The organism is Bacillus sp. AY3-1, assembly GCF_008368785.1.
Classification (GTDB): Bacteria; Bacillota; Bacilli; order Bacillales; family Bacillaceae_G; genus Bacillus_A; species Bacillus_A wiedmannii.
Genome location: NZ_QORZ01000018.1, coordinates 1 through 115343, shown reverse-complemented (window position 1 = coordinate 115343; position 115343 = coordinate 1). Strand labels below are relative to the sequence as shown.

General features: G+C 34.9%; 112 protein-coding genes, 6 pseudogenes and 4 other annotated features (1 of these 122 running past the window's edge). Of the genes and pseudogenes, 34 read left to right on the top strand and 84 right to left on the bottom strand.

The annotated features are described in order from the left end of the window. Nucleotides 1-577, bottom strand: partial view of a mechanosensitive ion channel family protein gene (locus DN389_RS19500; RefSeq protein ID WP_046955690.1) — the 5' portion only. 317 nt of this gene lie to the left of the window's left edge; only the first 577 of its 894 coding nucleotides appear in the window; its start codon is at nt 575-577; its stop codon lies off the left edge, out of view. A 254-nt stretch (nt 578-831) separates the two neighbouring features. Between DN389_RS19500 and DN389_RS19495 the strand changes: the two genes are divergently transcribed. Further along, a complete protein-coding gene (locus tag DN389_RS19495; protein WP_088122019.1) occupies nt 832-1281 on the top strand; it encodes an NUDIX hydrolase in 450 nt (149 codons plus the stop codon). Nucleotides 1282-1315: 34 nt separating this feature from the next. Here DN389_RS19495 and DN389_RS19490 read toward each other — a convergent pair whose 3' ends face one another. The 10 genes and pseudogenes from DN389_RS19490 to asnB form a co-directional block, all read right to left on the bottom strand. Next, nucleotides 1316-1864, bottom strand: a complete 549-nt coding sequence (locus DN389_RS19490) for a cysteine hydrolase family protein (RefSeq protein WP_088122018.1) — start codon at nt 1862-1864, stop codon at nt 1316-1318. 114 nt (nt 1865-1978) lie between these two features. Next, nucleotides 1979-2233: pseudogene (locus DN389_RS19485) on the bottom strand (hypothetical protein). Nucleotides 2234-2298: 65 nt separating this feature from the next. Beyond that, entirely contained in the window at nt 2299-2787 is a 489-nt protein-coding gene (locus DN389_RS19480) for a putative periplasmic lipoprotein (protein WP_048541213.1), read from the bottom strand. 259 nt (nt 2788-3046) lie between these two features. After that, nucleotides 3047-3694: a nitroreductase family protein gene (locus DN389_RS19475; RefSeq protein ID WP_046955687.1), complete on the bottom strand. Its 648-nt coding sequence runs from the start codon at nt 3692-3694 to the stop codon at nt 3047-3049. A gap of 98 nt (nt 3695-3792) precedes the next feature. Further along, the gene (dat, locus tag DN389_RS19470) at nt 3793-4668 is read right to left on the bottom strand and encodes a D-amino-acid transaminase (protein WP_098190116.1); all 876 of its coding nucleotides are present in this window, start codon (nt 4666-4668) and stop codon (nt 3793-3795) included. 131 nt (nt 4669-4799) lie between these two features. Further along, nucleotides 4800-5762, bottom strand: a complete 963-nt coding sequence (locus tag DN389_RS19465; protein ID WP_098190115.1) for an ABC transporter substrate-binding protein — start codon at nt 5760-5762, stop codon at nt 4800-4802. A gap of 234 nt (nt 5763-5996) precedes the next feature. Beyond that, nucleotides 5997-6998 (bottom strand): N-acetylmuramoyl-L-alanine amidase, encoded by a 1002-nt coding sequence (locus tag DN389_RS19460; RefSeq protein WP_088092672.1) that lies wholly within the window; start codon nt 6996-6998, stop codon nt 5997-5999. A gap of 105 nt (nt 6999-7103) precedes the next feature. Continuing rightward, entirely contained in the window at nt 7104-7433 is a 330-nt protein-coding gene (locus DN389_RS19455) for a hypothetical protein (protein WP_000200454.1), read from the bottom strand. Nucleotides 7434-7484: 51 nt separating this feature from the next. Next, on the bottom strand, nt 7485-7844 hold the full coding sequence (locus DN389_RS19450; protein ID WP_098802049.1) for a GNAT family N-acetyltransferase: 360 nt from the start codon (nt 7842-7844) through the stop codon (nt 7485-7487). A 93-nt stretch (nt 7845-7937) separates the two neighbouring features. After that, nucleotides 7938-9839, bottom strand: coding sequence for an asparagine synthase (glutamine-hydrolyzing) (asnB, locus tag DN389_RS19445; protein ID WP_000333826.1), 1902 nt, complete (start codon nt 9837-9839; stop codon nt 7938-7940). A 217-nt stretch (nt 9840-10056) separates the two neighbouring features. Here asnB and DN389_RS19440 point away from each other — a divergent pair, with 217 nt between their 5' ends. Further along, on the top strand, nt 10057-10521 hold the full coding sequence (locus tag DN389_RS19440) for an Hsp20/alpha crystallin family protein (protein ID WP_001288088.1): 465 nt from the start codon (nt 10057-10059) through the stop codon (nt 10519-10521). Nucleotides 10522-10556: 35 nt separating this feature from the next. On the opposite strand, the gene DN389_RS19435 is transcribed toward DN389_RS19440, so the two are convergent. Then, nucleotides 10557-11144 carry an SCO family protein gene (locus tag DN389_RS19435; RefSeq protein WP_098190112.1) on the bottom strand — a complete coding sequence of 196 codons (588 nt, stop codon included), beginning with the start codon at nt 11142-11144 and terminating at the stop codon, nt 10557-10559. A gap of 335 nt (nt 11145-11479) precedes the next feature. Here DN389_RS19435 and DN389_RS19430 point away from each other — a divergent pair, with 335 nt between their 5' ends. After that, the gene (locus DN389_RS19430; protein WP_142343512.1) at nt 11480-12454 is read left to right on the top strand and encodes an MBL fold metallo-hydrolase; all 975 of its coding nucleotides are present in this window, start codon (nt 11480-11482) and stop codon (nt 12452-12454) included. 201 nt (nt 12455-12655) lie between these two features. Here the strand turns inward: DN389_RS19430 and DN389_RS19425 are convergent, their stop codons facing one another. The 4 genes from DN389_RS19425 to DN389_RS19410 form a co-directional block, all read right to left on the bottom strand. Next, nucleotides 12656-13498: a DegV family protein gene (locus tag DN389_RS19425; RefSeq protein WP_033657798.1), complete on the bottom strand. Its 843-nt coding sequence runs from the start codon at nt 13496-13498 to the stop codon at nt 12656-12658. A 152-nt stretch (nt 13499-13650) separates the two neighbouring features. Continuing rightward, entirely contained in the window at nt 13651-13902 is a 252-nt protein-coding gene (locus tag DN389_RS19420; protein WP_000629012.1) for a DUF2535 family protein, read from the bottom strand. A gap of 328 nt (nt 13903-14230) precedes the next feature. Beyond that, nucleotides 14231-14974, bottom strand: coding sequence for a twin-arginine translocase subunit TatC (gene tatC / locus DN389_RS19415; RefSeq protein ID WP_149237486.1), 744 nt, complete (start codon nt 14972-14974; stop codon nt 14231-14233). Nucleotides 14975-15016: 42 nt separating this feature from the next. Further along, complete coding sequence (locus DN389_RS19410) at nt 15017-15202, bottom strand: twin-arginine translocase TatA/TatE family subunit (RefSeq protein ID WP_000492443.1); 186 nt, start codon at nt 15200-15202, stop codon at nt 15017-15019. A 213-nt stretch (nt 15203-15415) separates the two neighbouring features. Between DN389_RS19410 and trhA the strand changes: the two genes are divergently transcribed. Then, nucleotides 15416-16072: a PAQR family membrane homeostasis protein TrhA gene (gene trhA, locus DN389_RS19405; protein WP_000136880.1), complete on the top strand. Its 657-nt coding sequence runs from the start codon at nt 15416-15418 to the stop codon at nt 16070-16072. Between the two features lie 38 nt (nt 16073-16110). Here the strand turns inward: trhA and DN389_RS19400 are convergent, their stop codons facing one another. From DN389_RS19400 to DN389_RS19375, 6 genes are all read right to left on the bottom strand, one after another. Next, nucleotides 16111-16830 (bottom strand): lysophospholipid acyltransferase family protein, encoded by a 720-nt coding sequence (locus tag DN389_RS19400; protein WP_098190110.1) that lies wholly within the window; start codon nt 16828-16830, stop codon nt 16111-16113. Nucleotides 16831-16941: 111 nt separating this feature from the next. Beyond that, a complete protein-coding gene (locus tag DN389_RS19395) occupies nt 16942-17577 on the bottom strand; it encodes an FMN-dependent NADH-azoreductase (protein ID WP_000170043.1) in 636 nt (211 codons plus the stop codon). Nucleotides 17578-17795: 218 nt separating this feature from the next. Continuing rightward, complete coding sequence (gene pbpC / locus DN389_RS19390) at nt 17796-19781, bottom strand: penicillin-binding protein 3 (protein WP_001227226.1); 1986 nt, start codon at nt 19779-19781, stop codon at nt 17796-17798. 155 nt (nt 19782-19936) lie between these two features. After that, the gene (locus tag DN389_RS19385) at nt 19937-20425 is read right to left on the bottom strand and encodes a dihydrofolate reductase (protein ID WP_098190109.1); all 489 of its coding nucleotides are present in this window, start codon (nt 20423-20425) and stop codon (nt 19937-19939) included. Nucleotides 20426-20444: 19 nt separating this feature from the next. Next, entirely contained in the window at nt 20445-21401 is a 957-nt protein-coding gene (locus tag DN389_RS19380) for a thymidylate synthase (RefSeq protein ID WP_002085878.1), read from the bottom strand. A 107-nt stretch (nt 21402-21508) separates the two neighbouring features. Then, nucleotides 21509-24091 carry an alpha-L-rhamnosidase gene (locus tag DN389_RS19375; protein ID WP_149237485.1) on the bottom strand — a complete coding sequence of 861 codons (2583 nt, stop codon included), beginning with the start codon at nt 24089-24091 and terminating at the stop codon, nt 21509-21511. 184 nt (nt 24092-24275) lie between these two features. On the opposite strand from DN389_RS19375, the gene DN389_RS19370 reads away from it, so the two are divergent. Further along, nucleotides 24276-25733, top strand: a complete 1458-nt coding sequence (locus tag DN389_RS19370) for a serine hydrolase (protein ID WP_098190107.1) — start codon at nt 24276-24278, stop codon at nt 25731-25733. Nucleotides 25734-25859: 126 nt separating this feature from the next. Then, a pseudogene (locus DN389_RS19365) lies at nt 25860-26447 on the top strand (S41 family peptidase); the annotation flags it as partial. On the opposite strand, the pseudogene DN389_RS19360 reads toward DN389_RS19365, so the two are convergent. The 6 genes and pseudogenes from DN389_RS19360 to DN389_RS19335 all read right to left on the bottom strand — a co-directional run. Next, a pseudogene (locus DN389_RS19360) lies at nt 26411-27025 on the bottom strand (aminoglycoside phosphotransferase family protein); the annotation flags it as partial. The pseudogenes DN389_RS19365 and DN389_RS19360 overlap by 37 nt on opposite strands. A gap of 5 nt (nt 27026-27030) precedes the next feature. Beyond that, nucleotides 27031-27144: pseudogene (locus DN389_RS29195) on the bottom strand (aminoglycoside phosphotransferase); the annotation flags it as partial. A gap of 22 nt (nt 27145-27166) precedes the next feature. Then, on the bottom strand, nt 27167-27802 hold the full coding sequence (locus DN389_RS19350; RefSeq protein ID WP_046955676.1) for an HAD family hydrolase: 636 nt from the start codon (nt 27800-27802) through the stop codon (nt 27167-27169). Between the two features lie 106 nt (nt 27803-27908). Next, nucleotides 27909-28496, bottom strand: a complete 588-nt coding sequence (locus tag DN389_RS19345; protein WP_046955675.1) for a YpjP family protein — start codon at nt 28494-28496, stop codon at nt 27909-27911. A 282-nt stretch (nt 28497-28778) separates the two neighbouring features. Beyond that, on the bottom strand, nt 28779-29978 hold the full coding sequence (locus tag DN389_RS19340; RefSeq protein WP_098190106.1) for an ABC transporter permease: 1200 nt from the start codon (nt 29976-29978) through the stop codon (nt 28779-28781). Then, nucleotides 29971-30681: an ABC transporter ATP-binding protein gene (locus tag DN389_RS19335; RefSeq protein ID WP_046955673.1), complete on the bottom strand. Its 711-nt coding sequence runs from the start codon at nt 30679-30681 to the stop codon at nt 29971-29973. Before DN389_RS19335 ends, DN389_RS19340 begins: the two co-directional genes overlap by 8 nt. 153 nt (nt 30682-30834) lie before the next feature. Between DN389_RS19335 and DN389_RS19330 the strand changes: the two genes are divergently transcribed. After that, nucleotides 30835-31266 (top strand): GNAT family N-acetyltransferase, encoded by a 432-nt coding sequence (locus DN389_RS19330; protein ID WP_088080767.1) that lies wholly within the window; start codon nt 30835-30837, stop codon nt 31264-31266. 29 nt (nt 31267-31295) lie between these two features. Further along, the gene (locus DN389_RS19325) at nt 31296-31823 is read left to right on the top strand and encodes an HAD-IIIA family hydrolase (RefSeq protein WP_098190105.1); all 528 of its coding nucleotides are present in this window, start codon (nt 31296-31298) and stop codon (nt 31821-31823) included. Nucleotides 31824-31904: 81 nt separating this feature from the next. Here the strand turns inward: DN389_RS19325 and DN389_RS19320 are convergent, their stop codons facing one another. The 6 genes from DN389_RS19320 to DN389_RS19295 all read right to left on the bottom strand — a co-directional run bounded on the left by DN389_RS19320 (nt 31905) and on the right by DN389_RS19295 (nt 37260). Further along, nucleotides 31905-32345 (bottom strand): GNAT family N-acetyltransferase, encoded by a 441-nt coding sequence (locus DN389_RS19320; protein WP_088080769.1) that lies wholly within the window; start codon nt 32343-32345, stop codon nt 31905-31907. Beyond that, on the bottom strand, nt 32342-32815 hold the full coding sequence (gene tsaA, locus DN389_RS19315; protein WP_087980969.1) for a tRNA (N6-threonylcarbamoyladenosine(37)-N6)-methyltransferase TrmO: 474 nt from the start codon (nt 32813-32815) through the stop codon (nt 32342-32344). The genes DN389_RS19320 and tsaA overlap by 4 nt, the downstream gene beginning before the upstream one ends. Before the next feature lie 88 nt (nt 32816-32903). Next, nucleotides 32904-33602: an aspartate/glutamate racemase family protein gene (locus DN389_RS19310; protein ID WP_088080770.1), complete on the bottom strand. Its 699-nt coding sequence runs from the start codon at nt 33600-33602 to the stop codon at nt 32904-32906. Between the two features lie 149 nt (nt 33603-33751). Then, nucleotides 33752-34954 (bottom strand): alcohol dehydrogenase EutG, encoded by a 1203-nt coding sequence (gene eutG / locus DN389_RS19305; protein WP_149237484.1) that lies wholly within the window; start codon nt 34952-34954, stop codon nt 33752-33754. Between the two features lie 52 nt (nt 34955-35006). After that, nucleotides 35007-36446, bottom strand: coding sequence for a GntP family permease (locus tag DN389_RS19300; RefSeq protein ID WP_088080772.1), 1440 nt, complete (start codon nt 36444-36446; stop codon nt 35007-35009). A gap of 205 nt (nt 36447-36651) precedes the next feature. Continuing rightward, the gene (locus DN389_RS19295; RefSeq protein ID WP_254981111.1) at nt 36652-37260 is read right to left on the bottom strand and encodes an HAD family hydrolase; all 609 of its coding nucleotides are present in this window, start codon (nt 37258-37260) and stop codon (nt 36652-36654) included. Nucleotides 37261-37509: 249 nt separating this feature from the next. On the opposite strand from DN389_RS19295, the pseudogene DN389_RS19290 reads away from it, so the two are divergent. Then, nucleotides 37510-38307: pseudogene (locus DN389_RS19290) on the top strand (lipid II flippase Amj family protein). Between the two features lie 30 nt (nt 38308-38337). Next, nucleotides 38338-38913: a nucleotidyltransferase family protein gene (locus DN389_RS19285; RefSeq protein WP_098802048.1), complete on the top strand. Its 576-nt coding sequence runs from the start codon at nt 38338-38340 to the stop codon at nt 38911-38913. A 36-nt stretch (nt 38914-38949) separates the two neighbouring features. Here DN389_RS19285 and DN389_RS19280 read toward each other — a convergent pair whose 3' ends face one another. The 4 genes from DN389_RS19280 to DN389_RS19265 form a co-directional block, all read right to left on the bottom strand. Then, nucleotides 38950-39864: an alpha/beta fold hydrolase gene (locus DN389_RS19280; RefSeq protein ID WP_149237483.1), complete on the bottom strand. Its 915-nt coding sequence runs from the start codon at nt 39862-39864 to the stop codon at nt 38950-38952. Nucleotides 39865-39900: 36 nt separating this feature from the next. Further along, on the bottom strand, nt 39901-41241 hold the full coding sequence (locus tag DN389_RS19275; RefSeq protein ID WP_048560537.1) for a sodium-dependent transporter: 1341 nt from the start codon (nt 41239-41241) through the stop codon (nt 39901-39903). Nucleotides 41242-41357: 116 nt separating this feature from the next. Further along, nucleotides 41358-41606, bottom strand: a binding site (T-box leader). A 115-nt stretch (nt 41607-41721) separates the two neighbouring features. After that, the gene (gene aspS / locus DN389_RS19270; RefSeq protein WP_149237482.1) at nt 41722-43020 is read right to left on the bottom strand and encodes an aspartate--tRNA(Asn) ligase; all 1299 of its coding nucleotides are present in this window, start codon (nt 43018-43020) and stop codon (nt 41722-41724) included. A gap of 108 nt (nt 43021-43128) precedes the next feature. Beyond that, nucleotides 43129-43340 (bottom strand) — a binding site (T-box leader). 66 nt (nt 43341-43406) lie between these two features. Beyond that, the gene (locus DN389_RS19265) at nt 43407-44789 is read right to left on the bottom strand and encodes a UDP-N-acetylmuramoyl-tripeptide--D-alanyl-D-alanine ligase (RefSeq protein WP_098815693.1); all 1383 of its coding nucleotides are present in this window, start codon (nt 44787-44789) and stop codon (nt 43407-43409) included. A 216-nt stretch (nt 44790-45005) separates the two neighbouring features. Here DN389_RS19265 and DN389_RS19260 point away from each other — a divergent pair, with 216 nt between their 5' ends. Then, nucleotides 45006-45488, top strand: coding sequence for a hypothetical protein (locus tag DN389_RS19260; protein ID WP_060488609.1), 483 nt, complete (start codon nt 45006-45008; stop codon nt 45486-45488). Nucleotides 45489-45591: 103 nt separating this feature from the next. Here DN389_RS19260 and DN389_RS19255 read toward each other — a convergent pair whose 3' ends face one another. The 14 genes from DN389_RS19255 to DN389_RS19190 all read right to left on the bottom strand — a co-directional run bounded on the left by DN389_RS19255 (nt 45592) and on the right by DN389_RS19190 (nt 65749). Beyond that, nucleotides 45592-47103, bottom strand: a complete 1512-nt coding sequence (locus DN389_RS19255; protein ID WP_098802044.1) for a M36 family metallopeptidase — start codon at nt 47101-47103, stop codon at nt 45592-45594. 319 nt (nt 47104-47422) lie between these two features. Further along, a complete protein-coding gene (gene ileS, locus DN389_RS19250; RefSeq protein WP_149237481.1) occupies nt 47423-50524 on the bottom strand; it encodes an isoleucine--tRNA ligase in 3102 nt (1033 codons plus the stop codon). Nucleotides 50525-50577: 53 nt separating this feature from the next. Beyond that, nucleotides 50578-50817 (bottom strand) — a binding site (T-box leader). Nucleotides 50818-50916: 99 nt separating this feature from the next. Then, nucleotides 50917-55119: a bacteriocin-processing peptidase family protein gene (locus DN389_RS19245; protein ID WP_149237480.1), complete on the bottom strand. Its 4203-nt coding sequence runs from the start codon at nt 55117-55119 to the stop codon at nt 50917-50919. A 358-nt stretch (nt 55120-55477) separates the two neighbouring features. Then, nucleotides 55478-56398 (bottom strand): class I SAM-dependent methyltransferase, encoded by a 921-nt coding sequence (locus DN389_RS19240; protein ID WP_179955900.1) that lies wholly within the window; start codon nt 56396-56398, stop codon nt 55478-55480. Nucleotides 56399-56531: 133 nt separating this feature from the next. Beyond that, a complete protein-coding gene (gene argS / locus DN389_RS19235) occupies nt 56532-58220 on the bottom strand; it encodes an arginine--tRNA ligase (protein WP_098190094.1) in 1689 nt (562 codons plus the stop codon). Nucleotides 58221-58265: 45 nt separating this feature from the next. After that, nucleotides 58266-58481, bottom strand: a binding site (T-box leader). A 40-nt stretch (nt 58482-58521) separates the two neighbouring features. Beyond that, complete coding sequence (locus tag DN389_RS19230; RefSeq protein ID WP_098190093.1) at nt 58522-59298, bottom strand: class I SAM-dependent methyltransferase; 777 nt, start codon at nt 59296-59298, stop codon at nt 58522-58524. A 49-nt stretch (nt 59299-59347) separates the two neighbouring features. After that, nucleotides 59348-59782, bottom strand: coding sequence for a BrxA/BrxB family bacilliredoxin (locus DN389_RS19225; RefSeq protein ID WP_000063705.1), 435 nt, complete (start codon nt 59780-59782; stop codon nt 59348-59350). 83 nt (nt 59783-59865) lie between these two features. Continuing rightward, entirely contained in the window at nt 59866-60249 is a 384-nt protein-coding gene (locus tag DN389_RS19220) for a thiol-disulfide oxidoreductase DCC family protein (RefSeq protein ID WP_098190092.1), read from the bottom strand. A gap of 3 nt (nt 60250-60252) precedes the next feature. Next, nucleotides 60253-61380: a conserved virulence factor C family protein gene (locus tag DN389_RS19215; RefSeq protein WP_048540927.1), complete on the bottom strand. Its 1128-nt coding sequence runs from the start codon at nt 61378-61380 to the stop codon at nt 60253-60255. A 164-nt stretch (nt 61381-61544) separates the two neighbouring features. Next, complete coding sequence (locus tag DN389_RS19210) at nt 61545-61883, bottom strand: single-stranded DNA-binding protein (RefSeq protein WP_000982025.1); 339 nt, start codon at nt 61881-61883, stop codon at nt 61545-61547. 158 nt (nt 61884-62041) lie between these two features. Continuing rightward, a complete protein-coding gene (locus DN389_RS19205; protein WP_046959282.1) occupies nt 62042-62296 on the bottom strand; it encodes a DUF4318 domain-containing protein in 255 nt (84 codons plus the stop codon). Between the two features lie 106 nt (nt 62297-62402). Continuing rightward, a complete protein-coding gene (locus DN389_RS19200) occupies nt 62403-63134 on the bottom strand; it encodes a Bax inhibitor-1/YccA family protein (RefSeq protein ID WP_001260655.1) in 732 nt (243 codons plus the stop codon). Nucleotides 63135-63209: 75 nt separating this feature from the next. Further along, nucleotides 63210-65105 carry an ABC-F family ATP-binding cassette domain-containing protein gene (locus DN389_RS19195; protein WP_060488602.1) on the bottom strand — a complete coding sequence of 632 codons (1896 nt, stop codon included), beginning with the start codon at nt 65103-65105 and terminating at the stop codon, nt 63210-63212. Next, nucleotides 65102-65749: an HD domain-containing protein gene (locus tag DN389_RS19190; RefSeq protein WP_149237478.1), complete on the bottom strand. Its 648-nt coding sequence runs from the start codon at nt 65747-65749 to the stop codon at nt 65102-65104. The genes DN389_RS19195 and DN389_RS19190 overlap by 4 nt, the downstream gene beginning before the upstream one ends. Before the next feature lie 109 nt (nt 65750-65858). On the opposite strand from DN389_RS19190, the gene DN389_RS19185 reads away from it, so the two are divergent. After that, nucleotides 65859-66605 (top strand): hypothetical protein, encoded by a 747-nt coding sequence (locus DN389_RS19185; RefSeq protein ID WP_098190091.1) that lies wholly within the window; start codon nt 65859-65861, stop codon nt 66603-66605. A gap of 112 nt (nt 66606-66717) precedes the next feature. On the opposite strand, the gene spoVS is transcribed toward DN389_RS19185, so the two are convergent. Continuing rightward, on the bottom strand, nt 66718-66990 hold the full coding sequence (spoVS, locus tag DN389_RS19180; protein WP_000427790.1) for a stage V sporulation protein SpoVS: 273 nt from the start codon (nt 66988-66990) through the stop codon (nt 66718-66720). Between the two features lie 474 nt (nt 66991-67464). On the opposite strand from spoVS, the gene DN389_RS19175 reads away from it, so the two are divergent. Next, nucleotides 67465-68049, top strand: coding sequence for a hypothetical protein (locus tag DN389_RS19175; protein WP_002085940.1), 585 nt, complete (start codon nt 67465-67467; stop codon nt 68047-68049). A 185-nt stretch (nt 68050-68234) separates the two neighbouring features. Here DN389_RS19175 and DN389_RS19170 read toward each other — a convergent pair whose 3' ends face one another. The 3 genes from DN389_RS19170 to exsG all read right to left on the bottom strand — a co-directional run bounded on the left by DN389_RS19170 (nt 68235) and on the right by exsG (nt 70637). After that, on the bottom strand, nt 68235-69818 hold the full coding sequence (locus DN389_RS19170) for an esterase/lipase family protein (protein WP_370512818.1): 1584 nt from the start codon (nt 69816-69818) through the stop codon (nt 68235-68237). 240 nt (nt 69819-70058) lie between these two features. Then, entirely contained in the window at nt 70059-70268 is a 210-nt protein-coding gene (locus DN389_RS19165; protein WP_000830260.1) for a hypothetical protein, read from the bottom strand. A gap of 216 nt (nt 70269-70484) precedes the next feature. Beyond that, nucleotides 70485-70637, bottom strand: a complete 153-nt coding sequence (gene exsG / locus DN389_RS19160) for an exosporium protein ExsG (RefSeq protein WP_088058315.1) — start codon at nt 70635-70637, stop codon at nt 70485-70487. 206 nt (nt 70638-70843) lie between these two features. On the opposite strand from exsG, the gene DN389_RS19155 reads away from it, so the two are divergent. From DN389_RS19155 to DN389_RS19125, 7 genes are all read left to right on the top strand, one after another. Next, nucleotides 70844-71827 carry an excalibur calcium-binding domain-containing protein gene (locus tag DN389_RS19155; RefSeq protein WP_149237477.1) on the top strand — a complete coding sequence of 328 codons (984 nt, stop codon included), beginning with the start codon at nt 70844-70846 and terminating at the stop codon, nt 71825-71827. Nucleotides 71828-72032: 205 nt separating this feature from the next. Next, nucleotides 72033-72740: an iron-sulfur cluster repair di-iron protein gene (gene ric, locus DN389_RS19150; RefSeq protein WP_060488596.1), complete on the top strand. Its 708-nt coding sequence runs from the start codon at nt 72033-72035 to the stop codon at nt 72738-72740. A gap of 211 nt (nt 72741-72951) precedes the next feature. After that, nucleotides 72952-75357, top strand: coding sequence for an NADPH-nitrite reductase large subunit (gene nirB / locus DN389_RS19145; protein ID WP_149237476.1), 2406 nt, complete (start codon nt 72952-72954; stop codon nt 75355-75357). 15 nt (nt 75358-75372) lie between these two features. Beyond that, nucleotides 75373-75690 carry a nitrite reductase small subunit NirD gene (gene nirD, locus DN389_RS19140; protein WP_000616693.1) on the top strand — a complete coding sequence of 106 codons (318 nt, stop codon included), beginning with the start codon at nt 75373-75375 and terminating at the stop codon, nt 75688-75690. 58 nt (nt 75691-75748) lie between these two features. Next, entirely contained in the window at nt 75749-77173 is a 1425-nt protein-coding gene (locus tag DN389_RS19135; protein ID WP_149237475.1) for a uroporphyrin-III C-methyltransferase, read from the top strand. Beyond that, entirely contained in the window at nt 77170-77880 is a 711-nt protein-coding gene (locus tag DN389_RS19130; protein WP_149237474.1) for a sirohydrochlorin chelatase, read from the top strand. Before DN389_RS19135 ends, DN389_RS19130 begins: the two co-directional genes overlap by 4 nt. Continuing rightward, entirely contained in the window at nt 77873-78343 is a 471-nt protein-coding gene (locus DN389_RS19125) for a precorrin-2 dehydrogenase (RefSeq protein ID WP_149237473.1), read from the top strand. The genes DN389_RS19130 and DN389_RS19125 overlap by 8 nt, the downstream gene beginning before the upstream one ends. 194 nt (nt 78344-78537) lie before the next feature. Here DN389_RS19125 and DN389_RS19120 read toward each other — a convergent pair whose 3' ends face one another. The 8 genes from DN389_RS19120 to moaA all read right to left on the bottom strand — a co-directional run bounded on the left by DN389_RS19120 (nt 78538) and on the right by moaA (nt 84939). Continuing rightward, entirely contained in the window at nt 78538-78915 is a 378-nt protein-coding gene (locus DN389_RS19120) for a SpoIIAA family protein (RefSeq protein ID WP_149237472.1), read from the bottom strand. 185 nt (nt 78916-79100) lie between these two features. Continuing rightward, nucleotides 79101-79298 (bottom strand): PspC domain-containing protein, encoded by a 198-nt coding sequence (locus DN389_RS19115; RefSeq protein WP_000737854.1) that lies wholly within the window; start codon nt 79296-79298, stop codon nt 79101-79103. Nucleotides 79299-79566: 268 nt separating this feature from the next. Continuing rightward, nucleotides 79567-80736, bottom strand: a complete 1170-nt coding sequence (gene narK, locus DN389_RS19110; protein WP_000678171.1) for a nitrate transporter NarK — start codon at nt 80734-80736, stop codon at nt 79567-79569. 80 nt (nt 80737-80816) lie between these two features. Further along, entirely contained in the window at nt 80817-81050 is a 234-nt protein-coding gene (gene moaD / locus DN389_RS19105) for a molybdopterin converting factor subunit 1 (RefSeq protein ID WP_098190083.1), read from the bottom strand. Continuing rightward, complete coding sequence (locus tag DN389_RS19100) at nt 81047-81517, bottom strand: molybdenum cofactor biosynthesis protein MoaE (protein ID WP_098190082.1); 471 nt, start codon at nt 81515-81517, stop codon at nt 81047-81049. The genes moaD and DN389_RS19100 overlap by 4 nt, the downstream gene beginning before the upstream one ends. Nucleotides 81518-81562: 45 nt before the next feature. After that, nucleotides 81563-82852, bottom strand: coding sequence for a molybdopterin molybdotransferase MoeA (locus DN389_RS19095; RefSeq protein ID WP_098190081.1), 1290 nt, complete (start codon nt 82850-82852; stop codon nt 81563-81565). 42 nt (nt 82853-82894) lie between these two features. Further along, nucleotides 82895-83908, bottom strand: coding sequence for a molybdopterin-synthase adenylyltransferase MoeB (locus DN389_RS19090; protein ID WP_097858821.1), 1014 nt, complete (start codon nt 83906-83908; stop codon nt 82895-82897). Between the two features lie 17 nt (nt 83909-83925). Further along, nucleotides 83926-84939 carry a GTP 3',8-cyclase MoaA gene (gene moaA, locus DN389_RS19085; protein ID WP_098190080.1) on the bottom strand — a complete coding sequence of 338 codons (1014 nt, stop codon included), beginning with the start codon at nt 84937-84939 and terminating at the stop codon, nt 83926-83928. A 278-nt stretch (nt 84940-85217) separates the two neighbouring features. On the opposite strand from moaA, the gene DN389_RS19080 reads away from it, so the two are divergent. After that, nucleotides 85218-85910, top strand: coding sequence for a Crp/Fnr family transcriptional regulator (locus DN389_RS19080; protein WP_000185186.1), 693 nt, complete (start codon nt 85218-85220; stop codon nt 85908-85910). Nucleotides 85911-86003: 93 nt separating this feature from the next. On the opposite strand, the gene narI is transcribed toward DN389_RS19080, so the two are convergent. The 4 genes from narI to DN389_RS19060 are packed head-to-tail and all read right to left on the bottom strand — an operon-like array spanning nt 86004 to nt 92409. Next, complete coding sequence (narI, locus tag DN389_RS19075; protein ID WP_000969208.1) at nt 86004-86693, bottom strand: respiratory nitrate reductase subunit gamma; 690 nt, start codon at nt 86691-86693, stop codon at nt 86004-86006. Nucleotides 86694-86710: 17 nt separating this feature from the next. After that, on the bottom strand, nt 86711-87241 hold the full coding sequence (gene narJ / locus DN389_RS19070; RefSeq protein ID WP_060488583.1) for a nitrate reductase molybdenum cofactor assembly chaperone: 531 nt from the start codon (nt 87239-87241) through the stop codon (nt 86711-86713). A 19-nt stretch (nt 87242-87260) separates the two neighbouring features. Further along, nucleotides 87261-88736, bottom strand: coding sequence for a nitrate reductase subunit beta (narH, locus tag DN389_RS19065; RefSeq protein ID WP_046953633.1), 1476 nt, complete (start codon nt 88734-88736; stop codon nt 87261-87263). After that, nucleotides 88726-92409 (bottom strand): nitrate reductase subunit alpha, encoded by a 3684-nt coding sequence (locus DN389_RS19060; protein ID WP_098190076.1) that lies wholly within the window; start codon nt 92407-92409, stop codon nt 88726-88728. Before DN389_RS19060 ends, narH begins: the two co-directional genes overlap by 11 nt. A gap of 476 nt (nt 92410-92885) precedes the next feature. Here DN389_RS19060 and DN389_RS19055 point away from each other — a divergent pair, with 476 nt between their 5' ends. From DN389_RS19055 to DN389_RS19035, 5 genes are all read left to right on the top strand, one after another. Then, nucleotides 92886-93386, top strand: coding sequence for a hypothetical protein (locus DN389_RS19055; protein WP_088121975.1), 501 nt, complete (start codon nt 92886-92888; stop codon nt 93384-93386). Between the two features lie 117 nt (nt 93387-93503). Continuing rightward, a complete protein-coding gene (locus DN389_RS19050) occupies nt 93504-93845 on the top strand; it encodes a hypothetical protein (protein ID WP_088121974.1) in 342 nt (113 codons plus the stop codon). Nucleotides 93846-94250: 405 nt separating this feature from the next. Continuing rightward, entirely contained in the window at nt 94251-95213 is a 963-nt protein-coding gene (locus DN389_RS19045) for an AAA family ATPase (protein WP_000553990.1), read from the top strand. Further along, entirely contained in the window at nt 95213-96427 is a 1215-nt protein-coding gene (locus DN389_RS19040) for a DUF58 domain-containing protein (RefSeq protein WP_098190075.1), read from the top strand. The genes DN389_RS19045 and DN389_RS19040 overlap by 1 nt, the downstream gene beginning before the upstream one ends. Beyond that, the gene (locus tag DN389_RS19035; RefSeq protein ID WP_149237471.1) at nt 96424-98652 is read left to right on the top strand and encodes a transglutaminase TgpA family protein; all 2229 of its coding nucleotides are present in this window, start codon (nt 96424-96426) and stop codon (nt 98650-98652) included. The genes DN389_RS19040 and DN389_RS19035 overlap by 4 nt, the downstream gene beginning before the upstream one ends. Before the next feature lie 83 nt (nt 98653-98735). Here the strand turns inward: DN389_RS19035 and bsaA are convergent, their stop codons facing one another. Next, entirely contained in the window at nt 98736-99218 is a 483-nt protein-coding gene (bsaA, locus tag DN389_RS19030; protein ID WP_000219425.1) for a glutathione peroxidase, read from the bottom strand. Between the two features lie 224 nt (nt 99219-99442). Between bsaA and DN389_RS19025 the strand changes: the two genes are divergently transcribed. The 5 genes from DN389_RS19025 (at nt 99443) to DN389_RS19005 (ending at nt 101815) form a co-directional block, all read left to right on the top strand. After that, on the top strand, nt 99443-99652 hold the full coding sequence (locus DN389_RS19025) for a DUF3925 family protein (protein WP_002127081.1): 210 nt from the start codon (nt 99443-99445) through the stop codon (nt 99650-99652). A 96-nt stretch (nt 99653-99748) separates the two neighbouring features. Continuing rightward, nucleotides 99749-100720, top strand: coding sequence for an MBL fold metallo-hydrolase (locus DN389_RS19020; RefSeq protein ID WP_098190073.1), 972 nt, complete (start codon nt 99749-99751; stop codon nt 100718-100720). Nucleotides 100721-100805: 85 nt separating this feature from the next. After that, complete coding sequence (locus DN389_RS19015) at nt 100806-101240, top strand: hypothetical protein (protein ID WP_088093167.1); 435 nt, start codon at nt 100806-100808, stop codon at nt 101238-101240. 59 nt (nt 101241-101299) lie between these two features. Next, nucleotides 101300-101428: an ABC transporter gene (locus DN389_RS19010; RefSeq protein ID WP_098190072.1), complete on the top strand. Its 129-nt coding sequence runs from the start codon at nt 101300-101302 to the stop codon at nt 101426-101428. A 141-nt stretch (nt 101429-101569) separates the two neighbouring features. Continuing rightward, complete coding sequence (locus DN389_RS19005) at nt 101570-101815, top strand: hypothetical protein (RefSeq protein WP_149237470.1); 246 nt, start codon at nt 101570-101572, stop codon at nt 101813-101815. A 54-nt stretch (nt 101816-101869) separates the two neighbouring features. Here the strand turns inward: DN389_RS19005 and DN389_RS19000 are convergent, their stop codons facing one another. Continuing rightward, complete coding sequence (locus DN389_RS19000; protein WP_098190071.1) at nt 101870-102550, bottom strand: DUF3600 domain-containing protein; 681 nt, start codon at nt 102548-102550, stop codon at nt 101870-101872. Continuing rightward, nucleotides 102547-103125, bottom strand: coding sequence for a sigma-70 family RNA polymerase sigma factor (locus DN389_RS18995; protein ID WP_098190070.1), 579 nt, complete (start codon nt 103123-103125; stop codon nt 102547-102549). The genes DN389_RS19000 and DN389_RS18995 overlap by 4 nt, the downstream gene beginning before the upstream one ends. Nucleotides 103126-103332: 207 nt before the next feature. On the opposite strand from DN389_RS18995, the gene DN389_RS18990 reads away from it, so the two are divergent. Continuing rightward, nucleotides 103333-104319, top strand: coding sequence for a quinone oxidoreductase family protein (locus tag DN389_RS18990; protein ID WP_149237469.1), 987 nt, complete (start codon nt 103333-103335; stop codon nt 104317-104319). A 29-nt stretch (nt 104320-104348) separates the two neighbouring features. After that, nucleotides 104349-104987, top strand: a complete 639-nt coding sequence (locus tag DN389_RS18985; protein ID WP_098190068.1) for a zinc dependent phospholipase C family protein — start codon at nt 104349-104351, stop codon at nt 104985-104987. Between the two features lie 44 nt (nt 104988-105031). On the opposite strand, the gene DN389_RS18980 is transcribed toward DN389_RS18985, so the two are convergent. From DN389_RS18980 to DN389_RS18930, 10 genes and pseudogenes are all read right to left on the bottom strand, one after another. Next, entirely contained in the window at nt 105032-105415 is a 384-nt protein-coding gene (locus DN389_RS18980; RefSeq protein ID WP_060488569.1) for a VOC family protein, read from the bottom strand. Between the two features lie 222 nt (nt 105416-105637). Then, a pseudogene (locus DN389_RS18975) lies at nt 105638-105905 on the bottom strand (zinc ribbon domain-containing protein); the annotation flags it as partial. Between the two features lie 40 nt (nt 105906-105945). Beyond that, nucleotides 105946-106251 carry a hypothetical protein gene (locus DN389_RS18970; protein ID WP_098642996.1) on the bottom strand — a complete coding sequence of 102 codons (306 nt, stop codon included), beginning with the start codon at nt 106249-106251 and terminating at the stop codon, nt 105946-105948. A gap of 92 nt (nt 106252-106343) precedes the next feature. Beyond that, entirely contained in the window at nt 106344-106736 is a 393-nt protein-coding gene (locus DN389_RS18965; RefSeq protein WP_149237468.1) for an immunity 50 family protein, read from the bottom strand. Nucleotides 106737-106965: 229 nt separating this feature from the next. Continuing rightward, complete coding sequence (locus tag DN389_RS18955) at nt 106966-107463, bottom strand: hypothetical protein (protein ID WP_098802035.1); 498 nt, start codon at nt 107461-107463, stop codon at nt 106966-106968. A 436-nt stretch (nt 107464-107899) separates the two neighbouring features. Continuing rightward, complete coding sequence (locus DN389_RS18950) at nt 107900-108241, bottom strand: hypothetical protein (RefSeq protein ID WP_098802034.1); 342 nt, start codon at nt 108239-108241, stop codon at nt 107900-107902. 658 nt (nt 108242-108899) lie between these two features. Then, a complete protein-coding gene (locus DN389_RS18945) occupies nt 108900-110069 on the bottom strand; it encodes a DEAD/DEAH box helicase (RefSeq protein WP_048561706.1) in 1170 nt (389 codons plus the stop codon). Between the two features lie 19 nt (nt 110070-110088). Beyond that, a complete protein-coding gene (locus DN389_RS18940; protein WP_149237467.1) occupies nt 110089-110616 on the bottom strand; it encodes a hypothetical protein in 528 nt (175 codons plus the stop codon). A 90-nt stretch (nt 110617-110706) separates the two neighbouring features. After that, the gene (locus tag DN389_RS18935) at nt 110707-112395 is read right to left on the bottom strand and encodes a formate--tetrahydrofolate ligase (RefSeq protein WP_046953671.1); all 1689 of its coding nucleotides are present in this window, start codon (nt 112393-112395) and stop codon (nt 110707-110709) included. A gap of 94 nt (nt 112396-112489) precedes the next feature. Next, on the bottom strand, nt 112490-113170 hold the full coding sequence (locus tag DN389_RS18930) for a class I SAM-dependent methyltransferase (protein ID WP_149237466.1): 681 nt from the start codon (nt 113168-113170) through the stop codon (nt 112490-112492). Nucleotides 113171-113374: 204 nt separating this feature from the next. Between DN389_RS18930 and DN389_RS18925 the strand changes: the two genes are divergently transcribed. After that, entirely contained in the window at nt 113375-113713 is a 339-nt protein-coding gene (locus DN389_RS18925; RefSeq protein ID WP_060488565.1) for a hypothetical protein, read from the top strand. Between the two features lie 30 nt (nt 113714-113743). Here DN389_RS18925 and DN389_RS18920 read toward each other — a convergent pair whose 3' ends face one another. The 3 genes from DN389_RS18920 to DN389_RS18910 form a co-directional block, all read right to left on the bottom strand. Beyond that, entirely contained in the window at nt 113744-113956 is a 213-nt protein-coding gene (locus tag DN389_RS18920; protein ID WP_000798747.1) for a hypothetical protein, read from the bottom strand. Nucleotides 113957-114025: 69 nt separating this feature from the next. Further along, nucleotides 114026-114346: a hypothetical protein gene (locus DN389_RS18915; protein WP_048540982.1), complete on the bottom strand. Its 321-nt coding sequence runs from the start codon at nt 114344-114346 to the stop codon at nt 114026-114028. 51 nt (nt 114347-114397) lie between these two features. Next, a complete protein-coding gene (locus tag DN389_RS18910; protein WP_000014094.1) occupies nt 114398-115174 on the bottom strand; it encodes an oxalate:formate antiporter in 777 nt (258 codons plus the stop codon). Nucleotides 115175-115343: the final 169 nt, after the last annotated feature.

The following is a 115343-nucleotide window of genomic DNA, read 5'->3' as shown; positions in this document are numbered from 1 at the left end:
CCTTAACTCTTGTAGGATCTTCCTGATAACTTACCGTAATCCGTTCAATTACGCGCATCCATCCTTTATTAAAATTTTGTATCGTCCTAATCTCTCCGTGTGGTATCGTAAGAAGTTTTCCTGACCATTCACGAATTTGCATAAAACGAATACTAATTTCCTCAATCGTTCCTGAATTTGTTCCGTTAAAAGTAACAAAATCGCCAACACGAAACTCTTTGTCCGCTAATCTCGCAAAGCCTAATATAACATCTTTTAACATCTGTTGTGCAGCAAAACCGATAACAACACCCGCTATCCCTGCACCTGCAATGATACTTTTTATATCTACAAATTGGCTAATTAAATATATGATTAGACTGATGATGATGATATATCTAAAAATAGATCGAATCACACTTTGAATCGTTTGCTCTACCTCTTCATCAAAAAAGCTTGATTTCCTAAAAAACCAATCAATAATGCGGTTAATTACAAAAGAGATAATGATTAGTACTAAAGCAAATAGTAAAAATCTTAAAAGTAAAAACTCTCTTACATAATTAAAAAATTCTTCAGTATACGTTAATAAACTCATCCATCCACACCCTTAACTAATGAAAATTTCATGAAAAACTAATTTATTGTCATACCTTTTGATTTCCTTAAAACTTGTTACACTTTCTTCTATAAATATACCCTTTTTTATTATCTAAAGGGAGATAACAATAGAATTTTTTATAAATGACTTTATGTTAAGACCTCAATACTTACCTAAACAAAAAGGGGAATATTAACACAACGCCGAATTGTTCATTTGAAAATATTTTGACTCGCGGAGGTTAACTAACAATGGGCTATATCGAAGAACTAAGAGAAGTTATTGGATCAAGACCACTCAATCTAGCTGGCGTTGCTGTAGCTATTTTCAATGAACAAGGACAAATATTACTACAACAAAGGCGAAATGGTGTTTGGGGTGTTCCCGGTGGATTTGTTGAACTTGGTGAATCAACGGAAGAAGCCGGAAGACGGGAAGTGCTTGAAGAAACAGGGATTGAAATAGGCTCTTTACAGTTAATAAGCGTATTTTCCGGAAAAGAATTTTTTGTGAAATTACCGAACGGAGATGAATTTTACCCTATAACAATCGCATATCTTTGCAAAGATATTACAGGTGGTACGTTAAAAGCTGATGGATTAGAATCATTACATGTACAATTTTTTGACTTAAATGGGTTACCAGAAAAAATTAGTCCGTTCATAAAAAAACTAATCGAGCGAAACCTCGTCTCAATTTAAACGAAAAAAGAGACCTTTTTAAAGGCCTCTTTTTTCACTTCACTTCTGCATGTAAGCATGACTTAAAATGTCCAAGTGCAAATTCATGTCCTTGCGCATTAAAAGATGCAACAGCCTTTTCATAAACTACAATTTTAAATCCTTTATTATAAGCGTCTACTGCTGTGTGAAGAACACAAATATCAGTACAAACACCTACAAGATGAACTTCTTCTATTCCTCTTTCTCGTAACTTCATCTCTAAGTCTGTTCCTGCAAATGCACTATATCGTGTTTTATCCATATAATATACATTCTCTGCATTTTTATATGTTTCGTACACTTCTTGTAATTCACCAAACAGATCTCTTCCATTTGTACCAGCTATATTATGAGGCGGGAATAACTTTGATTCTGGATGGTATACATCGTTTTCTTCATGTTTATCAATCGCAAAGACCACGTAATCTCCATTTTCAATATATTGCTTCGTTATATGGACAATTTCCTTCTCAATTTCTTGTCCTGGTTTCCCGCATGTTAAAGCACCTTTTTCAGCTACAAAATCATATGTATAATCAATATTAATAAGAGCTCGTTTCATAACTACTATCTCCCCTTCTTCTGTTTCACAGTAAACAATAGAAAATTTGTTATTACGACATCGTATGTACTATTCGACATTTCAAATGAAATACCTACATTTTTCATGTAAAACTTACCTTAATCTGAGTTTATCATATGATAGATAAACAATGGTAAAACAAATAGCTCCTATTAACAAATCATGAATTTGTTAATTGAGCGTAATTTGAGTCACCTCTTGGATCATAAACCAAATGACTGACATCGTCAAAATAATCAAGACGATACGAATACACCGATTCACATCTTCAGCCTCTTTCTCTATCATAGTAGAAACAAGTGATTTCTTCCTACTTAATCGTATTAGAAAACGAAACAAGTTATTCACTGTTACATCCTCTAGTATAAACAAAAAAGCACACTACTTTTTGAGTAATGTACTTTTTATTCTTCTTATGACGCTGGTTTTGTTTCGAATGTTGCTTGATTTAAACTAATAACCTTTCCTTTTGGATCATTGTTTTCATACTGAACTGCAGTAATCGTATGACTACCTGTCTCAAGTGTCTTTTCTTTTAATTGTACTGTTGTCTGTGTTGTACTAGTGACTTGATGTTTATCTGCATATACTTGATCTACAAATATAAATGTTTCTTTATCATTTTGAAAATTAGAAAGCTCTAATTCAACATGTTGAATTAAAGTATCCTTTTTGATGAATACAGTTGGTATATTGCCGTTTTCAGAAGTACCATCTGGTGTAATAACTTTTACTTTTCCTTCACCAACTGGTACTGCACCTTCAGGGAATACTACTATATTCTCATTACTTGCATTTACAACTCGTTCTTCCTGCTTTGATTGCGCATCCTCTTTTTCTTGTGGAGCACCGCAACCGGCTAATAACAATACAGACAATCCAGTGATTATGAATTTTTTCAAAATTCATCCCCCCTGTCATTTCAATATAATTTATTATACAAAAATAACTTTTAAATTTTAAGACTATTTTCAACACTTTCATGAACAAATAGAATATTGCTCACGATTAATGTATCATACTTTCCTTAATAGAACATTAATTTTTTTTATGAAATAAATGGTAATTCCCTCTTATCTATCATTTTAGCCCAACAAATTAATTACATACCTGTCCAAAATAAAAAGACATTGTTCATTCAATGTCTTTTTATTTTAAGCTTTAAAAAACAAATGTTGTAATCTCATCTACTTCTTTTCTTGGAAGTTTCTTCGGCTTATCTTTCGGAAAACCGAGTGAAATAACCATATTTATTTGTTTTTCAGACTCAATTTGTAAATATTGTCGTAGTTCATCTTGAGCTAACAATACCGGTCCTGTCATTGGACAAGTACCAAGCCCCTTCGCATGTGCAGCCAGCATTAAATTTTGTGCCGCTAAACAGCTACTCTTAATTCCTTCTTCTTCCCAAACTGAATCTGGAACAAAAGCAATTGGATCAAATATCTTTTCACGAAATTTTGATTCATATGGTGTTGCCAAACACACGATTAATACAGGTGCCTCTGAGAAAGCTGTTGCATATGGTCCAAATGAACGGGTAAGTAATTTCCCTGCTTTCTCTTCTCCGTTTTCTGCCGCTTTTGCCGCAAGTTTATGTAATGCATCCCAAGTCATTTGCTCAATTTCTTTAATTTTCTCTCGGTTCATAATGACCAAGAACTCCCAAGTTTGTGAGTTCGTATCACTCGGCGCATAACGAGCACAATCAATAATTTCTTTTATGTCACTAATGGATACTTCTTGTTCTGTGAACTTCCTAACACTTCGTCTACCGTGAATTACTTCTTTAAAATCTTCATAATTCATACATTAAATCCCCTTTTTACAACGTTTTCAAATCTTGTCCTATGTTTGAATTATATCATGAAAAAAAGCTGGAGGAATACCAGCTTTTTTCTTCAATATTAGTTCGTAACTTTAAACAAACGAATACTTTCTTCATATGCAACTTGGAGTTTCTTTGTAATTGGTCCTCTTTCGCCGGTTCTAAACTGTTCATCACCTATTTGAACGACTGGGAATATTTCAAGTGGTGTCGCTGTAAAGAAGCACTCATCAGCCTCATATACTTCTTGTAGTGAAAATTCTCGTTCTTCTACTTCAATATGTAACTCTTTCGCTAATGTAATAACGAAGTGACGTGTAATGCCGTGTAGAATGAAGTTGTCAGCCGGATGTGTAATCAATTTATTATTCTTCACCATAAAGAAATTTGAATGACACCCTTCAGTTACAATTCCATCTCGTACTAATATCGCTTCTTGATAGCCTTGTTCGTTTATTTTATTTTTAATCATAATATTAGGTAGCAGATTTAAAGATTTTATATGACAAAACTTCCACCGTATATCCTCTTCTACCGTAACTTTTATTCCCAGTTCCATAGCAGCAATTGGTCTTGGAAACGAAACAATATTTGCAAAATATGTTGGTTGCATATTTGACTCATATACATGATTACGCGCTTGAGCACCTCTTGATATTTGCAAATATACATTCCCATCTTCTTGAAATTGATTTTTTTCAATCATTTGATGCAACTCTACCACTAACTCCTCCTTAGTAAAAGGTGGAATTAGTTTTATTTCTTCCATAGAATTAAAGAATCGTTCCAAATGTAGATCTAATAAATGTGGCTTCCCATCATATAGTCTGAGTACCTCGTATATACCATCACCAAATTGAAAGCCTCTCTCCTCTAATGGAATCATCGGCTGTTCTTCCTTCGTATTTACAATTCTTCCGTTAAACAAAATCCAATCTTTATGAGTAGCTTTCATTCATTCCCACTCCTTTATTCCATAATTAATTTAATTGTACAACTTATTCACACTCAAAAGAAGGAATTTTCTGTATTTTTACAAGTAAAAAAGTACATCACCCATTTAAGGTGATGTACTCGACCATTCATTTACTTTAAAAAATATTTTTCAATATCATCTAACATAAGGTTTGCAGCTACAATACCACCTGCTGTATTCCAAATCACTTCATCTACTTCGAATACTTTATTATCTTTAGAAGCCTGTAACTGCTTAAAGAGCGGATCTTCTGTCCATTCTTTCGCTAACGTGTTTCCTTCATTATTCTTATCCGCATCTTTATCAGATGTGAAATAGAATAAGTAGTCCCCGTCCATATTTGGAATTTGTTCTTTTGTAATTCCTTTTATCGCAAATTCATCTTTATCTTGTAGTGGTGGTCGTTTAAATCCAATATCATTTAATACAACGCCTGAGAATGAATTTTTTTGATAAATACGAACATCACCTGGGACGAAGCGAATAATTGAAACTTTAGAGTTAATTTTATCACCTAATTGTTCTTTTATTCCTGCAATACGCTTTTTATAATCATTAAGAGCATTTTGCCCTTCTTTTTCTTTATTTACAGCTTTTGTATAAAGCGTAAAGTTTTCTTTCCAATCACCGCGCAATGTTTCAGCATATACTGTTGGCGCGATTTCTTTTAACTGCTCGTATATTTTTTCGTGACGCATTTTATTTCCAATAATTAAATCCGGCTGAAGCTTCATTACTGCCTCTAAATTAATGTCACGCTCAGTTCCTACTACTTTCGTATCTTTCAACTCATTCGCTAAATGAGGATACCATTCATCCCCAGCTCGTGGTTTTGTCGTTCCAACTGGCGTTACTCCAACAGTTAAAAGTGCCTCAGCACCCTCATTCGTTAAAACAACAACTCTTTTTGGTGTACCATTTACTGTCGTTTCGCCCATTGCATGCTTTACAGTATAAGAATCTTTCGCTTTAGCTGATGGATCATTTTCTTTTTTTTCTTCTTTACTACACCCTGCGATTATAACCATAAGTATCATAATGCAGAACATAAACATTTTTTTAGTATGTACCATATGTCCTCCCTAGATGAAATCGATTATCATTAACAATTAAAGGTTAATGTATATTACATACATTGTCAATGTATATCAGAGAACTTTTTTAATATATACTATTTAGATTCTATCCGTTATTCAAATGTTTCTTTTTGAAACTATCTGTATAAGTATGTAAATAATGGCCGTTCTTAAAATGCGTATCTATGTTATATATAGATACGCATTCATATTACATTATAAATTTATTTCCTAATATTGATTATATTTAATATATGATGGATCATTATACACCCACTGATTTCCACCAAGGTTCAACCAACTGTTTTGATTAATAAATACTAAATAAGATTCTGGTTTATTTAATTTACGAATTACTGAAGAAGATGTTGATGGACCACTTCTTAAATTCACATTCGTTCCTTGTATATATGCGACACCGATTGCGCTACCATCACTATTGCTCGTCTTTACAAAATTAATGTAAGACGGGTCATAATACACCCACTGTCCGTTACCTAAGTCTAACCATCCGTTACTTTCTTGATATACGACATACGATTCTGGAGAGTTTAATTGGCGAATTACTGAAGAAGATGTTGATGGGCCACTTCTTAAATTTACATTTTTCCCAAGTATATAAGCAACTCCCTTCGTTTGTGGTGTTGGCTGAGGGTTTGGAGGTTGTGGATTTGGAGGATTCGGATTCGGAGCTACTCCAAAAATAGCTGCTATTCCGTTTGCATATGCTTGACATAGATTTTCAATAAATTGTGGATTTTTCAATAAATTTGCATCAAACGTTGTATCAATAAAAGCAGTCTCAGTTAAAATTGCATCCATTGCAGTCTCTCTTAGTACTGCATAATTTGCTTTTTTTGCCCCTCGGTCACGAAGGCCGTATTTTGTTAATACAGGATTGACTGCTGCATGAATTTTTTGTTGCTTTGCATATGCGGAGCTACTGTTAGATAACCCATTATAAATATAACTTTCAAATCCAGTTCCACCGCCACTATTTATATGAAATGAGATAAAGTAATCTGCTCCAAAAGAATTAGCGATATTAGCACGTTCTGATAAAGAGATAAATACATCACTATCACGTGTCATTTTAATAGTAATTGGGTAGTTTGCAGATAGAATGTCTCGCACACGTCTCGCTATTTGAAGTGTTAAGTTTTTTTCTACTAAACCATTACCAACAGCACCAGAATCATATCCACCGTGACCTGCGTCTATTACAAGTTTCATATTACTGTCTCGTTCCTTTCTTTCGTGTAATAGGTTTACATTGCTACTCGTCCTATTTTATGTAAAATGTACAAGTTCTGTTACAATTACAAATAAAAAACCACCTTATGTAAGGCGGTTTCTATCATCTTGCTTTAACCAATTTAAAATAAATATATACGATTGATAGTGAATATAACGTATGCAAAATAAAATAAATAAAAGACCCATTCCAACACCGCTGTATAACAAACCGAACTTTAAAAAAATGTTCAAAAGTGGCGGGAAATTAGTAATATTTTGTACTGTAACAAGCATGCAAAACAAAATAAAAAACACAGGTACATATTGTAATTCGTACGGCTTTCTTTTCTTACTAGCTCTTTTCCGAATGAACTTATGGCTTAGTTCTGCCAAAATAAAACATCCTCCAATTAATACAAGACCAGAAGTCATTATCATGTATCCACCTGCCTTATATTTATTTTAGCACATTACTAATCATCGTTATATTTTCTTCACGTATGTTCCATCTTCTTCATTAAAGCCAAAGCTCTCTATGAAAGTTTTTGCTTGTTCTGTTAATTCCTTTTGTAACACTTTTATCTCTTTCACACCTCTTTGTTTCATCATCTCTTCAAATGTAAAATACGTATTTGTTCCATATCCGTAACTTTGATAATCAAAATGAATTATTAATTGAGATAAAACTATACTCTCTTCTTGAACACTGTAATCTATTACACCAATATATGTATCATCAACTTTTACGCAATACTGCACCTGTTTCTCACTTACATTATGCGAGCGAAACATTTCTTTAACAACGCTTTCATTATCTACAGTTACTTTTTCAAACGTAATCATATGTTGTCCATCCTTTTACTATTATTGTATCAATAATTCGTTCTATTTATGAAAAAAACCTTAAGATCATATGCGATCTTAAGGTTTTTCTAATTAAACTAAGCTATACGCACGTTTCGTTTCTTCGTGGAACTTATTCGTATCGTATTTATGCTCAACATAAATTTGGTGCCATACCATAAACGCAAGTACAGTCCAAATTTTACGGCTATAATCGCCTTTATCTGCACAATGTGCTTCCAGTAAGTTTAATACGTACTGTTTGTCGATTAAATGCTCTGTTTTACTCTCGTTTATAATATTGATAGCCCAATCATGCATTTCGTCTTTTAACCAGTGACGAATTGGTACTGGGAATCCAAGTTTTTTACGATCTAATACGTGATCTGGAACGATTCCGCGTGCTGCTTCACGTAAAATAGCTTTCGTAGTTCCGTTAGCAATCTTAAATTCAGTTGGAATTTTAGATGCAACATCGAACACTTCTTTATCTAAGAACGGTACACGAAGTTCTAATGAGTTTGCCATTGTCATTTTATCAGCTTTTAATAAAATGTCACCGCGTAACCATGTGAACATGTCAATGTACTGCATTTTGCTTACATCATCATAATCTTTAATTTCGTTATACAATGGTTTCGTAATATCCATATAGTTAACACTTTCATTGTAATACTTCATTAATTCAACTTTCTCTTCTTCACGGAAGATTTTCGCGTTTCCATAGTAACGCTCTTCAATTGGCGTACATCCACGCTCTAGGAAGCTCTTTCCTTTAAAGCCTTCTTTAAGAGCACCACTTAATGCTTTTAGAACGCTCTTACCTGGGCTAGGAATGTAAGAGAACATTTTTAGTGAGTTTGGCTCACGATAAATGTTATAACCACCAAATAGCTCGTCTGCACCTTCACCTGAAAGAACAACTGTTACATGCTTACGTGCTTCTTTTGCAACGAAGTACAATGGTACAGCTGCTGGATCTGCTAAAGGATCATCCATATGCCAAATGATTTTTGGGAACTCATCCATAAACTCTTTCGCTGAAATGAATACGTTATGGTTTTTAACGCCTAATTTCTCAGCAGTTTCTTTTGCAACATCAACTTCACTGAAACCACGTTGTTCAAAACCAATAGAGAATGTTAAAAGATTTGGATTCATTTCTCTTGCGATAGAAGCGATAATAGATGAATCAATACCACCAGATAAGAATGAACCTACTGGTACATCACTGCGCATATGCACTTTTACTGAATCATATAACACATCACGAATTGCTTGGATATGCTCCTCTTTCGTTGCGCTTGAAGCATTGAAATAAGGTTTCCAGTAGCGATGGATTTCCATCTCTTTACCGATTTCTTTTACGAAATAATGACCAGGCTCGATTTTATTAACATCAATTGTTAATGTTTCTGGCTCTGGACCATATTGGTACGTAAAGTAATGTTGTAGTGACGTTGGATTAACGCCTTTATCTTCCATCACATGCATAATACTTTTCTTCTCAGATGCGAAGAATGTAGTATCACCTTGTTGTGCGACGTATAAAGGTTTAATACCGAAGTGGTCACGTGCACCGAAAAGTTTCTTCTCTTCACGATCCCAAATCATAAATGCAAACATACCACGAAGATAGTCTACACATTTTTCTTTCATATGTGCATACAATGCAATGATAACTTCTGTATCAGATTGTGTTGCAAACGTTGCACCTTTTTCAAGTAACATTTCACGTAATTCTACATAGTTGTAAATTTCACCATTAAAAATAATTACATATCGATCATTTTCATAAGTTAGCGGCTGATGTCCTGCCTCTAAGTCAATGATGCTTAAACGGCGGAAGCCAAATTGTACATGTTCATCACGAAAATATCCTTCGTCATCTGGACCGCGGTGGAAAATCATCGTGTTCATATTTTCAAATTGATGTTTTTCTGTTTCTGAAAACTCTCTAGGGTTTTCACATAAACATCCTACAAAACCACACATACTTCTTACCCTCTTTCAGTTTTCATTCTGTCTATATACTACTATATCAACCCTATTTATACTAGCATAATCAATTGAATATGGCGACCAAAAACTATAAAAAAATCACTCCATTTCACATTTTTAACAATTTTTTATGAAAACATGAAAACTAGGCAATCACCTTTCTCCGCTTTTGTCATATGATATTGCAAATTGATTTCTAGGAGGGAATACCATGAGTGAAGAAAAAAAAGACTCTTCTCGCCCACCGGTTCGCAATTATTTAAAGCAAATTGATGATTTCTTCGAGCAAACACCACTTCGCAATGTAATCGCTGATTTAAATCATTTTTTCCAAAAAGGAAATCGTTTATTAACATTCCCCGTAGATTTATATGAAGTTGGTGAAGAACTCGTTGTTACAGCTGAACTACCAGGTATACAAAAAGAACAAATTCAAATTGAAATACAAAGTGAATACTTAAAAGTCTCTGTAAAAGAAGAGATACTTGAAGAGGTCGAGGAAGAAACATCTCATAACTATTATCGCCGAGAACGTTCCATTTCAGAAGCATCAAGATTGATTAAATTACCGTACTCAATTAATAAAAAAGCAGCGAAAGCTTCGTATCAAAACGGCGTGTTAGAAATTCGGGCACCAAAACTTCCACAACAGCATGACATTTTATCCATAGACTAATGTAAAAAAAAGAAGGGTGCTGTGCACCCTTCTTTTTAATCCACTAGTCTCTTCATATCACGTATAATGTCTTCATACGGCGTATTACTAATACCACTATACTTTTTCATTACTTTTCCGTTTTGATCAATTAAATAAAATGATGTACCATGTATAACTTGACCATCCTCAGGTTTATCTACAAGTGATTGGAAATTATCTTTTGAAAACTTTGTAATATCTTCTAATGAATAACCCGTTAATAAATTCCAGTTACTAGTATCCTCTGTAAACTTTTGAATGAAAGCCTTCAAATTCTCCGGCTTATCAAGGTCTGGATCTACACTGAACGAAACAAACTGAACGTCTAATTTCTCTTCTTTGGCCATCTTTTGCAGTTTTGCCATATTAGCAGTCATTGGCGGACAAACTGTTTGGCAATTTGTGAACATAAAATCTGCAACCCAAACTTTCCCTTTTAAATCTTTTGTACCAAATGACTTTCCATCTTGATTTGTAAATTGGAAAGTTTCTAAATCCCAATTCAATGGTTTACGAAGCTTTGAACCCGATTCACTACATCCAGCAAGTACAAAGAGACAAAATACAACCATAAGACCAATTATTTTTTGATAACGCTTCATTTATAAACCTCTTTTCTCTATCCTAAATTTAAATAGGTTATGTTTATCATAACAAAAGTTAACACTACGAGAAAATTGTTTACTACATTTGTTCACGAAATCGTACGAATTTACGTATGTTACTTCTTTATTTCAAGCCAATTACTAGACAAAATTTATTTTTTTACTATTATTTCTCTAAATAGAAGTTGCAAAACTAATTTTATTGTTACTTTTGTAAACGCATCCCCCTATTTTTTAACAATCCCTTAAACATTCATCCATGTTATACACTGTATTCCTTAACAACATTTCGGTACAATACAATTACAACGATTTTAAATGAGGTGATGTTCATGACAAAACGTTATGAAAACATGGATAATGTGAGTACAAAAAAATCAATTCGTTCCTTTATACGTTGGCGAAAAGAACGAAAACAAAATAAAAAGGATTTTTCTTTTTTAGTAGAACAATCACCTGTTAAACAAAGTAAATTCCTACAAAACAACTTTGAAAAGACGTCTGTAACTTGGGTTGGTCATTCCACATTCCTTATCCAAACGAATGGGCTGAATATATTAACAGATCCAGTATGGGCTACTAAATTAAAATTAGTTCCAAGACTTACTGAACCTGGTCTTTCTATACAAGAACTACCTAAAATTGATATTGTCCTCATTTCACACGGTCATTATGATCATTTAGATTTTTCATCGCTTCGCCAACTAAATGATGATGTTTTATACCTTGTACCTATTGGACTGAAAAAACTATTTACTCGCAAAAAATTTACTCGTGTAGAAGAGTATAATTGGTGGGAAAACACGATCATTAATGATGTTTCCTTTCACTTCGTACCTGCTCAGCACTGGACGAGAAGATCCTTATTTGATATGAATACATCACATTGGGGTGGATGGATTATTAATAATGAACTAACGAAAGAAACCGTTTATTTTTGTGGTGACAGTGGCTATTTCCAAGGTTTCAAAGAAATTGGCAGACGCTTTTCAATTGATATTGCCCTTATGCCAATTGGCGCTTATGAACCAGAGTGGTTTATGAAAGCATCTCATGTTTCACCTGAAGAGGCAGTGCAAGCTTATTTAGATTTAAACGCTACACACTTTATACCGATGCATTACGGAGCTTTTGCCCTCGCCGATGAAACACCCCGCGAGGCAGTAACAAGGCTTCGAAATAATTGGAATTTACGTATGTTACCGTGGGAACAACTGCATGTACTCTTTTTAGGCCAAACCTTTACTTATAATAACGCAACAAACGGTAAGCAAGTAAATGAAAAAATTGAAACATTACACGTATAACGTAACTACTTATTTTCTATATCCAACATATACTATAGAAAATCATAAAGTAAAACTTTAATCAGTGGGTGTTTTCTATGAATGAATATTTACAGACTCGCTATATCATTAGCGGGAGTGCCTGTATAACCCTTCTTATTTCTTACTTTCTATTCACATAAAAAAAAGCTACTTGAAAATTCATTTCAAGTAGCTTTTTTATTACTCTGCTAAATACATAAATCCAATTGCACCCGGACCTGTATGAGTACTAATAATAGGCGTTGTAAAGAAAATTTCTGATTGAGCAAATCCACTCACTTTTTCAACAGCCGCTTTTACATTTTCAGCTAAAGGAATTGCTTTCGCATGCGGAATTGCAACAGCTTTTACAACTTTTCCAGCTGTATCTTCCTCAAATAACTTAGCTAACGTTTTTACAATTTGACCTTGGCTACGCACTTTCGTTACAGGGTTATAAACACCATCTTCAAGGCTAGCAATTGGCTTTATATTAAGTAGCGAACCGATAAACGCTTTTCCTTTACCGATACGCCCACCCTTCACTAAATTTTCTAATGTATCTACTACTACATATAAACGAGTATTCTTTCTCACTTCATCTACACGTTTTAAAATTTCTTCTAGTGAGCGTCCTTCATTTGCCATTTTTGCAGCTTCTATTACTTGATATGCTAAAGCATGTGTAATAAATTGAGAATCAACAACTGTTACTTTTGTGTCGGTCATTGATGCAGCACTATTGGCAGTTGCCACAGTACCACTCATTCCACTTGTCATATGAATGGAAAGTACTTCACTTCCATCTTCACCTAACTTGTCATACATTTCTACAAATGTACCCATTGCCGGTTGTGATGTTTTTGGTAATTCCTCTGATTTGATCATTTCTTCAATAAATTCATCAGGTTGTAAATCAACGCGATCTAAATATGTTTGTCCATTTACAGAGATTGATAATGGTAGCACATGAATGCCATACTTTTCGATTACATCCTGCGTTAAATCTGCAGTTGAATCTGTTACAATTTTAATTTTTTGCATATTATATTCTTCCCTTTCCAATACGCTCTCCTTGTTATTATACTAGCATTCCCTGTGCTTTCAACAATTTCGAACAAATTTCACCAAATTAATTATATTTTTATACCTAAAATGAAAAAGACAGAGTTTACTAACCCTGTCCATACTCTGTATCATGCATTTTTTTCAAGGGTATTTGTTTTATATACATTTAAATAATCATTCCACTTCAAACAATTTTGCAAATATTCACGGAAAGAATACGAAAATCTTGGGTGCTTTTGTTTTTGAATTTTTGCAATAAATAATTGAAGACGAGACTGAATTAGAAACGATAATGGATGCTGTGCCTGTAGGACAGGGATTTCGAATATTTTAATACAATCCCCTGTTGAATGAGTGAAATAAAAACTTTTCGTAATCACAATATCAATCCTCTTTTTCATTGGATTTTTGAACTTCCTCTACTTTACGCTAAAACACGTTGTTTAAAGTGGAGACTTCTATGAATACAAAAGTATCCTTAGTCAATCCCTGTAGTCCTTTTGGTTAGAAGATTTATACTCTATTCATCCTCCGTCCTAAATATCCGATCAGACAGGAATCCCGTTATCCGTATATTGCTTAATAATTTTAGTATAAACTTAGCAAAGTGCAAAGTTTGTCTAAATTTTGGAGATTCTATAATTTTTTTCTTCTATATATTGTATACGTTTATGTCTAAAGTATAACAAATAAATAAAAAAAGTGCCTTTATAACGAGGCACTTTTCGACTGTATTTCTTCTTCTCTTTTCTTTTTCCGCTTACTGACAATCTTTGATAAAGCGATACTAATTTCATAAATACAAATAAGTGGTACCGCTACTAAACTATGTGATAAAAAATCCGGCGGTGATATACACGATGCAATGATAATCAATGCTACGTAAGCATACCTTCTTATTTTTATTAGCAATTCCGCCGTTAACAGTCCAATACTCGTTAAAAACATGACAACTACAGGTAATTCAAAAATTACAGCAAATGGAACTGTTAAATTAAGAACAAAATGAAAATACTTTTCTGTCGTAAACATCGTATTAAACATTTCATTACCTATCGTAGTTAAAAAATGAAATAAAAACGGCATTACAACGAAATATCCAAAACATAAACCTGCAATAAATAATATAGACAATACCGGTATATACATTACTATCATTTTTTGTTCATTTGGATGTAAACCCGGTTTTACAAATAACCAAATTTGTATAGCAGCAAAAGGAATTGTACAAACGATAGCAAATACTGTAGCAATCGAGAAAAAAATCCATAATACATCACTTGGACCGAGAACAGTTAATTTCATTGGTAAATCTTTTACTAGCCAAAAATAAATATCCTTCGTAAAAGTAAATCCGATAATTAAAAATAGGACAAAGGATAGTACTGTATATATTACTCGTTTGCGAAGCTCAACAATATGTTCTACTACGCTCATTTCCCGATCTTCCATCTCGTTCACCACACTTTATTTATCCATTTCGAGGAAAATTCATTACATTTTTTCTTTCTTTTCCTTCTCTTGAAATGCATCATCAGTCAATTCTTTCGTTGATTTTTTGAATTCTTTTAACGTTTCCCCTAAAGCCTTTCCGATTTCTGGCAATTTTTTCGGCCCAAACAAAATGAGTACAGCTACTAAAATTAAAATTAATCCTGGAAAGCCAATATTTGAAAACATTTCTCCATCCCCTTTATTAGTAGATTCCTTGTCCTACTATTGCATAATTTTATTTTGTCAAAAAAGTTTGAAAACGTCAACAAATCCATTGCCTTTTGTCAAAAAAATTCAAAAATATAATCAATTATACAAATTTCATTTTCTATTGCCCTTGTGTATGATATGGTAAGGGAAATGACATATTATTTTATGATAGTAGAAAGGATTTGCATTATGACTGAAAAAATGACACGAATGACGCATTTTGTGAAAGAAGAAATTGCAAATGCAATTACACATGGTATCGGTGCCATTTTAAGCATCCCTGCCTTAATTATATTAATTATTCATGCCTCTAAGCATGGTACCGCATCTGCTGTAGTTGCATTTACGGTTTATGGTGTAAGCATGTTTTTACTGTACTTGTTTTCGACCTTGTTACATAGCATTCATCATCCAAAAGTAGAAAAATTATTTACTATACTAGATCACTCAGCCATTTATTTATTAATCGCTGGCACATATACTCCTTTTTTACTTATTACGCTTCGCGGACCATTAGGCTGGACGTTACTCGCTATTATATGGACACTAGCACTCGGAGGTATCATCTTCAAAATTTTCTTTGTACGTCGCTTTATTAAGGCATCAACATTATGCTATATCATAATGGGATGGCTCATAATCGTTGCTATTAAACCACTTTATGAAAATCTAACTGGACATGGTTTTTCACTACTTTTAGCAGGTGGAATTTTATATTCTGTAGGGGCTATATTCTTCCTTTGGGAAAAGTTACCTTTCAATCATGCCATTTGGCATCTTTTCGTTTTAGGTGGTAGTGCGATGATGTTCTTCTGCGTACTCTTTTATGTCTTACCTACAGCATAAAAAAGGTTTCAGCTTATATTAAGCTGAAACCTTTTTTATTACTTATGTAATTGTGATGCGATAACATCCTGTGTATGCTTCGTTAATTCTTTAATATCCATATTCGCATACTCTTCAGGTGTAATCGGCTTAGAAATTGTTACTGTTGCATGAGCTGGTTTCATACGGTTTCCATTCGCTTCAAACATTTTATGTGTACCATCTAACGTTACAGGTAAGATTGCTACACCTGACTTTACTGCAAGGTGAAAACTCCCAGCCTTAAACTCTCCAATTTCGCCACCCTTACTTCTCGTCCCTTCTGGGAAGATTACGATAGAATGCCCGTTCTTTAACAGCTCAATTCCATCTTTAATCGCTTGAAGAGATTGACGACGATCATTACGAACCATAAATACACAATTCATAAGTTCCATCCAAGTTGGTACAACTGGAAACTTCTTAATCTCTGCTTTTGAAACAAATCCAATTGGTTTATTTAAGTAACCTAGTAAAACAGGAATATCCATATTACTCTGATGATTACTTACAACTAGTACCGGCTTATCTTTTGGAACATTTTCCAGACCATTTACTTCAATTGCCCCACCAGCTACACGTACCATTTTCTTACCAAACCAATTTGTCGTTTTATACACAACATTATCTTTTTCTTGTGGCGACATCGTATTTACTTGTCTTTTCAGACGCCACATTCTCGGTGTAATCGCAATTACGATTAAAATTAAATAAAAGATTTTAAAAAACGTTTGAATCATACAGAACCCCCACCTATTATCATTCCGACCTTCATTATACTAGACAAACGAAGGAAAAAGAAGAAAAAATGTCCAAACAGCAAGTGCTTGGACATTTTTAAGTATTCTATATTAGAAACGTTTTGCTAATTCACGAGCATTAGCAATTGCTGCTTCTTTAATTTCTGGTGCTTTTTCAGGGTTTGCATTCATACCTTCAACTGCAATGTATTCAGTTTCATTTACACCGATGAATCCTAATACTGTTTTTAAGTGATTGCGGCCGAAGTCTACAGCTGCGTATGCTCCTTCAGAATAAACGCCACCTGTTGCTTGAATGTGAAGTGCTTTTTTGCCTTCTAATAAGCCAACTGGACCATTTTCAGTATACTTGAATGTTTTACCTGCGATTGCTAAGTTATCTAAGTATGCTTTTACTACTGGTGGATAGCTAAAGTTCCACATTGGAGTTACGAATACATAACGATCTGCATGCATAAATGTTTCTAAGTTTGTGTTCATTGCTGCAACTTTTTGTTGTTGAACTTCAGTTAAAGTTTCAAAACCTTCACCTGCTGCAAATTTACCCCAAGCAGCGAATACATCTGCATCGATTGCTGGGACTGTAGTGTTGAATAAATCAATTGTTACAACTTCGTCTTGTGGATGTTCGTTTTTATAAGCCTCGATGAAAGCTTCCCCTACTGCCACTCCGAAAGAACCTTCTGCTGAATTTGGATTTGCTGTAATAAATAGTACTTTTGTCATTGTATTCTCTCCCTTTTACACATTTTATCTTTAATTTGAGATTTATATTTCGAAAGTAAATAACTTACCTTATGTAAGTATAATACAAAAAGTTATGTTCAATGTCAATAAAAAATAGCTACTTTTTTTTCGTAAGTTAATAAACACTATCTTTTCAATACGTTTTGGTGAAACAAAAAACTACCTCCACATTCCATGGAGATAGTCTTCATCATTTTCTATTTTTGAAACACATGTTTCACTTTTTCAGCTGGAATATTACTTCCGCCTCTACCTTTTACATCTTCAATCATCATTGTAATGACCATATCTGGTGAATTCAAATCAAATGCAGCGAACCAGCCTAGTTCTTTTCCTTCGGCCTCTTTCGATACTTTTAATTCCGCTGTCCCTGTTTTTCCAGCAAGAGTCATTCCATCAATTTTAGCAATTTTCCCTGTACCGTCTGGATCATTAATTACTTTCGTCATAGCAGTTTTTAATATATCCTGATTTCCTTTAGAAATTACATTTTCTTTCCAAGCTTTTGGTTGTTTATCTGTTTTAATAATATACGGTGATGGAATCGTTCCATCATTTACAATTGGCGCATACGTTAAAGCTAAATGAAGAGGAGTCATTAATACTTGTCCTTGTCCATATCCTGTATCTGCCATTTGAATATCATTTTTAATACCATCATTTGCGATTTTAGAAGCTGGGAATCCATATTCAATTGGTAATTTCTCATCGAATCCGAATTTTTTCGCTTCACTCATAAACTTGTCTTTTCCGATTTTCAAAGCTTCTTGTGCGAAATAAATATTATCCGAGTATTTCATCGCCTTATCCAAATCAATCGGATTTGCATCTTTCACACGTGTTACATAATAATTACCCCAAGAAGAATCTTTTGTCCATTTTAATCCTTCAATTTTCAACTCTTCTTTTGGATCAATCGTTTTCGTTTCAAGACCAATTGCAGCTGTAATAGGCTTAAATACAGATCCTGGAACTGATAATTGTGTAAATCGATTCGTCATCGGTTTTTTCGGATCATTATTCCATGCTTCGCGTTGTGCCTTCGATGTCCCTCGTGCAATTATATTAGGATCATATGCTGGACTACTTACTAGTGCAATTGTTTCTCCACTTTTCGGATTAATTGCTGCACTTGAACCAGCTTCGCCCTTCATTTCATTATACGTTTTTTCTTGAACAGCACTATCAATAGTTAAAGTTACATTTTCTCCATCAACAGCATCTGTTTTTGCTAAATTTTTAATTTCTTTTCCTTGCGCATCTTCTACAAAGACACGGCCACCTTTTTTACCGCGTAGCTTTTCCTCTAATACTTGCTCTAAACCGGCTTTACCAACTGGATCATCAGCTTGATAGCCTTTCTTTTGTAGCGTTTTTAAATCTTCAGCATTTACCTTTCCAATATAACCAGTCAGATGAGCTGCCGCTTCCCCTAACGGATATGTACGAACATTTACAGGTTTTGTTGAAACACCTGGTAAATCAATGTACGTATTTTGCGTTGCCCCCTCAGGCAAAATTCCAATTGGTACGAGATACCCTGGTTTTACCCATTTAGCAGCTAGTTTTTGATCAATTTCTTCTACAGACATATTTAATAACTTCGCTACTGTCTCTTTCGTTTGCGGAGCAGTATCGTCTAATTTTTCTGGAACTATTCCAATTTCAGAAGCTTTCCCATTCGTTGCAAGACCTTTTCCATTACGATCGTATATTTCACCACGTTTTGGCTCTGTCGTTTGCATACGCACTTTACTATCTTTTGTCATACCTGGGAATATAAAATCAGGAGTCCAATCTATTTTCCAAGATTCTTTATCTCCATCTTTTTCTTTCACCATTTTTGCTTCATGGGCAAAATTGATTTTACCACCGACTGTATCCATACTTACTTTAAAAGGAACAGGACCTTCATCTTTTTTATCTTCTTTTACTTCTCCTGCTTCTACTTTTAAGTTTTTCACTTCAATGCCAGAATAAATTTTTTCATATTTCTCAGTGAACTCTTTCTTCGAAATATCTTTTTTTGCCTTTTCTGATAATTGATCATACATTTCTGCAAATTTTTGTTTATTCCATGCTTTTGTATATGTATCAAACGCTTCTTGTGGTTTTTCTTCTTTACCACATCCAACTAACATGAATGTTAAGCAAAGAAAAAGAATCCCCCATATCTTTCTCAATCGATTCTCCTCCTCTTTCTACATCAATACTTTAGAAAATATTAGCATTTTTACATGCTACCATTCATTATAGCACTATCGAATCTCATCTATAAACCTATATTGATGGATACAGATAAAAAGATTGATGCGAATATTCACATCAACCTCTATTATTATTGTTGCTTTTCATATACATGATAATAGTACGTATACGGATTTTTTTCATCCGTTAACCCTTTTTCAACAAAAATTTCTTTCCAATTTGCCATATCGATTTCTGGGAAGAATGTATCTCCTTCAAATGCATGATGAATTTTTGTTATATATAACTTGTCTACGTATGGTAAAAAGAGCTCATAAATTTGCGCTCCGCCAAAAATAAAAATCTCTTCTTCATTTTTGCATAGCTCAAACACTTCTTCTACAGAATGTGCTACTTCACAGCCTTCAACATGATACCCTTCATTACGAGTTACAATGATATTACGTCTTCCAGGCAGTGGTCTACCAATCGCTTCATAGTTTTTTCTTCCCATAATAAGCGAATGACCCATCGTTGTTTTCTTTACATATTGTAATTCACTCGGTAAACGCCAAGGTAAATTATTATCTTTACCAATTACTCTATTCTCGTCCATTGCGACCATAAATGAAACTATCATCTTTTCATCTCCTCTACAATTACACTGCAACCGGTGCTTTAATTGCTGGGTGTGGATCATATCCTTCAATCGTTAAATCTTCCATTTCAAAATCAAACACAGATTTCACATCTGGATTTAATGTAAGTTTTGGGAACGGACGTGGTTCACGTGCCAATTGCTTTTCCACTTGCTCAAAATGATTCGTATAAATGTGTGCATCTCCAATTGTATGAACAAATTCTCCCACTTCAAGTCCGCATTCATGTGCAATTAAATGTGTTAGTAGTGAGTAACTTGCAATGTTAAATGGAATTCCAAGGAATATGTCACCACTTCTTTGATATAACTGACAAGAAAGTTTGCCATCCGCTACATAAAACTGGAATAGCGTATGACAAGGTGGTAATGCCATACTTGGTACATCTTCAGGATTCCAGGCAGAAACAATTAGGCGACGGGAGTCTGGCGTTTTTTTAATCATTTCAATTACATCTTTTAATTGATCAAGCGTCTCACCAGCTGTCGTTTTCCAGGCACGCCACTGCTTTCCGTATACATCTCCTAAATAACCATATTTATTCGAGAAATCATCATCTTCTAAAACGTTCTTTTTAAACAATTCCATTTGCTCATCGTACTGCACTTTAAATTCCTCATCTTGTTGTGAGCGAAGACCGAAATCAGTCATATCAGGACCAGTATACTCATCGCTTTCTACCCAGCTCTTAAATGCCCATTCATTCCAAATATTATTATTATGCTGCAATAAATAACGAATATTTGTATCACCTTTCATAAACCAAAGCAGTTCACTTGCTACAAGGCGAAACGGCACTCTCTTTGTCGTTAATAAAGGAAAACCTTTACTTAGATCAAAACGCATTTGATATCCAAATACAGATACAGTGCCTGTCCCTGTACGATCTTCTTTCTTCGTACCATGCTCCATTACATGGCGGCATAAATTTAAGTATTCATATTCAGCATGTTTCATATGTAGTAAAACCTTCTTTCAATCTTATATGAAATTTATCATAACATGAAAAACAGTGAATTAAATAATCCTAATGAATAAAAATATATTTCTATATAAACAGAATTCTACTTCAATATATTTTTACAAAATGTAAATGTATAATCACCTGATCCTAAATCCCTTCCAACGTCATGTTCTGCTTTCCATTTTGTTTCGTCTATCCGTAATGTAGCGCTTGTATTAGCTGGTACAGAAATATATAAAAAGGCTTGTTCCTTTTCTACACGCCACTCAATCTTAATTTCTCCATAAGCTGTCTCACGTTTTACTTTAACCCATTCTATATTCGAATCAAAATGTGGTTGTACATAAAAATGTTTATATGCAGGTTTTGTCTCATCCATTTCTAATCCAATAATATATCGGTATATCCATTCAACAATAGAGCCATATGCGTAATGATTATAAGAATTCATGCTATCATTCCAAAGTGTTCCATCCTCTTTCACGCCATCCCAATGTTCCCAAATCGTTGTGGCACCTTTTTTCACTTGGTATAACCATGATGGATAATCTTCATGAAATAGCAGCTTACAAGCAAGATCATGACGTTTAAACTTGCTTAATATTAAATTCAAATACGGTGTTCCTATAAAACCTGTTGTTAAATGATTTTTATTTTCTTTTAATAGCTCAATTAAGCGATTAAATACTTTCTCATTCACATCATCTTTCACTAGTTCAAAAAGAAGTACTAATATGTGGGCTGTTTGTGTATTTGAAATTAACCTACCATTTGGTGTAACGAATTCATTTTGAAATGCTTGAACAATATTCCCATGTAACTCTGCATATAATTTAGCATCTGTATTTTCACCTAAAATCTCAGCAATCCTTCGTAAAAGCGATGTAGAATAGGCATAATAAGCTGTCGCAATAAAATGCTTGTCTGTTCCGCCTTCATATACATCTGGTTTCGTATCTAATGCGAGCCAATCCCCTAAATGATAGCCTGTATCCCATAAATACTCGTTCTCACCTTGTGAACGTATGTAATCTATATACTTCTTCATACTGTCATATTGTTCTTTTAAAATCGATACATCTCCGTAATGTAAATAATGAACCCATGGGCATATAATTGCTGCATCGCCCCAACCACCAGAAGTATGTAAATCAAAATCCGCTCTTTTCCCAAAAGCATCTGGAATAACTAAAGGCACAGCTCCATTAACATTTTGATCTAATGATAAATCTTGGAGCCACTTTTTAAAGAACAATTGTACATTCATAATTTGCGTAGCTGTCCCAATGAACATTTGTGCATCTCCGGTCCATCCAAGTCGATCATCTCGCTGCGGACAATCTGTTGGCACATCAAAAAAGTTCCCTCTTTGAGACCATTCCACATTATGATGAAGTTGATTGATTAATGGATTAGACGTTTCAAATTCAGTCGCTTTTTCCATATCCGTATGTAATACAATCCCTTCAAAATCTGCTATTTGAGGCGGCTGGGTTAATCCACTTATTTTCACATACCTAAAGCCTTGATATGTAAAATGAGGTTCAAACGTTTCCTCTTCTTCTCCTTTTGCTATATACACTATTTTTTGTTTTGCCTTTCGGAGATTTCCGGTGTAAAAACTACCGTCTTTATTCAATATTTCAGCATGATGCAATTCTATCTTTTGGCCAATATAAACATGACGGACTGTAAATTGAACCCAACCTACCATATTTTGCCCCATATCAATGAGCCATTCGTGATTCGGTAGTTTTGAAATAGAAATCGGTTTAATAATTTTCATTTTACGAATTGCTTCGTTTTCTTGCGCAACAATTATTTGTTTGGAATGCTCAATTACTTCAACATCTTCTAGCCCTTGCCCACTTTCTTCTAGCCTAGCGTCGTAAACCTCCCCTTCATAAATTTCTGAATACAAAATTGGGCTTGGAGTTACCTTCCATGTTTCGTCTGTGACAATTTTTTCTTTCGTTCCATCTTCATACGTTATATGTACTTGAGCAATTATCACACGTCTTCTACCGTAATAATTACGTACATGATGCACGGTAAGTGGTCCCTTATACCAGCCATTACCTACCAGAACCGAAATAGTATTCTGCTCACCCTTTAATAAATGCGTTATATCATACGTTTGATACAGTACTCTCTTATCATAACTTGTCCATCCAGGGGTAAAATAACAATCTCCAATGCGCTCTCCATTTATAGAAGCCTCGTATAATCCTAAACTTGTGATATATAAACGCGCTTTTTTAACTACTTTTTTAATAGTAAAATTTTTATTAAAGGACATAACTTGCGCTCGTTCCTTTTTCGCAGCAATCCAGTTACCACTCCAATTGTCTTGCCCTTGTAACCCAGTCTCCCAAAATGCTACTTCTGACCAAAACGACTCTTCTTCATGATTATCCCATACCTTCACTCGATAAAAATATCGTGTTTCCGTACTATATGAAAATGAATTGATTGGTATATATAAACTTTGATCTGTTTCTACTTTCTGTGAATCAAATACCATAGTTTTAAACTCTCTATCCTTCGCAACCTGCAATCTATAAGCAAGTTGTTTTACACTTCGGTTACTCGACTCAAGTTGCCAACTCATTTTAACAACTTTCGAATCTATGCCGATCGGATTATTTTTATTATCACAAAGTAATTTCTTTATTATTAGCACACTTCTTCACCATCTTTTCTAAATCTTAATTTAAATTAATTATAATAAAAATAAAATTCTAAATAAATAATAATTTTATTCATCCTTACAAAATTATTAACTTTCCATAATTAAAAAGGTTTTCATTTTCTATTACCGAAAGTATAGTGCGGTAGAACAAAATTTATATTTGGAGGTTAGAAGTATGTCTAAAATTGAAACTCCTGTTATGACTGCTTTACAAACAACGGTTGAAAAAATGATGAAGGATTTAAACGTTCCTGGAGCTGCTGTGGCTGTTATAAAAGATGGTGAAGTTATTATTTCAGAAGGATTTGGCTATCGAAATCTAGAGACAAAAGACACTGTTACACCGAGTACTCGGTTCGCAATCGGTTCCTCAACGAAAGCTTTTGGCACACTTTCATTAAGCTTATTAGCACAGCAAAAAAAGTTTAATTGGGATACTCCTATCCAGTCTTATATACCTAACTTCTCTTTATCTGAACTACTTGCTAGCTCACAAGTTACAGGACGGGATTTAGCTTCTCATCGAACTGGTGTAAGTCGTCATGAAGCTCTTTGGTATAGCTCTTCCTTATCTCGAAAAGATCTCGTTGAAAAAATAAAACATTTACCACTTGATGCACCGTTCCGGACAGCATTTCTTTATAACAACTTAATGTATGCAACAATTAGTTATATTGTAGAAAACATTACGAATCAAACATGGGAACAATACGCCACAGAACATATTTTAGAACCTTTAAATATGAGGCATACAAACTTCTCTGTTACAGATTCACAAACAACAGATGATTATGCTTTACCTTACATCGAAAATGACGGTGAAATAAAAGAAGTTCCATTCCGCAACATCGATACGGTTGGCGCTGCTGGTTGTATTAATTCTACAATTGAAGATATGGCCAATTGGGTCCTTCTTCACTTAAAACAAGGAAAATTTGGAGAGCATGAATTAATTTCTCCTGAATTATTACAACAAATGTATACACCGCACAATTCAATTCCAGATCAACCAGTTTTATCACTTCCTGAATCTCCATTAAATAGTTACGGCCTTGGTTGGTTTATTAGCGCTTATCGTGGTAATAAGGTGATTCATCATGGCGGTAATATTGATGGATTTTCAGCGCTTGTTTCATTCATACCAACAGAAAACATAGGCCTTGTCATATTAACGAATGCTGGAGGCACATTACTACCTACTTATCTCGCTAATCAAATTTATGATGAACTACTTGAATTAGAATCCATTGATTGGCATAAACGTGCTGTAGAAGATACTGAAAAAATGAAGGAAATGATGAAAGAAGCAACTGAATCCATTCCTGAACAAATTAAAGGAACTACACCTTCTCACAAGTTAGAGGATTATACTGGTACTTTTGAACATCCTGCATACGGAACATTACAAGTATACAAACGAGATGATTCGTTATTTGTACAATTTATGGAGATGGATGTTCAATTAGCTCATCATCATTACGACATCTTCTCTGCAAAAGTTGATTTATTCCAAATAAAAATGAGTTTATTATTCGCTTATGAAATGAATGTAAGTGGTGAATTCCCATCCCTTCAGTTACATGTACCAGCTATGTTAAGTACGCAGCCGCTTGTATTTAAGAAAATCAAATAAATATTTTAATAGAGGGAAGATAACACTTCCCTCTATTCCCCTTTTCTCTATGCAAAAAAAAAGGATAATACGTAAAGGATACAGAATTCTATTATTCAACTAATTAAATTATCAGGAGGAAAAGCTGTGTACACAGAAATTTTCAAAGAAATTGTTTCGATTACTCATCACGATTATTCAGGTTGTATAGATAAGAAAGGATGGGACGATCCTACTACATATTTACAGACAGTCGAGAAACTAGAGAAACAAGGAGAACTAACACCAGTACAATTTACTGAAATTGTACGTGATTACTTACTAGATTTTAAAGATAATCATATGTTTTTTAAAGTGCACTCTAACAATCAACCTCTTAACAGTATTGGCTTCCAGGTGAAAAGATACGAAGACCGCCTATATATTACATCCACTTCACATGAAGTAAGAGTGAAAAAAGGACAGTCAATCTTAGCATTAGATAATATGAAAATTCCTGAGCTATTAATAAAATATAAGAAATATTTAAATGAGAATACATATGAACGCGAAAAATGGGATTATGTTTTATTACAATCATCAACTTGTACACTTATAAATGAAGATGGCGTAATCGAAACCATTACTTTACAAAAGTATAAACAAAATGAATACACGCCTATTTATTCATTTAAACAGCATAATAAAGACACACTCTTAATTACTTTGACTGATTTCACATCACGTACAATTATATTTTCTAAATGAAAATCATCGTGTTGAAACCGATTTGGGCGGTTCTTTAAATATATTTCATTTTCATCTATAAACTTTATGATTTTATCATCATTTTTTATTTTTATTCCACATGTTTTATATGCCTCTACATATTTTCGATGTTTTTCCATTGCTCTTTCATACCATGGAAGGATATCCTTAGGAGCTTCATATGTATGCATTTTTGCTAAATCTTTTCCTGCTTCTATACCAATATCATATTGTTCTTTTGGTGTATATGTAGGCAATAGCTTCTTCGCATCTTCCCCTTCTAAATATGAAAAAATGCCGTAGCATAAACCTTCTTCTGCCAACAAACCCATTTCAATTGGTTTTTGTGCTTGCACACTACGGTTTTGCATTTCATTTTAAATTTGAAACTCTATTTTCTTTCTTTCATACTCTTTTATATCGCCTGTCCGTAATAAATATTTTTCGTTATTCGCACTCGTAATTATATATTTCTTATCCGGTGAGAAACCTTTGGAGATTTCTTCAATATTAACTGCATCTTTTACTATTTGTATATTGTTTTGCCACGCTGTAATTGTTTTCATTTTTATTCCCCTTGCATTTCTACATTTGATGTATACGCTACTTCTACAATAAACCCATTCGGATCGTAAAAAGAAATGGATTCCTCCAAATTTGCTACCCAAAATTCAATATGATGAATACCTGCTCAAAGTGTATTCATATTAAGAATACGCCCCTTGTACTACTTGTACAATTTCCATTGGTGTATTGACCATATAATCTGGTGCATCTTTTTTCACTGTTTCAATAACATCATATCCCCAAGATACCCATATTACATTCACCCCAGCCTTTTTACACGCTGCTACATCTCGCTGTTCGTCACCGACGTATAACATATCTTTCTCTGTTATTTTTTTCGATTTTAAAAATCTTTTTATCATTTTATCTTTACCGAACAAATTTTTAGAACAATATACCTCTTGTATATTTTCTATATCATTATTGTGTAAAAATGCCCGAATATGCTCTTCTGAGTTAGAAGATATAACGGCAATTCCGTATCCTTTTTTATGCAGTTCATCTAATACATCCTTCATCCCATGAAACAAAATAAGATCTTTTATAGCGGGTTGATACAATTTATAAAACTCCAGCGCTAATATCGGTAGTTTATACAATGGTACATCAAGTTGTTTACATCTCTCTGGCATCGTTAATTTACGCAAATACTCAATTTCTTCTTCCCTTACCGTTTTATATCCGTGCTTTTCAGCAATTTGATTATAAATTGGTACAAATATATTTTGTGAATCTACTAATGTGCCATCAAAGTCAAAAACAATATATTTTTGCATTCCCATACTCCCTTACTTCTTTTTTCCTAAACCTATTTTATTCAACAATATAGTTGCCTTACCCTTCTATAAGCATAAAAAAGAACAAGATTTTCTCTTGTTCTTTTTAAGAAAGCCACTTTGGCGGTATATTCGTATTCCAATAAATATTCCCCAATTCATGGTGTCCTGAGTACCCATCATCAAAACGGTGATAGTGGAAATTAAAATAATAACCATCTTGCGGTGGATGATCTCTTCTTACATGAAATCGCAATAAGTCATTTCCTGATTTCGTGTCATACACATGAAAAATCTTTTCATTATTTCCGCCAGCTGGTCTTTGAGAAATCGCTAATGATTGCAATGACTCCTCTGGCACATCACTTGCAAGCTCAGCAATTGCCTCTTCAATTTTCGGTAATATTACATCTTTAAACTCATCTTCAATTACTGGACCAATTTTAGTGCCAAACTTTTGCATCGACTGCTTCTCTGCTTCTAGCATTGCATAAGTAATAAAAGTATCGGTGGTTAACCTATCATTCGTTTCTTCATATGTATAGGACGTACTCTCCAAATTTTGTTGCCCAGCTGTACTCGTAGGCTTGTCTGCAGCTTTGGCATTATCAAGCAATATGGAAGGAGGCGTCACTAAACCAAATGTAAATACGGTAATTAATGCGACTAAGGTTTTTCTAAACCAATTTGGCATTTATGTTCCCTCCCTTTCACTCATTATATTTTATATAACGGTTGTTTCTTCTATTATACAAAATGATTGTAATTTTTGCACTTTACAATTTTGTTAACGTTCACATATTTTTCACTTGAATATGAAATTGTAAGATTTCATACAATATAAGTACAACAACAATGAGGAGGCAATCAGATGACTTTAGATGTCATGTATTCCGCCGCAAGCATACTCGTTTTAGTATATTTTCTTTATCAATGTGTAACAGATTAAAAAAAGAGCCATTTTTCGGCTCTTTTTCTATGGTAAAAATACAATCCAACCAATCCATACTATAAAAATAATCCCGGCCATTACAGCTGGTAATAAATAAAAATGAGAAAGTATAACTATTCCATACAAAAGTAGTACTGGGAGTAATAAATAGCGATCTGCCTTCCATCTTAACAGTAGTAATTTTCCTTCATCACAATATAAATGAAGAAACATTTTTTTCGTAAATTCATTCCAATAATCGCGCATATAACGAGAGATTGCAACTAAAGCAAATGCAAGAATAATAGCTGCAATCCACCTCGGACTCATGATAATACTTACAGTACTTAAACATCCAATTTGAATATAAAATATTCGTGCACTACTTGTACGGAAAAATTCTTTTAAAAAGGATTCAACAATACGAGAATCCTTTTTCTTCCCTAAAAACTTTTTAGAACGTGGAAACATCCACGGCTTTTTATTCGAACTACTCGGTTTAGCCGCATGACCACCAACTTGCATAATCCCACTTGTCCAGCGCATACTTTCTTCTTTCTCTTTCTCAACTTCTTTAAAAAAGCAATTTTTATAATTTAGTTTTTCTTTTATCAATACGATGATTAATAAAACTGCTAGACCGATACATAGTATAGAATAAAAGGAATTTTTATAAATAAGAAACAGACTCAATCCAAAAAAGGATAGACTTATAGAAAATATCACATTTTTTACAATCCATAGTAACCATCGTTTCCCCACACGTATATGAATAAATCTCGTTAACAACGACAACATAAATCGAAATGCAGTAAAGAATAGCCAAAATAATACGATTTGTACCTTCGTCACTCCAATACTTTTCATCAACACTGGTAACATAGCAACTACTACCACTACATTCGTTATCGCTATTCGAATTAACGTATATGTCATGCCATACTGGATTAACTTTTGCATGTGAGCGGGATAAGAAATTAAAAATAAACTATCCGCTTGTTCAAAAAATGAACGTACTCCCCTTGCATATGTCATCACATAAAATGCGAGTAAACCTAATCCGAAATAAACTGTCTCTCCCGTCGATAGTTCTTCTATCCATAGTGCACGATAATAAATCCCTATAAATATAAGTGCTGGAATAATAATATATAGCGCAACCGTCCAATCAGTTATAGAACGTATGGACTTCCATTTACGATGGAGTTCATGACGCAATCTTTTATAAAATTGTTGTTTAATCATGCTGTTCACGCCTTACAATTACATCAAAACAGTCTAATAATGAACTTCCTGGCATTTCTGCTAACGTTTGGATAGATTCTAAATGTCCATCTGCGACTAATGTACCTTGCGAAATGAGTAAAAATCTTTCGCAAATTTTTTCAGCGGTATCTAATACATGCGTACAAAGTAAAATTCCTGCGCCACGTTCTTTTTCTTTATATAAATAACTTAAAAACTCTTTCGTAGCTACTGGATCTAAACCGATAAAAGGTTCATCAATGATATAAAAATCTGGTTCAGTTAAAAATGCCAAAATGAGCATCGATTTTTGTTTCATACCTTTTGAAAACTTTGATAAATACTCATGTTTATGTTTATCCATTCGAAACATATGTAATAACTCTTCTGCTTTTCTTTCCCAGCTTCCTACTTCGTTCTCGCGAGCAGCCATTAATAGTTCGATATGTTCCCAAAGCGTCAAATAATCATAATATGTCGGGTGTTCCGGCACGTATGCATAAGGATTTTTCTTTTCACCGAATGATATTTCACCATTCATATTTACTAGTAAACCGAGCATCGTTTTAATCGTCGTACTCTTCCCAGCACCATTTGCACCAATAAGTGCAACTAATTCACCTTTTTCAATCGAAAAGTCAATATCATGAATTGTCTTTTCCGCTAAATCATATCCTGCAGAGCGAATATTTACTGCTAACATACATTCCCCTTCTTTCCATTTCCAATACAAACAAGGAAAAGAATAACATACAACTATCTATATATCATTATAAAATATTTATTTTTATAGCAGGAAAAAATTTTTTTTAACAGAATAATAAATGTTTGATTACATTTTATTGGAGTTGATTATATGTCTTTTCAAATTCGCGAAGCTACGATAGACGATATAGATGCACTTTGTTCTTTAACAACAGAATTAAAAGGTTCCTCTATTTCCTATGAAGATATGAACAACCGATTACGATTCGTAAAAATGAGTCCTTTTGATTTTTTATATGTTTATGAAGAAGAAGACACTATATATGGATTACTTGGGTTTCGTATACGTGAAAATTTAGAAGATATAACTCGTTATGGGGAAATTTCAATTATTAGCGTTGATTCTACAATACGACGGAAAGGCATTGGACAAGTATTAATGGATTATGCAGAACAATTAGCAAAGACACATAATTGTATCGGTACATGGCTAGTCAGTGGAACAAAAAGAGTAGAAGCACATCCTTTTTACAAAAAATTAGGATATGAAGTAAATGGATATCGATTTGTAAAACATTTTTAAACTACTTATACATGGAAAGGACTAAAACTATGACAAACATCGAAGCTATTTTTATTGATCGTGACGGTACAATTGGTGGTGACACTACAATACATTATCCAGGTTCTTTTACATTATTTCCTTTTACAAAAGCAGCTCTGCAAAAACTAAAATCTCGTAATATAAAAATTTTCTCTTTCACAAATCAACCAGGTATCGCGGATGGGATAGCAACTGTAGCGGATTTTGCACAAGAATTAAAAGGGTTCGGCTTTGATGATATTTACGTATGTCCTCATAAACACGGTGATGGTTGTGAATGCCGAAAACCAAGTACAGGTATGCTGCTGCAAGCAGCAGAAAAACATGGGCTTGATTTAACAAAATGCGCTGTAATTGGTGATCGCTGGACTGATATCGTTGCAGGAGCAACTGTAGATGCGACGACGATATTAATTCGAACAGGCGCTGGACATGATGCTTTACATACGTACCGAGACAAATGGGCACATATTGAGCCAAACTACATTGCAGAAAATTTTGAAGATGCTACAAATTGGGTTTTAAATCAACTATAATCATATAAAAAGAGACGTTTTCACAATGAAAACGTCTCTTTTTATATGATTTTTTTAAAACGTTAATTTTATATGATTTTTTTAAAACGTTAATTCATAATGGAAATAACGATTATCTCTCAAATATCCATTTTCAGCATATAATCGCTGTGCTGATAAATTATCGATCTCTGTTTGTAATTTTACACCTTTTGCACCATTTTCTAAGGCAAATTCTTTAGCAGCTTCTAGTAATTTTTTACCTGTTCCTGCTCCGCGCTTAGTGGCTTGTACAAATAAATCATTTAAAATCCATAATTCTTTCATCGAAATGGAAGAAAATGATGGATATAATTGCGTGAACCCAATATATTCACCGTCTTCAACTGCTACGAAAATAACGGATTCTTTTCTCTCGATTCGATTTCGCAAAAATACTTTTGCTCCTTCTATATCGGAATCTTGTCTATAAAACGTACGATAGTTATTAAAAACTGATGCTAGTCCATCTAAATCTGCAATTGTTGCCTCATATATTCTCATTTTACTCCATTCCCCTTCCAATACTGTCTCATTATATCCGTTGCCCATTTAGGCTGTAGAATTTCTTCGTTCGGCATAAACTCTTTCATTATCGGCTTTATATCCAATATAGGTGTGCCATCAATAGCATCTAACCCCTCAACAATAATTGATTTACCTTCTCTTTTGATCACCTTTACAATTGTTGCTCCTATGCGATTCGGGCGATTTTTCCCGCGCTGTGCAAAAATGCCTACTTTAGGATAATCATTATTATTTCTAGGATGTCTAGCAACATATTGAATTTGTTCATCCGTTACTTTATGAAAATAAAAAACAACTTCAATATGAGAAAAATCTTCAATCCCTTGTATACTTTCCTCTGTATACATTTCAGTTAAATTAATATAGGATCTTACTTCTCCCCACTCATCATCTTTTATTTCCTTTCTTTCATTATGTACAAATGCGATTGGTTGAACTGAAAACATACGCATTCCCCCTTAAATGTAACCACTTACATTATAAAATATTTTCTGAATGTTTTCCAGATACACGAATTAAGTTTACATAATACATTTATAATCTACTTTCTAGAGCGACATTTATCGCTTCAATTGCGTGGATATAAGTCGTATCAAATATCGGAACTGCTACGTCTTCCTGCTTTATTAATAATCCTATTTCTGTACAACCTAATATGATTCCTTGTGCCCCTTCTTGTACTAGCTCTTCTATAACTCTTTTATAATACTCCCTAGATTGAGATGTTATCTTTCCTAAGCATAATTCTGTATATATTACTTCGTTTATTTTTTCTCTATTTTTTTCTGATGGTACTATGACTTTTATATCATTCTCTTCAATACGTGACTTATAGAAATCTTGCTCCATTGTATATTTAGTTCCAAGCAAACCAACCGTTTGAATATCTTTCCTTTTAATTTCTTTTGCAGTTGCATCTGCAATATGTAAAACTGGAATATGAATATTCTCCTTTATTTTCTCAACTACTTTATGCATTGTATTTGTGCAAATAATTATAAAATCTGCTCCTCCCCTTTGTAGCGAATATGCTGCATTCCCTAATACTTCTCCTGCTCCATTCCAATCTCCGTTAGACTGGAATCGTTCAATCTCTTCAAAGTCTACACTATTTATCATACATTTTGCTGAATGTAACCCTCCCAATCTCTCTTTTATTTCTTCATTTATGATTCGATAATATTCAGAAGTTGATTCCCAACTCATACCACCAATTAAACCTATTGTTTTCATTACACCCAACACCCACCTTATACTGTTTTTTAAAACTAATCATAACATTTTATTATGTATATTATACATAATAAAACAAGACTTTACGTTTATAATATAAAGTCTTGTTTTAACTATTTCCAAGGAAATTTTATAAGAATATTCTGAAATTAATTATCAAATGTTTTTATAGAATCTTCATATTGATAATGAAAACATTCTCGATACAACTGTTTAATTTCATCATATGATGGCACACGTGGATTATTTGCTGGACTTCCACTTTCAATTGCATCTGATGCCATTTTAGAAATAGCTTTTTCAAATTCAACCTCACCAATTCCGTATTCTTTTAAATTTGGAATACGAAGATCAAAACAAAGTTTTTTTATTTCTCCCAGCGTGTAGTCGGCTACTTCTTCATCACAATAGGAATACAAATCTTTATTTATACAACGTCCAATTTCCGCTAGTCTTTCTACTGCACTAACTTTTGTATATTCTAAAACTGTAGGTAATAGTATTGCATTCGATATACCATGTGGTACATGAAATAATGCCCCCACTGGACGAGACATGCCATGAACTAATGTAACTGATGCATTTGAAAATGCAATTCCAGCTTGTAAAGAAGCAATCATCATCGCTTCTCTTGCCTCCATATTCTCTCCATCCTCATATGCAATACGTAAATATTTCATAATACTTTTAATAGCGGAAAGAGCTAGTACATCGGTAAGCGATTGTGAAACTTTAGAAATATATGCTTCGACTGCATGACATAATGCATCTATCCCTGTTGCTGCTGTAATATGAGGTGGTACCGAACGCGTTAATATTGGGTCAATAATCGCTACTTGCGGTGTGAAATTTGGATGCTTCATCATCATTTTTACATCTGTTCGTTTATTCGTAATTACTGCTACACTTGTTACTTCCGATCCAGTACCAGAAGTTGTTGGGATTGCAATTAGTGGTAGCGGATCGTTGTCTATTTCCATATCTTTTTGGACATAATCTTCCACTTCTCCACCATTTGTATATAACACCGCAACTGCTTTCGCTGCATCAATACAACTTCCACCACCAATACCAATAATAAAATCACACTTTCCTTCTTTACAAAGTGTTAACGCTTCTAACACGTGTATATTTGTAGGCTCAGCATTTACTTTATTATATGTACTAACAGTAATACCTTTCGTATTTAATTGTTGTATACACCTATCAACATATCCTAAATTCTCCATAATTGTATCCGTAACTATAAACGCTCTTTTCCCCAACTTCTTAGATTGTTCCCCCAGCTTTTCAAGCGAATTTCTTCCATATAATACAGACTTCGGCATACGAAACTCAGCAACTTCTTGCAAGTACTCCACCCCTTCTTACCCTAATTAATGTTTTAGTTTATAAAATATCGACTTAATAAATTCCTGTTGCAGTATAGAATGCAATTACTAAAAATACGGCAACCGTTTTCAAAACTGTAATGGCAAAAATATCTTTATATGACTGTTTATGTGTTAAACCTGTTACTGTAAGAATAGTAATAATAGCTCCATTATGTGGTAATGTATCCATTCCTCCCGATGCCATTGACACGATACGGTGCATTACTTCTAATGGAATATCAAATTGATTGGCCGCTGCAATAAACTTATCTCCCATCGCACTTAAAACAATTCCCATTCCTCCTGATGCAGAGCCTGTAATTCCAGCTAAAATATTCGTCGTTACAGCTCCATTCACTAGAGGATTCGTGAATGTGGCAGAAATGCCGTCTCTCATAATCGCGAAACCTGGAAGTGCTGCGATGACACCACCGAATCCAAACTCAGCTCCTGTATTCATCGTTGCAAGTAGCGCTCCACCAATACTTGTATTCAATCCAGCTTGAAATCCTGTTACTACTCGTTTCCAATACAGTAATAACGTTGTTACAATACCTATTATAAGTGCCAATTCTACTGACCAAATTCCAACTACTGCACTTAATTCTACTTTTCCAAATGCTTTCATACCAATTGCAGAAAAATCAAAACCATTCGGATACCACTTCGGTATCATAATAGTAAAAACTTTATTCATTACACCTACTAAAATAAGTGGTATAAAAGCAATCACTTGTTGTACTCTTGTAATTTCAATGCTTTTCAGTAATGGCATATCTTTTTGTTCTACTTGCAAAGAAGCTGCCATTTCAGTATCTCCATCGTTAAAACCAAAATACCCTTCTCCTACTGCCTTCGCCTTCTTACGTCTACTCTCTAAATATAGTAAGCCTAACGTCAGTACAAAAATTGCCCCTACAATACCAAGTATCGGCGCAGCATAAATGTCCGTTTTAAAAAATGTTGTAGGTATTACGTTTTGAATTTGTGGTGATCCAGGTAGCGCATCCATTGTAAACGTAACTGCTCCAAGTACAATCGTTCCAGGGATTAAACGCTTCGGAATATTCGCTTGTCGAAACAGCTTAGCTGCGAACGGATAAACAGCAAACACTACTACATACACACTAACACCGCTATACGTTAAGATAGCACCCATTAATACAATCGCTAATATCGTACGTTTTTCACCAACTAACTCTATAATTGTCTTTGCAATCGAATCTGCAATTCCTGACATTTCTACTACTTTCCCAAATATTGCCCCAAGTAAAAATACAGGGAAATATAGTTTAATAAAACCTACCATTTTCTCCATAAAGATATTCGAAAAGAAAGGTAATACAAAACTAGGCTCTGTCAAAAATACCGCAAATAATGCAAATATCGGCGCAAATAAAATAACAGAAAACCCTCTATATGCTACAAACATTAGTAAACTAAGTGCTAATAATATAATAACTAGCTCCAATTATACCCCTCCATCAAACAGAAAATTCAAACTTTTATAGATAAACTTCTACTAATCTTTCGATTCTGACATCCCTCCTCTTATTCATACAAATTTTTCATGCTAAAAATGTCTAATTATAAGTATTCGATTACATATGAAAAATCCCTTTAAACATAAACGATTTCATCGTCATACGTTATAAGGGGATTGTTAGTCTCTATATTTACTTCTTTACCAAACTATTTTCTACACAAAAATGATGAAGTTCTTTTACATCATTTACTATATGAGTCGCACCAACTTCAGTCAATTCTGTTTTACTACCATAACCGTATAAAACGCCAATTGAAGCAATTCCATTATGATTCGCACCGATTATATCGTGCTTTCTATCTCCAATCATAACAATGTCTTCTTTACTAAATTCTTCATTTGTTTGTAAAAGATGAGAAATAATTTCTTCTTTTTTTATTCTCGTACCATCTAAATTACTTCCAATGATACCTTCAAAATAATTCGTTAGTTGAAAATGATCTAGTACTTGTTTTGCAAATACAGTAGGTTTTGAAGTTGCTATAAATAAACGATTTCCGGTATCTTTTAATTGTTTTAAAAGATTTGGAATACCCTCGTAAACATTATTTTCTAACAATCCACGCTGCTTTACATACTCTCTGAAATAAAAAACAGCTCGTTCAACTTCTCCTTCATTCATATTGTATCTCTCTATGAATGATTGCTGGATGGGTGGACCAATAAATGAATCTAACTCGCTTACATGTAGTTCTTCAATTCCAAGCTTCTTTAATGCATACAATACTGAATTTACAATTCATTCTTTCGGATCCGTCAATGTTCCATCTAAATCAAATAGAAATGTTGTATACAAATTTAATCCCCCGCTCCTATTTACTTTACATATTATATAGAAGGCTTTTTCATGCCTACCTTTTACTATACTACCATTATTTATCTTTTCTGAAAATTATTTCTTCTATGTCACATACTTTCAGTTACAAAAAACGATACATATGATAAAGTAAAAAAGTTATAATTATTTTAATAGAAACTGGTGAATCTAATGTCAATAACGTTAATTGTTATAATGGTTTTCACAATTGTTATTCACGCGGTTGAAACGAGCTCTTATAGTATTCGATTAGCTGGAGTGCGTTTAAAGAGAATTGCTGTTGCTTTGTCTGTCGTAGGCATGGTGTTACTTATTTCAAGAACATCTAACATGCTATAAGCCTTTTTAATCGGCGGGATTGTCGATGAGGCAAAACGAGACGCTTCCATTAATTTAGAACATACTATACGGCTCGTTCTATTATCCGCCTCTGTCGGTACTTTACTTGCGATTATACTGTATCCAACTTTGACCAAATTATTTGGATACGTCATTCAAAACTTTGAAACAGATGGTTCTTTCATTCGAATGATGAAAACAAATAACATTCAAAAATTAAAGTACACAAGAAAATACGTACGCTTTCCAAAATTAGAAATGATTCATAGACTGCGTATCGGTGGTATTCCAAAACGTATTATGCTTATTAATATGTTTGCTACTGCAATTTATACAGCTGGTGTTCTTTCAGCCCTATACGCTTCTTTTTTACTTCCAGCTTATGCAACAAAAGCTACTACAGCTTCTGGCCTTATTAATGGTTTTGCTACTATTTTATTAACAGTGCTGCTCGATCCACGTATCGCTCTTTTAACAGAGCGAGCTCTTCAATCAGAAGAAGGTGCAGAAGCAATGAGTAAAATGTATGGTTGGCTAATGATTTCTAGACTTTTTGGTACGTTATTAGCACAACTGTTATTCATACCAGGTGCTTACTGGATCACATGGATTATTAAATTGATGAATTAGTCCTCAATTAAAAAGTAGGTGGGATAGCAAATGACTATACAAACAGAGCAAGATATAATTCGCTTAATTGAAAACGACGAATGGATGATGAACGTATTACAAATGGCAAAATCACTAAATTTACCTGATTGGTGGATTTGTGCCGGGTTTGTTCGCTCTAAAATTTGGGATACTTTACATTACTATGAAGCTAAAACAACTATGCCTGATGTTGATGTAATTTATTATAATAGTCTACATAAAGATGAGATGTACGAACAATCATTAGAAAATAAATTAAAGAATATTGATGCTACTATTCCTTGGTCGGTAAAGAATCAAGCTCGTATGCATGTAGTGAATAATATGCCACCGTATTCTTCTTCTGTTGATGCTATTTCTAAATTTCCTGAAACCGCAACAGCTTTAGGAGTTACACTTGATGAACGAAACAACGTCATATTAACAGCCCCATGTGGTATTGAAGATGTTCTTTCCTTACAAGTGAGACCAACAGCTCATTTTCTTGAAACAAAAGAACGTATACATATGTACAAAAACAGAGTTATTAAAAAGAATTGGCAAAGTAAATGGCCAAACATAACAATCACATATCCAGAAATTTAGAAAGGGTGCTTCTCATTTATAGAAGCACCCTTTTCTTCATTTCAAAAAATGCATGACTGTTTCTGCAAATCTATCTGCTTCTTCATAATGCGGTGTATGACCACTCTCTTCGAATACAATACAATCCCCATTTTGAGCATCTTTATTAAACGTTTCAATTTGTTTTTCACACGTTACTGCATCATGTTTTCCTACAATTAATAACATTGGATTTTGTACATCTTTTATTTTTCGTAATAATGAAGTATGAACTGTTCCTTCTAATTTTAATCTATCAAAATGAATCTTAGAGCGTTTTGAAAATACTTCCCACTCATCATCACTATATAAACTCTCATCTGTCTCATCTTCCTTATAATTGTAAATCTCCATTCTTTTTTCTATTAATTCATCGCTTAATCTTATATAGGCTTCTAGCAACTCTTCTGAAGTAGCATTGCTAGATGAATAAGTAAGGGACTCTTCTGCTACTTCTTCTTTTCCATACTTTTTTAATAAATGCCCTGTCTTTTGTAACAAAGCTTTACTTGTTAATGCAAAATCGAAAGTTAGCGCTTCAAATATGATTTTCTCTATTGAACTTGGATATATCGACGCATATAACAATGCTACATATCCACCGAAAGAATGTCCAATGACAGACCATTTCTCAATTTGTAATACTTTTTTTAGTTCCTCACAGTCTTCAATCAAATCATGTAATCCAAAAGCTTCGTCCTTAGTAATTTCTTCTGAGCGACAAACACCTCTTTGATCTATCATTATTACATATAAAGAATCTTTTAAACGTTCCGCTTGATGAAATGAAAAATCATAGCAACTTTCTCCTGATCCACCATGCAAGTATAAGACCGGTTTATTTTTAAGATTTCCATACGTTTCAACGTATAGCTTTTTCCCTCTAATGTTCATGTATTTCCCTGTTCCTATCAAATTCACCTTTATAATCATCACCTTCTTTTTTACTGAATATTATAACACCTTAGATTAAATAATCCCTATTACATTTAAAAAGACGATGATTATTGCAAGTGGCGCTACAAATCGAAGTAAAAACGCCCAACAAGTAAATACTTTCTTTCCATAATTTCCACCTACAAAAAACTCTGCTTCTAGCACCTTTTTTTCCATTTTGAATGAAACGAAAATACTAATAAATAGTGCTCCAAGTGGCATTAATATATTACTAGATAAGAAGTCTACTGCATCAAAAATATTCTTTCCGAAAATCGTAATATCACTCCATATTCCAAATGATAACGCGGATGGTATACCTACTAAGAAAATGCCGAAACCGATTATCCATGATAATTTCGTTCTCTTTTCTTGTTCACCATTTGCTAATGCTGAAACAACTGTCTCTAGTAGAGAAAATGCCGATGTTAATGTCGCAAATGTAAATAGTGCAAGAAATACTGTTAAGAACAACCCACCGAATGGAATTTGACTAAATACAGATGGTAATACGATAAATAGTAATCCAGGCCCTTCTGTTGGCTCCATTCCTAATGAAAATACGGCCGGAAAGATAGCAAGACCTGCAAATAATGAAACAAATAAATTCAATCCAACAATTGTAACTGCTGATTTTGGTAAACTTTCTTTTTTATTTAAATAGGAACTATACGTGACCATAATCGAAATCCCGATACTAATCGCAAAAAATGATTGTCCCATAGCGAATAAAATACTTTCTGAAGTAATCTTTGAGAAGTCTGGTTGTAAGAAAAACTTCACACCTTGTATTGCATTATCAAGTGTTAATGAACGAATAATAAGAGCAACAAATAAAACGAACAATGCTGGCAACATATATTTACTTGCTTTTTCAATTCCATTTTGTACACCCTTTGATACAACCCAAATCGTAATGAACATAAAAGCGAAATGTCCCATAATCGCCCAAGCGGGATTTCCAATTGTTTCAGTAAATAATGCTCCATAATTTTGTCCCGGAGTAATAAGTTGTCCCGTTACTCCTCTGAATAAATAAATTAACACCCATCCACCTACAACACTATAAAACGAAAGTAGTATAAAACATGTTCCAACGCCAAGGCGTCCAATCCAGTGCCATCCTGTATTAGGTGCGATACTTTTAAATGCTCCAACTGCTTGTTTCTGCGTACTGCGTCCAATCATAAATTCAGCTATAAGTAGTGGTAGTCCAATTAATACAGTAAATAATATAAAGATTAAAAAGAATGCTCCTCCCCCACTCTTCCCAGCGATATAAGGAAACTTCCATATTGCGCCAAGTCCAATTGCTGATCCTGCTGCAGCCATTATAAAACCTAATTTCGAAGTCCATTGCTCCGTCTGTTTCATCTTATTTTCCTCCCAGTTAAATTACTTTATATAAATAATTCAATTTTATAAACCAATCCGAATAAACCCTCCATTTCTATTTTCATAAAATAAAAAAATGGCTCAACGTCTCTATATAAAGAGACGCTAAGCCATTTACTTAACGCGGTACCACCCTTATTGATTCCATTATGAATCCACCTTAGTAGTAATCGTTTGATTACAAACCTAATATCGAAGGTTAACCGTTAAGATTTACTAAGAATGTGATTCCGTTCCACCTTACTGCTCCTAGGCGAGTTCAGGATGTCATTTGACTATGTCACACCAACCCATAGCTCTCTGTACAAATATACGACCTTACTACTCCTATTCAACACATTTTAATATTTAGAATATATTTTCTTTTGAAATTAATATGAAGTATATCGGTTATATTTATAACTGTCAAGGGCTATATTAAAATTTGATGATAAAATGCGGAATTTTCTTCCCTTATTATTAAGGGATAAGTCTTGTACAGTCCCTTGGAAAAGCACTCGCCTCTCGTACATTTGTTAATTCTAATAGTTTGTATACAACTCTCTCTAATCCAATTCCAAAACCACCATGCGGGGGACAACCGTATCGGAATGTATTTAAATAAGATTGAAATGTATCTGGGTGTAATCCTTTTTCTATAAAAGAAGCAAGTAACATATCATAATTATGAATCCGCTGTGCCCCTGATGTTATTTCTAATCCCTTATATAATAAGTCGAATGAATCAGTAATAGATGAATTTTCTTTATTCGGCATCGTATACATAGGTCTAGATTCTTTCGGATAATGTGTAACGAAAACTAACTCACTCTTATATGTTTCCTTCACATATTTGCCTAGTAGCTTTTCACCTTCTGTATCTAAATCCCCAATTGGCGACTCTTTCCGGTATTTATTTTTCAAAATTTCTTGCGCTTGTAACAATTTGATTTTAGGTATTTCTATAATAACAGGTACTTCTATTTGTAATAGTTGTAGTTCTTTTTCACAGTTTTTTGCTACTTGTTGAAACATATATCGTAAAACATCTGTTTCTAATTGCATCACTTCATAAAAATCATGAATAAATCCAAGTTCTACGTCTAACGATATATATTCATTCAAATGACGGGAAGAATTATGATGTTCCGCTCTGTAAACAGGTGCAACTTCAAAAACACGTTCTAACCCTCCAGCTACCATCATCTGTTTATAAAACTGTGGTGATTGTGCTAAATAAGCTTCTTTTTGAAAGTATGGAAGCTTAAAAACATTCGCTCCTCCTTCTGCCCCTTGCGAAACAATTTTCGGAGTAAATATACGTGTGAAATCGTTCTCTATAAGAAATTCACTAAAGCTCTGAACGAGTGTAGATTTCACTTTAAATATCGCCGCGGTTCTCTCATGTCTTAATGATAATACCCGCTCATTCAGTAGTTGATCTAAACCAACTTGTAACTTCTTTTTATTTATTTCAAACGGAAGTGGTTCTGCGCCATTTAATATTTTCACTTCGTGAGCAAACACTTCGACCCCTAACTCTGTTTTCGAAGTCTCAATAATTTCACCAACGACTTGAACGACACTTTCCACATCTACCTTAAATCCAGCTAACTCATTTTCTAATACACATTGCATAACTCCTGATCGATCCCTTATTAATAAAAAACTAACATTACCTAGATGACGAATCTTTTTTACCCATCCTTGAAGTAATACAACCTTGCCGCCTTGCTCCGTACATTCTTTTGTGAGTGAACGCTTTATTATTGACTCCATTACATTTCCCTCCAGTAATTTTATATTTATTTACGTTATTGTTGTTGTCATCGTCATCATCCACGGTCACTCACCTCCTTTCAAAGAATACAAAAATCCGCCCCTATAAATAGGGACGGATTGTTCCGCGGTACCACCCAAATTGTCATAATGACCATCTTAGCCCTGATAACGGTAGGTACCGTTTGCTTTTACTAATTATCACGTTCAAAGCAACACTCACAGGTGTCTTTCCATCATGCGGTATCGCAATCTTCTCAGCAACCGATTGCTCTCTGTAGACCTTTACATCATGTACTTTTCCTGATCCTCACTTTTTATATTTACAGAGTATTCTATCTCTTTGTTTTATAAAACGCAAGCCTTTTTAAATATATTTTGATCTTTCATATCCAATTTTGTAAAATCTCCTCTAAAGCCATTCCACGTGAGCCTTTCAATAATATGATATCCTTATTCGTAATAACTTTTAATACTTCCTCTGCTATCTTGGTCTTATTATTAAATGACTGTACTTTTCCAGTATCATATTTCTTTCTTGCTTCTTCCGCTACAATTTCAGCTAACTCTCCAAAAGTGAATACATATTGAATGCTCTCTTCATTTAACATTTTACCAATTTCTCTATGATATGTTTCAGCATTCTTCCCTAACTCCAACATATCCCCAATTACTATCATTTTTTTATTATAGGTATTTAATGTCTGTAACGTTTCAATTGCGGCCTTCATTGAAGAAGGACTGGCATTCCATGCATCGTTAATAATTGTAAAACCTGTTTTAGCAGTTAAAAATTGAAAGCGCATATGAGTAATATTTACTTGCCGTAGTGCTTCCTGTATTTTTTCTGTAGGGACATTATAATATTGACCTACGGCGATTCCGACAATCGCATTTAAAATACTATGTTTTCCATGCAAGGGAACATCGTACTGTATTTTTGAATCATTTAATTTAAAATGAACACCATATTCATCTAATTGCACGTTTGTTGGAAACAAATCATTTGTATACTTTTCACCAAATGCCTTACAATTTATACTCGATAGATTCTTATTTTTCAAAAGCAACGGTTCATCACCATTATACAAACATAATCCTTCATCTTTTAATCCATCAATAATTTCTAATTTAGCCTTCGCAATTTCTTCTTTTGATCCAAGCGTCTCTAAGTGAGAATGGCCAATCATTGTAATGATCACTACATCTGGCTGTGCTATTATTGATAAGTTTCGAATTTGTCCTTTTTCACTCATCCCCATTTCAAGAATTAAAAACTCTGTATCTCGTTTCATTTCTAAAATAGTTAATGGCAAACCGATTTGACTATTAAAGTTTCCCTTTGTTTTATGCACACGATGAGTTGTACTTAAAATCGTGCTTATTATATCTTTTACCGTTGTCTTGCCATTACTACCTGTAATTCCAATTACTTTTACATTTAGCTCTTTCCGATAAAATTGTGCCAATTGTTGCAAAGCAAACAAAGTATCATCTACAAATATAATTGGCATCCCTTTTGGCGGAGTACCGTAAGACTTTTTCCATAAGGAAGCGACAGCTCCATTATCCATTGCCTCTTTCACATAATCATGTCCATCTTTCACCCTAATGATTGGAACAAATACATTTCCTTCTTTAATGCTTTTGGAATCAATGCAGACACCATGTATCTCTATATAATGAAACGATTCTTGTAACCCTTCTCCATCTACTACCTCTTCAAGTTTTTTCAAATTCATTTGAATCAAACCATCACCTTTTTCCATTTTATTACATAATTTCCGTTTTATTTACGCATATTGATAAAGTGAAACTTTAATCAGTGGGGATTTTGTTCCTCCCCACTGATTATCAGCCCTCACCAATCGGGCTTTTACGGGCAGTTGATCCCCCACCTAACTACTTTGCTTTCCCTGATTTTTGAGGTGGAGGGTCTTACTGCCCGCTAATGCGGGATAAAAATTTTATAGCGAGGTGTTTATATGAAAAAAGCGATTAGTTTCTTTCTTCTTTTGTTATGCCTAATTGCAGTGAATGAAACATACGCCTATTCACCAAAATCTTTACCAATCTCCCAAAACTCTGATCAATGGCAAGTGAATATTGATGAACCGAAGAACATAGGTAAAAATATACTTCAAGCTAAAAAAGATGAATTTCAAACATATCAATTTTCAGTAAAAAATGTTGGAAACAGTGAAGTATATAACGTACAAGTCGAAGTATTCCGCAACGAGCCAAAAACGAAAACGAAATATGAACTTTTCTCACGAAAGGAAAGTCGCTTAGCAAGTGGAAAAACTGGATTTGAACATACTAATTTTCCAGTTGCGACAAAAGCAGATGAAGTTGATGTAATCATTACTTGGCAAGAACACCCTTTCCGCTCCATGAGAAATGGTCAAAAAGTTGATTCTAGAAAATTTAAAGAGCATTTTGTTTTTAAAGACGAAAAAAACAACTAGAATGCGGATGAATTTACATTAGCATTCCTATAGCTTACTTTACTAGTACCAGTGCTTAAGCAAATTAAAAAGTCGTGGCTTATAAACGCCACGACTTTTTATATTAATTCGTATTAATTCCTCTGGCTGCCCAAATACGATCGATATCAGCAGCATGTTGTCCGCCATATAAAAGAGCATCCGCTTGCTTAATCGCTTTTGCTCCATCACTGAATTTAGAGTTTGGTGTTAATGACCAGTGCGATTGTAAAATAATTTTCGTTGCTACATCACGTCCAAAAGCTTGTGCCATCTCATATTGACCTTGTGCCCAAATTTCCCCATCATCATGTACCTCATTTGTAACATCTTTCGGATACACTTTATTCGTATCTAATCGGCGCAAGCACGTTGGATCTGAACTAGAATAAGCTGTCGCATCCCATTCTCCAACACATGCTTTTCCGTAGCCTGTTGTCGATACTGCATCTTCATACGTAGCACCTAAGAAGTCACCAAATCCTTCTCCCATCGCTCCGCCTTCTGCAGAACTACCAAAGCCAGGCACTTGGTTATCTTGAATCGAATGCCCGTATTCATGTGCGATAATACCAGCATCTTCTGCATCATCTACTCCGCCAGTACCAAAAGTTAAAGCTTTCGTTGTCGGAGAATAAAATGAGTTATCCGCCGTCGTTCCATTCACATTCACTTTAATAGAGCGATTATTAATATTTTTAAATCCTAACCCTTGAATGTAACGCTGTAATGTATCGATATGATAATACGACATAACATCTTCAAAGCTATCATTTGCACGTGTATAGTTAAATTGTAAATTTGTAGATTTTGTTTTTGCTTTTGAAGAAATCGTTACATACTCTCCAATTAAAAATCCTGTCCCATCTAAACCTTTTAACGTAACAGTCTTCAATTGATTCGTTAACGCTGTTGAATCCGCATCGTTATTATCTTTTAAGCCTACTTTACTACCGCTAGATACGACTGGGTTAGGTAAAAATACTTTTCCTGTCCCTTCAGCTTTTCGGTTTATATCAACCTTTTTAATTAACTTCCCATTTTCCGCATCAATAAATGTTTCCCATGCACCAAATGGATTATTAGAATGGACTACCACTTTATATACTGGACGAGCAATTCCCTCTTCAACAATATATCCGAATTCTTTCTCTGTAGGAGCCCATAAGTTTTGCTCACTTGCTTCTCCAACATACGCCATTGATTTTTGTATTGCATCTTTTTCACTAATTTTTGTCGTTACTTCCTTCACACCTTTGACGGATTGATAATCAGAAACAGCAAGTACGCCCTTTCCCTCTCCGTTAAGTGTAACTGTAATTTGTTTTGAAAATACAGGTGCACCATTAACAACTTGCTGGAACCTAACATATGAAGCTATTGACGTTTCTGTTGTAGAAATATATTGCAAGTCTGAAAGGTCTGTTTTTAATCCATACTGCGCAGCATTTTCTTTTAAATATTCAGTTGCTTTTTTCTGCGGTGAATAAGCTTCTAGCTTTACTTGCTGCTGTTTTTCCAATGCCGAAACCGTAGAAATCGTCCCCATTACTAACGGCACAGTCATTGCCATTGCCACCATTTTTTTATTAAACATAGAACCACTCCCCCTAATAAAGTAGCTCAACCTTATCCCATTACCACTAGGCAATCATTCCCCACAAAATGGGGGGATAAAAATTGAATCTACGAGTAATTCTCTATAAACAATTCTATTACCTTTCCATTTAGGTTGAGTGAAATTTTCTCAATATTTATGTATAAAATGAGAAAAATACTGTAGAAATATATTTCTACAGTATTTTATTTAGTGTGCTATGAAGAAAGACATTTGCTAGAGAACCTATCGAACGGATTATGAAAAAAATCTACTCATACAAAAAGGAAGTTGGAATCATTCCAACTTCCTTTTTTCTTTAATGAGCCGCGCTTAATTTAATTCGAACTTTCGCTTCACCTAAAGATAGTTCATCGTCTTCATTCGTTAAGTGATCAAATGTAAATTGCTTAACGAGTAAATTTTCTTCCAATAAATCTTTATGGTTCGTTAATGTTCGTTGTAGTTCTTCCTCTGTATCAAGAATAACATCGACTCGTAAATTAACCGGTAAATTTAACTGCTTACGATATTCTTGAACCGCTCGAATGAATTCACGAGCTACTCCTTCTTGTAACAATTCTTCCGTTACATTCGTATCTAACATAACTGTATATTGTCCGTTAGTCGTATTAGAGAACCCTGATTTCGCAACTTTCTCTACTACTACATCTTCAGCTGTTACTACTACTTCTTCTCCTGGTGCTGCTTCGTAAACTGCTCTTTCTGTAGATACAAAATGTTGCACTTCTTCTTTTGGTAATTGTTTTAGCCATGTATTTACTGCATTCACATTTTTACCAAACTTCGGCCCAGCTGTTTTAAAATTCAGCTTTAATTGATAGGACGTATATTTCGTTTCATCGAGTTCAACATGGAACGCTTTGACATTTAGCTCATCCATGACGATATCACGATAAGATTCCCAATCCATATCATTCCCATTATGTGCTAGTAATACAAGTTCTGCTAACGGCTGTTTTACTTTTAAAGAATGCTGATTACGATTACTTCTTCCAAGTTCAACAACTTGTAAAACTGCATCCATTTCCTCTTCTAATTTCGACTGAAGTAGTGATTCATTTACAACTGGATAATCCTCTAAATGAACGCTACTTCCAGTTAAATTTAAATGAATATCTTCAGCGACAAACGGTGTAAATGGTGCAATTAATTTACTAATTGTTACAAGTACTTCATGAAGTGTCTCATACGCAGCTGCTTTTTCAGCATTCATACCAGACTCCCAGAAACGATTACGTGATCGTCTTACATACCAGTTACTTACTTCATCTACAAGTGCCGCGATTTCACGAGCTGCATTCGTAAATTGATAATCATCAAGTGCAGTTCTCACTTTTTTCGTTGTACTATGCAATCTTGATAATACCCATTCATCCAATTTCGTCCGCTTCACATCATACGTTTCTTTCGGATTATACTCATCTAAATTTGCATATAAAACGTAGAAACTATACACATTGACTAATGTATCTACAAATTTAGACTTCGCTTCCAGTACTGTTCTTTCCGAGAAACGTTTCGCATTCCACGGAGCACTGTCAACGAGTAGCGCCCATCTTAATGCATCTGCACCAAACTGATTTACTAAATCAACTGGATCTAGTGCATTCCCTTTACTTTTAGACATTTTCTGTCCTTCTTCGTCTAATACATGCCCTAGTGATAACACTCGTTTATAAGGCACTTTTCCTGTATATAGTGCTGATACTGCTAATAAACTATAAAACCATCCACGTGTTTGATCAATGCCTTCTGCAATAACATCTGCTGGAAACTGTTCTTCAAATAACTCTTTATTTTCAAATGGATAATGATATTGCGCAAATGGCATGGAACCACTATCGAACCAAACATCAATTACTTCTGGTGTACGATTCATTATACTTCCGCATTTTTCGCAGCAAACTTGCACTTCATCTACATATGGCTTATGCAATTCCAAATCTTCAGGTGTTTCTTTCGTACTATGCTCTCTTAAATCAGCAATGCTTTTCGGCGCGAATTGATGATTGCAACTTTCACATTCCCAAACGTTTAATGGTGTTCCCCAATATCTATTTCGGCTAATATTCCAGTCCACCATATTTTCTAAAAACTTACCAAATCGCCCATGTTTCATATGGTCTGGATACCAAGTAACAGAATCGTTGTTTTGTAAAAATGTATCCTTAATTGCAGTTGTTCGGATTAACCAACTCTCTCCTGCATAATAAAGAAGTGGTGAATCACAGCGCCAGCAATGTGGGTAGCTATGTTCATACTTCTCTTTATGATACAGTAAACCTTCCTTCGCTAAATAACGAACGATATCCACGTCACAATCTTTTACAAATTTCCCTTTCAAAAATGGTACTGCTTCTGTATACTCACCTTTTTCATCTACAACATGCAAGAATGACAATCCTTCACTTTGCACGACTCTATAATCGTCCTCCCCATATGCTGGAGCGATATGAACCAGTCCTGTACCACTATCTGCCGTGACAAAATCGGCTGCGATAACTCGGTAGCCATTTGTAACTTCCTTCATTAGAAATGGCGGCATATAAGATGTGTTTACTAATTCTTCACCTTTATGAACAGATAATACTTCATAGTTTTCTTTTAATACATCTTGTACACGTTCTTTCGCAACAATGTATACATGACCTTCTTGTTTCGCTTTCACGTATTCCATATTTGGATGTACAGCGAGCGCAACATTTGCTGGAAGTGTCCAAGGTGTTGTTGTCCAACCTAGGAAATATTCATTTTCACTATCTTTCACTTTAAACTTAACTGTTGCACTTAAGTCTTTTACTGTTTTATACCCTTGTGCAACCTCATGTGAACTTAGTGAAGTTTGACAACTTGGGCAGTATGGTGAAACTCTATGCCCTTTGTACAATAAGCCTTTTTCATGAATCGTCCCTAAAATATGCCATACACTTTCGATATATGGATTCTCTAGCGTAACGTATGGATCATCCATATCTACCCAATAACCGATGCTTTCAGTGAATTCACGCCACTGCTTCTCATATGTGAATACGCTCTCTTTACACTTCTGAATAAATGGCTCAATTCCATACTCTTCGATTTCATGTTTACCAGAAATACCGAGTTGCTTCTCAACACCTAATTCTACAGGTAAACCGTGTGTATCCCATCCCGCTTTTCGTAGCACTTTATAACCAGCCATCGTTTTATATCTCGCTACTACATCTTTAATTGTCCGTCCAAGTGCATGCCCGACGTGTGGTAAACCGTTCGCCGTTGGTGGTCCTTCATAAAACACAAAAGATTGTGCGCCTTCTCGATTCTGAATTGATTGCTCGAAAATGCTTTGCTCGTTCCACTGCTTACGAATACGTGTTTCTCTCCCTACAGCTGACTCTTTCACATCTACTTTCTTCATCTACAATCACTCCTTTGAATGTTTTAAAGCACACAAAAAACCCGTCCCTATGAAGTAGGGACGGGTTTAACCGCGTTACCACCCTAATTCTATTAGCTCTTCGCTAATAGCACTTAGCAACGTACTATCATACGTGTTCTTTGTAACGGTAGACATCCGTCCGGGCTTACTTATTTTCAGCCTCGGCTCCTCAGAGATGATTTTCAAATAACGTCTGCACACCGGCTTTCAGCTATACACCGGCTCTCTGGGGAATAATTCATTATTTTACTCGTTCTCGTCTTCAGATTTGTATACTTTATTAACAGTTATTTTATGCCATTGGGCAATAAATTGTCAACTAATTCGAAATATATATTTAATTATACCCTTTTTTCACAATTCCTATACAATTATTTCTTAAATTCTTGTATTCCAGCTAAATCTTCATCTTCTTCAATAAGCTCAGCAAAGAATCCTGATTCATCCTCACGAAGAACAATTTCAAGCTCTTGCTTCGCCTCTTCAATTCTATTTAACTGTGCTAAATAACAAGCATGATCATATCTTGCTAACAAATCACTCGCATCTATTGTTAATACATCATTTGTTATTTTTTCTGCCTTTAGTGTTTGTCCGGCACCATGATACGAAGATGCTAAAGAAAGAAGAATTGCTGCTTCATTTGGATGATGTATAGAAGCATTTTCTAATACATGAATTGCCTCTTCAAACCTTTCTTGACTTTGATACATTTCTCCTAAAGCAAGAAATGCTCTACTTACAAACGGTGTTTGCTCCGTTAATTGTAAGGTAATCTTTTCTGCTTTTCTTTCTTCTCCTATTTTAAAGAATACTTGCGCTTGTAAAAGAAGCGTATCATAATCATCTGGTAACTCTCGAACCATTTGCTTCGTTAATTCTGAAGCATCCCGTAACATATCTTCTTCCTCACACTCTATGAAAAGATTTACAAGTTGCTTCGCTACATCGTAATCCCATTTATTTTCTAACGATGTTTGCAATACATCTATCGCCTCTTTATACATCGCCACATTCTCGTAAAATAGTGAAAATCGCTGCGCTGCCATACTATTTTTTTGATTTAACTTTAACGAAATTTCATACAAATCAATGATTGTAGTAATAATCGAAATTTCTTTCGCACGGTTTTTCATACGATAAAAAGCTCTCGTAATTATGGATTTCTTCGGCTGTTCATTTTGTTGCCGTTCAATCCATCTTTCCGTCACCGCAGATGCAGCATACATAAATGCCATACTTCTTTCTGCCTTCTTCACCTTTAATGTATGAAGAAAATCTCGTATGTTAGACAATTTCTTATGTTGTTCTATCGCTTTTACATACACATCAAATATTTGTTCATTATTTGCATCTTTTTGTATAACTTTCATTGCAATTTCAATTGCTTTTGCATTTCTTTTTTTCACTAACACTTTGGCATAATGATATAGAACTTCTGTATGCTCACCATCTAATTGTAGCGCGTATTCAATCTGTACTTGTTCTTTATCTATTTCATCCATCGCTCCATACACATGTGCAATCGCATCTAATCGCCATATTTCAGGTACTTCGTCCGCTAATTGTTCTAGTTCTGTCAGTAACTCTTCCTGAAGATTCATTTCTACTGAAAGCTGTGCCAAATATTCCATATTAATATGCAACGGCTCTTCTTTCATCGCCTGAACCATATGACTTTGTTCTTTAGAGCGGTTTTCTTCTTTTTCATATATTTCTGCAAGCTGTAAATGTACACCTACGAAATTCCCATCAAGCTCTAAACATGTTTCATACGCTTGTTTCGCTTCTGTCAACTGCCCTAATGCCATAAGTGTTTCACCAATTCGGTAATACGGTAATGCCGTTTCCTTTTGTTCTATCGCCTTATTATACCTTTTCATCGCTTGGCCGTACTGCCCAATAGATTCATATAAAATACCTGTATAACAACCGTATTCGCTTATTTCATTTCTTTCTTTGTGTAACGTTCTTAAGAATGCTATACCTCTTTGTACAAATACCGTTCCTTTAATTCGATTCACATATTCATCTAACGCACTTGCCACATTATATTCACTCTGCTTTATACCACTCTCTAACTTAGACAAAGCTACTTTAAACCCTTCTTCATTTCCACTAAGTTCAACCTCAGCATCCCATAAAACCATTCCCGCATTCATAAGAAAATCTTGGCTCTTTTCAATTTGGTTTTCAATACCGAGAATATATTGTTTCGCTTCCTTGTATTGTTCTTTCGCCATATAAACTTGCGTAAGTCCGAAGTGAGAATAAACATCATCATGATTTTCTTCTAAAGCACGATTATACAATGTTTCTGCTTCTTCCAGACTATCATTTTGAAAATGATAGTCACCGAGTTTTACGTATAGAGGTGCCTTATCGTCACAATTCTCAATACCTTTTAATAAAATTTCTTTCGTACTTTCCTCATCCTTCAAATCAGACTCGTATATTTCCGAAAGTTTCGTATAAATGTAAGGTGCATTACTATCCAAATAAATCGCTACTTTAAGCCCTTTTATCGCTAAATGTAATTTCCCTAAATGATGCGCACATCTCGCGCGCTCATACCATACATGTGCCTCATTTTTATTCTCTCTTAATAGGTCATTAAAAATTTCATACGCTTCTTCATATCTTTTTAAATCTATTAATATTAATCCGTGATTCGTTAAAGTGAATCTTTCTGGACTACGTTCTAAAGCAACTTGAGAAAACTGCAACGCCTTTTCAGATTGATCGATATACATGTATGATAGAGCGAGAAAACTCCAAGCAATCGGCTGATCTGCGTCTAATTGTAATGAGGAACGAAAACTTGAAATCGCTTCTATATAACTTTCCTGTTCAAAAGCATATCTTCCGTTTATTAAATGATATAAAGCACGATTATTTTTCTTCTCAACACTTGTCAGCATTTGCCCGGCTTTTTCTAATTCTTGAAGGCGAATAAAGCACTGCGCACCATGCAATTTAACAAAATCTGAGTTCGGAAACTTCTCCATTAACTTTTCAATACAACATATAATAAACTCATTATCTACTTCAACATCTAAATGCTTAACCGTATATAACCACGTATTCGGATTATCACTCGTCTCTTTTAAAAATTGTACTAAGTTATGAATCCCCTCTTTATCATGTTCATCTAAATGATCTGTAAGAGAAAAAATAGATTTAAAATAACGATTTTCTTCTTCATTTAAAAATGCTAGTTGCTCCTTCTTTTCTTTCGGAACAAACGTAATCGCTAAACAACCTGTGTAACGATATTTTTCTTGTAACTTACTATATTCCACAATAACTGGTTCTATAAAGTTCGGATCTTGAACATAAAAAACTTGTAACGTATCATCATATCCAGATAGCACTTGTACATGTGAAGCATGCTCAATATCTATACTTAATAAAACAGGAATCCCTTCATCCAGCAGTCTCTTATAAATTTCCTCATTCCCTTTAAAATAACGATATTCATAACCTAATTGTTCTAAATAAGAAACAGTATCTGAAAACTTCGATCCTGTCATATCAAAAATAAACTCTGCTATTTCATCTTGCGTACGTTTTTCTCCCCATAACTGCAACATCATTTCTAAACTTGTCGGAACACAATAATTATCCTTTTGTACAATAGGAACTATCGGTAAATGCACCTTTTTTCCATCTGGATTTTTTTCTAAATTATGATATAAAGACTCTTTTAAACTTTTTTCTTCTTTTAATAACTGTTGTAAATCTACAAGTTTATTCATTTTGTAAAGCGCTTCTGCACGTAAATGTACAAAGTAAGCTTTATACGCATGATAAGGAAGCTGATTATTTATGTTATCTATTACCGCTAACATTTCTTCATACTTCCTTAAATCTAATAAATATTTTACCTTTTCAAAATGAAAATATGGTACTTGCGGGAACTTTACAATCGCATCATCAATTAGCTTTAATGCACGTTTTTGTTCTCCTTGATTCGCATATAATTGTGATAATAAATAGGTAGATAGCTCTTCACAATCTTTATGCTGCATGCCGGCTATAAATTGTTCTTCTGCTTTCTCCCATTCACCTGTATGCATATAGACGTAGCCCCATTTATCAAATACGGCACGTGAACTGTACTCCTCTGCCTTTTGCATATAGATTAGGGCTTCTTCATTTCGTTTCATTTCCAACAAACATCGTACTAACGTAAAATATGTTTTCGCTAAAAGATCAGCTTCTATTTCTTCTTTACTTACCTCTTCTAATGAGTCTTTTAACAACTGTTCTACTTCAAGTATTTTCCGCTCATCAATTAACTCATCACAATATAAAGAGAGCGTTCTTATATTTGGGAATTTTTTGTAGGCGTAGCGAATGAGGAATGAACTGTATTGGTGCATAAGCCCTTCATCAGTAAGACGTATTAATATGTCAAACTCCTTATGTGAAGGAACACTAGCAAGCCAACTCTTCAAATAAGATAAAGTATTCTTTTCTTTTATATATGAAATTTCATTATTTATTTCCTGTAATCCATCTATAAATCTCTTGTCTTTCAAACAAGCATCTAACTGCTTAAAATCTAGCATGTATTCACCTCGAATATTTATTTGTACTGCTACTTGCTTAGATTTTACACATCATATTGTAGGTATTCAACTAAAATCTCTTATAATGGATGGTATTAATTAATATTATTCAAATTTATAACAAAATATAGTAAAAATGATTGTTTTCCCCCATATTTTGTTTAATTAAATGGAATAACGTAACATGAGGAGCTTATCTTTTGGAAGCTGAAATCCGTACATGAAATTATATCGGCGATAATTTAAATATATCAGTGATTTTTGAAATATATCGACGATTTTCAAAATATATCAGCGATTATACGGTGGATATCGACTTACCGACAAAAAATGACAATCCTCAAAATACCTCTACCTTTTAACATTCTATGTCACCAAATGTAATTTTCATATTCGGAGCATATACTAAAGAAGAATGCATTTGAAATGCTTTAAAAAATCGGAGTTCAGCTTCATATTGAGCTAGCGCATCATCATATGTTAATCCTCTAGCCATTAAACGTTCTATAAAATGCTGTTTATCACCCGGATCCCCTGCAATTCCCTCTTCTTTTAACGAATGATACAACCTTTTTTTATCATTATGATGCATATTAGAATCTAAAAAGTTCACTTTATCACTTACTCTACATTGAATATTTTTCACGCCTAGTTCACTTAAAAATATCGGTATTTTCATACCAATATTTCCATCTTTTCCGCTTCTCTGCATGTCACTTTCAAATAACTTCTGCAAAGCACCTAGCCTAATAATTTCCGATTGATTCTCTCCATTTAAAGAGTATGAAGACATATTTGATATCCAATGTGGTTCAAAACAGATTATTTTTCCGTTCCTTTTAACTGAATGCATCATTTTTTGTAGCATCATTTTTGGCGAACTCATATGTAATAAGAAAGCATGACAAATTGCTATATCGTATGTATCTTTCAATTCAATTTCTGTAGCATCTCCCTCTAGAAATTCTGTCTCATACGGAAGTAAACGAAACAACTCTCTCGCTTCAGATAATAATGTTTCTCCACTATCAATGCCGGTATACTTTGATCCTTTTGGAAGTAATGGCATTAATACTAAGCCTAAATAACCATATCCACAACCATAATCAACAATATGTACTGGCTTAGTAATCTTCCAAACCATATTTACTAAAAAGCTTACATAATCGTCGTTGTAATATAAATCTCTTGTGTTTTTTAAATATGCTAGTTTACTGTTCCAATCGTATGTTTCCAAGTTTAACGCCTCCTTTCTATATATGACATTACAATTCTCCATTTAATATGGACATTCCTACACTTGAAACAATTCTAGAAAAGTTTAGATTTAATAAAATTAAACTTCTGCTTTCACATTTTCTATAAAAATAAATAGGCATACATATCTACTATGATACGTATACCTATTTATTTTACATCTCCTCAGGTGCCTCCACCCCAAGTAAACGTAATCCCTCTTTTAATACAACCGTCACAGCATAAACTAATGCCAGTCTACTTTCTTTCTCTTCGCTCTCTTCCAATATACGAACATTACCGTAGTATTTATTAAACGATTGTGCTACATCTAATACGTATTTCGAAATGATTGATGGCTCATTTTTGTTGAAGGCTGCTTCAATTACTTGTGGGAACTTATTAAGTAATTTTACGACGCTCCAGCTATGATCATCTTTTAATGCAAACGTACACGTTTCAAACTCTACACTTTCTTTTCTTAAAATAGAGCAAGCACGTGCATGTGTGTACTGTACGTACGGTCCTGTTTCACCTTCAAATTTCAGCATATTTTCTAATGAGAATTCAATATTATGCATACGCTCATTTTTTAAATCATGGAAGATAACTGCGCCAGCGCCGACTTGCTTTGCTACTTCTTCTTTCTGTTTTAAGTTTGGATTTTTCTCTTTAATATTTTGTTTTGCAAGGTCTATTGCTTCCTCAAGTACTTCTTCAAGTAAAATAACTCTTCCTTTACGTGTCGACATTTTCTTACCGTCTTTTAAAATGAACCCAAACGGTATATGTTCCATGCCCTCAACCCAATTGTAACCAAGCTTTTTTAATACTGTGAAAAATTGATTAAAATGTAAACTTTGTTCTGGGCCAACTACATATAACGCTTTATCAAATGCATATGTGTTTTGACGGTATACAGCTGCCGTTAAGTCACGTGTTGCGTAAATCGTCGCACCATCTGATTTTCTAATTAAGCAAGGCGGCATTCCCTCTTCTTCTAAATTAACGACTAACGCGCCGTCAGACTCTTCAAGCAAATCATGTTCTTCTAAAATTCCAATAAAATCTTCCATTAAGTTATTATAAAAAGCTTCTCCTTGAAAATTAGTAAATTCAACACCGAGAAGTTCATAAATACGAGAAAATTCTTTTAAGGATTCGTGACGGAACCAATTCCAAAGCTCAACCGCTTCTTCATCACCTTCTTCTAATTTCTTAAACCAAGCGCGTCCATCTTCTTCTAGTGCTTCGTCGGTTTTTACCTCTTCATGGAATTGAACATATAACTTAAATAGTTCACGGATTGGATCTTCTTTAACTACTGCTTCATTTCCCCATTTTTTATAAGCCGTAATTAACTTTCCAAACTGTGTTCCCCAATCCCCAATATAATTAATTCCTACAACTTCATAACCACATTTTTCAGCGATATGTTTCAATGAATTACCTATCATCGTAGAACGTAAATGCCCCATTGAAAAAGGTTTCGCAATATTAGGAGAAGAATAATCAATAACTACCGTTTTTTCACAACCAATGTGATTTTGACCGTACTCTTCTTTCTCCACTAAAACCGTTTTTAATACTGCATCACTTACAATTTCACGATTAAAAAATACATTTACGTAAGGACCAACGGCCTCTACTTTCGTAAAAAATGGATCACTTAATTTCTCAGCAACTTCCTTTGCGATAATAGCTGGTGATTTTTTATATTGTTTCGCAAGTGAAAAACATGGAAATGCCGCATCTCCGAATTCATCTTGTTTCGGCGTTTCGATTAAATCTAAAATTTGGTTTTGCGTTAATTCATTCGTGAAAATATTAGATAAACTTTCCGCAAACTGCGTTTTATAATCCATACTACAACCTCCTTCATTTTTAAAACACAAAAAACTCGTCTCTAAAAAAGAGACGAGTTTTAACCCGTGGTACCACCCTTGTTGTTCATTACGAACCACTTTCCCGTTTATAACGAGGACAGGGGGCCTCGGCTTACTCTACTATTCGTTCAAGAAGCATCTCCGAAGTGCGCTTCATCTTTTTCTTCCGCACTAGGCTCACACCATCCCTAGCTCGCTTTCCTTCAAAAAAAAGACTACTCTCTTCATCACAGACAGTATATTTAATTAATTATTGCTTATTATACATCTTTTCAAACAATTAGCAAGGGTCAATTACACCAAAGTGAAACTTAGCACTTTTTCTTTTGTATACGTGAAAATTATGTTTTTCAAATCTAGAACTACGGAAATGATCTTTCAGAACGACACGCTTTCTCGCCACACGCCTGGCTTCCGCAATTGTTTCGTCAGTAATATCATGATACAAAGCGAAGTGTTTTAATCCTTTTATTCCATCTGATTCTATTACAGTTTCTTCAAACATCGGATCAAGGTACACGACATCATAATTATCGTCTTCACATTGTGTTAAAAATGCGTAATGCTCCGTTTGCTTCACATCGATTCGTTGCATTGCTTCATCAATTTCAGAAACAGTTGAAGACCATGTTTTCAAACCATTTTCCATAATATAAGCCATATACTCATTGCCTTCAAGTCCCGTTACTTTTCCGCTTTCACCAACAATATAACTAGCTACAATACTATCTGATGCCATACCGAGCGTACAATCTAATACTGTCATCCCGCTCTCTAATTGCGTGGCTTGTACAAACGGATCGTGTTCTCCGCGCATTAACCTTTTTACACGAAACATCGCTGAGTTTGGATGAAAGAAAAATGACTCTTCCGTTCCTCTCGGATAAATAGCTAATCGATTTTTCCCTACAACAAGTACATCTTGTTCATACTGCTCATGCAGTTTATGTACTGGTACGTCATTACGTTTAACGAAAGAACGATTTAATTCTGCTGCTACCTTATTTGCGTAATCTGTCATTTCTTTGTTCGTTCTTCCTGCTGTTGTTACGATCATTTTTTCACCTCTATATAAAGAAAAGAGGGAGATTTACTCTCCCCCTTCTTTAGCAATTCTTTTCGAAAGCTTGTTCTAAGTTCGTAATAATTTCGTCCATAGTTGCACCTTCAATTTCATGACGGTGAATGAAGTGAACAACTTCTTTTCCTTTTAATAATGCCATAGATGGTGAAGATGGAGGAATTTCTCCAAAGTATTCACGCATTTTTGCAGTAGCATCTTTATCTTGGCCTGCGAATACAGTTACAAGATGATCAGGTTGTTTTTCAGCACGAACAACTGCTTGACCTGCTGATGGACGTGCTAAACCAGCTGCACAACCACAAACTGAGTTTACAACTACTAAAGTTGTACCTGCCGTGTTTTCCATAAATTCTGTTACAGCTTCTTCTGTAGTTAACTCTTCAAACCCAGAACGCACTAATTCTTGACGCATTGGGATTACCATTTGGCGCATGTATTCTTCATAAGCATTTGACATCGTGTAATCTCTCCTTCAACTTTCATTCCAAATTCATCATATCACGCTCTATTACTAGGTGCAAAAGAAAGATAACGATGATTTCATTTTTTTGTAGGGATTTCACAAACCCCACCGCGGCAATGTCCAACTGGGACAAGTTTTCTATTGTTAGCGATATAATCGTATACTTTACTTCCAAATCCGAGTACGATAGATAGTTTTATAAAAGGAACGGCAAACCAATAAGATGGAACGGCCTTTGCTAATACATGTATGCTATGAATCCCGTCATACCACTTATTATTTTTTAAAATATACAATCTTTGTTCCATCTTGCTTTGTAGTTCTTGAGAAAGTTCACACTTCTCAACTACATCTTCATCTCGAAATGAAACAAATTTCATCTTACCCTTTTTATCTAGTTTTTTCGTACGTTCTGCAACCGCCGTACACATCGGGCACCAACTATCATAGAAAACAATCATACATTATTCCCCTTTACGAGACTCCGTCATTTGTTTCCATACAGAACCTTTTGCTTCTTCTCCGCCTTCAATACGCTCTAATGCTAGACGCGCTTGCATCGCTACTTCAAACTCTGGATCATCTTGCGCTGCTTTTAATGCCGGAATCGCACTTTCATCTCCAAGTTCAAATAAGAACATCGCTGCACGCCAGCGTACTAATTTACTTGAATCTTTCAGAGATTTAATCATAACGAACATCGCTGCTGGATCACCTACGTCTGATAAGCAATCGCCCGCTGTACGGCGAACACTTACTGAACGATCTAATAACGCTTTATATAATAACGGCAATACTCCATCACCTTTTACCATACCTAAATACGCTGTTGCTAAACGGCGGATTGAAACCTTTTCATCATCTAACGCCATCTTCAACACTGAAATATCTTCTTCAGTAGGATCCATTTGTTCTAATGCTGCAAAACGGTTTTTCCAGTCAGCATCTTTCATCATCTCTTCTGTTACTTTATATGGCTCACGCTTTTGAATCGTTACTTCAACAGCACCTGCCTGGTTTAATAATTCTTTAACTGTTTCATTTACACGTTCTTCTGAATAAGCAGCAACAATCTCTTCTACTACTTCTTTCCCGATTTCTTCAAAATTACCGTAACGTGTACTTTGTTCCACCCATTTACGTTCTTTTACAACGTTTGGTGCAGACATTTGTACTTTCATAATTGATTCTTTAAAACGATCTGGTAAGCCAACACGTTCTTCCGATGTTCCATCTGTTAACTTTACTTGCATTGGAATTGTAAAGAACATTTGAACAAACACTTTCACTTCCCCAAAATGAGCAAGTTGTTGTTCTTCACTTTCTTCTACTACCTCTTCGCCGAAAACAGAACGAACTTGTTGTAATAAAACTTTCCAGTCAAACTTCGCATTTCGCTCCACTGCTAAAAAGTCGGCTACATGATATACACCTTTAATGCCTTCAATTTTCAAAATTTCTTGCACTTGCATTGGTGCTTGTTCTTTATTTTCATTTGTATAATTATTTCGCGCTCCTGATGGTAATACTTCATTCAAAATAACTTTCATTGTATTTGGACTTGGCGTCGGTTCAATTGCTTTAATCTTCACGTAAAAAACTCTCCTTTATTGCGTGTTCTTACGTGTATTGTAACATGTTCCACCTCTCTAAACCTACTCGGATGCTTTATCTTGCTGATTTCTTTCCATCATCATACTTTTTCATTCTTTCTCTTTCCACCTAATTCCCCCAAACCATTGTTTAACGTCCTCTCTTATTGTGATGCGCCCTCCCGCCTTCTCTCCAAAAATGTAATGCTCTCTATCACAACTTCAGTTCTATATATTCTCTTCCCCTGATCATCCTCGTAATTACTCGTATGAATACGTCCGGTAATTCCAACAAGTGACCCCTTCGTACAATATTCAGTTACATTCTCAGCCGATTTTCTCCATACGAGACAATTAATAAAATCTACTTGTTGCTCACCTAAACTATTTCGAAAACCTCTATTTACCGCAACACATACTCGTGCATAAGCGACGCCTTGCTTTGTGTAGTATAATTCTGGCTCCTTTGTCAATCTACCGATTAATACAACTCGATTCATCATAAGTTATACCACCTCACATATTTTTCTTTATTGTAAAGAAAAATGTATGCAGGGTAAAAAGCGTAAAATAATATATTTTAAAGTAAAAAATATTATTTTATATGCTATAAAAGAAAAAAAGAAACCTTACATATATTAAACATGTAAGGTTTCAAAATTTATACTTCACTACAGGAAATGTAATATCCACCGCGAGCCATCTTTATCTCAACACGGTACATTACATTTTCTAAGTAAAAAGTAATCGGTTTAACTTTACTCTCAAAATTCAATTGTTCCTGACATTCAACCGCATACCTTTCGATAGTGGAAATAATAACTTCTGATGATGGATACGTTAAAGCATCTTCTAGTTCTATGAAAAAACTTTTAGAAAATAGTTTTTTCATAATCCCTTTCTTCTCTTTCATCACATTCCATCCCCCTTTAACTCAAGTTATCAACATCCACATTATACCATATCATCAATTTATCTTTAAAAATAAAAAAATCCTGCATTTTTCATGCAGGATTTTTTTATTAGTCATTTTTCGTAAAGTAAGAAACGAAACGAAGAATTTCTAAGTATAACCAAACTAATGTAAGCATTAGTCCCATCGCAGTGTACCACTCCATATATTTCGGAGCTTGACTACGTACACCATTTTCGATTAAATCGAAATCTAGTAATAAGTTTAATGCAGCAACTACGATAACAACTGCACTAATAATAATACCGATTGTACCGCCTTGGTGAATGTACGGAACAGTTACACCAAACATGTTTAATAGAAATACGACTAAATACATAACCATAATTCCAAGTGTTGCTGCCATCACGCCTGTACGGAATTTATCCGTTACCTTTACTACACGCGTTGCATATAACACTAACATTGCAAATAGAATTGAGATTGTTAGTAATACAGCATTTAAAACGATAGAATCGCCAAACTTCATTGTATAAACCGCTGAAATACTCCCTAATACAACCCCTTCTACCGCTGCATAGATTGGTGCACCAAAAGGTGAAATACGTGGGAAGAACATAGACGCAAATGCGATGATTGCCGCAACGATTAAAGCACCAATTAGTACTGGCATCTTCATCGTCCCCTGCATCATTTGTATGTATGAATAGACAGACGTTGCAAGTAGCAAGATAAGCATAATAAACGTTTTGCCTACTGTTCCGCCAATCGTCATCGCAGAAGCGCTTGCTCCCTCTTTACGGAATGCCTCTTTTTTCAACATTGGATTAGATGTTCTCATTTTTTCCCTCCTAAAATAGGTTCTACCAATAGTGTAAAGTTTTTCTCTTTACTTTTCAATATATGCAGCTTGTTTTTATTTTAATCCTTCAACGATGTCTGATAGTTCACTCCATCTTTCCATCGTTTTTTCTAACTCTTCTTCTGTTTTCTGCTGTGCTTCAGATAATTCTTGTGCCTTTGTGAAGTCAGATCCAACTTTCGCAAGTTCTTCTCCAATTGACTCAATTTTCTCTTCTAGTTCGGCAATTGTATCTTCAATTGTTTCCCATTCACGCTGCTCATTGTATGAAAGTTTACGTTTACGTTGTTGTTTCGGAGCTTCTTCTACCACTTTTTTCTCTTTTTGAACTTCCGCCTTCTCAATAAGTTCTTTCGTCTTTTCCAGTTCTAAAAAGTCCGTATAACTACCTAGGAATTCACGCACTTCGCCTCCGCCACTAAAGATGAACAATTCATCTACTACTTTATCTAAGAAGTAACGGTCATGCGATACAGTTAAAACGACACCTGGGAAATCTTCTAAATAATCTTCCAGTACTGTTAATGTTTGTGTATCTAGATCATTCGTAGGTTCATCCAGTAATAGTACGTTTGGTTCTCCCATTAAAATACGTAATAAATATAAACGTCTTCTCTCGCCACCAGATAGTTTACCAAGCGGTGTACCATGTGAATGCGTCGGGAATAAGAAACGTTCTAGCATTTGAGATGCACCAATTACTTTTCCATCTGTCGTATGAATAACTTCTGCAATCTCTTTAATGTATTCAATCATACGTTGATTTAAATTCATCTCTTCGTTTTCTTGCGTATAATAAGCAACTTTTACAGTTTGCCCTACTTCAACTTCACCACTATCAGGAGATAGCTTACCTGCAAGCATATTTAATAGAGAAGATTTTCCGCTTCCATTCGCTCCAATGATTCCGATACGATCTCCCGGTTTCACAATATGATTAAAGTTGTGTAATACCGTTTTATCACCGAATTTTTTCGTTACATCTTTTAACTCAAGTACTTTTTTCCCAAGGCGGCTACCGCTAAGTGCAATATCAACTGACTGTTTTGCAGCTGGTCCTTCTTGACCTTTTAACTCATCAAATCGTTGAATACGTGCTTTTTGCTTTGTCGAACGAGCTTTTGCACCACGTCGAATCCATGCTAGTTCGCGGCGATATAAGTTTTGACGTTTTGATTCTTGCGCAATTTCTTGTTCTTCACGAAGTGCTTTCGCTTCTAAAAATGTACTATAGTTTCCTTCGTAACTATATAGTTTACCATTGTCTAATTCAAAAATACGGTTTGTCACACGATCTAAGAAATAACGATCATGTGTTACAAGTAATACGGCACCATTATATCTTGCTAAATATTCTTCCAACCATTCAACTGTCTCATGGTCAAGATGGTTCGTAGGCTCATCCAAAATTAATAAATCAGGTGTTTCAATAAAACATTGCGCCATTGCAATACGCTTTTTTTGTCCACCAGATAGGTTTCCAACAGTTGCTGTAAAATCAGTAATTCCTAATTTCGTTAATAACGATTTTGCACTCGCATTTGCTTCCCATGCACTCATCGCATCCATACGTTGCTGCACTGCAAATAATTGTTCCTGTACTTTTTCATTACTTGGATTTTTTTCGATATTTAATAACGATTGTTCATAATCACGAAGAAGACGAATTAAAGGTGTATCACCATGGAACACTTGCTCTAATACTGTTAGTTTTTCATCAAACTCTGGTTGCTGTGATAAATAACTAATTGTATACCCACGTGAATGCGTCATATCACCTGTATCAGGAGTTTCTAACCCTGCAATAATTTTTAATAATGTCGATTTACCAGTACCGTTTACACCAATAATCCCGACACGTTGTCCTTCTGTAATACTACATGATAATCCATCAAATAACGGTTTTTCTCCGTATGATTTCGATAAGTTTTCCACAGTTAACATTTTCATATTTGTGCATTCCACTCTTTCATAAATTGTTCAATAAACTGTTCCATATAACGATGACGAACTTCAGCCTCTTGTTTTGCTGCGTTCGTGTTCATTAAGTCTTTTAGTTTTAAAAGTTTTTCATAAAAATGATTTAAAGATGGATCGTTATTTTTTCTATATTCATCTTTCGTCATCACTTCACGCGGAGGAATAGTTGGATCATACATTAATCTCCCCTTCGCTCCACCATACGCAAATGTGCGAGCTATTCCAATTGCTCCAAGAGCGTCTAAGCGATCCGCATCTTGAACAAGCTTCCCTTCAAGTGAATCCACTTTACCGCTATGACCACCTTTATAAGACATATTGGCGATGATATGAAGAACATGTTTACTTTCCTCTTCTTCAACATGTAACTCTTCTAACCAATCAGAAACTTTTTTCATTCCTGCTTCTTCACTTTCATTTAACTTCTCATCTGCCACATCGTGAAGTAATGCTGCCATTTCAATTATAAAACGATTTCCCCCTTCTTGCTCGGATAAAGAAATCGCCAGTTTATGTACGCGCTCAATATGATACCAATCATGCCCACTCGCATCTTTTTCTAAAATATGTTTTACAAAAGTAATTGTTTTTTGAATCTTTTCTTGTTTTGTCATTTTATCTTCACCCAGTTACTTATTGTAACACGCCCGCATTTTTTCATCACATATTTTCTTGTCCGCCCATACACTGGGTGGTAGGCATCATCATGAAGGAGGAATAAACATGTTCTATAATAATCAACCGCCTTACCCACAACAACCATTTTATCCTCAGCAACAAGAACAAAGATACACAGAACAATATGAAGAACAAGAGCAACAATATGAACAACATCCATACGCAACACCACAAAATCAAGAAGCTGAATATCAACAAAATCCATATGTAGCACCACAAAATCAAGAACAACAATTTCAGCAAAATCCATACGACACACGTCCAAATTACGAATATCCTCAAAATCCATATGCAACACCGCAAAATCAAGAACAACAATTTCAGCAAAATCCATATGTAACACCACAAAATCAAGAACAACAATATCAACAAAATCCATACGTAACTCAGCCACAACAACCGCAATACCAACAACAAATGTACCAGCCAAACTACGATGCACGTGTCTCACCGCCTAAACCACCAACAATTGATCTAACACAACCACAAATTTTACCCCCTGGACCAACATTTGATATTACACAACCACAAATCTTACCCCCTGGACCAATTACAGAACCAACACAACCACAAATCCAACAAGTTGTCGGTACACAGTTTTTACCTTTAAAAAAACCTGTACTAGATTTCGTAAAACCTTGGGTAGATTACGGTTTAAATGAAGCAAAACATACATCACACAAACACGCTTTAACAGAAGTTGCTGCAATTATGTTTTTAGTTGGGAAAGGATTCAACCCGACGATTGCACATTATATTGTGGAATCTTGGGAGAAGAATGAGCAGTTTTAGAGGTTTTTATTCCCACAAAACTATAAAAGTGTCACAAATGCCTATTTCATAAGCATTTGTGACACTTTTTGTTTGTTATGTTAAATTTCATTTCAATACTGAATTACTGCAGTTACCTTTTCCTTCTAGGACCTACAATTAATTTAATCGCCGTTCTTTCTTGATCATTAATAGTAACCTCTTGAAATGCTGGAACAAAGGCCAAATCAATACCACTTGGAGCAACAAATCCTCTTGCGATTGCAATTGCTTTAATCGCTTGATTTATAGAACCCGCCCCAATCGCTTGAATTTCCACATTGCCACTTGTTCTTAGTACACCAGCTATTGCACCTGCTACTGAATTTGGTTTTGATTTTGAAGATACCTTTAATATATTTTCCATGTAAGTTGCTCCCTCTATTATTTAATTGCTCTTTTGTTACGGTTTAAAATATTTCAACGTATCTTTTATTACTATTCACACCAAAAGCAAACAATGCTACATATGTACATTCATTCGATACTTTTCGTCTTCTTCCTGCCCCACTATGTAAATAAAAGATAATAACCATAAACTCTAATATACAAACATTCAAAAATAGACATTCACTTAAACGATCACATCATTGCAACTGAGGATAATGGTTTTACTTTCACATGTAAAATATGAGTGCCCGCTTTACTTCAATCTTTCAAGATATTCCACTGATATTTCCACCAAAACATCAACCTTTTCTTCTTCAAAATCGTTACAGCTACTATTCTATTACTACATTTCATCGTATTAGCACTTTATACTCCAAATCTATCACCTTTTATATAAGACAAGCATAAAATACTATGAGTATACACTTCATTCATAATAGGAGGTAATATATTGGGTTCATACTATCATTCTTCAAATTCAAATAAAAAATGTTCATGTAACTCTTCTTCCAGTTCATATAAAAAATGTTCATGCAACTCCTCTTCTAGTTCCTATAAAAAATGTTCATGCGACCATTCACATAAAAAAAGCTGTCCAGCATACGGCACTTTTTGGCAAACTGAGTTTATAACTGTTCCTTTTGGAGATCCTTTTCCATTTAATCACGTTGGCCCTATAGCAGGAGGAGTTTCCTTACTAAATCCTACTACTATACAATTTAGTCAAGCTGGTGATTATAGAGTTTCTTTCATTTCAACGATTAACACTACTTCAAATCCTGTATTTCCACATATTCCAGTCATGACTATATTTTTAAATAATAATCCACTCGCTAATAGTCAAGGTGATTTCGCTTTCCAAATGAATACTTCATCAAATAACGAATGTCTTCAACTAGCAGGCGAAACGATTGTTACAGTGACAGCTAATTCCACTCTTCAACTGAAAAATAATAGTGGTTTTAATCGTCAAAGTATTGCAACTTGTGATAATGGTATTAATTCAGTTGAATTAACAGTTATAAAACTAAGTTAATAATCCTCTTCACATTCAGATGCTATTTCAGCATCTTTTTTTATTGAATAATGCTCTTTTGATTCCTATAATCAAACATAAATTCCATTGTACGTTTCTGTTAATCTAATAAACATGAAAAAAGTACCGAACTCTTCTACTACAAAAGTTCGGTACTTTTTATATTAAAAACCCCTCATTCTTTCTTACTTCTCCACATAAACCGACTTAACAATTGTACGATTATACGGTTGTCCTTCTTTATTCGTCCCTTTTATATCCATCGTAACGTTATATACTCCTGGTTGCTTTATGTCCTTCAAAGCACCAGTAAACGTATTGTTATTACCCTTTTGTAATTCATTGTATTCAGAGACTAGTTTCCCTTCTTTATTAACTACTCTTACTGTTATAGAAAGATCCCCTTTCATTTCAGGTGCCACAGGTGATTTTTTCAGTTTATACTCAGATTTATTCACTTTAACTTTTGTAGGCATTTGGAGAACAAATGGTGCACCACTATTGTAATCGCTTACAATTAGAAATGCATCTTTCGACTGCTTCGCCATCATTTTAACTTTCCATTCTCCTACATCCATTTTATCAAATTTAAATGTTCTAATTGTCGCACCACCAAAGAAAGATTCACCTTCACCAGTAGTAATAACGCTATCCTTATTTGTATACATTTTTCCTTTTGGAGACATCATTTGTACTTCTACATCAGAAGACGCTGTTAAGATAGAAACTATTCCTTCAGCTTTTTTATCAACCGTAACAGTTTGCTCTATCCACTGATTTTGTGGCAATTCTCCTCCTAATATGTTTTGATTTGAAGTTGTATTTAATTGTTCTATATTTTCATTTGAACTAGTGCTGGATGCTACTAAAGCTGGTACGGCTACACTTGCTGTACGTAAATATGGTTCAATTCGAGAGAAAACAGCAGATCCTTTTCGTATATTATCATGATCAAATCTGGAATCTGTAAATAAATGCGTTCCATATGGCAGCTTAGCACTCCACTCATTTACTAGTCCATCATTTGAACCGTATGATGACAAATATAACCCGCCCATAGATAGCGCAGAAAATACTGGTCCCCAGCTAGTCCCAGTAGCCGTATAGTAACGGTTTAATTTAGCTGCTGGATTATTATCAATCGTTGAACGAAATTTTGCCATTTCGCCCATTTGTAATGAGTACGTACCATCATCTTTTTGACCTAATATAGAAGTCAGCCATCCTGCCCACCAACTATATGATAAGTCCGCTAAATTTGAGCCATGATGTGGCGTCGCAAGCGTAATAACATTTCCTACAAATCGATTTGCACCATATCCTACTAATGCAGCCTGTGTATCGATACCGCCTTTACTATGTGCTACAATATTAACTTTTTTACCGAAGTGATTATATATTTCTTCTAATTTTTGTGCTAACAATTTTCCGTTGTCCCACTGACTAGCTGACCCTTTCCCAGCAGCATCATATAATTGTATAAATACTGTTTGATAGCCTGCTTTCAAAGCATAGTCATACATATCATTTATATCGTGATACACTGTCTTTCCATACCAACTATCAGCATTCCCATTCCTTCCTTGTACAAAAAGAATTGGAGGCTTATTCTCATCATAATTAGCAGGTTTTTGACCTAAAAACCATTCTCCAGGTGTAAATACTTCTGTATCAGGAAATCCCGTTTTAATTTCTTTTACTTCCTCCGCCCCTACCTTCGTACTAACAGCCATCGGAGTCATAATAAAAAATGCGAGAAGTAATAACATGCACCTTTTCAAAATCCTCATTAACATTCCCCCCTTTTTTAAAAGGAAGCACTATTTTTACTCTAGTTATTTTTGCAGGTGAAATAAATAGTAACTGTCCTTTCTTATGAAACGTTATTCTCTCAACATTTATTCATTCCTTTTCCTATTAAGCTCATTAAAAATTTCTCAACATATTTCCAGCTAAAAAAGCTGCGTATAAAAGGTCTATTTCATAACCTTTTATACGCAGCTTCTTTCTTATAAATCAATGATATACTCATCATCATATTTATCATATTGGAGGCCTGATCCTATTTTTGATTCCGTAACTTGATCTCTTAAAAACGGTGCAGCTTCCATTTTGCTAGTTGCAATTTCAATTCCATATTTTTTCGTTAAATGGGCTAATTCTATTAAAAACCACTCTCTTCGCAATGTAACTGGAATATCCAATGTTCTTCTTTTCATATATAATAGCACCTCTTTAATTTCATAACTTAATGAACATCATTACATGCACGTGTGAAAACTACCTTTCATCACTAACATCCAATGAAACATTATAGTATATGCATGTCCATTTTAAACGTGCTATTACAAAACAATATTTTAGTTTACATAATCATATTATGTAAGAGTAGAAGAGAAAGGTATATCCCTTCCCTTCTACTCTAGAAACTTAAATTAAGAACATCTTGGTACACCTAAAGCTAAGAATAAACCTGCTACTCCCGCAGTAATCGGTACTTTTAACGTAATAACATCGTCTACTTTCGTTACTAAAAAGAAAGCATTACCTTCTTGTAATATACAAGTTATCAATAATTGAAATTCCATTTAACCCCCCCTTTCAATCGTTATATTATACTTTATGAATTCTCCTTAAAAATGTAATAGGAAATATATCTATTTTTCCTTATATATAAAATAAATATTTATAAATCTATTAAAAATACTAATTTTCTAAATTTATATAAATCGTGTAATATCCAATAAGTTCCTATATAATCAATAGTGAAAATCTTACAAATGGAGGTATAAAAATGGCGATTTTGAGTAATATTGGTGCAGCTTTATTTTTTATTGCTTTTATTCTTTTAATTCTATGTATCATTTCATTCTTTAAGAAAAATGGAAAAGCAAAACAATATGGTCGTCCTACCGTTATTCTTTTTATGATTTCAATTCTCTTAACAGGAATGGGCACTACAAAATCTGAACACCCAGTCATCGATTTTTTTGCTACTTTAAGTTTAATTTTATTTATTTTTTTCCTTATTCTAGCAATCTTATCCGTAATTAAAAAGACAGGTGTAGCAAAAAAACAATTTATTATCACTGCTATTTTATTTGTCATTTTTGTTGCATTATCAAGTATTTCAGCTCCTTCTTCTGAAAAGACGACAGCAACAAATAAACAAGTCGCTTCTAATAATGCAGAGAAAAAAGATGATAAAAAGAAAGAAGCGGACGAGAAAACTCAAAAGCAAGAAGATGAGAAGCGTCTAGCCGATGAACAAGCTCGTAAGCAAGAGGATGAAAAACGTCTAGCCGATGAACAAGCTCGCAAACAACAAGAAGAGCAAAAACGTCTAGCTGATGAGCAAGCTCGCAAACAACAAGAAGAGCAAAAACGTCTAGCTGATGAACAAGCTCGTAAACAACAAGAAGAGCAAAAACGTCAGGCTGATGAGCAAGCTCGTAAACAACAAGAGGAACAAAAACGCCAGGCTGATGAGCAAGCTCGTAAACAACAAGAGGAACAAAAACGCCAGGCTGATGAGCAAGCTCGTAAACAACAAGAGGAACAAAAACGCCAGGCTGATGAGCAAGCTCGTAAACAACAAGAGGAACAGAAAAAAGCACAGCAAGCTCAAACACAACCTGCTGTAAGTATCAATAGTAATGTAACTTACGCAAATTGTGCCGCAGTTAGAAGTGCTGGGAAAGCTCCTTTATATAGAGACCAACCAGGTTATAGTTCTAAACTTGATCGTGATGGTGATGGAGTCGCATGTGAAAAATAGTAATAAAAAAAGAAGCTTCTAGTAAGCTTCTTTTTTTATTACATAGTATTGCAACTATTTACCTCCCCTCCCTCTTCCTTTTATAAAACTCATTTTATTATTCTCAAATCAGACACATAATAAGTGATTTCAATCACCACATTGTTTTTCATTTATCGCTATTCTTAATTTAGATATTACATTTAAACTTTATGGAGGCATTCATATGGAACATACATTTACTGAAACTTCAATTGTTGGTGAGATTGTTACACAATTTCCGAAAGCTAGTGATCTTTTTAAATCTTATAGAATAGATTTTTGTTGTGGTGGTAATAAGCCGCTTATTGATGCAATTCATGAAAGAAATTTATCGGCTTCTGAAGTAATTACAAAGTTAAATACACTTTATCATAATACGAAACGATTAAATGAATCTGAAATTGATTGGAAAAATGCTTCTTATCGTGAATTGATTGATTATGTAATTCATAAGCATCATCGTTATTTAAATGAAGAGTTACCGCAGTTAAGTCCATATGTGACGAAAGTATTACGCGTTCATGGAGCAAATCAACCTCATTTAGCTCAAATTCATAAGCTGTTTCATGAACTTAAAATGGAATTAGAACAGCATTTAATTAAAGAAGAAACGGAAGATTTTCCATTAATTTTAGAATTTGAACAAAATCCAACTGATGAAAACTATGAAAAGTTAAGCAAGGTAGTAGATGAGTTGGAAAATGAACATAGCCACGCCGGAAATATTATAAAAGAACTTCGTAAAGTGACAAATGACTTTACGCCGCCAGAAGGAGCTTGCGGCACTTATCGACTTGTTTATCAACGTCTTGAAGCGCTAGAGTCTGATTTATTTGAGCATATTCATTTAGAAAATAATATTTTATTTCCACGTGCAATTACAAGAGCATAAATAAAAGCAGGACATGAGTATTTCTACTCATGTCCTGCTTTTTCATTACGTGAATAACATCCACACTTCTCCCCTTCACATTAACCCGAATTTTAATAATTTGTGAATCATTATAGAAGTGTGATAAATATCACATCTCCCCCTTTTTTGATTTTCTATAATAGAAATATAATCCTTTGTTCAACATTTCACATAAAAAGGGGAAACGAAAATGAAAAAACGTTTAGTGATGATCGGAAATGGTATGGCTGGCATACGCTGTATGGAAGAAATATTAAAACATGATAGTGATTCATATGAGATTACTATTTTTGGAGATGAACCGCATCCAAACTACAACCGTATTATGCTCTCTCATGTTTTACAAGGCAAAACAAATATGCAAGATATCATTATGAATGAATATAGTTGGTACGATGAAAACGAAATAACTTTGTATACAAACGAAAGAGTTCAAAGTATTAACCGAGAAGAAAAAATTATTACTACAGAAAAAAATCATACTCTTACATATGACAAGCTCATTATAGCAACAGGTTCTAGTGCTTTTATTTTACCTGTTGAAGGTTCCACACTTCCTGGTGTAACAGGATTTCGAACTATTGAAGATACACAATTTATGATAGATACCGCTAAAGAAAAGAAAAAGGCCGTTGTCATTGGTGGCGGGTTACTCGGTTTAGAAGCCGCAAGAGGTCTAATTGACTTAGGAATGGACGTACATGTTGTTCATTTAATGCCTAGCTTAATGGAGCAACAACTAGATACGAAAGCAGCTTCTCTATTGCGTGAAGATTTAGAAGCACAAGGCATGAAGTTTTTAATGGAAAAGAAAACTGTAAAAATTCTTGGTACAGACTATGTTGAGGGCATTCAATTTGAAGATGGTGAAGTTGTAGATTGTGATTTAATCGTAATGGCTGTCGGAATACGACCAAATACGAAAATAGCAAGAGATGCTGGTCTCATTGTCAATCGAGGCATTGTAGTCAATGACTACATGCTTACAAATGATGAATCCATTTATGCAGTTGGCGAATGTGCAGAACATGATGGTATCGCATATGGACTTGTTGCCCCTCTTTATGAACAAGGCGCAATATTAGCGAAACATATAACGAATTTACAAACTGATGGATATACGGGCAGTATCGTCGGTACGCAATTAAAAGTTGCTGGTTGTGATTTATTCTCTGCTGGCCAAATTTATGAAGATGATCAGACGAAAGCAATTTCAATATTTGATGAATGTAAACGTTCCTATAAAAAAGTATTAATTCGTGATAATAAAGTCGTCGGTATCGTTTTATATGGTGACACAGCTGATGGCACACGCCTCTTTAGCATGTTAAAGAAAGAAGAGGATATACAAGAATATACAGCCGCTTCCCTTCTTCACAAAGCTGGTGAAGAAAGTGAACTTGACGTTGCTACAATGAGTGCAGATGACACGATTTGTGGATGTAATGGTGTTACGAAAGGTACAATCGTTCATGCCATTTTAGAGCAAGAGTTAACTACTTTTGAAGAAGTAAAAGGCTGCACGAAAGCCGCAGGATCTTGTGGTAAATGTCGTCCGCTTGTGGAACAAGTTTTATCTCATACACTCGGAGATGCTTTTGATGCTTCTGCGCAGTCTGCTGGTATGTGCGGATGTACAACTTTATCACGTGATGAAGTCGTAGCCGCCATTCACGAGAAAGGCTTAAAATCTCCAAAAGAAGTACGCAATGTTCTTGGTTTTGCACATGAAGACGGCTGTTCAAAATGTCGCCCTGCTTTAAATTACTACTTACGGATGGCGATTCCAGAAGAATATGAAGATGATAAATCATCTCGTTTCGTTAATGAAAGAATGAATGGTAACATTCAGCACGATGGTACATTTTCTGTTATTCCACGTATGTACGGAGGCGTTACAACAGCTGATGATTTAATGAAAATTGCTGAAGTTGCGAAAAAATATGACGTCCCTCTTGTGAAAATTACAGGTGCGAGTCGAATCGGCTTATATGGTGTGAAAAAACAAGATTTACCTAACGTATGGGCTGACTTACATATGACTTCGGGGTATGCGTATTCAAAATCGCTTCGTAATGTAAAATCATGTGTTGGTTCTCGCTTCTGCCGTTTCGGTACGAAAGATTCATTAGGACTTGGTATGCTCCTTGAACAATCATTAGAAATGGTAGATACACCCCATAAAATGAAGATGGGTGTAACGGGTTGTCCGCGTAACTGTGCGGAAGTACTGACGAAAGATTTTGGCGTTGTTTGTGTCGAAAATGGATACCAACTTTATATTGGTGGAAATGGTGGTACAGAAGTACGCGAAGCTGATTTTGTAATGATTGTCCCTACTGAAGGTGATGTCCTTCGCATCGCTACAGCTTACATGCAATATTATCGTGAAACTGGTATTTACGGAGAGCGTACTGCCTACTGGACAGAACGTTTAGGTTTCGATCACATAAAAGAAATACTACAAGATGCAAGTATGGTGACTACGCTAAATGAACGCTTCCAAACAGCTCGTAGCACATATACGGAAGCGTGGGGACAAGCACTAGAAACGAAGTCATTAAAAGCGATGTATGAAGTAGAAACTGTGAAATAAGGAGCTGTGATCTATATGATACAAACGAAAGAAAAAATAAAAGTTATGCGTGCGGAAGACCTTCCTATTCAAATCGGTAAAGAAGTGCAAATGAAAGGTATGTCTATCGCCCTATTCCGCCTTTCAAATGGAGATATTCGAGCTGTAGAAAATCGTTGTCCTCATAAAAACGGACCGTTAGCAGAAGGAATTGTATCTGGAGAATTCGTCTTTTGTCCACTGCATGATTGGAAAATTTCATTACTAACAGGTGAAGTTCAAAAACCTGATGACGGCTGTATTCAAACATACGAAGTAGAAGTTATTGATGGTGACATTTATTTATACATGTAATTTTCGAAAGGAAGCCTCCTCTGGCTTCCTTTTAAATAAAAATAGAAGAGGTGCGATGATGAACGGATATGTATATTTAGTTGGTGCAGGACCAGGTGATGAAGGGCTTATTATAAAGAAAGCGATAGATTGTTTAAAGCGTGCAGATATCGTTTTATATGACCGTTTATTAAACCCTTTCTTTCTTAGTTATACAAAAGAAACATGTGAACTTATTTATTGCGGCAAAATGCCAAAGAATCATATTATGCGACAAGAAATGATTAACGCCCACCTCCTTCAATTCGCACAAGAAGGAAAAATCGTTGTCCGATTAAAGGGCGGAGATCCATCTATTTTTGGCCGCGTTGGTGAAGAAGCAGAAACTTTAGCAGCAGCGAACGTTCCATATGAAATCATACCAGGTATTACATCTAGCATCGCCGCTAGTAGCTATGCAGGTATCCCCCTCACCCACCGCAACTACAGTAATAGCGTCACTTTATTAACTGGGCATGCAAAAGGGCCTTTAACCGATCATGGAAAATATAATTCATCCCACAATAGCGACACAATTGCCTACTACATGGGTATAAAAAACTTACCTACAATTTGTGAAAACTTACTACAAGCAGGAAAGAAAAAAGATACGCCAGTAGCCGTCATTGAATGGGGTACAACCGGAAAGCAGCGCGTTGTCACAGGAACACTTTCAACCATTGTTCCTATCGTCAAAAACGAGAATATTTCAAATCCATCCATGACAATTGTTGGTGATGTCGTTTCCTTACGTAATCAAATCGCTTGGAAAGAACGTAAACCATTACATGGTAAAAAAGTTTTATTTGCATCCGCAACGAATAAAACAAGTTCAATGAAGCAAAAGTTACAAGAAGCCGGTGCAGAAATATATCAAATTCCTACTTTCAAAAAAGCAGAATACACATTAACACTTGAACAAATCAATGAAATTTTTAACGTTGATCGCCTTGTTTTTTGTTCAGCTGAAAGTGTAGAAATATTGATGCGATCATGTAGTAAACATCAGAAAGATATTCGTTCCTTACAGGCGAAACTGCAATCTTTGAACGTTGCCACTCAAGAAAAACTTATGCAATATGGGCTACTAAGTAAACAAGCAGAGTTCTCTTCCGATACAACTGTTTATTTAGGTAGAAATATTAATCGAATTGCTTTTATTCAAGAGAAAATTGGTGCCGGTTCATATATGATGACTCATGCGTATACAATTGATCATCGTTTCGATGAAGTCCATTCTCGTATGCTTTCTGAATTCTCATGGGATAGCATTGTGTTTGAAGGGCGTGCCTCAATTGATACATTTTTATCAGAAATAAAACGACTTGGCTTTATCGATATTCTTACTCTTCCCTTCTCGTATACCGATATTCCAACTTTACACTATGCGAATAAAGTCGGTTTTCATAATGTAGATGAGCAATTACAAGACATGATTATGAAGAAAGATTTGGTGGTACGATGAAAGGAATTGTATATGTTGGACACGGTAGTCGCCTGCGAGAAGGTAATGAACAATTCATTCACTTTATTCAATCTGTTATGAAAGAACGTAACGAAAGGAGTCAAAAAATAGCTTTTCTTGAACTAACGACACCTACCATTCAAGATGCCATTACAGAAACGATACTAGAGGGAGCAACTGAAATAATGATTGTACCTGTTTTATTATTTGCAGCAGCTCACTATAAACGTGATATTCCTTTTGAGATAGAAAAAATACAAAAGCAATATCCACATATAACATTTTCAGTTGTACAACCTTTTAGTACACATCCACATATGGTTGAACTTGTAGTAAAAAGAATACGTGAAACTATTCCAATGCAAAGTAGTAGTGTTTTACTCGTAGGGAGAGGTAGTAGTGACCCCCAGCCGATACATGAGTTACAACAAATCGGAGCAACTGTCGAACGAAAACTCGGTATGCCAGTATGTTGTTCCTTTTTAACGAAAGGAATGCCCACTTTTACTGCTGAGCTCAAGACTATAACATCGACTGCATCCCATGTATATGTCATGCCGTACCTTCTCTTTACTGGATTATTGCTTCAAAAAATTAAGTTGCATACAAAAAAATACGATCACGTTACAACTTGCAATTGCCTTCAGTTTGATACATATATGAAATTAACATTACTAGAACGAATGGAGGAATGTGTGTATGTATAACATGTATCCTCTTATGTTTAATCTACATAATAAAGTGGTCGTTATCATTGGTGGAGGTAAAATCGCATATCGAAAAGCGTCTGGATTAAAAGATACAGGCGCTTTTGTCACCGTTGTCAGCCCAGAAATTTGCAAGGAAATGAAAGAACTACCTTATATTACTTGGAAGCAAAAAACTTTTAGTAATGACGATATTAAAGATGCTCATCTTATTTATGCAACTACAAATCAACATGCTATAAATATGATGGTCAAACAGGCCGCCCATGATTTCCAGTGGGTTAACGTTGTAAGTGATGGTGCAGAATCATCGTTTCACACACCTGGTGTCATCCGACATGATGAATATGTTGTCACTATTTCAACTTCAGGTAAAGATCCATCGTTTACGAAGCGTTTGAAGCAGGAACTAACATCTATACTTCCTAAACTTGTAAAAAAGCTTTCTCGTACTCACAAATAATAATCTATTTCTTAGCTAAAATAGTAATTACCTTTGGACAAACGTTTTTTAGAAGCGTTTGTTCTTTTTGTTTTGGTTTCTTTTTTGAAACTGCACAGGCAATCTGCGAAGATATTGAATGGTGTTGGCAACTTGTAAACCAGTAAATGTTATGATAACTGCAACATTACGAGCAACTCGTTCCATTCAGTTTTTTATATTGGGTATTCATCCAACCAAATTAGCGCTTGTTCATAATCATCAAAAAATTTCACAGATTCTTTCGTATTGGATTGTTGCAAATAATTCAGTATCTCCCCTTCTTCAAGAAAAAATGCAATTGCCTTACTATGATTCAAAATGGTTTCATTGAAGAACTTATCTTTCCATGCTTTTTGAACAGAAAAATGAGTTGGCTTGTATCCTTTTCTATCTACCAATAATTTGTATTTCCGCCCCTCAGAAATAAATTGCTGACAAACCTGTTCAAAACCATTAAACCATTCATACACATCCTCTGTATTAATCTGGCCAATTAGATGGGTAACAATCAAATCTCCTGAAACTGTCGTTCTAATATTCCGTTTATTCAACTTAGAATCATCCCCCTTAGCGTAAAAATCTCATAACACTCTTACTTAATACTCCCATCCCTACAAAAGCAAGCTGACCAAAGGAAGCCTCTTTCTAGTACGCTAAACGTGTAAGAAGCGGAATGCCTTTATCTACTCGTTTCTTTAAAGTTCCTGATTGTAGAATTAGGTTTAAGGTCATACATTTATCCCTTAATTTCTTTATCCGTAGGCAAAACAATTGCAGCAATTATATAAAGTAACACTGTAAATCCACTAGTAAAAAAAGCTGATAATGCAGTTACTATGCGAAGAATACTTACATCAATTCCATACTTGTCGCTTAAACCACCTAATACACCTGATACTTGTTTATCTTGAGTGGACTTATATAGTTTTTTCATCTAAACACCCCCGATCCGATTAAATATTTGTATGCTAAAAATTAGTTCGATCTTTGGAAGAGATTTAAAATTTCTTTAACTGACCCTTTAATTGAATAACTTCTGATATCTATATTTTAACATAAAATTCCATAAAACTTCTGTTTTTCATTTTCAAACCACATTATTTTAGAATACAAGTGTTTGTTAAGCTAGCAATAAAAAACATATCGAAGCCTATTACTAAAAGAACCCTCCTAGATTACTTTAGGAGGGGTCTTTTTCTTTATTAATGATTCTTTAACATCACTAACAGCTTTTCTTGACTATACATCCATACTGTAATGATTAAACAAGCAAGTGCGACTTCTGATAATGCCATAAATCCAATTGCATAATGACCTGTTAGTTGGAATAGTAAAGTTAAAATTAGGGGCGGGAAGAACCCTCCTAGTCCACCTAAAGCTGAAACGAGTCCATTTACAATACCAGCTTGTTCAGAGAAGTACATTGGAACGAGTTTGAAGATTGTACCATTACCAATCCCTGCACAAAATGCGACTAGTAGGCAACCAAAAGTATACACGTTCATACTAGGCATAAATGATAAAATAATACCTGAAAGTGTTAAACCGATAAATACGAAGATTAATATTTTAAACGGGTTAAACTTATCACCAAGCCAACCACCAATCGGACGCATCATTGTTGCGAGTACGATGAATCCGGCTGTCCGCATACCTGCATCTACTTTTTCTAATCCGAAGTGAGATACTAAAAAGTTTGGTAAGTATACTGTAAATGCGACAAATGATCCGAATGTTAAAAAGTAAAAGATACATAAAAACCAAAGTTTTTCATTTTTATATACACCTTTTATTTGTTCCATTAATGGTGTATTCACCTTTTTCTCCTTACGATCACCTAATAAAAAGTTCATAAGTGCAAATGCTGCAAGTAAAACTAAATAACACTGTACTGTCGTTCTCCAGCCAACTGAAGTTGCAATGACAGGTGCTAAAAACGAAGTAATTGCTGTTCCGGCGTTACCGACACCGTAAATACCATTTACAAAACCGTGACTCTCTTTCGGAAAGTATTTCGGTAAAGAAGTTACCCCTACGGAGAATACGGCCCCACCGATTCCGACGAATAAGCCACCAATAATTAAATCCATCATTGAATTGGCAACACTAATATAAAAGACAGGAAATAATAATAGAATAAAACTAATAAAGAATAATTTTCTTGCTCCGAAACGATTTGTCCAATAACCAATTGGAATGCGAAGAACAGAACCTAAAATAACTGGTACTGCTGTTACCATAGAAATTTGTCCCGCAGTTAATGGAATATCCGCTTTAATATAAGGCATTAATGATGATAAAATGACCCATACCATAAAACCGATAACTAGATTAGAAGTTTGTAAACTTAATTGAAAATTAGGACCTTTCATCCTGTTCCCTCCTATGTATGCATAGTTATATTCATTCCCTCCAGCCTAATCACGTCCTAACATGATTAGGCTGAAAAGAATCAACCACCACTTACTGGCGGAATCATTGCTACGACATCGCCAGTTTGAATGATATCATCCTCATTTGCATACTCTTCATTTATAGCGACCATTATCTCACTTGAAATTGCTACGTTGTATTTCGTAATAAGGACTTCCTTTAGTTCAGCAACCGTAATATTTTCATAATCTATGTGCAAGGACGGCTTACTTGCTTCTTCTTGTAAATGTGCAAATAATAGTACTTCAATCATATTCTCATCTCCTTTCCAGGCTCACCATTTGCATACGCTACCTTCTCTAACTGATCACCTATCCATGACTCACCATCTTCCCAAAACTCTTTTTTCCAAATCGGAACAATTTGTTTTATACGTCCCATAATATATTCGTTCGCCTCATAGGCAGCTTTCCGGTGTTGTGTAGAAACAGCCACGACAACAGCAAGATCAGAAATTTGTAATGTACCAATGCGATGTGTAATGGCGACAAATGTCCCAGGCCACCTCTCTCCTACTTCAGTACCAATTTTTTCAAGCTGTCTTTCTGCCATCGTTTTATATACTACATATTCTAAATATAGCGTACGACGGCCTTTCGTAAATTCTCTAACAGTACCAATGAAAGTAGTAACTGCGCCACACTCACGACGAATTACTTTGTTTGTAACTTCTTCAATTGAAATAGGTGTATCAATTACTTCATAATACGTATGTGTCATCTTGCACCTCTTATCTTTGTATAAGTTAGCAATCTATTTTTTCTATTATTTGTATGATCGAAGCGGTTCTTCCCACGGCCACTCACTTCCGGCGCTTGATTCTAATAACAGTACCGAAACAGTTATTCCTGCTTCAAATCCTCTCGTTCCTCCCGGCAGGACGATACATGCATTCGCCTCTGCAAGTGAAGAAATTGCACTAGATTTATCTAAACCAACTGGTGTTGCTTGCAATGTTCCATCTACAATTTCCACTTTCCCTCTTACAAAACGAGTAAATGGGTTTGCTTTCAGAAAGTCTTTCTGTAATATTGCCTCTGCACGATATACGTGCGGATTTTTCCTATGCAAGTATGTTCCAATAACTGGTCGAACATATAATTCACATCCGACATAACAAGCAGAAGGATTACCAGATAGACCAAATAATAGTTTTCCTTCTAGCTCAGCTACAGTTGTCACACTTCCTGGTCGCATCGCTATTTTGTTAAAAAGTATATTAGCTCGTAATCTCTCATAAATAGCAGGTAAATAGTCATAGTCTCCTACCGAAACGCCACCAGTTGTAATTAAAATATCGACTTCTTTTATCGCTTTTTTCACAGTGTTATAACATGTCTCAAAATCGTCAGCGAATTGTCCATAATACTGTACAACCCCGCCCGCTCGTTCAACTTGAGCAGCTATCATATAGGAGTTACTATTTCGAATCTTCCCTGGCTTTAATTGTTCATGTACTTCAAGCAGTTCACTTCCTGTCGTTACAATTCCAATAACCGGCTGTTTTACAACGTGAACGGTACTATAACCAAACGTTGAAAGAAGCGCCACTACTCCAGGGTTAATAACAGTCCCTTTTTTCACAAGGATGGTATTTTGTTTTACATCCTCTCCTTTAAAAGAAATGTTATCCCCAGCAATAAAGGAACGTTTCAATTTCATATAAGTCTTTTCATTTTCTTCAAACCCTTCTGTTAGCTCTAACATAACAACTGCATTACACCCTTTCGGAATTGCGGCTCCTGTCATAATACGGACAGCTTGAAATGCTTTCACTTCTTCTGTAAAAACAAAACCGGCTCCAATTTCACCAATCCCTTCAAACAGAATGGGATTACTGCTACTTGCTTCTTTTGTATCTTCTGCTCGAATCGCAAACCCGTCGTATGGAGAGCGATCAAAATGAGGGACATCATGATCTGCAATAACATCTTCTCCAAGAATTCTTCCGTAACTTTCTATAAGAGAGACCTCTTCTATTTCACCTTGATGAGCGTATTTCATTACACGTGCCACTGCTTCTGCCACCGGAATTGGTATACGTTTTTCTAACATTCTTTTTCACCTCGTTTTAATAAGGGACAACGCTCTTTCTGTTCATCCTATATATTTTGCGTATAATCGTTTTGCTATTTTCACATCATTTGTTCCATGAATAAATGCCCTACCGTCTGTAAATAAAACGAAACGATATTTATCAATTAGAAATGATAGTAAGTAAGGCGTTTTTTGGACATGTACACTTTTTTGTAATCGTTTTTGAATTTCGTTTAAATTAAGATCTCTCTTTATTCCTGAACGGATTTGAACTGTATTCCGTCCGCATAGCACTTCAGTTTTCATCTGCGCTTCAAATGCTAGACTTGGATACGTTCGTGATTTCCCACAAGATGGACATGTACTTTTTTTCTGTCTATTTACTTTTAATGAGAGATATTGATTGTTCCAAATATCAAATGATAACATCGTTCCTCTTAGTGACTCATAATCATCCACCAATATTTTCATCGCCTCTGTCACTTGGTGAGCAACAACCATCTGTACAGCTGGCTGAATAATTCCGGCTGTATCGCATGTTGCACCGCCCATAGGATGATTCATTAGACAGCGAAAACATGGTGTTTTCCCAGGAAGAATTGTATACGTTACACCGTAACTTCCAATGCATCCACCGTATATCCAAGGTATATTTTCTTTTTGTGAAATGTCATTTATAAGTAGGCGCGTATCAAAATTGTCAGTCGCATCTAATATGAGCTCCACTTCTTTTGTTAACTCTTCTATTTCTTGCATTGTGACATCCGTTACAACTGGTACAATTTCCACTTCAGAATTAATCTTTCTTAAATGTTCTGCCGCTGCAATTGCTTTCGGTTTACAATGCTTTGCATCTTCTTCTGTATATAACTGTTGCCGCTGTAAATTACTCCATTCGACGTAGTCACGATCGGCAATTGTCAATTTCCCAATTCCCATCCTAACGAGCGCTTCCGCATTTGCAGCTCCTAGTGCACCCGCACCGATTAGGAGCACTTGCTTTTCGCTTATTTTGCTTTGTCCCATTTCACCAATTCCAGAAAACAATACTTGCCTTGAATATCGCTCTTGCATAGAGAATCCTCCTTTCGCTATCCGCCAATGTATGACATTTCAACTTTTGGACGTTTATTTGTACTTTCCACCGTTCTTTCATCTGAATATCGATCTGTTCTATATCGCCATGTATGTTGTAAAATTTTTAATAGTGAGGCATCCGAAATATTTTCTCGAAGAAGCGTTCGCAAATCCGTTCCTTTTTCTCCAAATAAGCACGTATAAAACTTGCCGTCTGCCGAAATACGAGCTCTCGTACAAGAAGAACAAAATGACTCAGATACTGAAGTAATAAATCCAACTTCGGCATCGCTCCCTACATATCGATACAATTTCGCAACTTCTCCAAAGTAACGAGATTGAACAGGCTCAATCGGATATACGCGATTAATCTTCTCTATTAATTGTTCCTTCGTAATAACTTGTTCAAAGTTCCATCCGTTCGTACTGCCAACATCCATAAACTCAATGAAACGTAACTGTATTTCTTGTTCTTTAAAATACTGAGCCATAGGAAGAATTTGACTATCATTCATTCCTTTTTTTACGACCATATTTACCTTTACTTCTAATCCAGCTGCCTTCGCTGCTTCAATTCCTTTCAGTACAGGTTTTGTACTTACATTTCTTCCGTTAATTTTTTGGAAGACGTGATCCTCTATCGCATCTAAACTAATATTTACACGCTTTAATCCCGCGTCTTTTAGCGCCTTAGCTTGTTTTGCTAAATGAATTCCGTTTGTTGTGAGCCCAATGTCTTTTAAACCTTCTAGCTTTGTAAGTCTAGCGATTAACTTCGGTAAGTCTTTACGCAATAACGGTTCACCGCCAGTAAGTCTAATTTTTTCAACTCCCATACTTATAAATAATCTAGCTAGTCTTTCTATTTCATTAAAAGTTAATAAAAACTCTTCCTGTAAAAAAGCGTAATCAGATCCGAACACTTCAGCAGGCATACAGTATGTGCACCTAAAATTACAACGATCCATAACTGAAATACGTAAATCTTGAAGTGGACGTTCTAAAGAATCTTTCATTTTCTCGTGCATCTATATCCCTTCTTTTCTGCTGCAATCCTTAGTAAGTTTTCAATTTTTCATTTGTCTTTATTATAAAAAAGAAGCTACATATTCAATGTGACTTTTCTCACATCACTTTCCCCATTCAAAAATTCTTCACAAATCCGTTCGAATTTTGTTCACATCTTCAGTGCCTACTCCTTACGGTCATTGAAATTTCACTATATTTTTCAAATATCTCTTGCATTTCCAGCATACTTACACTCAAAATAGGAAATGGATTGCTTATAAGAAGAAAGGTGATTGCTGTGACAAACAGTATGAAATTATCTCAAGATTTAAAGGAATTACTTGCATCTGTTGAATATAAAATGCAGATAAAAAAAGGTAGTTTTATTTTTCAAGAAGGTATGGAGGCAACCGAACTCTATATTATCCACTCAGGAAAAGTACAAATTAGTAAACTTAGTGCTGACGGACAAGAATTAACACTTCGAATTTGTTCAGCATATGACATTATTGGAGAATTAACATTGTTCACGGACGATGCGAAGTATTTATTAAATTCAAAATGCCTTGAAGATGTTGAAGTAGGCGTTATAAAGCGTGAAGCGTTAGAAAGAGAATTACTCCAAAAGCCCGCACTTGTATTTGAATTTATGAAATGGATTAGTGAACATTTAAGAAGAATGCAAACGAAGTTCCGAGATTTAGTATTACACGGCAAAAAAGGTGCCCTTTATTCTACTCTCATTCGAATGACAAATAGTTACGGTGTATTAAAAGAAAATGGTATTCTCATCGATTTACCGTTAACGAATCAAGAACTTGCTAATTTCTGTGCAACTTCACGCGAAAGTGTAAATCGAATGTTAAATGAATTAAAAAAGCAAGGTACAATTTCTATTCATAAAGGAAAGATTACAATCCACGATTTACAATTTTTAAAACGTGAAATTGCTTGTGAAGATTGCTCTGCTTCTGTTTGTAGTATTGATTAGCGTCTTATTTAGATACTTATACCTATAAAGAAAGCCGAGGTCTCCAATTAGATCTCGGCTTTCTTTATAAGTTACTAAACATATAAAACAACATTATTTTTTCAATTCATTTGGAATACGTCTTCTGTAAATTACATAACTACGGCTTATATATTTAATTGGGGCACTAAATACATGTACTAGTCTTGTAAATGGCCATACTGCGAAAAGCCCCATTCCTGCAAGAATATGAATTTTAAACCATACAGGTACTTCCATCATATATTCAACTTTCGGTTGGAAAATGAAGAGGCTTCGGAACCACGGACCGATCGTTGTACGATAATCAAACCCTTTTGAGTCGATGTTTAAAAACGTTGAGGAAAGCCCTGCTAGCATTACGATAAGTAATAAAATAAGCGCAATATAATCTCCCTTTGTGCTCGTTGCAATGATACGTTTTACTGTTACGCGGCGGTACGTTAATATAATTAAACCGATGATAGAAGCAACACCTGCCGGAAGTCCGAAACTAATCGCTATTACATGATACATATGCTCCGAAATACCTATTGAACGGTATACAGCCTCTGGAATTAAAATCCCCATAACATGACCGCCAATTACGAACATGATCCCAAAGTGGAATAATAGACTTCCAATTCGGAGCATTTTCTTTTCTAATAGTTCACTAGATTTTGATGTCCATCCAAATTGATCATAGTTGTATCTGAAAATATGTCCACCGATAAAGATTGCAAAAATGATATAGGGAAACAATACCCATAGAAATTGATCCATCATTTTGACAACTCTCCTTTCTAATTTGTCTGTACACCCCATGTATCGATAGCGAGTAGAACAGCCGCAAGAATTGGTTCATACATACTATCTGCTTCTTTTAACTGAACGTGTAATGCTTGTATGTTTTCCTTGTATTTACTCATAATTTCTTCACTGTCTTGCTCATTTGCATTGGCAAAAAACTCGAGTAATAACGGTAAATAATCAGGTAGTTCTTTATCTGTTACTTCAAAACCAGATTTTTTATAATGCTGTTTTAACTCTAATAACTCAATACCTCTTTCTCTTTGTTCGCCGGTGTTCATATAAGTAAGATACATATTTGTCTTTTTACCAAAATCGAATGTATATACGTAAACATCAATTAATTGATCGTTCGTTTTATCTAGCGCTTGTTTTATAAATGCTGTAAGTGATGCTTTAACGTCTTCCTGTTCAATCGCTTCAATCTCTTCTTGCAATTCAGTTAAAGCTTCTCTCCACCCGAGTTCCGGATAGGAAAGAAGGAATGAAGAACATGAAAAAGCAGTTTGTAAACTTTGTTTCATATTTTTCCGCCCCCATTATTTAAGAAATTGTCATACAAGAACCGGGACCACCTGCGAATGATAAACCACAACTTCCTTGTTCACTATATAAATCTGCAACTTGCTCGCGGTGAGTGGCCGGAATGACGAAACGATCTTTATATTTCGCGATAGCAAGAAGACGATACATATCTTCTACGTCCTGTTTCGTTAAGCCAAGTTCTTTTAATACCGATTCATTTGGTTCTTTATTAATTTGCAATGCTCTCATATGCGTTCGCATAACAGCCATTTTTTTCAATGTAAGACGAATATGTGATTCATCTCCTGCAGTGAGTAAATTCGCTAAATATTGAATTGGAATACGCATATTATCAATAGCAGGGAAAATCTCTTCTGCTTGCCAGTTACTACCTTTCCCCTCCACCATGTTCATAATTGGGCTAAGCGGCGGGATATACCAAACCATTGGCATTGTACGATACTCTGGATGAAGAGGTAGAGCGATTTTCCAATCGATAATCATTTTATAGATTGGCGACTGTTGTGCCGCTTTAATCCATTCTTCAGGAATCCCTTGTTTTTTCGCTTCAGCTGCTACTTCTGGATCATTTGGATCTAGGAAAACAGTAAGCTGAGATTCATATAAATCTTTTTCATCTTCAACAGACGCCGCTTCTTTTACTTTGTCAGCGTCATATAGCATTACCCCAATATATCGAATACGTCCTACACATGTTTCCGAACATATTGTTGGCATACCCGCTTCAATACGCGGGAAGCACATTGTGCATTTTTCAGCTTTATTCGTTTGCCAGTTAAAATACACTTTTTTATAAGGACAAGAAGATACACAAAATCTCCATGCACGACATGCATTTTGATCTACAAGGACAATCCCATCTTCTTCACGTTTATACATCGCACCCGATGGACATGAAGATACACAAGATGGATTCATACAGTGTTCACATATGCGCGGTAAATACATCATAAAGACATTTTCAAAATCTGTTTTAATTTCTTCTTCCATTTTCTTTACGTTCGGATCTTGTAATCCTGTTATATGTCCGCCTGCTAAATCATCTTCCCAGTTTGGACCCCATTCAATTTTGTCGATAAATTCACCTGTAATTGCTGATTTCGGACGAGCAACTGGTTGATGTTTACGCTGTGGACTATTTGTTAACGTTTCATAATCATAGTTCCAAGGTTCAAAGTAATCATCAATTGTTGGTTGATCTGGATTGTGGAAAATATTCATAAGGCGCTTCATTTTCGAACCGGATTTCAGTTGAATTTCACCATTTTTCAATTCCCAGCCGCCTTTATATTTCTCCTGATCTTCCCATTGCTTCGGATAACCAATTCCCGGTTTCGTTTCTACGTTATTGAAGTACATATATTCAGCACCTGGACGATTTGTCCAGGTGTTTTTGCACGTTACACTACAAGTATGGCAGCCGATGCATTTATCTAGGTTCATTACCATTCCGACTTGTGCTTTAATCTTCAAGCCAATCTACCTCCTTCAGTTTGCGAATTACAACGTTTAAGTCACGCTGGTTCCCTGTTGGACCATAATAGTTAAATCCATAGCTTAATTGGCCATATCCACCAATCATATGTGTCGGTTTCACATGAATACGGGTTGGACTATTATGCGTTCCTCCGCGGGTGCTTGTTAATTTCGTACCAGGCACGTTAATGTGACGATCTTGTGCATGGTGCATAAATGCCATTCCCCTTGGTATACGATGCGTTACAACAGCACGCGCTACAACAACTCCGTTACGGTTAAAGCACTCAATCCAATCATTATCTGCAACGCCAGCTTCTGCAGCGTCCTCTTTATTCATCCAAACAGTTGGACCACCTCTAAATAGCGTTAACATCGGTAATGAATCGAAATACATACTATGAATTGACCACTTATTATGTGGTGTTAAATAGTTTAAAGTAATTTCTTTCCCTTCTACTTCAGGCCGTGATTTACGGAACGGCTTATGTTGCAGAATTGGTTTAAATGTTGCCATCGTTTCACCGAATTCTTTCATCATGTCATGATCTAAATAGAAAGATTGTCGACCAGTTATCGTTCTCCAAGGAATGAGACGTTCTACATTTGTAGTAAATGGTGAATAACGGCGTCCACCTTTTTCTGAACCTGTAAAGGCTGGAGAAGTAATTACTGTTTTAGGCTGCGCTGTAATTTGTTCAAATGTGAAGCATTCTTCTTCACGTTCTTCTGCTAAATCACGTAGTTTTAAATCCGTTTGTTTTTCAAGTGCTTCCCATGCTTTTACAGCCATATGACCGTTTGTTGTAGAAGAAAGTGTTAATACCGCTTCAGCAGCATTAATTGCTTCTTTTATGTCTGGGCAACCTTTCGCAATAGAATCCGTTCGAACGACTCCTAATCGGCTCTTTAATTGCTCATATTCTTTTTCTGCAGACCAAGAAATCCCTTTCGTACCAATCGGTTGTTTTCCGGCATTTGGTCCTAGCGCAGTCATTTTGTCATAAATCGTTTTATAATCCCTTTCGACAACATGAATTTGTGGCATCGTTTTACCTGGGATCGGTTCACACTCACCTTTGCTCCAATCTTTAATCTTGCCAAGTGGTTGCGCTAATTCTTGTGGTGTATCGTGAAGAAGTGGTGTTGCAACAACTTCTTTCATTGGTTCAAGATCGATTTTCTTCGCTAAATCAGACACAGCTTTAGAAAGAGAAGTGAAAATGTCCCAGTCAGAGCGTGCTTCCCACGGTGAACCGATTGCTGGATTAAATGGATGTACAAATGGATGCATATCTGTACTACTTAAATCATGCTTTTCATACCAAGTTGAAGCAGGTAAGACGATATCAGAATAAAGCGCTGTTCCAGCCATACGGAAATCTAAATTAATGAGTAAATCTAACTTCCCTTCTGGTGCTTCTTCATGCCACTTAATTTCTTCTGGTCGTAACGAATCACTATCGTCATTCATTAATCCGTTCGTTGTACCTAATAAATGTTTTAAGAAATATTCGTGTCCTTTACCAGAACTTGAAATTAAGTTTGCACGCCATACGAATAAGTTGCGCGGGAAGTTATTTTTATTATCAGGATCTTCAATCGCAAATTTCAGTTCTTTATCTTTTAATTTTTGTGCAACGTATTTTCCGATTTCTTCTTGCGTTGTTGCACCAGCAGCAACAGCTTCTTTATATAATTCAATCCCATTTTTCTCGAATGTCGGATACGAAGGCAACCAGCCAAGTCGTGCCGCTAATACGTTGTAATCACCGTGATGTTGATAACGAGAGTTGCCTTCCACTGGTGATGCTAAATGTCCCACTGGTGTATCTTCATAGCGCCATTGATCTGTTACGAAATAGAAGAAAGATGTACCGTTTTGTAATTTTGGTGGCCCTTGCCAATCTTTTGCCATCGCGATTGTTTGCCATCCTTCCGCTGGTCGTAATTTTTCTTGACCAACGTAATGCGCCCAACCACCGCCGTTTACACCTTGTGCCCCAACGAGAAGAACAAGATTTAAAACGGCGCGATAAATCGTATCAGAGTTAAACCAATGGTTAATACCTGCTCCGACAATAATCATTGAGCGACCATTCGTATCAACAGCATTTTGTGCGAACTCACGAGCGATTTGAATAATAAGCTCACGTTTTACTCCTGTCATTTTCTCTTGCCATGCAGGTGTAAACGGTACGTCATCATTGAAGTCTTTCGGCTCTTGTCCGCCAAGTCCTCGGTTCACACCGTAATTTGCTAACGTTAAGTCGTATACAGTTGTAACGAACACTTCGCCTTCTTCTGTCATAACCTTTTTCACTGGAATTGTACGTTCTAATACTTTGTTTCCATCATCAGAGAAGTACGGAATTTGTACAGTTTGAACACTATCCTCCATTCCAAGTAAAGAAAGACGTGGATCGATCTTTTCACCTGTTTCTTCATCTTCTAAACGTAAGTTCCATTTCTTTTCATTATCCCAACGTGACCCCATTGTGCCGTGAGGTGTTGCAAAATCGTTCGTATTCTCGTTCCAAAGTACAGGTTTCCATTCTCCTAACTTCGTTTCGCGTCCAATATCAGAAGCATTTAAGAAACGATCAGCAACGAATTGATCCCCTTTTTGTTTCAATGTGACGAAAAAAGGAAAATCAGTATATTGTTTCGCATACTTTGTGAAGTATTCCACTTGATTATCTACGTAAAATTCTTGTAAGATTACGTGCCCCATTGCCATCGCAAGCGCACCATCTGTACCTTGTTTCACACTAATCCAATCATCCGCAAACTTTGTTGACTCAGCGAAATCAGGACTTACTGAAACAACTTTCGTTCCTTTATATCGAACCTCCGCTAAAAAGTGTGCATCTGGTGTTCTTGTCATCGGTACATTTGAACCCCATGTCATAATGTAACCAGAGTTATACCAGTCACTACTTTCTGGTACATCTGTTTGATCACCCCAAATTTGCGGAGAAGCTGGTGGTAAATCAGCGTACCAATCATAGAAGCTAAGCATCGGCCCGCCCATAAGTTGCATAAAGCGGCTACCTGCAGCATGACTTAACATCGACATAGCTGGAATTGGTGAAAAACCAACATTTCGGTCTGGACCGTATTTTATTACTGTGTAAAGTAAAGAAGCTGAAACGAGTTGTAACACTTCATCCCAATTCGCACGAATGAATCCCCCTTTACCACGCGCCTGCTTATACGTACGTGCCTTTTCAGGGTTTTCCACAATGCTTTTCCAAGCGTCTAGTGGTGACTCGTTATTTTGTAATTCTTCTTGCCACATACTCCAAAGAACACCACGTACATACGGATATTTCACACGAAGCGGGCTATAAATGTACCAAGAAAAACTTGCTCCACGCGGACATCCTCGCGGTTCAAAATCAGGCATATCAGGACCTGTAGTCGGATAATTAAGCTCCTGCCCTTCCCAAGTTACAATTCCATCTTTCACATAAATGTTCCAACTACATGAACCAGTACAGTTCACGCCATGTGTAGAACGAATTACTTTATCATGCTGCCAACGCTTTCTGTACACATTTTCCCATTCGCGATCTTCATATGTTTCTTGTGTATGGTTATCGTTATAACGATCTATTGGTGAAAAATATTTTAAACGTCTCATTAGTGCTGAAGGTTTCTTCTTCATACTGTTCACTCCTTTAATACGTCTCTCTTACATACCCTTACTATAAGAGAGGTTGTAAAATACAGATGTGACATTTCGCACAGTTCAAGAGATTGTCAAAAATTCCGGAACAAATATAAAAAAGTGAAAATCTAATCATTGTGGAGGGTTCACATACTTCACTGACTGTTAAATTACTTCCTTGCTTCTAGCAAAGTTTAAGATGTAGTACAGATTAAAATGAGCGTACAAAAAATTTCTTATATAATAGCGGAAGTAATTTGGGAATAGTTAAATTTGATTTGCCTAAATCGTAAGATAAGTTTATAAATGAAAATAAAATACTTTCAATCCACCATACTAAGGGTAAATATCCTGAAAATAGTTGAACAAAAAACGCCAGGAAATCTATATGAATTGTCAGCAACTTGGATTGAATGAAGAGAAGAATACACCAGAATGGCAGGATATTAAGATAATAATAAAAGGAGTAGATTATGATATTAGAACCGCTTTATGCAGAAAACATTATAGTAGCCGTCATATATAAAAATGAGTTTAGGTGGTATGTAACAGATAAAGAACTATGGTTTTTAGATTATAATAAATTAGATAATGCATATAAAAATTTAGATATAAGCATTGAAGATAATGATGAAACGGAAGAAAGAAATGAAATAAAAGTATTAGATCATGAAAATGTAGAAGTATTTTTAGTAAGGATTAATCAATATAAAACAACTAAAGAAGAATTAAATTATTTACTACTTGAAAATATTAAAAGGAAGAATGCAGGAGAAGATCTATTAGATTATAGTCCAGTCTTATTAATTAACTTTGATAATAAAATACTATATTCAATGTTTCCAGAACCGGCATCATACGAAAACTATGTACCAAAAGATTGGATAGGTACATATGAAGATTTCACTGAACTCATACCTACATCAGAGAAATATTGGATGAATAAGTTTAATAACAATCTACTTTTACTATAAATGTAAGTAAGACAAGAATAATGATAGTATAAGAATTTATTACCTTAATAGAGCTTATGAGATTAATAGAGAAGTAAATAGAGTCACTAAAGCCAGAAATAAAGGAGTAAAATAGTCATGAAATATCCATATAGTTTTGAAGTACTTAACAGTAGTGATTTAGTTATGAGACTTCCTCAAGAAATAAAACTTGTTGAAACTTTTTTAGGAATTGAAGTTGCAGCTTTTGGAGATTGGATTTTAGAAGAAATACATAGTGTTTTAAACGGAGAAAAAAATTATGTAGTAGTAAATGGCAACATTTGCAGTTTAGAAATCCGGAACGACACAACTACTGTGTTAGACAATTTAGCCGAAGATGGGAAAGGAAAATATTGTGAGATTGAAACAATGGAATTGGTAGGATTGATTCATATTTGGTTAAATAAACGAAAAGAATATAAAAAAGATAAAAAATAAAGGAGTGTAATAATTTAAATAGATGGCCTCTTCATGTGAAGCCGACTTTATTTTATTCATATATATTTTAATCACAAGGCGTATTAATATATGTTTCAAACTTTACGCGTAGGGTTTCCTACGCTATTTATTTTGCTCATTGAGGTCAATCTTTCCTGTCCTTCCCCTCTTCTACTTTTACCGACGATACTATTCTATATCAAAACGTATTTCACATAAAACGAGAAATCATTATTTACCATATTGCCCTTAGTTACGGAAACAATTATACTAGATGTAATCAGAATAAATAATCTGAATATTCTTAGAATTAAAGATGAAATCTTTACTTCCCGCAATTAGATGGATACATACTATTTCCCACTAAATAGATTAGCAAACGATAATAACATTAGGAGGATTACGATGCACCAGCTTGATTCATTACATCCCATTATAGAAAAAATAATTAACAATATTGAAAAGTTAATGGTCGGAAAACGAAAAGAAACGATCTTAGCTTTGACAGCGCTCTTAGCTGAAGGTCATGTACTATTAGAAGATGTGCCTGGCGTTGGGAAAACAATGTTAGTACGTGCACTTTCTAAATCAATTGATGCTGATTACAAGCGCATTCAATTTACACCTGATTTACTGCCGTCAGATGTAACTGGAGTTTCTATTTATAATCCGAAAGAGCTCCAATTTGAGTTCAAGCCTGGACCAATCATGGGGAATTTTATACTTGCTGATGAAATTAATCGTACATCTCCAAAAACACAATCTGCCTTACTTGAAAGTATGGAAGAAGGCAATATTACAATAGATGGCATGACAAGACCGTTACCAAAACCGTTCTTTGTAATGGCTACACAAAATCCGGTCGAATATGAGGGAACATATCCTTTACCAGAAGCACAGCTCGATCGTTTCTTATTGAAACTAAAAATGGGATATCCTACACCAGAAGAAGAGTTTGAAATTTTAAACAGGATGGAAAAAACAAATCCCCTCTCCCATTTACAAGCTATTACAACAATAGAAGAATTACTTTATTTACAACAGAGCGTACGGGAAATAAGCATGGACAAAGCAATCAAGCATTACATTGTAAAGCTTGTTAGTCAGACTCGTTCTTATAGTTCTATACAGCTTGGTGCAAGTCCGCGTGGCTCGATTGCTTTAATGAAAGCTTCACAAGCTTATGCATTCATCCATGGCAGAAATTATGTTATTCCCGACGATGTTAAATTTTTAGCTCCCTACGTGTTAGCTCACAGACTCATTCTAAAAATGGAGGCAAAATTTGAAGGAATAACAGGAGAACAAGTTATCGCAAAAATTGTTGCGCGAACTACCGTACCTACTCAAAGGAAGATGAACCTTTGATGAAACGGATACTACGAGCACTCTATCATTTTATTAAGTTATCACTCATTCCGTTATGCCTAGTCTTAACATTTGTATACGCTATGCTTCAAGGAGGATTTGTAAGTTGGTTTTTGTTTTACAGTACGATTCCTATTGGCCTTTATTCACTATTGCTTCCCTTCTTTGCTTTACGGAACGCCGAGGTAAAACGAAGAACAAATCAAGACGAATATGTAGCAGGAGAACCATTTTTAAGCACGATTACAATAAAAAGAAGTTTTCCATTTCCCTTACTTTATTTAATTATAGAAGATGAACTGCCATTACAATTCACAAATTGTAAACAAACGAAAGTAAATAAGGCAATACTCTTTCCAGGATTGAAACGAAATATTTCGTTTCAATATGCAATTGACACAATCCCTAGAGGAGAGCACTCTTTTTCAAGCGTACGTGTCAAAACTGGCGATCTATTCGGTATGATGGAGAAAGAAGTAACTTTTTCAGTTCCAGATACATTTTTAGTCTACCCTCAGTATGTAGATATAACATATCGACAAATGGAAAATCATTTCGAACAAGGAGCACTTTCAGCAAATATAAATTTAGTAAAAGACTCTACCATTTCTGTCGGTGTGAGAGACTATAAACCTGGTGACCGCTTTTCATGGATTGATTGGAAAGCAACTGCACGAACAAACAACATTATGACGAAAGAGTTTGAACAACAGCGCAGCCATAATATTATGATATTCATGGACAGAACCCCATCCCCTCTATTCGAATCAGTCGTCACATTTACTGCCTCTATTGTCAGGTCTGTCTTGAAGCAAAATTCACCGGCGTCATTCGTATCTGTCGGAAAAGAACGAACTTTTTTCCCTTTAGACAATGGAGATAGTCAGTTACATCAAATCTTTTGTCATTTAGCGAAAGTACAAGCAGATAGTGTATTCCCACTCTCCCGGAGTGTAGAAATGGAATTAAGAAAAATTTATGAGCCCGTCACGATTATACTCGTGACAAGCGATCTTTCTCCCGATATTCAAAAGGCGGCTGACTTTGCTGCTATAAAAAATAGAAAATTAATGGTGTTTGTCGTAAAAGAAAAAGCAAATCAACTCTCACACCGAGAACTCAGTATTCTAGAAACTCTACAAAAACGACAAATATTTGTAAATGTGGTTTATGGAAACCAGTATACAAACGTGTTTTTTGAGGTGAGCAAATGATAACATTACAGGAAAAAAAACAATGGGATATGACTAGATTTTTCATGCATGCATGCGCATTTCTACTTTTACTAGAATGGCTAAGGCCCCTCGTAGGTATTACAAACGTAGGTAGATTAGATATTTTCGTAATATTTATAGGGATTTGCTTCACTCTCTCTTTTTTTCAAATAAAATGGCAGATTCCAATAAAGATCGTCACGATTTTATTCATCATTCATTTCCTATATTATAAAAATGCTTTTATAAATCCATCTTGGCTAACGAAATTTTTCACTGATATTTCTCGAAATTCCTCCTTGTTATTTCAGGGGAATTTGCTGGATATCTCTCCAGTTTTTCCAACACTTTTATTTTTTTTATCCTTTTGGTTTTTGAGTGCTTTCATCTCTTTTTGGATGATTCATAAAAAACGTGGGTTGTTATTTCTTATATTGACTATTATTTATATCACCATTTTTCATAACTTACATTTATACACTGCAAACTACGCTATTATTCGTACTGTTGTCATCGGCTTTTTTATGCTTAGTCTTCTTCGCATAGAACGAATAAAAGAGATGGAACACCTACAAAATTTTGCTAGAGAAATCTCAAAATTACTTAGACCTCTTACAATATTTATTGTATTGTCAGCAACTATCGCATACTTCGCTCCAAAATTTGGCCCTCAATGGCCAAACCCAATGGATTTTTTAAAATTCAACACATCCGAAGCAAGTAAAAAACAAGAAGTTTCTAAAATTGGGTATGGTTTAGATGACTCGCGATTAGGCGGCCCTTTTAAGGCAGATCCGACAATTGTTTTCACAGCACAAACGCAAAACAAACAATATTGGAGAGTCGAAACGAAAGATTTTTATACAGGAAAAGGCTGGGAAGTTTCTGAAAATCAAAAAAAGGTTTCTTTTAAAAATAAAAACGACGTCGTGAGCTGGTACGAACAAAATACAAAAACGGAGGCCACTGAGGCAACAATCACCATGCAAAAAAGTTATCCTCACCTTACCTATCCAGCAGGATTAGTATCTGTCGAGGCTTCATCTAATGTATCATACAGCGTTGACCCCTTTTCAGAAAAAATCTATACGATGGAAGGAGATTCTTCTACTACTTTACATTCATATAAAGTAACATATGCTGTCCCGGAATTTTCCATAGAAAACTTGAAAGCTGTAAACGCGAATGAAGGCCAAGAAACAAATCCTTATTTCATGACAAAGTACACGCAACTTCCCGAATCATTACCGCAACGAGTAATAGACTTAGCTGTTAATCTAACAAATGATAAAGACAACCGATATGATAAAGTATTAGCTATTGAAAACTACTTTACCGACCATTCTTTCGTATATGAAACAATGAATGTCTCGTTCCCTGCCAAAAACCAAGATTATGTAGATCAATTTCTTTTCGATACAAAAAGCGGCTACTGTAATAATTTCTCGACGTCTATGATCGTGTTGCTTCGTTCTGCTGGGATTCCTGCTCGCTGGGTAAAAGGTTATACAGAAGGAACTCTTGATAATACACTAGTTGGTGCAGAAGGTGAGGATGTATATAAAATCGCGAACGATAACGCACACTCTTGGGTCGAAGTATATTTCCCAGGATACGGATGGATTCCATTCGAACCAACAAAAGGATTTACTAATCCCTATACTTTTACAAATAATACTCCTGCTCTTACTTTACAAAATAGAGAAGAAACAAATTCTCAAAACGAGCAAATACGCCAGCGGAACAATGAAGCAAAGCTCAAAAATTTAATAGACGATACAGAAGAAACTACTACTAAAAAGAGTACAAATTCTAAAAATGAATTTTCCTGGTGGTACGTATTTCTCTCTACGATATCGACTAGTATTGTAGGATATATTCTCTTCACCACTAGAATAAAATGGATTACATTTTTTATCATTCTTTTCTATAAATACCGAAAAGGTGATGCTGTTTATAGCAAAGCTTATGGCGCACTTTTGAAACAATTTGGCAGAATTGGTATACCACGAGGGAAAAGTCAAACATTCCGAGAATATGCTCTCCACATTGATACACTTTACAACTCGGCTCATATGCAACAACTTACTTTCAGTTATGAGAACGCTATGTATCAAAAGGGACAATCCGCAGCAGAATGGGAAAAATCCGTACACTTATGGGAAATCCTTATGAAAAAAGCAGCCTCTGCGCCTAAATCAAATGACTTCCATTCAGCGATTTAATCTTGATAATGTGAGTTGAAAGAAAACGCCTCAAAGAACTACATTGTTCTTTGAGGCGTTTTTTAATAAAGTGAAACTTCTAGTTATTCTCCAAGTACCTTCTCAATCTCAACCTCTAAATCCATCGGCTTCGTCTGCGGCGCAAAACGCCCTACTACTTTCCCGTCTTTTCCGATTAAAAACTTAGTAAAATTCCATTTCACTGCTTTCATACCGAGTAAACCTGGGGCCTGTTCTGTCATATATGTATACAGAGGATGAGCCTTATCACCTTTTACATCAACCTTTGCAAACATCGGGAAGTTTACACCATAGTTTAACTCACAAAAACTAGTAATATCTGCTTCTGTACCTGGTTCTTGTCCTCCGAATTGGTTACATGGGAAACCGAGTATTTCTAGTCCTTGGTCTTTATATTTATCATATACTTCTTGTAAACCTTTATATTGCGGTGTAAAACCACACTTGCTAGCTACATTTACAATAAGAAGTGCTTTTCCTTCGTAATCTTTTAACGATTTATCTTCTCCTGTTATCGTTTTAGCTGAAAAATCATAAACTGTCATTTTCCTTACCCCTCTCTTCACTATCATTCTATGTTTATACTATACTACATTCATGAATATACAGCTCTTATTACGTACTTACACCCCAATATGATAGCGCTTTATTTCCGTTCGAAAATTCGACACAAACTACTAGACTTTTATGTTGGAAAGTTTTACAATTAAATTGTGAACAAAATGTGACAGTTTATATTCCATTATAAAAGAAAAGGATGGTGTTCATTATGAAAACTGCACAACATGAAACGATTTCAAATCGCGAGTTTTATTTCGTACTATATATGATGTTATTGTATGTGATTGGCTGGGTAATCGATGTAAATGGTTTATTTTTAAGCTCCTACTTTAATTTAGCAGGAGAAATTATGCTTCCAATCGTTGGTGGCATAGTTGGACTGTTCGTTATGTCTATCAATAAAGAACAAACGAAATAATAACACTTTAAAAAGGCAGAAGACGAGCTTTCGTTTTCTGCCTTTTTTCTATTTTAGCGTATAATAGAAACATACAGTAACTAAGGAGTGGTAATGATGAAAAAAGTAGAGCAATTATCTTCTCACCTATATCTTATTGATGATTTTGATTTACAACATAATGAACGAACTGGTACGTACGTTTTATTAGGTGACGATATTACTTTAATTGAAACTTGTGCAGCCCCTTCTCTTCCGTATATTTTAGACGGCTTACAACAATTACATATTGATTTAAACGAAGTTAAAAACATTATCGTTACACATGTTCATTTAGATCACGCCGGTGCTGCTGGTTTAATGATGGAAAAATGCCCAAACGCTACTTTATATGTGCATTCTCGCGGTGCTCGTCATATGGTTGATCCAACAAAACTCATTTTAGGCGCAAAAGCTGTATACAAAGAAGATTTCGATAAACTATTTGATCCAATTCTTCCTATAGAAGAAGAACGTGTTCGTATTGTCCAAAATGGTGATACGTTAAAAATTGCCGCAGACCGTACACTTACATTTTACGATACACCGGGACATGCTAAACACCATATTAGCATTCACGATTCATTAACAAACGGCATTTTTACTGGCGATACAATTGGAATTTATTATAGAGAACTCGCAGACCTTGGTGTCGAACTATATTTACCATCAACGTCCCCTTCACAATTCCAACCAGATGCGATGATTGCTTCTAAAAATCACATTCAAAGTATGAATGTAGATACTATTTATTTCGGTCATTACGGTGCATCCTCTAATGTTACAGAAGTATATAACCAACTGGAACATTGGCTACCTATTTTCGTTCATACTGGTAAAGAGGTCTTTGAACAGTATAATGATTTCGATGAAGCGACTAAAGCTTTACAAACTATATTAATGGATAAGATCTATTCTCACCTTACAAAGGTAAACGTTCCATCAGATCATTCTGTTTACAACATTTTACATTTAGATATAGAAATTAGTGCGATGGGCATTATAGATTATTTCACGAAGCAAGAAAAAACAAACTCCACTATTAAATAACCGTAAAAGAAGAGATATACAACAGTAGTTATTGTATATCTCTTCTTTTTTTGAATATATTTTGAGTAAAGGATGGTGGAATGTAATGCAAAAAGTGATGCTATATCTCTGCTTCACCTTATTTATCGTCTTATTATTATTTGTCGGAGTGAAAATTCAATTTTATTTAGATACAGACGCACAGGTGAACTTTAACGTTTATCCAAGATTATTCTACTTTACACTCTTCCCTCTTATAGTTGGCATTTTATTACGATTCCTTCAATCCATTAATCGCGAAACAAGTAAACAAAACTGGCGCTTTCAACCGGATAAATTTATCGCTATTACTGTGCCTACGCTATTCATTTCCTTTTCTCCAGCTCTACTCTTTTCACCAGTTGGTGCATACCTGCCTTATTTAACTAATATTATTCTTATAAATACTACTTTTGTTACGATAATAAGTTTAATAGCTGGCTATTCTCTTTTAGATTGTTTTATACAAAAGGACAATGCAACGATGAAAAAATATAATTGAATATTCCATCGAATCGTACAAGTCAAGGATTGTACTGTCTTGGCTTGTTGTTAGAATAATTGCATTTAGCAAACAGTGCGACAGAACCAAATAATCAATTTATAAGTGTCGTTGGTTACGGTGGTTTATTTATAAGTGCGATATTACTTGTAAGAGTCGCTATTCATGCGGTAAGGAAATTTAAATAATAATAAAACGAGTATACAATCACATAGATTTTATACTCGTTTTTTATTGTTTACAAATTCAATATGTACTAGGAAATTTATGTTAAACTAAAGAAAATCGTTTACTAATTCAAATGATACTTCAAATAAGGGAGAATTATTATGTATAGACTTTTTGGATTCTCGTGTCTAATGTTTCTCGCAAGTATATGTTCTTTCTTTATTTTAAGAGGGCCTAATGCAAATTTAACTTTAATTATTGCGATTCTAGCTATACTTTCATTACTCGGTATTCTTTTTGCAATCGCATCAAAGAATTGGTCATTCGGAATAGTTGGTACGGCATTAAATGGCGTAATATTAGTAGTTGTATACTTCCTATTGCTAGCAAAAGGAATAGGTGGCTAATATATTTACGTTTCAATAAGAAAAGCTCAAAGCTAAAGCTATGAGCTTTTTTACTTATCGCACCTTTTCATCTACATACTCCATAAACTGCTCCGCTTTAATAAATCTTTCTTTGTACGCCTCAGGTATTTCTTCTACTTTCATTCCACCAGTTGATTTTGTCTTCACTCGCACTATTTCATGCGTCATTAAAGCTTCCATATAGCGATCAAACTCTTCTTGTGTTAATACTTCTTTACTAGATTTATGACCATTTAATTTATCAAAGTATGGTTGCAGGCCCATACTTACCTTTTTCATTTCTTCTCTTTTTGCTGGTGATAATTGATCATAATCAATATTACCGTTCGAATCTCCGTACGCAAGCTTTGCATTTGTTAATTTTTTTAGTTCTTTTGTAAACTCTTCATATTCCTTCGCACCCATTTCATCTTTCGCTTCCGATAATTTTGCATTAAAACGCATATACGCTTCTAATGTCATCGCTCCGGCGTGTTTTTTTACATTCTCAAAAGATCCGTATATACCATCCGCCATAATAGATTGATACGCAAAACCAGTCGTCGGGATTAAAAATGCTGCTACAAGTACTCCTGCGATAAGGCGCTTCTTCCTTTTACTTCCCCCGCTCTTCATTTTTATTTGGACAATTACTTTTTCTTTTAACTCCGGCGGGGCAATAATCCCCTTCGCTTCTTCTTGTATAGATTCTCTAACTCTACAATCTAAGCTCATTTCACATTCCCTACCTCTCCTAAAAAGATTTCTTCTACTTGCTCTTTTTGACGTAGTTTTTTTAATGCCGCGTGAATTCTAGATTTCACAGTACCAATTGGAATATGTAATATTTGTGCTACTTCTTCTTGTGAATAATCGTGTAAGTATCTTAAGATAATAACTTGTTTCAATTTATACGGTAATTTATGAATGAGTTCGATTAGTTTTTTGTTTGATATTTTACTTACAACATCGTTAGAAAAATCAATTTGTACCGGTTTTCTTTGCTCTTCTGCTTTTTTTATAATTCGTAGTCGCATCCACCTCTTTCTTCTATAAGAGTGAATTTGTTTAATCGTAAGTCCAATTAGCCAAGGGCGAAATGGCTTCTCGCTATCATACTTACGAAGCGATTCATATAGCTGTATGTATATTTCTTGAACGACATCATCTACATCCGTTTTATCTTCTATTAAAAAATGTGCTGTTTTATATACTTCTTGAATCGTTTTATCATACAATTCGCTATACGCTTCTTTATTGCCTGATAAAGTTAATTGGATTAAATCTACATACACCGTTTCATCCTTCATATTCCATCCCTCCTTTGTCTTACACTTTATATTGGCAAGTAATTGATATTTCGTTCGATTTTTTCAAAAGTTTTTTTATATAAATTAATATAATGATTCAATCAGTTCATAAGCTTCACTTATAATCACACATAACTATTATATAATTTCCCAATTTCTAATGACGATTTAAAATGATTTATATAGTCAAATTAAGGAGGATATATAATGAAAGCTATCATTGTAACGTCGTTCGGTGGTCCTGAAGTGATGAAATATACAGATGTGGATATGCCGACTATTTCAGAAGATCAAGTTTTGATTCGCGTTGTTGCTACTAGTATAAATTTTGCCGATATTAAATCCCGTTATGGTAAAAAAGGAAATACAGCACTACCTTTTATACCAGGGATAGATGCCGCTGGTGTTGTAGAACGAGTCGGTTCTCATGTGAAAAATATTTATCCTGGACAACGTGTCATTGCTTTTCCTCAAGATGGCTCTTACGCAGAATACGTTGTCGCAAATGAAAACCTTACTTTTGCTTTACCTGATGAAGTCGATTTTCAAACTGCAGCTGCTTGTCCGATTGTATCTTTTATAAGCTATAATTTACTCGCAAATGTAGCAAGGCTTCAACAAGATGAGTCTGTACTCATTCATGCAGCGGCTGGTGGGATTGGTACGACAGCAATTCAAATCGCTAAACTATTAGGGGCTGGAACTGTTATCGGTACTGTCGGAAATGAAGCGAAAAGTAAAATCGCTTTAGACGCTGGAGCTGATTATGTTATATGTCGTCAAGATGTAGATTTTGTAGAGAAAGTCAATGAGCTGACCAACGGTGAAGGGGTTGATGTAATTTTAGATTCTATTTCTGGAACGGTTTCGGAAAGAAGTTTAAAATGTCTTGCTTATTATGGTCGCCTCGTTCATTTCGGAAATGCAAGCGGTGAAATTGGTAACTTCCAAACGAAAGATTTACACGCAAGTTGCCGCTCTATACTCGGTTTTAGTTTTGGTACTACACGAAAAAAACGTCCTGAACTACTCCAAAAAACTGCAAATGAAGTTTTCCGTTATTTACGTGATGGCCGTCTGAAAATGAAAGCTGCGAAATCTTTTCCACTTCAAGATGCAGGGAAAGCACATGAATGGGTCGAAAGTAGAAAAAGTACAGGGAAAGTAATACTAACTGTTCAGTCCCCTTCCTGAAATGAATACTTGAAACCGAGGTGTCATTCATGGGATCACGAATTATGCATGCTATTATCGCTAACAGGATTGCCGAGAAATTATCTATTCAAGATAAAACTTCTTTTATACTTGGAGGCGTAGCCCCCGATGCTGTGCATTCAAAGATAGAAAAAGTCACCTCACATTTTTACGCTGGCTCAACAAAAGACTATACGAGACGAATTGATTATGGATCATTTATTCATAAATATAAAGATTATATGGAGTCCCCTTTTCTCCTAGGCTATTGCACCCACCTCATTGCCGATGATAATTGGCTAAGCGGCTTTTTTCTACCTTGGCTTAAAAACAGAATCGAAAATGACGAAACTATCGCGCCTATGTACTACAACGACTTTAAATTATTGAACGCAAAATTACTTTATCATTACGATAAAGAACAACGGCTCTTCTCTCTTCTCAATCAAGAGGCTCACATTATAGATATTAAAGAGGTTTCTAAAGAAAACGTTTTAGCTTTTCGAAAGTATCTTTTTGAAGATATGTTGTATCCAGAGCAACATTTACATGAAGACTTACAAGTATTTACGTTTAATCAAATCATTGGTTATATTGAGACAGCTATTAAAAAAGGCGTATTTTATATTAATCAACTCTCTAATGAAAAATCCACTTCAAACATGTAATCCCCCTCAATATATTTGAGGGGGATTTTCACATAGCAATATTATTATTTGTTCTTTTCCATAACCGCAAAATAATTCCCTTCACTATCAGCAAAGTTAAATACTTTACCAGAAGGCATAGTTACCATTTCGCCAACAGTAACATTTTTATTTTTTAAATCTGTATATAGTTGATCAAGATTTTCTGAGAAGAACATTAGGGACGGTGTACCAAGATTTAATTCTGGGCTCATCTTAGAAATAACTTCTTTATTATGTAATATAATGCTCGTTTCTGCACCGCTTTTCGGAGCGATTTCAATCCATCTCATTCCTTGCTTATTATCTTCCTCTGCTACTACATGAAACCCTACCTTTTCCGTCCAAAAATTTACTGCCCCATCTTGATTGTTTACATATAACATAATTTGTCCGACTTTATGGATCATTTCATTTCCCCCTAATGGTTTTAATATTCTATGTAGGTTTCTACAGGTACTATTATTATTCCTTTTTTCATTCAGTTGAATACTTGTAAATCGCTAGTTAGTGAACTGTGAACTACCCACCACTTAGTATCTCTTACGTGCTTACCCGGAAGTGGAGGCTTCTCGGTTCATCGTTACTTTTGATAGCTAACTCCCTTGTTCCAAAGGTTATTTTGTTACTATTTATGCCGACGCTAAGAAGCGTATGGCTTCTTTTTTGATATTGATAGCTGCGTTATAATCACGACTGATTGTGAGTCCGCATAATGGCATTTCTTTTTTATTTTCACAACGACTACACATCTTTGTAGAAGGAAACCATTTAACTATTTTTACAAGCTGTTTACCTTGTTCTTGTAGCTTATATGCTAAAAAAGGTCGTGAGCATCCGCCAACCGTTATCCGCTACACTCTTACCAAATCTAAGTACTCGTGACATTCCTTTCATATTGTATTTAATAAATCATGGTAAAGTTTAAGGTCAATTATGGCTATAACTCTATATAAGCTTTTTCCCCACCTGGAATCTTAAATTTATTTACATCATATTCTTTAATTATATATTTCTTTATCGCTTCAAAATCTTTACCAAAAGCAAGAATTGGATTTTTTGAGAAATATATTATTTCTTCCTCGTCATAAATTCGGGCTTTAATTACTTCTTTGTCAGAGTGAAACGATAAATTGACTCCTTTGTAAAAATATTCATAGTATCCCTCTTCATCCTGTTCACTCTTATCTTCAAAAAGAACAGATTCAATATGATATATAGTTCCATTTACATTTATTGATTTCATACAACACTACTCCTTTCAAGAATATCCATCAGAACGTAAAGTGATATTAAAGTTGTTTAAATGTTGTTCAACTAAAACACCCGTTAGTTCACTTAAGGTAACCCTATTAAACCTGGAGTAACTCCTTCTATTCTTGCCCAGTCAAATAAAGTTTCAACTATCATTTGATTCTTACATTTAATTTTTAATAAACTGCCTTCTGACGTCGTACTTATTTCAAAATGCTCAATGATATTTTCTGTTCCTAAACTTTCTATTGTTAAATTGCGAATAGTAAAGAAAGAGATTTCCACATAAATTACATCCCAATTATTCCAGCGTTTAGGTTTATGTTCAACGTTTTCTTTTGTCATCAATTGGGTAACTAAGGTAGGGCCATCCCTTTTAAGACACACTTCTAATAACTCTGCGTCTTCAAATTTTGGTATTTTTCCAAAAATGCTAATTAACGCCTGGGGATTTAAAATTTTTAATTGATCAATCATTTTTATACTCCCTATTTATTATTCCTCTTCTCAAAATAATAATGTTTCTCCATCCCATCTACTTGTCCCATTCTTGTATTGTACTCAGGTCTTTCATTTTAATGAGTTGGTTGATCTCCAATGCCACGTTTCCCGAAGATATGACCGGCTAAATGATCTAGAATTATAATTTTTTATCCATCGACTTCATATGTGAATTCCTGGGTCATAATAGGCTGTTTTTTATCGTTTAGTATCCATTTTTTGAAGAGTCAATGGGCTTTATGTCGCAACACTCAAAATGAATTTCATAATATTCTTCCTCAGAAAATATTTGTACAATTTGTCCCGTGCCCTTATCAGCAATTGTAGATTCGTTAGTTTCAGAAATGTCCCAAAGCTCCTCAATAAATTTTGTGAAGTTCAATATCCTAACATTTGCCCATATCGGTTCTAAACAATTAGGAACTAATATAAAATATTCTGTTATATGATTTGAAAAATTTAAAGAAGCTAAAGAATTTTCAATCCATAAAATATACTTACTTTTAACATTACCAATTGGAATACAAAACTTTGGTTTAGAGTCAACCTTACGAAACTTTTTCAATGGTATATCGAATAGTTCTATCCATGCAGAATCGGGATTTTCAAATTCAATAAATTTAAAATTTGAAAATAGGCTAATGATTTTTTCAGCACTAATTAATGCCTTCTTCCTACGAATCCTATCATTTTGATATATCATAATCTATACGCCTCTCATTTATTATAATAAGTATGATGATCGTTATTAAGCCTGAAATGTTCAAATATCTTTTCTTCATAAAAATCCTGTCTTTTTTCAAGACAATTATGGATGGTATCTTCCTTTCACGAGCTGTTGTAGACCCACTCTGTATTCCACGTTCAATAATATTTTTTCATAATAATTCAATTCTATCTTAAGGTCAGGGAAGGTTTTCGGCATTTTCGTTCGCCAGGGGTTCGCAAAATCTGTGTAATATTTAAAACTTCGATTCTAAAACACCACGTTTTATGGGGGAGAGATAAATCCCTTTAAATATATTTGCATTACTTCGGATATGTCCACTTTATTCTACTGATAATTCTCTATGGAAAACAACTATAAAATATGGAGTAATTAAATTTAAGTGAAAAAAGACCACACTTTCTAGTGTTTTTTACGCTTCAATACCTTTCCCTTCTGCTACCACTGTATCTCGCCACAACACAAGTAGTTTTCTAAATTCAGAGGTCTCAATTTTACATTGGTTATTTGGGGCACTCATAAATAAGTTAATAGCACTAGTATAATTAGGTTCAATGTAGACTGCTGCTACGTTCCCTTCTATTTCATATTGTGGAACTTCTTGCTTCACTACAGTATCTAAAATCTGTATATACTCATCTGCTTCATCATCTAAAATATCTTCTAAAAAATGAGAAATTATAGAAATCTCTTTGGGTAAACGTATTCTTAATCCGCCGAGTCCATCACGATAAAATTCGTATATGTATTCCATTTTTCACCTCCTAGTATAAATAGATTACATATTTATTATCTCATTATTCTGTATAATTATTTCTATTTTAAATCTGAGAGAGGTTTTTCTTACATATCTAACTGTATCGACTTCAATCTTATTATTATTTGCTTCTCACGCTTTGGAATTAACAGTTACTGTCGTACGTATTGCATGTGGTATTGTTTTTGAACTGCTTCAGAATCAGAACTCATTTGCGTAGCAATTTTTTCAGCTTTTTGAACATTACTTTGAAAGATTGCCATTATAATATAACTCCTTACTGTAATATGTTTTTTAATTACAAAAGAAGAGCCTATGTAGTTTTTTATATTAATGATATTTAACAGGGAATATGTAGTATTTTCATATAACCCAAAGTATAGACCCTATATCAATAAGTTAATCCATAAAATGGAGCACATCATTAATTATACCAATACATCCTTACATTGACTTAGAAAAAATTTAAGTTAGTGAATAATCTTTCTATATATTTTTAAGAGGAAATAATTAGTTACCTAAAATGAGCATATTGACTCAAATAAAAAAGACGTAACTACAAATAGTTACGTCTTCCCTATTATTTATCCCGTAAACGTCCGATTGGTGAGGGATAATAATCAGTGGGGGAACCCCTACTGATTATTTTTTCACTTTATCTAGGCTTTTTCTTCCCAGTAAATGCTGGTTTCTTTTTCTTTGGTGCTTTCGGTTTCGTTTCTACAAATGATCCGTTGAACATTTCTTGCTTTGTAAACACGATACCTAGTTTTTTTGCAAATTGAAGTAATTTACGCTCTTCTTGTTGTGTTACAAGAGAAACGACAGTTCCTTCTTTACCCATACGTCCTGTACGTCCTGAGCGGTGAATATATTGGTCTACTGTGTCTGGTAACTCCAAGTGGATTACATGTGTTAAATCATCGATATCTATTCCACGTGCTGCAATATCAGTAGCAAGTAGAATTTCTAATTTCCCGCCGCGGAAAGCACGCATCGTTGCTTCACGCTCTTGCTTACTTGCTTCTGCATGAAGAGCTGCTGCTTTCATTTTACGGAATTGCAATTTCTGAGTAATTTCATCTAAACGGAATGGGTCATTTAAGAAAGCAACTGCTTTTACATCGCCCATATGCATAATTCTTCTTACGTAATCATTTTTTTCGCGTCGCTCACAAATGATATACGTATGCTCAACTAAGCTTTTTGTCTCTGCACGTGTTATACGTACTAATTGTGGTTCAACTGCTAAATCACGTGCAGCATCTTCTGCCGCTTTTGTAATTGTCGCCGAGAAGAATACTAATTGACGATCTCGCATTGTAGACTTGATTACATCTTGTACTGCGCCCATCATCTTTTGTTTTACAATTTGATCAAACTCATCAAATACAATCGTTTTCACTTCATGCATCTTTAGCTTTTTCATTCGAATTAATTCTAAAATACGTCCTGGTGAACCGACAATTACTCTCGGATGTTTCTTTAATTTTTCAACTTGGCGCTTAATATCTGCACCACCAATTAAAGATGCCCCTGAAATTTCAGTCCCTGCTGTAAACTTTTGAACCTCTTCGTGAATTTGCATTACAAGCTCACGTGTTGGCGCTAAAACAACAACTTGTGGTTGTTTTACTTCAGGATTAATTTTATGTAAAAGGGGTAATAAGTACGCTAATGTTTTTCCTGTTCCAGTTGGAGATTCAGCTATAACGTCTTGTCCTTCTAAAATAGTTGGAATCGCTTGTTTTTGAATTTCAGTTAATTCTTTAAAACCAGCCTTCTCCCAAGCTTGTTGTAAAAATGGTTGCATATCTTTTATCATTTGTTTTTCTCCTTTATCTCTATTTTTGAAGAAAATGTTGTATTGTTCGCACCGTTTCTATCATGTGTGAGATAACAGCTATTAAATCATCAACATGGTCTTCTGTAATCGCTTTTTGAAATAGAACCTCTACCTTATTATGATATGAAATCGCTTGCTTATTATATTCGTATGAAATTTTCTGCGTAATCATTCTTTCTTTTCCCCATATAGAATGCATGAAAGTTTCAATTTCTTCACACACTACCTCTGGCTTTTCTATCGGGAATGAAAATGCTAACTTCATTTCACAACCTGGTGTAAATTGTGGTACTTCCAATATTTCACCAGACAAGTTCTTTGCATCTACAGATAGTGAAAATGTTGCTTTTACTACCTGTTCGAACGGTTCTGTTAATTGAAATGAAATATGGTATATACGACTTAATGAGGCAAGGTCCATCATGTCTTTTCGATCTGTTACAAGAATATCTCCATGTAAATCAAAATCATAAACAGCACCTTCTACGATTACTTTTAAATTATCAAAAGCAGTTGGATCAAACATAATTTCCTCCAAAAAACAGGCGCCTTTCGATGGAAAGGCGCCACTTGATGTATATATAGTTTACAGATAAACGAGATGAATTACAACCTTTTAGAATAAACCTACTGCTTTTCCATCTTCATTTACATCCATTTGTAGTGCTGCTGGCTGTTTTGGAAGGCCTGGCATTGTTAACATTGTTCCTGTTAACGCAACGATAAACCCTGCACCAATTGATGGTTTTAGCTCACGAATTGTAACGATAAAGTCAGATGGACGACCTAATTTTGTTGCATCGTCAGAAAGAGAGTATTGTGTTTTAGCCATACAAATTGGTAGGTTACTCCATCCTTCTCCTTCATATTGAGCTAATTGCTTACGTGCTTTCGGAGCAAACTCAATATCTTTTGCACCATACACTTTTTGAGCAATTGTACGAATTTTTTCTTCTAATGGTAATTCTAATTCATAAAGTGGTGCGTAGTTGTTCTCACCTTTTTCGATTTCTTTTAATACTTTTTCAGCAAGGTCAACTCCGCCTTGGCCACCCTTTTCCCAAACTTCCGTTAAGGATACTGCATAGCCACGCTCATTGCACCACTCTTGTAAGTATGCAACTTCTGCATCTGTATCTGTAATAAATTTATTAATTGCAATTACGAAAGGTACACCGAAGCTTTGAATTGTTTCAACATGCTTCTGTAAGTTTTCCATACCTTTTGCTAATGCGTCTACATTTTCTTCTTTTAATTGATCTTTTGCTACGCCACCATGCATTTTAAGCGCACGAATAGTCGCAACAATAACAACTGCTTCTGGTTTAATGCCAGCTGCTCGAGCTTTAATATCTAAAAACTTCTCTGCACCTAAATCAGCACCGAATCCAGCTTCTGTAATAACATAATCACCTAATTTTGCTGCCATTGTTGTAGCGATAACACTGTTACAACCGTGAGCGATATTCGCAAATGGTCCGCCGTGAATGATAGCTGGTGTATTTTCTAACGTTTGTACTAAGTTTGGTTTTAATGCGTCTTTTAATAATAATGTTAACGCACCTTCTACACCTAAATCTTTAACCGTTACAGGTTGATTTGCAAAGTTATAAGCAACTACGATGCGAGATAGACGTGCTTTTAAATCTTGAATATCTGTTGCAAGGCAGAATACGGCCATAATTTCAGATGCCACTGTAATATCGAAACCATCTTCACGTGGTACACCTTGAACTGGTCCACCAAGACCAATTACTACGTTACGTAGGGCACGATCATTTAAGTCAACACAGCGTTTCCAAACGATTTTACGCGTATCAATCCCAAGTGTGTTTCCTTGTTGGATATGATTATCAATAAACGCCGCTAACGCGTTATTAGCAGTTGTGATCGCATGAATATCTCCAGTAAAGTGAAGGTTAATGTCTTCCATAGGTACAACCTGTGAAAAACCGCCACCTGCTGCCCCGCCTTTTAGTCCCATCGTTGGTCCAAGAGATGGTTCGCGAAGTGCAATTACTGTTTTCTTACCAATTTTATTAAAAGCTTGACCTAAACCAACTGTTACTGTTGATTTACCTTCTCCAGCTGGAGTTGGGTTAATCGCTGTTACTAAAACAACTTTACCGTCTTTCTCATCCTGTAAGCGCTTAAAAATATCAAGAGATAACTTACCTTTATAATGCCCGTATGGCTCTAATTCATCTTCTAAAATATTTAATTCAGCTGCAATTTCTTGAATCTTCTTCATACTCGCTTCTTGCGCGATTTCAATATCGGATTTAACTGTTGTAGTAGTTGTCATATACCCTAGTCCCCCTTTAATTGGTTCTGATGATATTGTATCAGTTTTTTGTATTTTCTGCACTTATTTACCCCCTAAAAATTCTTTCATTTCTTTATGCGTTTTTTAACATAAATACCCATAAGAATGTTAACGATTGTTGTAACTCGATAGGTAGTTGACCTAGCATCTTCTCATTTACTCCGCGCTTATATACACCGATGCCATCTACAACTTCAAAACCTTGTTCTTTCGCTAACTGTTCAAACTCCCAAGGCATCATCGTATTACAAACAACGTCTTTGCCATATAAACGAGGATAACTGTTCTCTCGAGGCTTTGCTGTCGGTCCTAAAATTGCAATACATGCATACCCATCTCTTTTTAAAACGCGCTTTATCTCATTTAATGCTCGTAATGGCTCCTCGGTCCATTCTAAAGAATTTATTGCCATAATTGATTCAAATTGCTCATTTTCAAATGGTAAGGAAGAAAGATCCCCTTTTATAAAAGATAAATTCGGTCCTTCTCCACGCTCCTTCCCTTTTTGAATCATCACTTCTGATAAATCTACTCCAACTGCTTTATAGCCCGCGCGACTTAATTTATATGTACCATATCCATCCCCACAACCAACATCGAGCACCTGAGCTTCTTTCTTCACATACTGTTCAAAAAACGGAATAATTGTATTCCTACTCCCGCTGTCCCACATCTCTTGACTATTTTGATTCCAAAATTCTGCACTGCTATCCCATTTTTTCTCTGCTGATTCATGCCAATTAAATTTCGTCATACATTCCCCTGCCTTCACGTTTTATCATTCATTTCATTCTACATCATTTTCCAAAATTCCTGTTTATCTTCATTAGGAGATGTACAAGCAAATAACGGAATCTTTATTCTCCAATTTTTGCTTTACTTGGGTTTAACTCATACTCATGTTCTTCTCTTTATGTAAGATACTATAGGTACACCCAATTGAAAGAGAGGGATGTACATGCGAAGAAAGAGAAATCATCATTTTAAAAGTGGTGAAAAACACGAAGAGTATGCGGCTGAAATATCACCAGCTGGCATACCAATTAGACATAAGCGTAAAGAAATTGCAAATGAAATAGAAGGTACAAACACCGGTGCAATGGTAGGCTATGTCGCTTTATTTCTTTCGCTTTTCTCAATTGCATTTTATCCAGTTACACTCGGCTCTCTTGCGATTTTAGTCGGCTTATTAGCTGTCAATTTCGGAGCAAGAACACTTGGATATACAGCAATTGGTTTTGGTAGTTTTTCCGTTTTATTTACTTTACTCTATCCGCTTTCTTTGTCAGCGTTTTAAAAAAAACACACCAAGTTATACTTGGTGTGTTCATTCGTGATACAACATAATATGACCGCATCCACAGCAATGTTTCGCTGTAATTTCTTGAAACACTGGATAATTTTCTTCATCCCTATGTTCAATAAACACCTTTTCAAAACGGTACATGTTTGGCGCATATGCCCAATCTTGTTTCGTACGTGCATACAAAGTTGAGGAAAAAAACTCCTCACCACCGCAAACGATACATGTATTCTTCATTACTATCCCTCCTATGCTTGTCTTACTTCATCTATATGAACATAAGCATAAGAAAAAGACCTTCCATTACTAGAAAGTCTTCTCTGAAACAAAAAGAAATGTACCAAACATTCCTACTCCGCTATATTCTTTCGTAACACCAGCTTCTGTTTTAAATGTTTGCTTTGCAGTCATAAAGAATACGCCATTTCGTGCATCTGTACTTTCAAATTGTAATTTTTCTTTTTTACCATCTACATTTTGTGTGCATTCAAAACTACTCTCATCACATTTCAATGCATACTTATCCTCTACATATACTTTAAAATCCGATTCTTTCGGACAAGTAATAAGTAAAATCGCTACGAGAATAATACTTACAATACCCACAATTGTATAATATTTCTTCATTTGTACTCCTTTCAAATGACAAGAAAACTTGACTTCATGCGCCAAGTTTTCTTAGTCCACAACCCATTGCCATTCTTGTTCTTTCTTATCAAAAATAAGCCAGCCTGTCTCTGTTGCTTCTTCTTTCAATTCATCGATATTATCTAGCACCTCATCCGTACTTTCATACGAACCAACTACATATACCGGAATTTCAAGACCTCTTCTTGACTCAATTTTCCCTGCTAGATCAATATAAAGACCATCCTCCATTAATGGAAGAAGCCCCATGATCACTTCTTTCGAAATTGCTGGGAAAATTTTTGATTTTTGGAACAAAGAAAAACGTTTCTTACCAAAAGCACCGAGTTTATAAGGAATGACTTTACTTAACATCCCTACAAAGTCAGCAATTCTACGATAATACACTTTGTTGTACCATCCGTCATCATGTGAAAAATAAACAAATCTATTTTTCAATAGCGGAAAGAATGTTCTTGCAAGTGGTTCTTTTTTGTGAGCCAAATATAAAAGCTCTGCAATTTCTTTTGGCTCTAATTCATCTAAATCGCTTGCATCATCAAAATCTACCCAACAAAATTCATCAAATTCATCAATCTCTGCTTGAATTAGCTTATGTATATTTTCTTCCTCAACATATTCAAATAAAGTATGATAATGAAAATCTGTCCATTCAAAGTTATGCTTCAAAAGCAACACTTGATGAAGCGGTGAAGGGATGTTACTTGCAAACTCTTTAAACGTAATTCCTGATGTAATAAAACAATGACCCCGACGATTACCATTAATATATATCATATTCTTTACTTGGTCAGATCCTCCAGACAAAGCACCTAGCCACCTTCGTTTTATATGTTTCAATTCTATAGCATATTTTAACATGAAAAATTTTAGAAACATAGAAAAAAATTCAAAAACTATTTACAATTTCATGTGTTTTATTACATAGTGATTACAAGAAAAAACACCTGCTCGTGTGAAGTGAACCCGAATAGTG

What these genes read in the sequence shown, in the direction of transcription:
- DN389_RS18930 (WP_149237466.1), bottom strand. Translation starts at nt 113,170, where the DNA reads ATGACGAAATTTAATTGGCATGAATCAGCAGAGAAAAAATGGGATAGC.
- DN389_RS19370 (WP_098190107.1), top strand. Translation starts at nt 24,276, where the DNA reads ATGTCTAAAATTGAAACTCCTGTTATGACTGCTTTACAAACAACGGTT.
- DN389_RS18925 (WP_060488565.1), top strand. Translation starts at nt 113,375, where the DNA reads ATGCGAAGAAAGAGAAATCATCATTTTAAAAGTGGTGAAAAACACGAA.
- DN389_RS19000 (WP_098190071.1), bottom strand. Translation starts at nt 102,550, where the DNA reads ATGAGCTTAGATTGTAGAGTTAGAGAATCTATACAAGAAGAAGCGAAG.
- DN389_RS19040 (WP_098190075.1), top strand. Translation starts at nt 95,213, where the DNA reads ATGAAACGGATACTACGAGCACTCTATCATTTTATTAAGTTATCACTC.
- DN389_RS19450 (WP_098802049.1), bottom strand. Translation starts at nt 7,844, where the DNA reads ATGATTACGTTTGAAAAAGTAACTGTAGATAATGAAAGCGTTGTTAAA.
- DN389_RS19495 (WP_088122019.1), top strand. Translation starts at nt 832, where the DNA reads ATGGGCTATATCGAAGAACTAAGAGAAGTTATTGGATCAAGACCACTC.
- DN389_RS19265 (WP_098815693.1), bottom strand. Translation starts at nt 44,789, where the DNA reads ATGGAAAAAGGTGATGGTTTGATTCAAATGAATTTGAAAAAACTTGAA.
- DN389_RS19245 (WP_149237480.1), bottom strand. Translation starts at nt 55,119, where the DNA reads ATGCTAGATTTTAAGCAGTTAGATGCTTGTTTGAAAGACAAGAGATTT.
- DN389_RS19475 (WP_046955687.1), bottom strand. Translation starts at nt 3,694, where the DNA reads ATGAATTATGAAGATTTTAAAGAAGTAATTCACGGTAGACGAAGTGTT.
- ileS (WP_149237481.1), bottom strand. Translation starts at nt 50,524, where the DNA reads ATGAAGAAAGTAGATGTGAAAGAGTCAGCTGTAGGGAGAGAAACACGT.
- DN389_RS19190 (WP_149237478.1), bottom strand. Translation starts at nt 65,749, where the DNA reads ATGACAAAACAAGAAAAGATTCAAAAAACAATTACTTTTGTAAAACAT.
- DN389_RS19285 (WP_098802048.1), top strand. Translation starts at nt 38,338, where the DNA reads ATGACTATACAAACAGAGCAAGATATAATTCGCTTAATTGAAAACGAC.
- aspS (WP_149237482.1), bottom strand. Translation starts at nt 43,020, where the DNA reads ATGGAGTCAATAATAAAGCGTTCACTCACAAAAGAATGTACGGAGCAA.
- DN389_RS19455 (WP_000200454.1), bottom strand. Translation starts at nt 7,433, where the DNA reads ATGACTTCTGGTCTTGTATTAATTGGAGGATGTTTTATTTTGGCAGAA.
- asnB (WP_000333826.1), bottom strand. Translation starts at nt 9,839, where the DNA reads ATGTGTGGTTTTGTAGGATGTTTATGTGAAAACCCTAGAGAGTTTTCA.
- DN389_RS18955 (WP_098802035.1), bottom strand. Translation starts at nt 107,463, where the DNA reads ATGATATATCAAAATGATAGGATTCGTAGGAAGAAGGCATTAATTAGT.
- DN389_RS19320 (WP_088080769.1), bottom strand. Translation starts at nt 32,345, where the DNA reads ATGAGAATATATGAGGCAACAATTGCAGATTTAGATGGACTAGCATCA.
- DN389_RS19440 (WP_001288088.1), top strand. Translation starts at nt 10,057, where the DNA reads ATGAGTGAAGAAAAAAAAGACTCTTCTCGCCCACCGGTTCGCAATTAT.
- DN389_RS19400 (WP_098190110.1), bottom strand. Translation starts at nt 16,830, where the DNA reads ATGATTCAAACGTTTTTTAAAATCTTTTATTTAATTTTAATCGTAATT.
- DN389_RS19015 (WP_088093167.1), top strand. Translation starts at nt 100,806, where the DNA reads ATGCAAAAAGTGATGCTATATCTCTGCTTCACCTTATTTATCGTCTTA.
- DN389_RS19115 (WP_000737854.1), bottom strand. Translation starts at nt 79,298, where the DNA reads ATGAAAAAACTATATAAGTCCACTCAAGATAAACAAGTATCAGGTGTA.
- DN389_RS19210 (WP_000982025.1), bottom strand. Translation starts at nt 61,883, where the DNA reads ATGATGAATCGAGTTGTATTAATCGGTAGATTGACAAAGGAGCCAGAA.
- moaA (WP_098190080.1), bottom strand. Translation starts at nt 84,939, where the DNA reads ATGCACGAGAAAATGAAAGATTCTTTAGAACGTCCACTTCAAGATTTA.
- narJ (WP_060488583.1), bottom strand. Translation starts at nt 87,241, where the DNA reads ATGAAACAAAGTTTACAAACTGCTTTTTCATGTTCTTCATTCCTTCTT.
- nirD (WP_000616693.1), top strand. Translation starts at nt 75,373, where the DNA reads ATGATACAAACGAAAGAAAAAATAAAAGTTATGCGTGCGGAAGACCTT.
- DN389_RS19045 (WP_000553990.1), top strand. Translation starts at nt 94,251, where the DNA reads ATGCACCAGCTTGATTCATTACATCCCATTATAGAAAAAATAATTAAC.
- tatC (WP_149237486.1), bottom strand. Translation starts at nt 14,974, where the DNA reads ATGGAAGATCGGGAAATGAGCGTAGTAGAACATATTGTTGAGCTTCGC.
- DN389_RS19185 (WP_098190091.1), top strand. Translation starts at nt 65,859, where the DNA reads ATGTTCTATAATAATCAACCGCCTTACCCACAACAACCATTTTATCCT.
- DN389_RS19035 (WP_149237471.1), top strand. Translation starts at nt 96,424, where the DNA reads ATGATAACATTACAGGAAAAAAAACAATGGGATATGACTAGATTTTTC.
- DN389_RS19380 (WP_002085878.1), bottom strand. Translation starts at nt 21,401, where the DNA reads ATGAAACATGCTGAATATGAATACTTAAATTTATGCCGCCATGTAATG.
- exsG (WP_088058315.1), bottom strand. Translation starts at nt 70,637, where the DNA reads ATGGAATTTCAATTATTGATAACTTGTATATTACAAGAAGGTAATGCT.
- DN389_RS19060 (WP_098190076.1), bottom strand. Translation starts at nt 92,409, where the DNA reads ATGAAGAAGAAACCTTCAGCACTAATGAGACGTTTAAAATATTTTTCA.
- DN389_RS19195 (WP_060488602.1), bottom strand. Translation starts at nt 65,105, where the DNA reads ATGAAAATGTTAACTGTGGAAAACTTATCGAAATCATACGGAGAAAAA.
- bsaA (WP_000219425.1), bottom strand. Translation starts at nt 99,218, where the DNA reads ATGACAGTTTATGATTTTTCAGCTAAAACGATAACAGGAGAAGATAAA.
- DN389_RS19240 (WP_179955900.1), bottom strand. Translation starts at nt 56,398, where the DNA reads ATGGAGAATTGTAATGTCATATATAGAAAGGAGGCGTTAAACTTGGAA.
- DN389_RS19460 (WP_088092672.1), bottom strand. Translation starts at nt 6,998, where the DNA reads ATGAAACTTGTAATAGACGCAGGTCACGGTGGATATGATTCTGGTGCT.
- DN389_RS19055 (WP_088121975.1), top strand. Translation starts at nt 92,886, where the DNA reads ATGATATTAGAACCGCTTTATGCAGAAAACATTATAGTAGCCGTCATA.
- DN389_RS18935 (WP_046953671.1), bottom strand. Translation starts at nt 112,395, where the DNA reads ATGACAACTACTACAACAGTTAAATCCGATATTGAAATCGCGCAAGAA.
- trhA (WP_000136880.1), top strand. Translation starts at nt 15,416, where the DNA reads ATGACTGAAAAAATGACACGAATGACGCATTTTGTGAAAGAAGAAATT.
- DN389_RS18920 (WP_000798747.1), bottom strand. Translation starts at nt 113,956, where the DNA reads ATGAAGAATACATGTATCGTTTGCGGTGGTGAGGAGTTTTTTTCCTCA.
- DN389_RS19130 (WP_149237474.1), top strand. Translation starts at nt 77,170, where the DNA reads ATGAAAGGAATTGTATATGTTGGACACGGTAGTCGCCTGCGAGAAGGT.
- DN389_RS19255 (WP_098802044.1), bottom strand. Translation starts at nt 47,103, where the DNA reads ATGTTTAATAAAAAAATGGTGGCAATGGCAATGACTGTGCCGTTAGTA.
- dat (WP_098190116.1), bottom strand. Translation starts at nt 4,668, where the DNA reads ATGAAAGCTACTCATAAAGATTGGATTTTGTTTAACGGAAGAATTGTA.
- DN389_RS19125 (WP_149237473.1), top strand. Translation starts at nt 77,873, where the DNA reads ATGTATAACATGTATCCTCTTATGTTTAATCTACATAATAAAGTGGTC.
- DN389_RS19310 (WP_088080770.1), bottom strand. Translation starts at nt 33,602, where the DNA reads ATGAAAACAATAGGTTTAATTGGTGGTATGAGTTGGGAATCAACTTCT.
- narI (WP_000969208.1), bottom strand. Translation starts at nt 86,693, where the DNA reads ATGATGGATCAATTTCTATGGGTATTGTTTCCCTATATCATTTTTGCA.
- DN389_RS19385 (WP_098190109.1), bottom strand. Translation starts at nt 20,425, where the DNA reads ATGATAGTTTCATTTATGGTCGCAATGGACGAGAATAGAGTAATTGGT.
- DN389_RS19200 (WP_001260655.1), bottom strand. Translation starts at nt 63,134, where the DNA reads ATGAGAACATCTAATCCAATGTTGAAAAAAGAGGCATTCCGTAAAGAG.
- DN389_RS19340 (WP_098190106.1), bottom strand. Translation starts at nt 29,978, where the DNA reads ATGATTAAACAACAATTTTATAAAAGATTGCGTCATGAACTCCATCGT.
- DN389_RS19095 (WP_098190081.1), bottom strand. Translation starts at nt 82,852, where the DNA reads ATGTTAGAAAAACGTATACCAATTCCGGTGGCAGAAGCAGTGGCACGT.
- DN389_RS19330 (WP_088080767.1), top strand. Translation starts at nt 30,835, where the DNA reads ATGTCTTTTCAAATTCGCGAAGCTACGATAGACGATATAGATGCACTT.
- DN389_RS18985 (WP_098190068.1), top strand. Translation starts at nt 104,349, where the DNA reads ATGGGATCACGAATTATGCATGCTATTATCGCTAACAGGATTGCCGAG.
- DN389_RS19395 (WP_000170043.1), bottom strand. Translation starts at nt 17,577, where the DNA reads ATGACAAAAGTACTATTTATTACAGCAAATCCAAATTCAGCAGAAGGT.
- moaD (WP_098190083.1), bottom strand. Translation starts at nt 81,050, where the DNA reads ATGATTGAAGTACTATTATTTGCACATTTACAAGAAGAAGCAAGTAAG.
- DN389_RS19020 (WP_098190073.1), top strand. Translation starts at nt 99,749, where the DNA reads ATGAAAAAAGTAGAGCAATTATCTTCTCACCTATATCTTATTGATGAT.
- DN389_RS19465 (WP_098190115.1), bottom strand. Translation starts at nt 5,762, where the DNA reads ATGGTACATACTAAAAAAATGTTTATGTTCTGCATTATGATACTTATG.
- DN389_RS18950 (WP_098802034.1), bottom strand. Translation starts at nt 108,241, where the DNA reads ATGGAATACATATACGAATTTTATCGTGATGGACTCGGCGGATTAAGA.
- DN389_RS18970 (WP_098642996.1), bottom strand. Translation starts at nt 106,251, where the DNA reads ATGAAATCAATAAATGTAAATGGAACTATATATCATATTGAATCTGTT.
- DN389_RS19170 (WP_370512818.1), bottom strand. Translation starts at nt 69,818, where the DNA reads ATGTTATTACTTCTCGCATTTTTTATTATGACTCCGATGGCTGTTAGT.
- DN389_RS19135 (WP_149237475.1), top strand. Translation starts at nt 75,749, where the DNA reads ATGAACGGATATGTATATTTAGTTGGTGCAGGACCAGGTGATGAAGGG.
- DN389_RS19350 (WP_046955676.1), bottom strand. Translation starts at nt 27,802, where the DNA reads ATGCAAAAATATATTGTTTTTGACTTTGATGGCACATTAGTAGATTCA.
- DN389_RS18995 (WP_098190070.1), bottom strand. Translation starts at nt 103,125, where the DNA reads ATGAAGGATGAAACGGTGTATGTAGATTTAATCCAATTAACTTTATCA.
- narK (WP_000678171.1), bottom strand. Translation starts at nt 80,736, where the DNA reads ATGAAAGGTCCTAATTTTCAATTAAGTTTACAAACTTCTAATCTAGTT.
- DN389_RS19435 (WP_098190112.1), bottom strand. Translation starts at nt 11,144, where the DNA reads ATGAAGCGTTATCAAAAAATAATTGGTCTTATGGTTGTATTTTGTCTC.
- argS (WP_098190094.1), bottom strand. Translation starts at nt 58,220, where the DNA reads ATGGATTATAAAACGCAGTTTGCGGAAAGTTTATCTAATATTTTCACG.
- DN389_RS19430 (WP_142343512.1), top strand. Translation starts at nt 11,480, where the DNA reads ATGACAAAACGTTATGAAAACATGGATAATGTGAGTACAAAAAAATCA.
- DN389_RS18945 (WP_048561706.1), bottom strand. Translation starts at nt 110,069, where the DNA reads ATGATAAAAGATATGCAACCATTTTTACAACAAGCTTGGGAGAAGGCT.
- DN389_RS18980 (WP_060488569.1), bottom strand. Translation starts at nt 105,415, where the DNA reads ATGATCCATAAAGTCGGACAAATTATGTTATATGTAAACAATCAAGAT.
- DN389_RS18990 (WP_149237469.1), top strand. Translation starts at nt 103,333, where the DNA reads ATGAAAGCTATCATTGTAACGTCGTTCGGTGGTCCTGAAGTGATGAAA.
- DN389_RS18915 (WP_048540982.1), bottom strand. Translation starts at nt 114,346, where the DNA reads ATGAAGAAATATTATACAATTGTGGGTATTGTAAGTATTATTCTCGTA.
- ric (WP_060488596.1), top strand. Translation starts at nt 72,033, where the DNA reads ATGGAACATACATTTACTGAAACTTCAATTGTTGGTGAGATTGTTACA.
- DN389_RS19225 (WP_000063705.1), bottom strand. Translation starts at nt 59,782, where the DNA reads ATGTCAAATGCTTATGAAGAATACATGCGCCAAATGGTAATCCCAATG.
- DN389_RS19005 (WP_149237470.1), top strand. Translation starts at nt 101,570, where the DNA reads ATGTATAGACTTTTTGGATTCTCGTGTCTAATGTTTCTCGCAAGTATA.
- DN389_RS19230 (WP_098190093.1), bottom strand. Translation starts at nt 59,298, where the DNA reads ATGATCGTAACAACAGCAGGAAGAACGAACAAAGAAATGACAGATTAC.
- DN389_RS18940 (WP_149237467.1), bottom strand. Translation starts at nt 110,616, where the DNA reads ATGTTTGATCCAACTGCTTTTGATAATTTAAAAGTAATCGTAGAAGGT.
- tsaA (WP_087980969.1), bottom strand. Translation starts at nt 32,815, where the DNA reads ATGTTTTCAGTTCAACCAATCGCATTTGTACATAATGAAAGAAAGGAA.
- nirB (WP_149237476.1), top strand. Translation starts at nt 72,952, where the DNA reads ATGAAAAAACGTTTAGTGATGATCGGAAATGGTATGGCTGGCATACGC.
- DN389_RS19425 (WP_033657798.1), bottom strand. Translation starts at nt 13,498, where the DNA reads ATGCAAAAAATTAAAATTGTAACAGATTCAACTGCAGATTTAACGCAG.
- DN389_RS18965 (WP_149237468.1), bottom strand. Translation starts at nt 106,736, where the DNA reads ATGATTGATCAATTAAAAATTTTAAATCCCCAGGCGTTAATTAGCATT.
- DN389_RS19165 (WP_000830260.1), bottom strand. Translation starts at nt 70,268, where the DNA reads ATGAAAAGAAGAACATTGGATATTCCAGTTACATTGCGAAGAGAGTGG.
- DN389_RS19025 (WP_002127081.1), top strand. Translation starts at nt 99,443, where the DNA reads ATGAAAACTGCACAACATGAAACGATTTCAAATCGCGAGTTTTATTTC.
- DN389_RS19155 (WP_149237477.1), top strand. Translation starts at nt 70,844, where the DNA reads ATGGCGATTTTGAGTAATATTGGTGCAGCTTTATTTTTTATTGCTTTT.
- DN389_RS19490 (WP_088122018.1), bottom strand. Translation starts at nt 1,864, where the DNA reads ATGAAACGAGCTCTTATTAATATTGATTATACATATGATTTTGTAGCT.
- DN389_RS19100 (WP_098190082.1), bottom strand. Translation starts at nt 81,517, where the DNA reads ATGACACATACGTATTATGAAGTAATTGATACACCTATTTCAATTGAA.
- DN389_RS19325 (WP_098190105.1), top strand. Translation starts at nt 31,296, where the DNA reads ATGACAAACATCGAAGCTATTTTTATTGATCGTGACGGTACAATTGGT.
- DN389_RS19410 (WP_000492443.1), bottom strand. Translation starts at nt 15,202, where the DNA reads ATGTTTTCAAATATTGGCTTTCCAGGATTAATTTTAATTTTAGTAGCT.
- DN389_RS19090 (WP_097858821.1), bottom strand. Translation starts at nt 83,908, where the DNA reads ATGCAAGAGCGATATTCAAGGCAAGTATTGTTTTCTGGAATTGGTGAA.
- spoVS (WP_000427790.1), bottom strand. Translation starts at nt 66,990, where the DNA reads ATGGAAAATATATTAAAGGTATCTTCAAAATCAAAACCAAATTCAGTA.
- DN389_RS19280 (WP_149237483.1), bottom strand. Translation starts at nt 39,864, where the DNA reads ATGATTATAAAGGTGAATTTGATAGGAACAGGGAAATACATGAACATT.
- DN389_RS19335 (WP_046955673.1), bottom strand. Translation starts at nt 30,681, where the DNA reads ATGTTAGCAGTAAATATTCGCTCTGCAGGATATGATTTAGCGGAAAAG.
- DN389_RS19260 (WP_060488609.1), top strand. Translation starts at nt 45,006, where the DNA reads ATGAAAAAAGCGATTAGTTTCTTTCTTCTTTTGTTATGCCTAATTGCA.
- DN389_RS19345 (WP_046955675.1), bottom strand. Translation starts at nt 28,496, where the DNA reads ATGCCAAATTGGTTTAGAAAAACCTTAGTCGCATTAATTACCGTATTT.
- DN389_RS19050 (WP_088121974.1), top strand. Translation starts at nt 93,504, where the DNA reads ATGAAATATCCATATAGTTTTGAAGTACTTAACAGTAGTGATTTAGTT.
- DN389_RS19275 (WP_048560537.1), bottom strand. Translation starts at nt 41,241, where the DNA reads ATGAAACAGACGGAGCAATGGACTTCGAAATTAGGTTTTATAATGGCT.
- DN389_RS19220 (WP_098190092.1), bottom strand. Translation starts at nt 60,249, where the DNA reads ATGATTGTTTTCTATGATAGTTGGTGCCCGATGTGTACGGCGGTTGCA.